The organism is Halovulum marinum, from assembly GCF_009697225.1.
GTDB lineage: Bacteria > Pseudomonadota > Alphaproteobacteria > Rhodobacterales > Rhodobacteraceae > Halovulum > Halovulum marinum.
The window spans coordinates 1-111,682 of the sequence record NZ_WIND01000007.1; the positions used below are offsets into that span (position 1 = coordinate 1).

Annotated in this window: 101 protein-coding genes, 2 pseudogenes and 1 riboswitch (1 of these 104 cut by a window edge); of the genes and pseudogenes, 64 read left to right on the plus strand and 39 right to left on the minus strand. The window is 71.4% G+C overall.

Features of this window, described 5'->3' with window-relative positions:
- Together GE300_RS10550 and GE300_RS10555 are read right to left on the minus strand one after the other, a co-directional pair.
- Positions 1-293, minus strand: a pseudogene (locus GE300_RS10550) (IS3 family transposase); the annotation flags it as partial.
- A 244-nt stretch (positions 294-537) separates the two neighbouring features.
- Positions 538-2,544 carry an HWE histidine kinase domain-containing protein gene (locus tag GE300_RS10555; RefSeq protein ID WP_154446534.1) on the minus strand — a complete coding sequence of 669 codons (2,007 nt, stop codon included), beginning with the start codon at positions 2,542-2,544 and terminating at the stop codon, positions 538-540.
- 177 nt (positions 2,545-2,721) lie between these two features.
- Here GE300_RS10555 and GE300_RS10560 point away from each other — a divergent pair, with 177 nt between their 5' ends.
- Complete coding sequence (locus GE300_RS10560) at positions 2,722-3,462, plus strand: 5-formyltetrahydrofolate cyclo-ligase (protein WP_325063193.1); 741 nt, start codon at positions 2,722-2,724, stop codon at positions 3,460-3,462.
- 180 nt (positions 3,463-3,642) lie between these two features.
- Positions 3,643-5,274, plus strand: coding sequence for a GMC family oxidoreductase (locus GE300_RS10565; protein WP_154446536.1), 1,632 nt, complete (start codon positions 3,643-3,645; stop codon positions 5,272-5,274).
- Here the strand turns inward: GE300_RS10565 and pdxR are convergent.
- Entirely contained in the window at positions 5,255-6,781 is a 1,527-nt protein-coding gene (pdxR, locus tag GE300_RS10570; RefSeq protein WP_154446537.1) for a MocR-like pyridoxine biosynthesis transcription factor PdxR, read from the minus strand. The two genes, GE300_RS10565 and pdxR, sit on opposite strands and share 20 nt — an antisense overlap.
- 96 nt (positions 6,782-6,877) lie before the next feature.
- On the opposite strand from pdxR, the gene GE300_RS10575 reads away from it, so the two are divergent.
- From GE300_RS10575 to GE300_RS10600, 6 genes are all read left to right on the plus strand, one after another.
- The gene (locus GE300_RS10575) at positions 6,878-7,987 is read left to right on the plus strand and encodes a mandelate racemase/muconate lactonizing enzyme family protein (RefSeq protein ID WP_154446538.1); all 1,110 of its coding nucleotides are present in this window, start codon (positions 6,878-6,880) and stop codon (positions 7,985-7,987) included.
- Positions 7,984-9,240 carry an NAD(P)/FAD-dependent oxidoreductase gene (locus GE300_RS10580; RefSeq protein WP_325063194.1) on the plus strand — a complete coding sequence of 419 codons (1,257 nt, stop codon included), beginning with the start codon at positions 7,984-7,986 and terminating at the stop codon, positions 9,238-9,240. The genes GE300_RS10575 and GE300_RS10580 overlap by 4 nt, the downstream gene beginning before the upstream one ends.
- A 120-nt stretch (positions 9,241-9,360) precedes the next feature.
- Positions 9,361-10,431: an extracellular solute-binding protein gene (locus GE300_RS10585; RefSeq protein WP_154446539.1), complete on the plus strand. Its 1,071-nt coding sequence runs from the start codon at positions 9,361-9,363 to the stop codon at positions 10,429-10,431.
- 80 nt (positions 10,432-10,511) lie between these two features.
- Positions 10,512-11,585, plus strand: a complete 1,074-nt coding sequence (locus GE300_RS10590; RefSeq protein ID WP_154446540.1) for an ABC transporter ATP-binding protein — start codon at positions 10,512-10,514, stop codon at positions 11,583-11,585.
- Positions 11,582-12,448 (plus strand): ABC transporter permease, encoded by an 867-nt coding sequence (locus tag GE300_RS10595; RefSeq protein ID WP_154446541.1) that lies wholly within the window; start codon positions 11,582-11,584, stop codon positions 12,446-12,448. Before GE300_RS10590 ends, GE300_RS10595 begins: the two co-directional genes overlap by 4 nt.
- 3 nt (positions 12,449-12,451) lie before the next feature.
- On the plus strand, positions 12,452-13,303 hold the full coding sequence (locus GE300_RS10600) for an ABC transporter permease (RefSeq protein ID WP_154446542.1): 852 nt from the start codon (positions 12,452-12,454) through the stop codon (positions 13,301-13,303).
- Between the two features lie 4 nt (positions 13,304-13,307).
- On the opposite strand, the gene GE300_RS10605 is transcribed toward GE300_RS10600, so the two are convergent.
- The gene (locus GE300_RS10605; protein ID WP_154446543.1) at positions 13,308-14,237 is read right to left on the minus strand and encodes an alpha/beta hydrolase fold domain-containing protein; all 930 of its coding nucleotides are present in this window, start codon (positions 14,235-14,237) and stop codon (positions 13,308-13,310) included.
- 228 nt (positions 14,238-14,465) lie between these two features.
- Here GE300_RS10605 and GE300_RS10610 point away from each other — a divergent pair, with 228 nt between their 5' ends.
- Both GE300_RS10610 and GE300_RS10615 read left to right on the plus strand, forming a co-directional pair.
- The gene (locus GE300_RS10610) at positions 14,466-14,648 is read left to right on the plus strand and encodes a hypothetical protein (protein WP_154446544.1); all 183 of its coding nucleotides are present in this window, start codon (positions 14,466-14,468) and stop codon (positions 14,646-14,648) included.
- 308 nt (positions 14,649-14,956) lie between these two features.
- Positions 14,957-15,607 (plus strand): hypothetical protein, encoded by a 651-nt coding sequence (locus GE300_RS10615; protein WP_154446545.1) that lies wholly within the window; start codon positions 14,957-14,959, stop codon positions 15,605-15,607.
- A gap of 82 nt (positions 15,608-15,689) precedes the next feature.
- Here the strand turns inward: GE300_RS10615 and GE300_RS10620 are convergent, their stop codons facing one another.
- The 7 genes from GE300_RS10620 to GE300_RS10650 all read right to left on the minus strand — a co-directional run bounded on the left by GE300_RS10620 (position 15,690) and on the right by GE300_RS10650 (position 23,071).
- Positions 15,690-17,483, minus strand: coding sequence for an adenine deaminase (locus GE300_RS10620; RefSeq protein WP_154446546.1), 1,794 nt, complete (start codon positions 17,481-17,483; stop codon positions 15,690-15,692).
- Entirely contained in the window at positions 17,476-18,378 is a 903-nt protein-coding gene (locus GE300_RS10625) for a nucleoside hydrolase (RefSeq protein ID WP_154446547.1), read from the minus strand. Before GE300_RS10625 ends, GE300_RS10620 begins: the two co-directional genes overlap by 8 nt.
- Positions 18,378-19,406, minus strand: coding sequence for an ABC transporter ATP-binding protein (locus tag GE300_RS10630; RefSeq protein WP_154446548.1), 1,029 nt, complete (start codon positions 19,404-19,406; stop codon positions 18,378-18,380). Before GE300_RS10630 ends, GE300_RS10625 begins: the two co-directional genes overlap by 1 nt.
- Positions 19,399-20,175 carry an ABC transporter permease gene (locus GE300_RS10635; protein WP_233416928.1) on the minus strand — a complete coding sequence of 259 codons (777 nt, stop codon included), beginning with the start codon at positions 20,173-20,175 and terminating at the stop codon, positions 19,399-19,401. Before GE300_RS10635 ends, GE300_RS10630 begins: the two co-directional genes overlap by 8 nt.
- A gap of 5 nt (positions 20,176-20,180) precedes the next feature.
- Positions 20,181-21,002 (minus strand): ABC transporter permease, encoded by an 822-nt coding sequence (locus tag GE300_RS10640; protein WP_154446550.1) that lies wholly within the window; start codon positions 21,000-21,002, stop codon positions 20,181-20,183.
- Between the two features lie 63 nt (positions 21,003-21,065).
- Positions 21,066-22,082, minus strand: coding sequence for an extracellular solute-binding protein (locus GE300_RS10645; RefSeq protein WP_154446551.1), 1,017 nt, complete (start codon positions 22,080-22,082; stop codon positions 21,066-21,068).
- A complete protein-coding gene (locus GE300_RS10650) occupies positions 22,079-23,071 on the minus strand; it encodes a LacI family DNA-binding transcriptional regulator (protein ID WP_154446552.1) in 993 nt (330 codons plus the stop codon). The genes GE300_RS10645 and GE300_RS10650 overlap by 4 nt, the downstream gene beginning before the upstream one ends.
- Before the next feature lie 218 nt (positions 23,072-23,289).
- On the opposite strand from GE300_RS10650, the gene GE300_RS10655 reads away from it, so the two are divergent.
- From GE300_RS10655 to cysG, 9 genes are all read left to right on the plus strand, one after another.
- On the plus strand, positions 23,290-23,874 hold the full coding sequence (locus tag GE300_RS10655; protein WP_154446553.1) for an ANTAR domain-containing response regulator: 585 nt from the start codon (positions 23,290-23,292) through the stop codon (positions 23,872-23,874).
- Entirely contained in the window at positions 23,871-25,049 is a 1,179-nt protein-coding gene (locus GE300_RS10660) for an ABC transporter substrate-binding protein (RefSeq protein WP_154446554.1), read from the plus strand. The genes GE300_RS10655 and GE300_RS10660 overlap by 4 nt, the downstream gene beginning before the upstream one ends.
- Positions 25,050-25,311: 262 nt before the next feature.
- A complete protein-coding gene (locus tag GE300_RS10665; RefSeq protein ID WP_154446555.1) occupies positions 25,312-26,679 on the plus strand; it encodes a CmpA/NrtA family ABC transporter substrate-binding protein in 1,368 nt (455 codons plus the stop codon).
- A gap of 70 nt (positions 26,680-26,749) precedes the next feature.
- On the plus strand, positions 26,750-27,832 hold the full coding sequence (locus GE300_RS10670) for an ABC transporter permease (protein WP_154446556.1): 1,083 nt from the start codon (positions 26,750-26,752) through the stop codon (positions 27,830-27,832).
- Between the two features lie 7 nt (positions 27,833-27,839).
- Complete coding sequence (locus GE300_RS10675) at positions 27,840-29,519, plus strand: ABC transporter ATP-binding protein (RefSeq protein WP_154446557.1); 1,680 nt, start codon at positions 27,840-27,842, stop codon at positions 29,517-29,519.
- 3 nt (positions 29,520-29,522) lie between these two features.
- Positions 29,523-31,958, plus strand: coding sequence for a nitrite reductase large subunit NirB (nirB, locus tag GE300_RS10680; RefSeq protein ID WP_154446558.1), 2,436 nt, complete (start codon positions 29,523-29,525; stop codon positions 31,956-31,958).
- Positions 31,955-32,284, plus strand: coding sequence for a nitrite reductase small subunit NirD (nirD, locus tag GE300_RS10685; protein WP_154446559.1), 330 nt, complete (start codon positions 31,955-31,957; stop codon positions 32,282-32,284). The genes nirB and nirD overlap by 4 nt, the downstream gene beginning before the upstream one ends.
- Positions 32,284-34,914, plus strand: a complete 2,631-nt coding sequence (locus tag GE300_RS10690) for a nitrate reductase (RefSeq protein WP_154446560.1) — start codon at positions 32,284-32,286, stop codon at positions 34,912-34,914. The genes nirD and GE300_RS10690 overlap by 1 nt, the downstream gene beginning before the upstream one ends.
- Positions 34,915-34,938: 24 nt before the next feature.
- Positions 34,939-36,321: a siroheme synthase CysG gene (cysG, locus tag GE300_RS10695; protein ID WP_233416929.1), complete on the plus strand. Its 1,383-nt coding sequence runs from the start codon at positions 34,939-34,941 to the stop codon at positions 36,319-36,321.
- Positions 36,322-36,331: 10 nt separating this feature from the next.
- Here cysG and GE300_RS10700 read toward each other — a convergent pair whose 3' ends face one another.
- Positions 36,332-36,781: an RbsD/FucU family protein gene (locus tag GE300_RS10700; protein ID WP_154446561.1), complete on the minus strand. Its 450-nt coding sequence runs from the start codon at positions 36,779-36,781 to the stop codon at positions 36,332-36,334.
- A 141-nt stretch (positions 36,782-36,922) separates the two neighbouring features.
- On the opposite strand from GE300_RS10700, the gene GE300_RS10705 reads away from it, so the two are divergent.
- The 3 genes from GE300_RS10705 to GE300_RS10715 all read left to right on the plus strand — a co-directional run bounded on the left by GE300_RS10705 (position 36,923) and on the right by GE300_RS10715 (position 39,560).
- Positions 36,923-37,285: a DsrE family protein gene (locus GE300_RS10705; protein ID WP_154446562.1), complete on the plus strand. Its 363-nt coding sequence runs from the start codon at positions 36,923-36,925 to the stop codon at positions 37,283-37,285.
- A 401-nt stretch (positions 37,286-37,686) separates the two neighbouring features.
- Positions 37,687-38,715, plus strand: coding sequence for an aldo/keto reductase (locus GE300_RS10710; protein WP_154446563.1), 1,029 nt, complete (start codon positions 37,687-37,689; stop codon positions 38,713-38,715).
- A gap of 5 nt (positions 38,716-38,720) precedes the next feature.
- Positions 38,721-39,560, plus strand: a complete 840-nt coding sequence (locus GE300_RS10715) for an amidohydrolase family protein (protein ID WP_154446564.1) — start codon at positions 38,721-38,723, stop codon at positions 39,558-39,560.
- On the opposite strand, the gene GE300_RS10720 is transcribed toward GE300_RS10715, so the two are convergent.
- The 3 genes from GE300_RS10720 to GE300_RS10730 form a co-directional block, all read right to left on the minus strand.
- On the minus strand, positions 39,557-40,429 hold the full coding sequence (locus tag GE300_RS10720; protein ID WP_154446565.1) for an SMP-30/gluconolactonase/LRE family protein: 873 nt from the start codon (positions 40,427-40,429) through the stop codon (positions 39,557-39,559). The two genes, GE300_RS10715 and GE300_RS10720, sit on opposite strands and share 4 nt — an antisense overlap.
- 92 nt (positions 40,430-40,521) lie before the next feature.
- Positions 40,522-40,932 carry a hypothetical protein gene (locus GE300_RS10725; protein ID WP_154446566.1) on the minus strand — a complete coding sequence of 137 codons (411 nt, stop codon included), beginning with the start codon at positions 40,930-40,932 and terminating at the stop codon, positions 40,522-40,524.
- Positions 40,932-41,450 carry a hypothetical protein gene (locus tag GE300_RS10730; RefSeq protein WP_154446567.1) on the minus strand — a complete coding sequence of 173 codons (519 nt, stop codon included), beginning with the start codon at positions 41,448-41,450 and terminating at the stop codon, positions 40,932-40,934. Before GE300_RS10730 ends, GE300_RS10725 begins: the two co-directional genes overlap by 1 nt.
- A 199-nt stretch (positions 41,451-41,649) precedes the next feature.
- Between GE300_RS10730 and GE300_RS10735 the strand changes: the two genes are divergently transcribed.
- Together GE300_RS10735 and ftsY are read left to right on the plus strand one after the other, a co-directional pair.
- Positions 41,650-43,338, plus strand: coding sequence for an NAD(P)H-dependent oxidoreductase subunit E (locus tag GE300_RS10735; RefSeq protein WP_154446568.1), 1,689 nt, complete (start codon positions 41,650-41,652; stop codon positions 43,336-43,338).
- Positions 43,339-43,484: 146 nt separating this feature from the next.
- Complete coding sequence (gene ftsY, locus GE300_RS10740) at positions 43,485-44,567, plus strand: signal recognition particle-docking protein FtsY (RefSeq protein WP_154446569.1); 1,083 nt, start codon at positions 43,485-43,487, stop codon at positions 44,565-44,567.
- Between the two features lie 2 nt (positions 44,568-44,569).
- Here the strand turns inward: ftsY and GE300_RS10745 are convergent, their stop codons facing one another.
- On the minus strand, positions 44,570-45,031 hold the full coding sequence (locus tag GE300_RS10745) for an MgtC/SapB family protein (protein ID WP_233416930.1): 462 nt from the start codon (positions 45,029-45,031) through the stop codon (positions 44,570-44,572).
- A 71-nt stretch (positions 45,032-45,102) separates the two neighbouring features.
- Here GE300_RS10745 and GE300_RS10750 point away from each other — a divergent pair, with 71 nt between their 5' ends.
- Both GE300_RS10750 and GE300_RS10755 read left to right on the plus strand, forming a co-directional pair.
- Positions 45,103-46,008, plus strand: coding sequence for a DMT family transporter (locus tag GE300_RS10750; protein WP_154446571.1), 906 nt, complete (start codon positions 45,103-45,105; stop codon positions 46,006-46,008).
- A 15-nt stretch (positions 46,009-46,023) separates the two neighbouring features.
- A complete protein-coding gene (locus GE300_RS10755) occupies positions 46,024-46,623 on the plus strand; it encodes an inner membrane-spanning protein YciB (protein WP_233416931.1) in 600 nt (199 codons plus the stop codon).
- A gap of 21 nt (positions 46,624-46,644) precedes the next feature.
- Here GE300_RS10755 and GE300_RS10760 read toward each other — a convergent pair whose 3' ends face one another.
- The 5 genes from GE300_RS10760 to ccmA all read right to left on the minus strand — a co-directional run bounded on the left by GE300_RS10760 (position 46,645) and on the right by ccmA (position 49,591).
- Complete coding sequence (locus GE300_RS10760; protein ID WP_233416945.1) at positions 46,645-47,166, minus strand: DsbE family thiol:disulfide interchange protein; 522 nt, start codon at positions 47,164-47,166, stop codon at positions 46,645-46,647.
- A 58-nt stretch (positions 47,167-47,224) separates the two neighbouring features.
- A complete protein-coding gene (gene ccmD, locus GE300_RS10765) occupies positions 47,225-47,383 on the minus strand; it encodes a heme exporter protein CcmD (RefSeq protein ID WP_154446574.1) in 159 nt (52 codons plus the stop codon).
- Entirely contained in the window at positions 47,383-48,126 is a 744-nt protein-coding gene (ccmC, locus tag GE300_RS10770; RefSeq protein ID WP_154446575.1) for a heme ABC transporter permease CcmC, read from the minus strand. The genes ccmD and ccmC overlap by 1 nt, the downstream gene beginning before the upstream one ends.
- 167 nt (positions 48,127-48,293) lie before the next feature.
- Complete coding sequence (gene ccmB / locus GE300_RS10775) at positions 48,294-48,950, minus strand: heme exporter protein CcmB (RefSeq protein WP_154446576.1); 657 nt, start codon at positions 48,948-48,950, stop codon at positions 48,294-48,296.
- Positions 48,947-49,591, minus strand: a complete 645-nt coding sequence (gene ccmA, locus GE300_RS10780) for a heme ABC exporter ATP-binding protein CcmA (protein WP_154446577.1) — start codon at positions 49,589-49,591, stop codon at positions 48,947-48,949. The genes ccmB and ccmA overlap by 4 nt, the downstream gene beginning before the upstream one ends.
- Before the next feature lie 174 nt (positions 49,592-49,765).
- On the opposite strand from ccmA, the gene acnA reads away from it, so the two are divergent.
- A complete protein-coding gene (gene acnA, locus GE300_RS10785; RefSeq protein WP_154446578.1) occupies positions 49,766-52,543 on the plus strand; it encodes an aconitate hydratase AcnA in 2,778 nt (925 codons plus the stop codon).
- Between the two features lie 525 nt (positions 52,544-53,068).
- Complete coding sequence (locus tag GE300_RS10790; RefSeq protein ID WP_154446579.1) at positions 53,069-53,968, plus strand: LysR family transcriptional regulator; 900 nt, start codon at positions 53,069-53,071, stop codon at positions 53,966-53,968.
- Between the two features lie 31 nt (positions 53,969-53,999).
- Here the strand turns inward: GE300_RS10790 and GE300_RS10795 are convergent, their stop codons facing one another.
- The 3 genes from GE300_RS10795 to GE300_RS10805 all read right to left on the minus strand — a co-directional run bounded on the left by GE300_RS10795 (position 54,000) and on the right by GE300_RS10805 (position 56,375).
- Positions 54,000-54,449, minus strand: coding sequence for an ester cyclase (locus GE300_RS10795; RefSeq protein WP_154446580.1), 450 nt, complete (start codon positions 54,447-54,449; stop codon positions 54,000-54,002).
- Between the two features lie 144 nt (positions 54,450-54,593).
- Positions 54,594-55,577, minus strand: a complete 984-nt coding sequence (gene mbfA / locus GE300_RS10800) for an iron exporter MbfA (RefSeq protein ID WP_154446581.1) — start codon at positions 55,575-55,577, stop codon at positions 54,594-54,596.
- A 63-nt stretch (positions 55,578-55,640) separates the two neighbouring features.
- Positions 55,641-56,375, minus strand: coding sequence for a GNAT family N-acetyltransferase (locus GE300_RS10805; RefSeq protein WP_154446582.1), 735 nt, complete (start codon positions 56,373-56,375; stop codon positions 55,641-55,643).
- Between the two features lie 117 nt (positions 56,376-56,492).
- On the opposite strand from GE300_RS10805, the gene msrB reads away from it, so the two are divergent.
- The 12 genes from msrB to glmM all read left to right on the plus strand — a co-directional run bounded on the left by msrB (position 56,493) and on the right by glmM (position 71,842).
- Complete coding sequence (msrB, locus tag GE300_RS10810; RefSeq protein ID WP_154446583.1) at positions 56,493-56,957, plus strand: peptide-methionine (R)-S-oxide reductase MsrB; 465 nt, start codon at positions 56,493-56,495, stop codon at positions 56,955-56,957.
- Positions 56,958-57,479: 522 nt separating this feature from the next.
- A riboswitch (SAM riboswitch) is annotated at positions 57,480-57,558 on the plus strand.
- A gap of 69 nt (positions 57,559-57,627) precedes the next feature.
- Positions 57,628-58,824, plus strand: a complete 1,197-nt coding sequence (gene metZ / locus GE300_RS10815; protein WP_154446584.1) for an O-succinylhomoserine sulfhydrylase — start codon at positions 57,628-57,630, stop codon at positions 58,822-58,824.
- 200 nt (positions 58,825-59,024) lie between these two features.
- Positions 59,025-59,657, plus strand: coding sequence for a GTP cyclohydrolase I FolE (folE, locus tag GE300_RS10820; protein WP_154446585.1), 633 nt, complete (start codon positions 59,025-59,027; stop codon positions 59,655-59,657).
- A 42-nt stretch (positions 59,658-59,699) separates the two neighbouring features.
- Positions 59,700-61,148: a TrkH family potassium uptake protein gene (locus tag GE300_RS10825; protein ID WP_154446586.1), complete on the plus strand. Its 1,449-nt coding sequence runs from the start codon at positions 59,700-59,702 to the stop codon at positions 61,146-61,148.
- 225 nt (positions 61,149-61,373) lie between these two features.
- A complete protein-coding gene (locus GE300_RS10830) occupies positions 61,374-62,312 on the plus strand; it encodes a glycine--tRNA ligase subunit alpha (protein WP_154446587.1) in 939 nt (312 codons plus the stop codon).
- Positions 62,313-62,373: 61 nt separating this feature from the next.
- Positions 62,374-62,730 carry a glyoxalase superfamily protein gene (locus GE300_RS10835; RefSeq protein WP_154446588.1) on the plus strand — a complete coding sequence of 119 codons (357 nt, stop codon included), beginning with the start codon at positions 62,374-62,376 and terminating at the stop codon, positions 62,728-62,730.
- A gap of 55 nt (positions 62,731-62,785) precedes the next feature.
- Positions 62,786-63,628: a DUF1206 domain-containing protein gene (locus GE300_RS10840; RefSeq protein WP_154446589.1), complete on the plus strand. Its 843-nt coding sequence runs from the start codon at positions 62,786-62,788 to the stop codon at positions 63,626-63,628.
- A gap of 78 nt (positions 63,629-63,706) precedes the next feature.
- Positions 63,707-64,147 carry a DUF6446 family protein gene (locus tag GE300_RS10845; RefSeq protein ID WP_154446590.1) on the plus strand — a complete coding sequence of 147 codons (441 nt, stop codon included), beginning with the start codon at positions 63,707-63,709 and terminating at the stop codon, positions 64,145-64,147.
- Positions 64,147-66,549: a glycine--tRNA ligase subunit beta gene (glyS, locus tag GE300_RS10850; protein WP_154446591.1), complete on the plus strand. Its 2,403-nt coding sequence runs from the start codon at positions 64,147-64,149 to the stop codon at positions 66,547-66,549. The genes GE300_RS10845 and glyS overlap by 1 nt, the downstream gene beginning before the upstream one ends.
- Positions 66,550-66,629: 80 nt before the next feature.
- Positions 66,630-69,263 carry a pyruvate, phosphate dikinase gene (ppdK, locus tag GE300_RS10855; RefSeq protein WP_154446592.1) on the plus strand — a complete coding sequence of 878 codons (2,634 nt, stop codon included), beginning with the start codon at positions 66,630-66,632 and terminating at the stop codon, positions 69,261-69,263.
- 329 nt (positions 69,264-69,592) lie between these two features.
- A complete protein-coding gene (locus GE300_RS10860; RefSeq protein ID WP_325063195.1) occupies positions 69,593-70,396 on the plus strand; it encodes a cell wall hydrolase in 804 nt (267 codons plus the stop codon).
- Between the two features lie 105 nt (positions 70,397-70,501).
- Positions 70,502-71,842, plus strand: coding sequence for a phosphoglucosamine mutase (gene glmM, locus GE300_RS10865; protein ID WP_154446593.1), 1,341 nt, complete (start codon positions 70,502-70,504; stop codon positions 71,840-71,842).
- Positions 71,843-72,001: 159 nt separating this feature from the next.
- Here glmM and GE300_RS10870 read toward each other — a convergent pair whose 3' ends face one another.
- Positions 72,002-72,889 (minus strand): DMT family transporter, encoded by an 888-nt coding sequence (locus GE300_RS10870; RefSeq protein WP_154446594.1) that lies wholly within the window; start codon positions 72,887-72,889, stop codon positions 72,002-72,004.
- Between the two features lie 174 nt (positions 72,890-73,063).
- On the opposite strand from GE300_RS10870, the gene GE300_RS10875 reads away from it, so the two are divergent.
- From GE300_RS10875 to GE300_RS10900, 6 genes are all read left to right on the plus strand, one after another.
- Positions 73,064-74,260 carry a phosphoserine transaminase gene (locus tag GE300_RS10875; protein WP_233416932.1) on the plus strand — a complete coding sequence of 399 codons (1,197 nt, stop codon included), beginning with the start codon at positions 73,064-73,066 and terminating at the stop codon, positions 74,258-74,260.
- Between the two features lie 80 nt (positions 74,261-74,340).
- Positions 74,341-75,933 (plus strand): phosphoglycerate dehydrogenase, encoded by a 1,593-nt coding sequence (gene serA / locus GE300_RS10880; RefSeq protein ID WP_154446595.1) that lies wholly within the window; start codon positions 74,341-74,343, stop codon positions 75,931-75,933.
- A 142-nt stretch (positions 75,934-76,075) separates the two neighbouring features.
- Positions 76,076-76,747, plus strand: coding sequence for a DUF2461 domain-containing protein (locus GE300_RS10885; protein WP_233416933.1), 672 nt, complete (start codon positions 76,076-76,078; stop codon positions 76,745-76,747).
- 63 nt (positions 76,748-76,810) lie between these two features.
- Positions 76,811-78,103 (plus strand): adenylosuccinate synthase, encoded by a 1,293-nt coding sequence (locus GE300_RS10890; RefSeq protein WP_154446597.1) that lies wholly within the window; start codon positions 76,811-76,813, stop codon positions 78,101-78,103.
- On the plus strand, positions 78,103-78,342 hold the full coding sequence (locus GE300_RS10895; RefSeq protein WP_154446598.1) for a DUF2842 domain-containing protein: 240 nt from the start codon (positions 78,103-78,105) through the stop codon (positions 78,340-78,342). Before GE300_RS10890 ends, GE300_RS10895 begins: the two co-directional genes overlap by 1 nt.
- Positions 78,339-78,830: a CreA family protein gene (locus tag GE300_RS10900; RefSeq protein ID WP_154446599.1), complete on the plus strand. Its 492-nt coding sequence runs from the start codon at positions 78,339-78,341 to the stop codon at positions 78,828-78,830. Before GE300_RS10895 ends, GE300_RS10900 begins: the two co-directional genes overlap by 4 nt.
- A 129-nt stretch (positions 78,831-78,959) precedes the next feature.
- On the opposite strand, the gene GE300_RS10905 is transcribed toward GE300_RS10900, so the two are convergent.
- The gene (locus GE300_RS10905; protein WP_154446600.1) at positions 78,960-81,110 is read right to left on the minus strand and encodes a hypothetical protein; all 2,151 of its coding nucleotides are present in this window, start codon (positions 81,108-81,110) and stop codon (positions 78,960-78,962) included.
- A 117-nt stretch (positions 81,111-81,227) separates the two neighbouring features.
- On the opposite strand from GE300_RS10905, the gene GE300_RS10910 reads away from it, so the two are divergent.
- Complete coding sequence (locus GE300_RS10910; protein WP_154446601.1) at positions 81,228-81,902, plus strand: thiamine diphosphokinase; 675 nt, start codon at positions 81,228-81,230, stop codon at positions 81,900-81,902.
- Here the strand turns inward: GE300_RS10910 and GE300_RS10915 are convergent.
- Positions 81,883-83,271: an L-serine ammonia-lyase gene (locus tag GE300_RS10915; protein WP_154446602.1), complete on the minus strand. Its 1,389-nt coding sequence runs from the start codon at positions 83,269-83,271 to the stop codon at positions 81,883-81,885. The two genes, GE300_RS10910 and GE300_RS10915, sit on opposite strands and share 20 nt — an antisense overlap.
- Before the next feature lie 112 nt (positions 83,272-83,383).
- On the opposite strand from GE300_RS10915, the gene rpiA reads away from it, so the two are divergent.
- From rpiA to GE300_RS10945, 6 genes and pseudogenes are all read left to right on the plus strand, one after another.
- Entirely contained in the window at positions 83,384-84,178 is a 795-nt protein-coding gene (rpiA, locus tag GE300_RS10920; protein ID WP_154446603.1) for a ribose-5-phosphate isomerase RpiA, read from the plus strand.
- A 24-nt stretch (positions 84,179-84,202) separates the two neighbouring features.
- Positions 84,203-85,558, plus strand: a complete 1,356-nt coding sequence (gene gor, locus GE300_RS10925) for a glutathione-disulfide reductase (RefSeq protein ID WP_154446604.1) — start codon at positions 84,203-84,205, stop codon at positions 85,556-85,558.
- Positions 85,559-85,631: 73 nt separating this feature from the next.
- On the plus strand, positions 85,632-86,837 hold the full coding sequence (hflK, locus tag GE300_RS10930; RefSeq protein ID WP_154446605.1) for an FtsH protease activity modulator HflK: 1,206 nt from the start codon (positions 85,632-85,634) through the stop codon (positions 86,835-86,837).
- A pseudogene (gene hflC, locus GE300_RS10935) lies at positions 86,834-87,877 on the plus strand (protease modulator HflC); the annotation flags it as partial. The gene hflK and the pseudogene hflC, both read left to right, overlap by 4 nt.
- A 269-nt stretch (positions 87,878-88,146) precedes the next feature.
- Complete coding sequence (locus GE300_RS10940; protein ID WP_154446607.1) at positions 88,147-88,338, plus strand: DUF2065 domain-containing protein; 192 nt, start codon at positions 88,147-88,149, stop codon at positions 88,336-88,338.
- A 167-nt stretch (positions 88,339-88,505) separates the two neighbouring features.
- Complete coding sequence (locus GE300_RS10945; protein ID WP_407647719.1) at positions 88,506-89,981, plus strand: DegQ family serine endoprotease; 1,476 nt, start codon at positions 88,506-88,508, stop codon at positions 89,979-89,981.
- A 169-nt stretch (positions 89,982-90,150) separates the two neighbouring features.
- Here GE300_RS10945 and GE300_RS10950 read toward each other — a convergent pair whose 3' ends face one another.
- Both GE300_RS10950 and GE300_RS10955 read right to left on the minus strand, forming a co-directional pair.
- A complete protein-coding gene (locus GE300_RS10950; protein WP_154446608.1) occupies positions 90,151-90,885 on the minus strand; it encodes a hypothetical protein in 735 nt (244 codons plus the stop codon).
- Between the two features lie 37 nt (positions 90,886-90,922).
- Positions 90,923-92,017, minus strand: a complete 1,095-nt coding sequence (locus GE300_RS10955; RefSeq protein WP_154446609.1) for a calcium-binding protein — start codon at positions 92,015-92,017, stop codon at positions 90,923-90,925.
- A 198-nt stretch (positions 92,018-92,215) separates the two neighbouring features.
- Between GE300_RS10955 and GE300_RS10960 the strand changes: the two genes are divergently transcribed.
- On the plus strand, positions 92,216-92,539 hold the full coding sequence (locus tag GE300_RS10960) for a 2Fe-2S iron-sulfur cluster-binding protein (protein WP_154446700.1): 324 nt from the start codon (positions 92,216-92,218) through the stop codon (positions 92,537-92,539).
- Positions 92,539-93,321 (plus strand): VCBS repeat-containing protein, encoded by a 783-nt coding sequence (locus tag GE300_RS10965; protein WP_154446610.1) that lies wholly within the window; start codon positions 92,539-92,541, stop codon positions 93,319-93,321. Before GE300_RS10960 ends, GE300_RS10965 begins: the two co-directional genes overlap by 1 nt.
- Before the next feature lie 276 nt (positions 93,322-93,597).
- Here the strand turns inward: GE300_RS10965 and purD are convergent, their stop codons facing one another.
- On the minus strand, positions 93,598-94,875 hold the full coding sequence (purD, locus tag GE300_RS10970) for a phosphoribosylamine--glycine ligase (RefSeq protein ID WP_154446611.1): 1,278 nt from the start codon (positions 94,873-94,875) through the stop codon (positions 93,598-93,600).
- Between purD and GE300_RS10975 the strand changes: the two genes are divergently transcribed.
- The gene (locus GE300_RS10975; RefSeq protein WP_154446612.1) at positions 94,837-95,679 is read left to right on the plus strand and encodes a glycine-rich domain-containing protein; all 843 of its coding nucleotides are present in this window, start codon (positions 94,837-94,839) and stop codon (positions 95,677-95,679) included. The two genes, purD and GE300_RS10975, sit on opposite strands and share 39 nt — an antisense overlap.
- Positions 95,680-95,773: 94 nt before the next feature.
- A complete protein-coding gene (gene xseA / locus GE300_RS10980; protein WP_154446613.1) occupies positions 95,774-97,372 on the plus strand; it encodes an exodeoxyribonuclease VII large subunit in 1,599 nt (532 codons plus the stop codon).
- A 4-nt stretch (positions 97,373-97,376) separates the two neighbouring features.
- On the opposite strand, the gene GE300_RS10985 is transcribed toward xseA, so the two are convergent.
- The 4 genes from GE300_RS10985 to GE300_RS11000 all read right to left on the minus strand — a co-directional run bounded on the left by GE300_RS10985 (position 97,377) and on the right by GE300_RS11000 (position 101,022).
- On the minus strand, positions 97,377-97,802 hold the full coding sequence (locus GE300_RS10985) for a lipocalin-like domain-containing protein (protein ID WP_154446614.1): 426 nt from the start codon (positions 97,800-97,802) through the stop codon (positions 97,377-97,379).
- A gap of 187 nt (positions 97,803-97,989) precedes the next feature.
- On the minus strand, positions 97,990-98,769 hold the full coding sequence (locus GE300_RS10990) for an ATP-binding cassette domain-containing protein (RefSeq protein WP_325063204.1): 780 nt from the start codon (positions 98,767-98,769) through the stop codon (positions 97,990-97,992).
- A gap of 14 nt (positions 98,770-98,783) precedes the next feature.
- The gene (locus GE300_RS10995) at positions 98,784-99,845 is read right to left on the minus strand and encodes an ABC transporter permease (protein ID WP_154446616.1); all 1,062 of its coding nucleotides are present in this window, start codon (positions 99,843-99,845) and stop codon (positions 98,784-98,786) included.
- Between the two features lie 154 nt (positions 99,846-99,999).
- Positions 100,000-101,022, minus strand: coding sequence for a sugar ABC transporter substrate-binding protein (locus GE300_RS11000; RefSeq protein ID WP_154446617.1), 1,023 nt, complete (start codon positions 101,020-101,022; stop codon positions 100,000-100,002).
- A 180-nt stretch (positions 101,023-101,202) separates the two neighbouring features.
- On the opposite strand from GE300_RS11000, the gene GE300_RS11005 reads away from it, so the two are divergent.
- The 3 genes from GE300_RS11005 (at position 101,203) to GE300_RS11015 (ending at position 104,433) form a co-directional block, all read left to right on the plus strand.
- A complete protein-coding gene (locus GE300_RS11005; RefSeq protein ID WP_154446618.1) occupies positions 101,203-102,396 on the plus strand; it encodes an ROK family transcriptional regulator in 1,194 nt (397 codons plus the stop codon).
- Between the two features lie 140 nt (positions 102,397-102,536).
- Entirely contained in the window at positions 102,537-103,289 is a 753-nt protein-coding gene (locus tag GE300_RS11010; RefSeq protein ID WP_154446619.1) for a DeoR/GlpR family DNA-binding transcription regulator, read from the plus strand.
- A complete protein-coding gene (locus GE300_RS11015) occupies positions 103,282-104,433 on the plus strand; it encodes an MFS transporter (protein ID WP_233416934.1) in 1,152 nt (383 codons plus the stop codon). Before GE300_RS11010 ends, GE300_RS11015 begins: the two co-directional genes overlap by 8 nt.
- Here GE300_RS11015 and GE300_RS11020 read toward each other — a convergent pair whose 3' ends face one another.
- Genes GE300_RS11020 through GE300_RS11035 form a run of 4 tightly spaced genes read right to left on the minus strand, consistent with a single transcriptional unit; the run spans position 104,434 to position 106,878 of the window.
- Positions 104,434-104,910, minus strand: coding sequence for a DUF6505 family protein (locus GE300_RS11020; RefSeq protein WP_154446620.1), 477 nt, complete (start codon positions 104,908-104,910; stop codon positions 104,434-104,436).
- A complete protein-coding gene (locus GE300_RS11025) occupies positions 104,910-105,620 on the minus strand; it encodes a biotin/lipoate--protein ligase family protein (protein ID WP_154446621.1) in 711 nt (236 codons plus the stop codon). Before GE300_RS11025 ends, GE300_RS11020 begins: the two co-directional genes overlap by 1 nt.
- Positions 105,617-106,678 carry an iron-sulfur cluster carrier protein ApbC gene (apbC, locus tag GE300_RS11030; protein ID WP_154446622.1) on the minus strand — a complete coding sequence of 354 codons (1,062 nt, stop codon included), beginning with the start codon at positions 106,676-106,678 and terminating at the stop codon, positions 105,617-105,619. Before apbC ends, GE300_RS11025 begins: the two co-directional genes overlap by 4 nt.
- Positions 106,678-106,878 (minus strand): DUF6494 family protein, encoded by a 201-nt coding sequence (locus GE300_RS11035; RefSeq protein ID WP_154446623.1) that lies wholly within the window; start codon positions 106,876-106,878, stop codon positions 106,678-106,680. The genes apbC and GE300_RS11035 overlap by 1 nt, the downstream gene beginning before the upstream one ends.
- A 107-nt stretch (positions 106,879-106,985) precedes the next feature.
- Between GE300_RS11035 and GE300_RS11040 the strand changes: the two genes are divergently transcribed.
- Positions 106,986-107,765, plus strand: coding sequence for a hypothetical protein (locus GE300_RS11040; protein ID WP_154446624.1), 780 nt, complete (start codon positions 106,986-106,988; stop codon positions 107,763-107,765).
- Positions 107,766-107,788: 23 nt separating this feature from the next.
- Here the strand turns inward: GE300_RS11040 and GE300_RS11045 are convergent, their stop codons facing one another.
- Positions 107,789-109,726: a 4Fe-4S binding protein gene (locus tag GE300_RS11045; RefSeq protein ID WP_154446625.1), complete on the minus strand. Its 1,938-nt coding sequence runs from the start codon at positions 109,724-109,726 to the stop codon at positions 107,789-107,791.
- 164 nt (positions 109,727-109,890) lie between these two features.
- Between GE300_RS11045 and GE300_RS11050 the strand changes: the two genes are divergently transcribed.
- From GE300_RS11050 to GE300_RS11060, 3 genes are all read left to right on the plus strand, one after another.
- Positions 109,891-110,442 carry a DUF3305 domain-containing protein gene (locus GE300_RS11050; RefSeq protein ID WP_233416935.1) on the plus strand — a complete coding sequence of 184 codons (552 nt, stop codon included), beginning with the start codon at positions 109,891-109,893 and terminating at the stop codon, positions 110,440-110,442.
- The gene (locus tag GE300_RS11055) at positions 110,439-111,131 is read left to right on the plus strand and encodes a DUF3306 domain-containing protein (RefSeq protein ID WP_154446626.1); all 693 of its coding nucleotides are present in this window, start codon (positions 110,439-110,441) and stop codon (positions 111,129-111,131) included. Before GE300_RS11050 ends, GE300_RS11055 begins: the two co-directional genes overlap by 4 nt.
- 101 nt (positions 111,132-111,232) lie before the next feature.
- Positions 111,233-111,682: the 5' portion of a TorD/DmsD family molecular chaperone gene (locus GE300_RS11060; RefSeq protein WP_325063196.1), read on the plus strand. The gene runs 162 nt beyond the window's last position; only the first 450 of its 612 coding nucleotides appear in the window; its start codon is at positions 111,233-111,235; its stop codon lies beyond the right edge, outside the window.

Genomic DNA, 111,682 nt, shown 5'->3' on the forward strand with positions numbered 1-111,682 from the left:
ATCACCTTCTTCCTCAGCAGATACGGATAGATCGGGTGCTGCGGATGTGGCTGGCTGGTTCTGGGGCGTTTGTAGATTGCTTCCAGGCCCATCTTGGCCATCAGCCGCCGAACCCGGTGACGCCCCGCCACGATGCCGTCCTGGCGCAAATAGGCAGCGATCTGGCGGCTGCCGAAGAACGGGTATCTGGTGAACACCAGGTCGATCGCCTTCATCAGCGCCAGCGTCGCCGCATCGACCCCGACCGGAGCGTAGTAGAACGCCGATCGGCTTAGCTTCACCAGGCGGCATTGCACCTTAGCTCGCTGTCCGAATTCCCAGGACCACTTCACTCTTCGCGTCCAGAATCTGCAAAAGCATTTTCCGCTCCGCCGCGCGGGGCGACATGGACCCGGGTTATCACGTTCAGATGGTCTTTCAGGACCCGCTGTCTTCGCTCGATCCGCGCATGGCCGCGCGGCGAATTGTTCCCCTTCCGGCTCTTGATGCGTTCTTTCGGGACCGTCCGGATCCTGGTATCCAGATCGGCGCGCGTCTTCAGCCGGCCGGCCGGCCGGCGAGCGCGCCGAGCCGTTCTTTCAGCTCCGTGGATGAAAATGGCTTTATGATGCGCGGCTGGCTGGCGAAAACGCTTTCCGGATCCGCCTCGGCCTCGTAGCCGGTGCTCAGCAGGAAGGGGATGCCGCGCGCCAGCAGCTCCCTGGCGATCGGCTCCGAGGTTTCGCGTCCGAGATTGATGTCGATGACGGCCAGGTCCGGCGGTGTCTTGTGCAGCGACGTCAGCGCACTGGCGACGTTGTGCGCGGTGGCGACGACGGTGTAGCCCAGCGTCTCGAGCGTGTCGGCAAGGTCCATCGCGACAATCGGGTCGTCCTCGACCACGAGGATGCGCTGCGCCGAGGGCGCGTCCCGGGCGGGCGCGGTGCCGTCGTCGCCGGCCGGTTGCCGCGGGGCGTCGGCCTGGCCGGCGCGGCGCAGCGGCAGACGCAGGGTGCAGACCAGTCTTCCGCCAGAGAAATCGCGTACGATCTCGCCGCCCAGCTGCTTGTCGATGACGTGGCCGAGCATGTCCGAGCCGAAGCCGGTCGGCTTCGGCGGTGCCGCGGCCCGGTCGGCGCGGGACGATTCCGTCCAGCGCAGATCCAGCACGTCCTCCGGCGTGCTGCTCCAGCTGACGGCGATGGTCCCTTCCGGGTCCGCCAGCGCACCGTGCTTGGCCGCGTTCGTGCTCAACTCGTGCAAGATCATCGCCATGGTCTGCGCCATCTCGGCGTCCAGAAGGATCGGCGGGCCGTCCAGCGTCGCCCGCGCGCCGTCCCCGGCCTGATAGGGTGCCAGCTCGGCCTCGAGCAGGTTGTGCAGCGACACGCCGGTCCAGCGTTCCGCCGCCAGCAGGGCGTGGGTCTTGGACAGCGCCTCGAGGGAGCTCATGAACTTGACGCGGTACGCGGCGATGTCCGGCGCATCGGTGATCCGCGCCAGCGCCCGCACCACCGCCAGCAGGTTGCGCGCCCGGTGGTCGATCTCGCGCATCATCACCTGTTCGCGCAGGCGGGCCCGTTCCCGTTCGATCGCGCCCATGGTGCGTTCCAGAACCTTCTCGACCGTGGTGACGTCGTCGGACGTCCAGCGTCGTTCGCGGTCGAGGTGCACGAACATCGCCGCGACCAGTTCTCCGTTCGCGGTCCAGGGCACGGCCAGGAAGGCGGCGGACCCCAGCGCCTCGAAATGCGTCCGCACCGCCGGGTCCGTGATCCGGTCGAGGCAGTCGATCCGGATCACGTGTCCGCGCGCCAGCGTCGCGGCGACGGCACCGAGATCCTCGAAGGGCAGGGCGGCGTCGACCGGCAGCAACCCGGCCGCCGTCCACTCCGCCGCGACCGGCAGGATATCGGGCCGCGCGCCGGGGCCGGCATCACGCAGCCCGACGCGCTGCGCGCCGAAATGCCGGCCCAGCGCCTCGCACGCCGAGGTCATGGTCCGGTCCGGGCCCGAGGCGGTGCGCAGCATGTCGCTGAGCGAGAGCAGGAACTCGGTCTGGCGCCGCAGGAACACCTTGTCGGTGGTTTCGCTGCCCGAGTTGAAGACGCCTTCGATCGCGCCGTCCTCGCCGCGGATCGGCGTGAAGCTGTAGTTCCAGTAGGTCTCTTCTTCGAAGCCGTAGCGGCGCAGGGGCAGCAGCTGGTCCTCGACGAAGATCCCCTCGCCGCTTTCGATCAGCTGCGTGAACTGCGGCTCGATCACGTGCCAGATGTCGGACCAGACGTCCCTGGCCCGCGCGCCCAGACAGTCCGGGTGACGCGGGCCGGGGATCGCCGACCACGCGTCGTTGTAGAGCAGGTGCATCTCGGAGCCCCAGTAGATCGCCGTGGGAAATGCCGACTTCAGGCAGATCCCCAGCGCCGAGCGCAACGACTGCGGCCAGGTTTCGGGCGGGCCCAGCGGATGGCCGCTCCAGTCGAAATTGCGGATCCGGTGCGCCATCTCGCTGTCGCCGGCGAGAAAGCTCATCGGATCGCGGTGGGGGTTCTGCCGTCTCAGCATCGCAAGCCCGTCTAGCGCACAGTGTATGACCGAATGTCGGCTGCACTGATCGGGCCGTCAAGACACCATCCGCGGGCGGGCAGGGTGCGGGTTGACGGGCCCGCGCGCGCTGTCACAGTGCGGGACATGCCCGCTGCCCGGCCCGGCCGGAGCGGGCGGCGACGAGGGAGGCGAGCGGTGACTTCGGACGAGAAAGGGCACACGGACGCACGCGCGAACCGGAACGGGAACGGGACCCCGGACGGGGCGCGGTACGCCTCGTCCCCCTGCATGGCCGCCGAGGTCGCGCCCGGCTACTTCGACCCGCTGGCGGTGGACCCCGAACAGGCCCGCGACGTGGCGCGCTGGCGCACGGCCGAGCGGCAGCGGCTTCTGGCGGCGCGCGGCGCGATGTCCGCGTCCGGGCGACGCGGTCTGGCGGACGCGCTGGCGGCGCGGCTGGAGGCGGTGCTGTCGGCCGAGGCGGGGCCGCTGCGCGGGCGGATCCTGTCCGCCTACTGGCCGATCCGGAACGAGCCCGACCTGCGGCCGCTGATGATCCGTCTGCTCGCGGCCGGTGCGGACGTCGCGCTGCCGGTCGCCGCACGCCCGGCGGCGCCGCTGCAGTTCCGCCGCTGGACGTCCGACACCCGGCTGGAACGCGGCGTCTGGAACATTCCGGTGCCGCCGGCCGACGCGCCCGCGCTGACGCCGCAGATCGTCCTGGCGCCGCTGGTCGGCTGGGACGGCGCCGGATACCGGCTGGGCAATGGCGGCGGCTATTTCGACCGGACGCTGGCCGTGCTGGACCCGCGCCCGCTGGTCATCGGCGTGGGGTTTGAGGACGCGCGCCTGCCGACGATCTTTCCGCAGCCGCACGACGTTCCGATGGACCTGATCGTGACCGAGGCGGGGGTGCGCGTGCGGCGCGCCGGCTGAGCGCTGCCGGCGCGGGTTCGGCCCGGGAATTTTCGGGCCGGGGAATCTCGAACCGCGGATTCTGGAACCGGGGAATCTTGGACCGGGAATTTTGGACCGGGGAAAACTTGCAAATGGTCTGGGACAGGCCGCCGTTTCCGGCCTAGCCTGCGGTCCAATGGCTGCTGGCAGGAAAGACGCTTGACGACGACGTGGAACGAGGAAAGCGACTACATCGTGGTCGGCGCCGGCTCGGCCGGATGCGTGGTGGCTGCGCGTCTGTCCGAGCGGCCGGCGGCGAAAGTCACCCTGGTCGAGGCGGGCGGATCGGACCTGAGTGTCTGGGTGCGGATGCCGATCGGCTACGGCGGCGCCTTTCACCACCCGAAGCTGAACTGGCGCTACATGACCGAACCCGACGAGGGGCTGGGCGGCCGTCCCGCCTACTGGCCGCGCGGCAAGGTGGTGGGCGGGTCCAGCTCGATCAACGCGATGGTGTTCGTGCGCGGCCAGGCGGCCGATTTCGACGCCTGGGCCGCCGGCGGCAACCCGGGCTGGACGCACGCCGACCTGCTGCCGCTGTTCCGGCGGATGGAGGACAACCTTGCCGGCGCGGACGCCTGGCGCGGGGCGGGCGGGCCGATCACCGTGCGCGACGTCAGCCGCGCCGCGCATCCGCTGAGCCACGCCTTCGTCGACGCCGCCGTTGCCGCCGGCTTCGCCCGCAATACCGATTTCAACGGCCGCGACCAGGAGGGCGTCGGCTTCTACCAGATCACCACCCGGCGCGGCTTCCGCTGCTCGGCGGCCACCGGTTACCTGCACCCGGCGCTGCGCCGGCCGAACCTGCGGCTGCTGACCGGCGCGCACGTCGGCCGGATCCTGTTCGAGGGCCGCCGCGCCGTCGGGGTGGAACTGCGCCGCGCCGGGCTGACGCTGCGGCTGCGGGCCCGCCGCGAGGTGATCCTGTCGGCGGGGGCGATCAACTCGCCGCAGATCCTGCAGCTGTCGGGCATCGGCGATCCGGCGCGGCTGTCGGCGCTGGGCATCGGGGTGGTGCGGGCGAACCCGGCGGTGGGCGCCAACCTGCAGGACCACGTCGGCTTCGACTATGTCTACGAGGCGACCCGGCCGACCCTGAACAACGTCCTGGGCCCGCTGCTGGGCCGGGGGCTGGCGGGGGCGCGCTACCTGCTGACCCGCGACGGGCCGCTGGCCCTGAGCGTCAACCAGGCGGGCGGGTTCGTACGCTCGGACCCGTCGCGGACGCGGCCGAACCTGCAGCTGTACTTCTCGCCGCTGTCCTATACCCGCGCGGTGCCGGGCAAGCGGCGGCTGACCGCGCCGGACAGGTTTCCGGGGTTCATGATCGGGATCTCGAACTGCCACCCGGCAAGCCGCGGCTGGCTGCACGTGCGCAGCGCCGATCCGGCCGCGCCGCCCGAGATCCACGCGCGGTACTTCTCGGCGCCCGGGGACATGGAGGAACTGCTCGCCGGGGCGCGGATGCTGCGCGCGATCGCCGCGCAGCCCGGCATCGCCCGGCTGATCCGGCGCGAGGTCCTGCCGGGGCCGGAGGTCACCGACGAGGCCGACATCGTCGCCGACATCCGCCGGCGCACGACCTCGGTGTTCCACCCCTGCGGGACCTGCGCGATGGGCCCGGATCCGGCGGCCGGCGCGGTGGTCGACGCGGCGCTGCGGGTGCACGGCGTCGACGGGCTGCGCGTGGCCGACGCCTCGATCTTTCCGCGCATCACCTCGGGGAACCTGAACGCGCCGACGATCATGGTCGGCGAGAAGGCGGCCGAGATCATCGCGCGCGGCGGCTGAGTTCGCCTTCCCCGCGCCGCACCGCGCCCGGCAGGCCGTCCAGTACCGTGGCCAGCGTGCGCACCCCGCGTGCGATCTGCGGCGGCGGCACGGCGCTGAACCCCAGGGTGACGCCCCGCACCGGCAGCGGCCGCAGCGCAAACCGGCCCAGCGGCGTGGCGGCCAGACCGGCGGTCGCCGCGGCACGCGAGACCGCAGTCTCGTCCGGGCCGCCGACGGGCAGCGTGCCGATGGTGTGGAACCCGGTATCTGTCGGCCGGACGTCCATGCGCCCGGCCAGGTGCTGCGCGGCCTCGCTCAGCAGCGTGTCGCGCCGCTGCGCGTAGATCTCGCGCATGCGGCGGATATGGGCGGCGAAATGCCCGTCTTCGATGAACCGTGCGACGATCGCCTGCATCGCGTGCGACACGCCGTGCGCCACGGCCCCCAGCGTGCGGTCGAACATCGGCACCAGCGCCGGCGGGGCGACGATGTAGCCCAGCCGCACCGCCGGGAACAGCGCTTTCGAGAACGTGCCGACGTAGATCACCCGTCCGCCGCTGTCGATGCTCTTGAGCGGCGGCGGCGTGCTGCGGCCATAGTGGAATTCGCCGACATAATCGTCCTCGATGATCCAGGCGCCGGCCGCCTCGGCCGCTGCCAGCAGCTCGAACCGGCGGTCCAGCGACATCGTCACCCCCAGCGGATGCTGGTGCGCCGGGGTCACGAAGGCCAGGCGGAACTCCGGCGCCTCGGCCAGCCCGGCGGCGACCTCGAGGCCCTGCGCGTCCACCGGCACCGGCACCGGGGCGGCGCCGCAGGACAGCAGGCTGTTGCGCGCGCCGATCGCGCCCGGGTTCTCCAGCCAGACCGGGTCGCCCGGGTCCAGCAGCATGTGACCGATCCGGGTGAACGCCTCCTGCGCGCCGTTGCAGATGAAGACCTCGTCCGGGTGACACTGCACGCCGCGGTTGGCGCGCAGGTGCTGGCAGACCGCCGCGCGCAGCGCCGGCAGACCCGCCGGGTCGGGATAGGACATCACCTGCGCCCGCGGCGAGCGCCAGTACTGACCGGACAGCCGCGCCCACAGCGCCATCGGGAAGGCGTCGAACGCGGGCATGCCGGTGACGAACGGGCGGGGCACTTCGGGATGCTCGAGCCGCGGGAAGTACTGGTCCGACACCTCGCGGCTGAGCCGCGCCAGCCGGGGAGTCCGGTCCGCCGCGGCGGCGTTCGGCCGCGGCGCCGGCTGCGGGCGCACCTCGGCGCTGACGAAGGTGCCGGCGCCGACGGTGCTGACCAGCAGCCCCTCGGCGCCCAGCTGCTCGTAGGCGTTGACGGCGGTGGTGCGCGACACGCCCAGATCGTGCGCCAGCGTGCGGCTGGCCGGCAGCCGCGCGCCGGCGGGCAGCCGCGCGGTCAGGATCTGCTCGCGCAGCGCCACGACAAGCTGCATGGTGATCGGCGTCCGGTCGCCGCGGTCGATCCTGAGCCCGGGGATCAGCGCGCCGCCCACGTATTTCGACATCCGTCCCCCGATTGGTCTGCCAGCTTGTGCGAAGTGGACCTTATCGCCGGTCCGATTTGCAAGCACTTCTTGGGCGTCCCACCGGAGGCGGATCGCATGAAACTGACCAGGATCGAGACATTCGCAAACCCGTTCGTCGGCTTCGTCCGGGTGACGGACGAGCACGGCGCGCAGGGCTGGGGGCAGGTGTCGACCTACCAGTCGGACATCACCGCGCAGGTGCTGCACCGGCAGGTCGCGCCCTGGATGCTGGGGGTGGAGATCGCGGACCTGGACGATCTGCTGGACCGGGTGCAGGAGCGCGAGCACAAATTCCCCGGCTCGTACATCTGCCGGGCGATGGCGGGGGTCGAGACCGCGGTCTGGGACCTGCGCGGCAAGCAGGCCGGGGTGCCCGTCGCCACGCTGCTGGGCGGCGGCCCCGGCCCGCTGCGCGCCTACGCCTCGTCGATGAAGCGCGACATCACCCCCGAGGCCGAGGCCGAGCGTTTCCGCCGGCTGCGCGGCACCTACGGCTTCGACGCGTTCAAGTACCGCATCGGCGCCGAATGCGGCCGCGGGCAGGACGAGTGGGACGGCCGCACCGAGGCGATCATCCCGGCGATCGCCGACGCCTTCCGCGGCGAGGACGTCACCCTTCTGGCCGATGCCAATTCCTGCTATGCGCCCGAGGCGGCGATCCGCTACGGCCGGATGCTGCAGGACCACGGCGTCACCCACTACGAGGAGCCCTGTCCCTACTGGGAGCTGGAGCAGACCCGCGCGGTCGCGCAGGCGCTGGAGATCGACGTCACCGGCGGCGAGCAGGACTGCTGGCTGCCGACCTGGCGGCGGATGATCGAGCTGCGCGCCGTCGACGTGGTGCAGCCCGACATCCTGTACGTCGGCGGCATCGGCCGCACGCTGCGCGTCGCCGCGATGGCCGCCGAGGCCGGTCTGCCGGTGACGCCGCACAGCGCCAACCTGTCGCTGGTCACGCTGTTCACCATGCACCTGCTGCGCGCGCTGCCCAATGCCGGCAAGTATCTGGAATTCTCGATCGAGGGCGCGGATTACTACCCCTGGCAGCAGGGCCTGTTCGTCGACGATCCGTACATCATCGAGAACGGCCAGGCCCGCGTCACCGACGCGCCCGGCTGGGGCGTCGAGATCTCGCCCGAGTGGCTGGCGAAGTCCGAGTACCGGCTCAGCGAGGCCGGTGCGTGACGAAGACCACGCCGTTCTGGTGGGACCATGCGCCGCCGGCGCCGATCGAGCGGCCGCCGCTGCCGAAGACCGCCGATCTGGTGGTCGTCGGCTCGGGCTACACCGGCCTGCACGCGGCGCTGCCGGTGGCGCGCGCCGGGCGCAGCGTCGTGGTGCTCGAGGCCGGGCAGCCAGGGCAGGGCTGTTCGACGCGCAACGGCGGGCAGATCAGCACCGCGATCAAGCCGGGGCTGGCGACGCTCGCCCGGCGCCACGGCGCGGACACGGCGCGGGCGATCCTGGCCGAGGGCGTCGCCTCGCGCCGGTTCGTCGAGCGGTTCGTGCGCGACGAGGGCATCGCCTGCGACTTCAGCGCCTGCGGCCGGTTCCACGCCGCGGCGCATCCGCGCGCCTTCGCGGCGCTGGCGCGCATCGCCGACGGCGCGCGGATCACCCTTGTGCCGCGCGCCCGGCAGCACGAGGAGCTGGGCACCGACCGCTACCACGGCGGCGCGGTGTTCCACGATCACGCCGCGCTGGACCCGGGCCGCTACCACGCCGGACTGCTGGACAGGGTGCGCGCGGCCGGGGCGCTGATCGCGCCCGACACCCCGGCCCGGACCCTCGACGAAGACGGCGCCGGGGTGCGGGTCGGCACGCCCCATGGCGCGATCCGCGCCCGCGACGTGGTGCTGGCGACCAACGGCTACGGCGGGCCGCTGTCGCCCTGGCACCGGGCGCGCATCGTGCCGGTCGGCAGCTATCTCGTCGCCACCGAGCCGCTGGCGCCGGATCTGGTGGCGCGGCTGTTCCCGACCGGGCGCATCGCTTCGGACAGCCGGCGGGTGGTGTACTACTACCGTCCCTCGCCGGACGGGCGGCGGGTGCTGTTCGGCGGCCGGGTCAGCGCCGGCGAGGTCGCGCCGCAGGTCAGCGCGCGGCGGCTGCACGCGGCGATGGCCGACGTGTTCCCGGAACTGGCCGGGGCCGCGATCAGCCATTCCTGGATGGGCTTCGTCGGCTACAGCTTCGACACCCTGCCGCACACCGGGCGGCGCGGCCGCATCCACCACGCGATGGGCTACTGCGGCTCGGGCGTCGGCATGGCCTCGTACCTGGGGATGAAGGCCGGCCTGCGGGTTCTGGACGACCCGGCGGGCGAGACCGCGCTAAGCGCGCCGGATTTTCCCGCCCGCCCGCTGTATCGCGGCCGGCCCTGGTTCCTGCCGGCGATGGTCGAGACCTACCGCCTGCTGGACCGGTTGGGACTGTAGGCGGGAAATGGCTTGCCATATGCGCAGGAATGGACCTTTCTGACCGAACCAATCGACGGTTCACTTCCGCATTGGCCGCGCAGACGGCCCGGGGGCACCGCAGTCCAGGGAGAAGACATCATGAGACATTCCATCCGCGCCATCCTGGCCGGAACCGCCGCGGTCCTTGCCGCCGGCGGGGCGCAGGCCGAGACGCTGCGCCTGCTGACCTGGGGCAGCTATGCCCCGGAAGAGGTGATCCAGATGTTCGAGGAGGCAAACCCCGACATCGACGTCGAGGTGACCTATTCCAACAACGAGGAGATGATCGCCAAGCTGCGCGCGACCGGCGGCACCGGCTATGATCTGGCGCAGCCCAGCCACGACCGGATCTACGCCGCGCAGGTCGAGTACAACATCTACAAGCCGCTGGACCTGTCCAAGATCGACACCTCGGTGATGACGCCGAACCTGCTGGAGGGCGTCAAGGCCAACACCACGCTCGACGGCGAGGTCTATGCCGTTCCGCACCAGTGGGGCACCTCGGGGATCATGGCGAACACGGCCGAGGCGCCGGACGCCACCGGCTGGGCCGACCTGTGCGACGAGAAGTACAAGGGCCGCACCTCGATGCGGCTGCGGCGCACGATCCTGCTGGGCACCGCCTACGCGATGGGCATGGACCCGTTCGCGCTGTATGATGACACCGAGGCCTACCAGGACATGCTGGACAAGGTCACCGAGAAGCTGATCGCCTGCAAGGACATCATCAAGACCTACTGGACCGGCGGCGACGATCTGTCGGCGCTGATGCTGTCGGGCGAGGTGATCGTGTCGGAGACCTGGGATTCGACTGCCTTCAAGATCTACAACGAGAACCAGGACATCGTGTTCGTGCCGCCCGAGACCGGCGCGCTGGCCTGGATCGACACCTTCGCGATCCCGCGCGGCGGCGAGGCGGACGACGCCGCCTACAAGTGGATCAACTTCGTCATGCAGCCCGAGATCGTGCAGCTGATGTCGGCCTCGACAGGGGCGATCGCGGCGGTGCCGAACGGCATCGATCTGCTGCCCGAGGACAAGCGCGCCGCAGTGCAGGCCGCCTTCGACGAGGAGGATATCGCCAACCTGAAGTTCTTCGCCAACATCCCGCCGGGGCTGGAGGACATGGAAGGCATCGCGCTAGAGCGGATCAAGGCCGCGTCGAACTGACCGGCGCCGAGACCACCGACCGGGGCGCGGGCCTGCTGCGGACCGCGCCCCGGCTGCATGAAAAGGACCGGAAGGCGAGCATGTACGACCTGAGCTGCGAGCGCGTGACCAAGAACTTCGGCAGCTTCACCGCGGTGGACGGCGTCTCGCTCGACATCCCCTCGGGCTCGTTCTTCTCGATCCTCGGCCCGTCGGGCTGCGGCAAGACCACCCTGATGCGGATGATCGCCGGGTTCGAAACGCCAAGCCGGGGCGATATCCGGATCAAGGGCGACAGCGTGCTGGCGCTGCCGCCCAACCGGCGCAACGTGAAGATGGTGTTCCAGCACCTGGCGCTGTTCCCGATGATGAGCGTGGGCGAGAACATTGCCTACGGCCTGCGCTGCCGCGGCGACGCCAAGGCCGAGATCCCGGCCCGGGTGGCCCGGGTGCTGGACCGCGTCGGCCTGCCCGGCGTCGAGGACAAGCGCATCGAGCAGCTGTCCGGCGGGCAGAAGCAGCGCATCGCCATCGCCCGCTGCATGGTATTGGAGCCGGACGTGCTGCTGCTGGACGAGCCGCTGGGCGCGCTGGACCTGAAGCTGCGCGAGCACATGAAGATCGAGCTGAAGCAGCTGCAGCACCGGTTCGAGACCACCTTCCTCTACATCACCCACGACCAGTCCGAGGCGCTGGTGATGTCCGACACCGTGGCGGTGATGAACGCCGGCCGGTTCGAGCAGATCGGCGCGCCGCGCGAGTTGTACGAGAACCCGGTGTCGGGCTTCGTCGCCGGCTTCGTCGGCGACAGCAACTGCCTGGCGGGGCGGATCGCCGAAATCCGCGGCGACGAGGCGCTGGTCGAGCTGTCCGGCGGCGGCACGGTGCGCGCGCGCCGCGGCGACGGCGCGGGGCAGGGCGACGCGGTCGAGGTGTTCCTGCGCCCCGAGGCGCTGTTCGTGGGCGAGGGCGACCCGCACGCCACGCTGGACGGGCGTGTGGACAGCCTGCTGTTCAACGGCGCCAACTCGCGCATCCTGGTGCAGCTGGACAACGGCCCGCTGATCGAGGTCGCCGACCCCGGACAGGCCGGCCGCGTGGCGCAGGACCAGCAGGTCCGGGTCGGCTGGGACCCGGCCCGCGCCACCTGCTTCGCGCAGCGGGCCGGCGCATGAGAAACGACGCCGGCAAGCTGTCGCTGATCCTGCTGATGGCGCCGTTCGCGCTGTGGATCGGCCTGCTGATCGTGCTGCCGCAGCTGGGCATCGGCTATGTCTCGCTGCGCGAGAAGGTGGGCATCAACCAGTACGAGTTCGGGCCGGGCAACTACGCCGACTTCATCGCCGAGCCGATCTACCGCAACACGCTGTTCCGCACCGCCTGGATGTCGATCCTGGTCACCGCGCTGGCGCTGCTGGTCGGCTTTCCGGTGGCCTGGTACATCGCCAAGATCGCGCGCGAGCGCAGCCGCGCGGCGCTGTTCCTGCTGTGCCTGATCCCGCTGTGGGTCAGCGACCTGGTGCGCGCCTACGGCTGGATCGTGCTGCTGCGCGAGACCGGCGTGGTGTCCACGGTGCTGGTGGGCGCGGGGATCATCGCGCAGCCGGTCGAGATGCTCTACAACGACGTCACCGTGGTCATCGGCCTGGTCTACACGGTGATCCTGTTCATGATCGTGCCGCTGGTCTCGACCCTGCAGGGCATGGACGACGCGCTGCTGGAGGCCGGCTACAACCTGGGCGGCGGCCGGCTGACGGTGTTCCGCCGGATCATCGTGCCCTACGCCATGCCCGGCATCGTCGCCGGCTGCATCATCACCTTCATGCTGACCGCCGGCAGCTACCTGACGCCGATCCTGCTGGGCGGCAAGAATTCCAGCTGGTTCACCGAGCAGATCTACAACCAGTTCATCACCCGCTACAACTGGGAGGCCGGCGCCACCTTCGGCGTGCTGCTGCTGGGCTTCACCTCGCTGGTGGTCTGGGCCGGGCTGCGCCTGACCGGGCAGAGCCTGTCGACCACGGTCGCGAAGGAATAGCCGATGCAGCGATCCGCCGGGCTGATGTTCGTCTACCGCGCCTATGTGGTGCTGTTCTTCCTCTACCTGGTGGCGCCGCTGGCCGCCGCCGGCGCCTTCGCGTTCAACGATTCGATGTTCCCCTCGCTGCCGTGGCAGGGCTTCACGCTGGACTGGTTCTTCTCGCCGGTGGAGCCGAAGCTGGGCCTGTTCTATGACGACCGGCTGTTGCGCGGGCTGCAGAACTCGCTGGTGATCGGGCTGATCGTCTCGGCCCTGGCGGTGGCCGCGGGCACCTGCAACGCCTTCCTGTTCGAGCGGCGGCAGTTCCCGTTCAAGCGGCTGCTGTACATCCTGATGATCGTGCCGCTGGTCATTCCGGGGGTGATCCTGGGCATCTCGATCCTGGTGTTCGCGTCGATGCTGGCGAATTTCGCCGACCAGACGCTGGGCCTGTTCCTGACCTGGCTGCGGCCCGGGATCCCGCTGATCGTGCTGGGGCAGTTCTCGTTCCTGACCACGATCACCTCGCTGGTGATCGCCGCGCGGCTGCAGAAGTTCGACATCTCGCTCGAGGAGGCGGCGCTGAACCTGGGCGCCAGCCGGATCCGCGTGCTGCTGACGGTGACGCTGCCGTTCCTGGCGCCGGCGCTGTTCTCGGCCTTCGTGGTGGCGTTCCTGGTGTCGTTCGAGAACTTCAACACCACGCTGATGCTGGTCGGCTCGGACGCGCCGCTGACGATCACCATGTACGACCGCATGGTGAAGGTCGGCTCGACCCCGGTGCTGAACGCGGTCTCGGTGTTCCTGATGCTCGGCTCCGGGCTGCTGGCGCTGGCCAGCGTGCTGGCGCAGCGCCCGCGCAAGGCGGCGTGACGCGTCACCGCGCGGCGGTGCGGCGTTCGGCGGCCGGGGCCACGATCGGCGAGGCGAGGAAATGCGCCGCCGCTTGCAGCGACCGGTAGCTCGGCTCGTAGACCTGGCTGAAATGGATGAAGCCGTGGTTCACCGCCGGGGTGAAGTCGTAGGCGTGCGGGATGCCCGCCTGCGTCAGCCGCCCGGCAAGCCAGCGGGTATCGTCCGCCAGGCAGTCCATCTCGGCTTCGGCCAGGAAGCACGGCGGCAGGCCGTCGACCGCGGCGCCGGTCAGATCGCCGTACGCCGGGTCGCGATGATCCGCGAGGTACCAGTCCCAGTAGGTGCGCATGTCGGTGGTGGTCAGCCCATAGGTGCCGTCGCCATAGGTCATGTGCGAGCGGGTGTCGAAACAGCGCCGGAAGCAGCCGTACCACAGCAGCAGCGCGGCCAGCGGCGGCGCGGCCCCCTCGTCGTGCAGCCGCAGGGCGGTGGCCAGCGCCAGGTTCGCCCCGGCGCTGTCGCCGGCCAGCACCAGCGCCGCATGGGGATGGTCGGCGGCGATCCGGCACACCGCCGCGCAGGCGGCGTCCAGCCCGGCGGGATAGGGATGCTCGGGCGCCAGCGGGTAGTCCGGGCCGGCCACCAGATGACCGGACAGTGCCGCCAGGTCGGTCATGATCCCGCCGTGGGTGACGGTGTCGCAGTTCGCCCAGCCGCCGCCGTGCAGATAGACGATCACCCGTGACGCGTCGCACCGGTCGCGGGGCGAGAACAGGCGCAGGCCGTCGCAGGTGCTGATCTCCACCTCGTCGGCATGCCGGCCGCGCAAGGCGCGGCGCGCCTCGCGGGACCGGCGGCGCATTTCCGGCATCAGCTCGGCGCTCAGCTCGCCCTTTTCGGCCGAGTAGCGCGCGGCGGCCTGCAAAAGGGCGGGGTCGGGCGTTCTGTTCATGCAACGTGTCCTCCTGCCGTATCGTGAACCCGCAAATCGCGGTTTGCGCAAGCCCGGGCGCGCGGCGGCCGGGATCCGCGCCCGGCGCCGCCAGGCGGGCGCCGCCGATGGCGGCGCGCCGGCGGCCGGGCGCTGGCCGACCCGCCCCGACTTGATGTAAGCGGGGCCGGAACATCCGAACGCGAGCAGCCGGCGGCGCCCTAGGGCCCGCCTTCCGAGGGAGTATCCGTGCCGGAAACCCAGGTCTCCAGCCCCGACATCGCGGTCGCGGTCCTGTTCCTGTCCCTGCTCGTCGCCTCGCTGGTCGGCGGACCGGTGCGCACGCTGGTGCTGGTGTTCCTCGGCTGGCGGCTGACGCGGCTGCTGGCGTTGCCCGCCCTGGGGCTGGGACTGTACGCGCTGTTCCGGTAACCGCGCCGCCGGCGGCGCGGCCGGATGCCTCGAACCGGTTCCGGAACCACGATCCGCGGGGGCCGCGCCTGCCCATGCGACAGCGCATCAACACGACGTGATGACTGCCTTGACAGGCGTTGCCTTCGCATCGACGCGGCGGAAAAGCGTTTCATATCAGACGATTGGACTTTTGTCGCCGGCTTGCGCGATCGAAGGGCGGGACCTGCGCGGGCCGATTGGCCGCGCGGTCCGGAACACTCGGCCGCACAGCGTCGTTTAGCCCCTGTCCAGCGCGACCACCGCGCATGATGAAAGGAAGGTAGACCATGAAACCGATCAAAGCGAAGCTTCTGGCAACCGCGACGGCAGCCGCGATCGCGATGACGCCGATGGCGGCGCTTGCTCAGCAGACGCAGCTGGAGGCCCAGGTTCAGACCGAGCTCGAGCAGATGGGCTTCGACCTGCCGTCGGACGCGATGTTCTCGGTCTCCGAATCGGCCGAGATCCAGGCCATCCTCTCGAGCGAGGAAGCCGAGAACGAGAAAATGCGCCAGATCGAGGAGATCCTCGACGCGCGCGCCACGGTCGATGTCTCGAACGGCGCGCAGGACGCCGACGTGATGGTCGCGGACGAGTTGCGCTCGTACGGCTACAACGTCGATCCCGCCAACCTGTCGGCCGAGTTGACGGCCCAGTTGACCGGCATCATGGAAAGCGACAAGAGCAGCGCCGACAAGCGCCGCGCGATCGAGGTGGCGCTGGGTGACGTCGAGTACGAGGGCATCGAGATCGGCATCGAGCCGGAATTCGACGCCGGTCTCGCCGCGCTGCTGCAGAGCGAACTGGCCGACATGGGGTTGGAGGTCGACGTCTCGACGCTGACCACGGCGCAGATGGCCGAGATCAAGGCGGTGCTCGAGACGGATGACTCGACCACCGACAAGGAACGCGCCATCATGTCGATCATCGCCGGGTAAGCCCGGGGGCACTGGCGCCCCGGCGCGCCGCCCGACCGCAAACCGGGCCCGCCGCGCATATGCGCGGCGGGCCCTTTTGCGTTCACGGGGCCGCCCAGGGCAAAGGCGCGTCCGGCTCCAGCACCGGCGACGGCAGCCGGATGCCGCGATGGGTATCGACGATCCCCCGGTCGCTCAGATGCGGTCCGGCATTGCAGATCAGCGACGCGCCGAAACAGGCCTTGAACACCAGATAGGGCGGCTGCCAGGCGACGATCTCGTCCATCGCCGCGCGTATTCGGGCGAACGCGGCGGCGACCTCTGCCAGCGGCCGGTCCGCGATCAGTCCGGCCAGCGGCAGCGGCAGGCACTCGCGTACGGCGCCGTCTTTGACCACCACCAGCCCGCCGCCGCAATCGGCCAGCGCGTTCGCCGCGACGGCCATGTTGTGCTCGCCGGTGCCGAACAGCGTCAGATTGTGGCTGTCGTGCGAGACGGTGGTGCCGAACACCCCCTCCCAACGCCCCCAGTTGCGCAGCAGCCCCAGCCGCGGAGCGGGGTCGCCGCCGTAGCGGTTGATCACCGCCATGCCGGTCAGCCCGTCGGGCAGGTCGATGCCGCCACCGGTCACCTCGGCCTCGACCGAGGCCCAGTCGGTGAAGCGCGGCCGGTCGATCAGCGCCAGCCGGACCCGGCCACGGTCGCATCCGGGGTCCAGGCGGAAATCCTTCGCGGTGTAATGCGGCAGGGCGGGCATCGCCGCCAGTTTCGCAGGGGCGGCGGCGGGCCGGCCGGTCAGTCTTCCGGCGCGGGCGACGATGCGGCCGTCCACCAGCACCAGCCGCGCCTCGAATGCACAAAGGTCGCGGAACAGCACCAGATCGGCGCGGCGTCCCGCGGCGACCGCCCCCAGGTCCGGCCGGCCGGCATGCGCGGCGGCATTGCCGGTCGCGGCGACCAGCGCCCGCACCGGATCGAGCCCGTAGCCCACCAGCCGGCGCACCACGTCGTCCAGACCGCCGCCGTGCAGCAGATCGTCCGGGAACACGTCGTCGGTACACAGGGAAAGCGAATCCGGAACGAAGCCCAGGTCGTTCAGCGCGGCGACGAACTCGGGCAGCAGGTGATCGTGCGAGCCGCGCAGTTCGACCCGCAGCCCGGCGCGCAGCTTCGCCAGCAGATCGTCGGCCGAGGTCAGTTCGTGATCGCTGTGCACGCCCGCCGCCGCATAGGCTTGCAGCGCCGTCCCCGACAACCCGCGCGCATGGCCGTAGACCGGCTTGCCCGCCCGCAACCCGGCGCCGACGATGCCGGTGAACCGGTCCGAGCCGTCCAGCAGCGCCTGCATCGACATCAACTCGCCGATGCCGTGCAGATCCGGGCGCGCCAGCAGCTCCGCGACGGTGGCGGCGTCCAGATCGCCGCCCGCGGTCTCGTAGCCCGGCGCCGAGGGCACGCTGGACGGGCACAGCACGCGCATCCGCAGCGGCAGGGCGGCGGCGGCCCGCGCCGCCCAGTCCACGCCGTCCGCGCCGTGCGTGTTCGCCAGCTCGTGCGGGTCCCACAGCACCGTGGTCACGCCGCGCGGCAGCACCGCCGCCGCGTACTCTGCCGGGGTGACCATCGAGCTTTCCACATGCATGTGGCTGTCGATCAGGCCGGGGGCGACGTACCCGCCGTCGGCCTCGATCACCTCGGCCGCATCGTTGCGAAGGCCGGGGGCATGCACGCTGGCGATCAGCGGCCCCACCAGGCCGACGTCCGCCGGCCGCACCTCGCCCAGCGCGGTATCGACCACCTGACCGCCGCGGATCAGCAGGTCGAACGGCATCTCGCCCAGCGCCGCTTGCACCGCGCGGCGGCGCAGCTCTGGCCCACTCAGGTCGGCTTCAGGCATGGTCTTGCACCTTCTTCAATGCGTCGAGGCAGTGGCGGGCCGCGTCCGGCGCGACCCGCGTCGCCAGCCGGTGCGGCCCGTGCCGGTCGGGCGCGAACGCGGTCCTTCCGCAGTCGGGCCCGTCGGCCAGCTCGATCCGCATCTGCGCCGGCGCGAAGGCGACCATGGCGGGCATCACCAGCGCCAGCGCGGCGATCGGGTCGTAGATCGCCATCCGCGTGCGACCGCGGCTCAGCGCGATGTCGAGGTAGCCGCCCAGCAGGTCCGACAGCAGCGGGCTCGAAAGCCCGGGCAGGTCCTCCGGGCCGAACGTCGCCTGCCGGCACGCCTGCAGATCGACCACTGCCAGCGGCACCGGGCCGCGGGCGATCCGGTCCGCCGCCTCGGGATCGGCGAGGGCGTTGAACTCGGCCGCCGGCGTGTGGTTGCCGCGCCCGGCCGAGCCGCCCATCCAGACGATCCGCCCGATGCGGGCGTATTGCGCGGGGCGGCTGTGCGCCAGCGCCGCGAGGTTGGTCAGCGGTCCCAGCGCGAGGATGGTGGCGGGCTCGTCATCGCCTGCGTCGAGAAACCGCGCCAGCCCGTCGGCGGCGGCGGGCAGGGGCGCGGCGCTATCCGGCTCCGGCAGGTGGGCGCCCCGGCTCTGCATACCGCGCGGGCCGAGGATGCGGGCGGCGTGCTCGGCCGGACGGCGAAGCGGTCGATCCGCGCCGGCGAACAACGGCCCGAAGCCGCCGAAGGCGCGCGCGGCGCCCAGCGCGTTGCGCGTCACCTGCGGCAGCGGCGCGTTGCCCGCGACCAGCGACACGCCGGCCGGTTGCAGGCCATGGACCCGCAGCAGCAGCAGCGCCCACAGATCGTCGAAGCCGAAATCGGTGTCGACCCACAGCCGCATCAGGCGGTCCCGAGCGGGCAGGCGGTTTCGGGCGGCAGATCGAACGCCACCTGGTCGCCGATCGCCAGCCGCTCCGCGCCCGCCGGGGCGTCGGCGCGGATCCGGCCCAGCGCGCTGTCGAGCACATATTCGCGCGTCGTGCCGGCAAAGGCGACCCCGGCGACGCGGCCGCGCAGTTCGCCGCTGCCGACGCGCACGCCGCCGGGCCGCCAGGCCAATGCCGCGACGTCGCCCGGCACCCGGTGCGGCACCCGGTGCGGCACCGTGCCCTCGGGGCCCTTCAGCCCCTCGGGAACCACGTCGAAGATGTTCTCGAAGCCGACGAAATCCGCCGCGAACCGGGTGCGCGGCCGGGCATAGAGGCCCTCGGGCGTGTCCAGCTGCTCGATCCGGCCGTCGCGCATCAGCACGATGCGGTCGGACAGCGCCAGCGCCTCGGCCTGGTCGTGGGTGACGAACACCATGGTCACGCCGGTGGCGCGCTGCACGCGCTGCAACTCGTTGCGCATCTCCAGCCGCAGCCGCGCGTCCAGGTTCGACAACGGCTCGTCCAGCAGCAGCACGTCCGGCTCCATCACCAGCGAGCGGGCCAGCGCCAGCCGCTGCTGTTGCCCGCCCGACATCTCGGCCGGCTTGCGCCGCGCCAGGTGGTCGAGGCCCACGGTGGCCAGCCCGTCGCGCGTGCGGCGCTCGATCTCGGCGCCGCGCATCCGCTTCAGGCGCAGCCCGAAGGCGACGTTCTCGAACGCGGTCAGGTGCGGGAACAGCGCGTAGGACTGGAACACCAGCCCGACGTTGCGCCGGTTGGCCGGCACCCGGGTCACGTCGCGCCCGGCGATGCCGATCCGCCCGGCGCGCGGCGCCAGCAGCCCGGCGATGGCGCGCATCGTGGTCGACTTGCCGCAGCCCGAAGGGCCCAGCAGCGAGATCAGCTCGCCCTGCCGCACGTCCAGCGACAGGTCCGGCACCGCGATGGTGTCGCCATAGGCAAGGGTCAGCGACTGCAGCGAGACGAAGGCATCAGACATAGCGCGAGAACCCGAGGAATTTTTCCGCCGCGAAGACGATCGCGACCGAGAGGAAGGCCAGCAGCGCCGACAGCGCCGCGACCGAGGGATCGTAGGTGATTTCCATGTAGGCCAGCATGTCGATCGGCAGCGTGCGCACGCCGGGGCCGGACAGGAACAGCGACACCGGCACCTGGTTGAACGAGGTGACGAAGCCCAGGATGAAGGCCGCCAGCACGCCGGCACGGATGTTCGGCAGCACCACCTTGAAGAACGCCTGCAGCCGGGTGCAGCCCAGCAGCACCGCGGCCTCTTCCATGTCGGCGCGCAGGTTGTGCAGCGAGGACGACACCACCCGCACCGCGTAGGGCAGCACCAGCGCGGTATGCGCCAGGAACAGCGCCAGGGTCACCCCGACGCCGGTGGGCACCACCAGGTAGCGCAGCAGCGCCAGCCCGACGATGATGCCGGGCACGATGATCGGCGCCGCGACGATGATGCGTACGGTCTCGGCCCCCGGCAGGTCGTAGCGGTTCAGCGCGTAGGCGGCGGGCACGCCCAGCGCCAGCGCCGCCAGCGTGCCGAACACCGCCAGGAACATCGACAGCGCGAAGCTGGCCTGGAAGCTCTCGACGGTGAAGACCTTCAGGTACCATTTCAGCGACAGCCCGTCGGGCGGGAAGGCCAGCGAGTTACCGGCCGACAGCCCGGCCAGGATGATGATCACGAACGGCCCGATCAGGAAGGTCAGCACCAGCGCCAGGACAACACGGGAGGCCAGGGTCGGCATGCCGGTCATCTCCGCGCCGTGGCGATGCGCTTCAGCAGCAGGTTGGCCGAGAAGCTCATCACGATCAGGATCATCGCGATCACGCTGGCCGAGACGAAGTCGTTGGCGACGTTGACCCGCTGGTAGAGCAGCGTCTCCAGCATCAGCACCTTCGAGCCGCCCAGGATCGCCGGGGTGATGTAGGCGGTCAGCGATCCGGTGAACACCAGCGTGCCGCCCATCACCAGCCCCTCGCGGGTCAGCGGCAGGATCACCCGGGTGAACACCTGCAGCCAGTTCGCGCCCAGCACGCGCGCCGCCGGGATCGCGTCGCGCGGCATGTTCTCCATCGCCGAGACCAGCGAGATGATCATCAGCGGCAGGAACAGCTGCAGAAGCCCCAGGAACACCGCGGTCTCGGTGAACAGCAGGCGCACCGGCGTCTCGGACAGGCCCAGCCCGACGATGGCGTCGTTGACGATCCCGGTGCGGCCGAGGATCACGATCCAGGCATAGGTGCGCGCCACCGGCGAGATCATCAGCGGCAGCACCACCAGCCCGAACACCTGGCCGCGGCGCCTGCCGTCCAGGTTGGTGATCGCGAACGCCGCGCCGTAGCCGATCACCGCCGACGTCGCCGCCACCAGCACGCCCAGTTTCAGCGTGCGCCAGAACACCGTCCGGTTCAGCGGCTCGGAGAAGAACTCGACATAGCCCGACAGCGACCATTGCCCGTCCGCGCGGAACGCCTCGGACAGCAGGATGCCGACCGGGACCATGAACAGCGCCGCGGTGAAGATCGCCGCCGGCAGCGCAAGGGCGAACCCGGTGGTGCGGTTCTCGAACATCTGCAGCCTATCTGGACGGAGGGCGGCCGGCGAGGGCGGCGCGATGCCGCCCTCGCCTCCGGGTCACTGGATGACGGTCTTGTTCCAGCGGTCGATCCATGCCTCGCGCTGGTCGAGGATCACCGCCGGGTCCATGATCGTCAGCGAGTTGATCAGCTCGGCGCCGTAGGTCAGGTTCTCGGCGGCCTCGGCCGACACCTCGACCGCGGCGTTGGCGGGGCTGTCTATGCCCAGCTCTGCCAGCCGGGTCTGGACCTCGGTCGACAGCCAGTAGTCCATGAACTGCAGCGCCAGATCCTCGTTGCCGTTGCCCCTGGTCATCACCATGACGTTCATGCCGCCGGTCTGCCCCTCCGCGGGTTCGGCCCACTCGAACGGCAGGTCGGTGCCGCGGAAGCGCGACCAGGCGAAGCGGCCGATCGGGGCGGCGATCACCTCCTCCTGCTGCATCAGCTGCGCCAGCTGCGAGGAGCGCTCGTAGAAGGTGACGATGTCGTCGGCGTTCTCGCCCACCGTGTCGATGGTCTGCAGGATGTCGTCCTGGCCCAGCGCCTGACCCAGCATCATCAGCACCAGCGGCGCCTGCGTGGTCGAGATCGCGGGCAGCGCCACGCGGCCCTTCACCTCGTCCGACAGCAGGTCGGCCCAGCTGTTCACCTCGACCAGGTCGCTGCGATAGACGATCGAGGTGGCGTAGAAGGTATAGCCGACACCAAGATTGCCGCCCAGCGGATCCTGCGCCGCCGGGTAGAGCTGGTCGAAGCTGGACAGCTTCGAGGTGTCGATCGGCGCCAGCAATTCCTTGCGCGCCAGCGCCAGCGCGTCGTGCGCCGACATCACCGCCATGTCGACCACCGGGTCGGCGGCATAGGCCTCGATCTTGGCCATGCGCTCGACCGAGTTGCCGGTCTCGACCACCAGCTCGCAGCCGCAGATCTCCTCGAACGGGTCGTAGACGGCCTCCTTGAAGGCGTCCTGGGCGAAGGAATAGACCGAGATGGTCAGGGTGTTTTCCGCCGCCTGGGCGGCGCCGGCGGCCAGCCCGAGGGCGGCGGTCAGAACGGGCAGATAACGCATCATGAGACACTCCTTGCTGGGTCGGTGACCGGTCGCTCTTGCGGCAGGCCGGTTGAGTCCCGCTGGATCGCGATCATCGGAACGACCGACGGCGGCGGGATTTCGGCGGCGCCCGACAGGCGGGCGTCGAGATAGCTCAGCGCGCGGTGCGCGATCTCGGGCACATCGGGCGCGATGGTGGACAGCGACGGGCGCAGGTGCTCGCCGAAGGGCAGGTTGTCGAAGCCGATCACGCTCAGCCGGCCGGGCACGGCGATGTCCAGGGTCTGCGCCTCGGACAGCAGCTTCAGCGCCAGCAGGTCGGTCGAGGTGACGATGGCGGTGACGCCGCCGGCAAGCGCGGCCAGCAGATCGGGCGCGGCCTCGCTGGTCCAGCACACGCGGTGCCCGGTGCCGCCGCGGCGCGCCAGGCATTCGGCGGCGCCGGCGATGCGGTCCTGCTGCACCTCGGATCGCGGATCCTCGCCGGCCAGCAGGAACCGCCGGTGGCCCATGTCCATCAGGAGGCCGGCGGCCAGCCGTCCGCCCTGCCGGTGGTCGGCCGACACCGTGTTCGCCGGATCCGAGGCGGCGTTGATCACCGCCAGCGGCACGTCGGTTTCGGTCACCCGTGTGCCGCGGTGCGGCACGATGACGATGCCGTCCACGCCGCGCCGCACCAGCCGCTCGATCGCCGCGGCCTGTCCCGCGGCGTCGCTGCGCGAATCGGCGATCAGCACGCCGAAGCCGCGGCTGTCGGCGGCGGCCTCGATGTTGTGCGCCAGCCGCGGAAACAGCGGGTTGGTCAGGTTCGGCATCACCAGCCCGAGGATGCCGCTGCGCCCGGTCTTCAGCGCGCGCGCCGCCGGGCTGGGGTGATAGCCGACCTTGCCGGCATGCTCTCGGATCCGGCGGGCAAGCTCGTCCGAAACGCGCCCCTTGCCGGACAGCGCGTTCGACACCGTGGCGGTGGAGACGCCCAGATCGCGCGCGATACTCTTGATGCTACTCATGTTCGGCACCCATGCTAAATCGTTTAACCAAATCCGCCGGCGAGTCAATCCTCGTCTCCCGGCGCCAGCGCGGGCGGCATGGCGGTGCCCAATTTTTGGTCAGTTGACCCCGATGCCGCCCAGCACGCAGGCGAACCCGGCGGCAATCGCAAAACCTGCCCCCTGCGCGTGCGCCAAACGCTTTACCTGCCGGCGCGAGAGCGTCATGCGGGCACATCATGCCGGAGAAGCTTTCCATCATTGTCGTCGAGCAGGACCGGGAACGGGCCCTGATGATCGTCGACAGCCTGATGGAGGCCGGCGACAACGACATTCAGGTGATCTCGGAAGTGTCCAGCCTGGCGCGGCGGATCTCCGAGCGGAATCCGGACATCGTGCTGGTCGACATCACCAACCCCTCGCGCGACATGATCGAGGAACTGACGCTGGCCACGGCGCCGCTGGACCGCCCGGTCGCCATGTTCGTCGACCAGAGCGAGGACAGCCTGACCAAGGCGGCGATCGAGGCCGGGGTGTCGGCCTATGTCGTCGACGATCTGCGCCCCGAGCGGATCCGGCCGATCGTCACCGCCGCCATCGCCCGCTACAACATGTTCCGCCGGATGCGCGACGAGCTGGCCGAGACCCGCCGCGCGCTGGAGGAGCGCAAGGTGATCGACCGGGCCAAGGGCCTGCTGATGAAGGCGCGCGGGATCAGCGAGGACGAGGCCTACGGGCTGCTCCGCAAGGCGGCGATGGACCAGGGGCGGAAGATCTCCGAGGTCGCGCAGTCGCTGGTGCTGGCGGCGGACCTGCTGTCATGAGCGCGCCGCTGTCGGTTGCCTTCATGCCGCTGGTCGACGCCGCGCCGCTGGTCGTCGCGCACGAGATGGGCTTTGCCCGCGAAGAGGGGCTGGCGCTGGAGCTGGTGCGCGCGCCGTCGTGGTCGTCGGTGCGCGACATGCTGGCGTTCGGCCGCATCGAGGCGGCGCACATGCTTTCGCCGGTGCCGGTGGCGATGGCGTTGGGCATCGGCGGCGTCGCCTCGCCGATCTCGGCGCTGATGGTGCTGTCGGTGAACGGCACCGTGATCGGCGTGAACGCCCGGCTTGAGGCGCTGTTGCGCGCGGGGGGGCACGGCTTCGGCTTTGACGACGCCGGTGCCGCCGGCGCGGCGCTGGTCAGGGCGGCCCGCGGCGCACCACTGCGCATCGGCGTGCCGTTCCCGTTCTCGATGCATGCCGAACTGCTGTACTACTGGCTGTCCGCCTCGGGGATGCCGGCGCCGCAGACCGTCGAGATACACACCGTGCCGCCGCCGCTGATGGCCGACGCCATCGCTGCCGGCGAGATCGACGCCTTCTGCGTCGGCGAGCCCTGGGGATCCAAGGTGGTCGAGACCGGCGCCGGCGCGCTGCTGCTGCCGGGCCGCGCGATCTGGTCCGCCGCGCCCGAGAAGGTGCTGGCGGTGCGCTCGGGCTGGGCCGCCGACGAACCGGAACTGACCGCGCGGCTGATGCGCGCGGTGTGGCGCGCCTGCCGCTGGCTGGGCGAGGGCGGGGCGCGCACCACCGCCGCCGAGATGCTGGCGCGGCCTGCCTACCTGAACCTGTCGCCCGAGATCATCGACCGCGCGCTGACCGGCCGCTTGACCGTCACCCCGCACGGCGACAGCCGCGAGTGCCGCGGCTTCGTCGCCTTCCACCACGGCGCGGCGAACTATCCCTGGCGCAGCCAGGCGGCGTGGATCGCGGCACGGATGGCGGCGCGGCTGGGGCTGGAGCGCGCCGCCGCGACCGAGCGCGCGCGCGCCGTGTTCCGCACCGACCTCTACCGCCAGCACCTGCGCGATGTCGGCGCGGTGCTGCCCGGCGCGTCGGACAGGCTGGAGGGCGGCATCGCCGCCGGCACCGCGGCCCCGTCCCAGACGGGCCGGCTGATTCTGCGCGAGAACCTGTTCTTCGACGGGCGCATTTTTGACCTCGGCGAGGCAATCTGAACAAATTTTGTGCACCGCACCCGAAAATTTGGGTGCAGTGCAAAATAATCCGGCGGAAAAGGCCGCCAAGGTCTTGCCTGCCGGCCGGCGCTGACGCAGTTTGACCCCCGAGAGCAATGGCGCTCTCACCGAATTCACCCACGACAGGGCGATCCGAGCAAAGCCGCTCGACCCGGTTCCGCGACATGCGCGGGGCAAGGTCGCGCGGCTTTTTTTGTGTTCAGCGACGCCTTCGCGGCGTCGACGGAAGGGGAAAGACCCTATGAAGACACCTCTGACCGGCGCCGTGCTTGCGGCCCTCCTGACCTCCACCGCCGCGGCCGAGATGCTGGAGCTGGAGAAGGACGAGCTGACCCTCGGTTTCATCAAGCTGACCGACATGGCGCCGCTGGCCGTGGCCTACGAACAGGGATACTTCCTGGACGAGGGGCTGTTCGTCACGCTCGAGGCGCAGGCGAACTGGAAGGTGCTGCTGGACGGCGTCATCGACGGCACCCTCGACGGCGCGCACATGCTGGCCGGCCAGCCGCTGGCCGCGACCATCGGCTACGGCACCGAGGCGCACATCGTCACGCCCTTCTCGATGGACCTGAACGGCAACGGCATCACCGTGTCGAACGAGGTCTGGGAGGCGATGAAGCCCAACATCCCCACCACCGCCGACGGCCTGCCGCAGCACCCGATCTCGGCCGAGGCGCTGGCGCCTGTGGTCGAGACGTACCGCGCCGAGGGCAGGGCCTTCAACATGGGCATGGTGTTCCCGGTCTCGACCCACAATTACGAGCTGCGCTACTGGCTGGCCGCCGGCGGGCTGAACCCGGGCTACTACAGCCCCGACAACATCACCGGCCAGATCGGCGCCGACGTTTATCTGTCGGTGACGCCGCCGCCGCAGATGCCCGCCACGCTCGAGGCCGGCACGATCCACGGGTACAGCGTGGGCGAGCCGTGGAACCAGCAGGCGGTGTTCAAGGGCATCGGCGTGCCGGTGATCACCGACTACGAGCTGTGGAAGAACAACCCCGAGAAGGTGTTCGGCATCACCGCCGAGTTTGCCGAACAGTACCCGAACACCACGCTGGCGCTGACCAAGGCGCTGATCCGCGCCGCGATCTGGCTGGACGAGAACGACAACGCCAACCGGATGGAGGCGGTCGAGATCCTCAGCCGCTCCGAATACGTCGGCGCGGATGCCGAGGTGATCGCCAACTCGATGACCGGGACCTTCGAATACGAGAAGGGCGACACCCGCGACGTGCCGGACTTCAACGTGTTCTTCCGCTACAACGCCACCTATCCGTTCTACTCGGACGCCATCTGGTACCTGACGCAGATGCGCCGCTGGGGCCAGATCGCCGAGGCCAGACCCGACAGCTGGTACGATGACGTCGCCCGCTCCGTCTACCGCCCGGACATCTACCTTCAGGCCGCGCGCCTGCTGGTGGACGAGGAACTGGCGAACGCGCCCGACTTCCCCTGGGACAGCGACGGCTACAAGGCGCCGACCCCGCCCGAGGACATCATCGACGGCGTTCCCTACGACGGCCGCCAGCCCAACGCCTATCTCGACAGCCTTCCCATCGGACTGAAGGGCGACCAGCGCGTGGTCGGCTCGGAAGTGCAGGGCTGACCCCGCGCCGCCGGCGCCCCGGCGACGGGGCGCCGCACAGGCAGATCGAACAGTCGCGAGAGATCCACCCATGACCGCCATAGACCCGACAACCCAGGCCGCCGCCGCCCGCGAGGCGCGCCGCGCCGCCTGGTTCACCCGCATCAACAAGGCCGACCGCTGGTTCAGCGTTCTGGGCCTGTCCTGGCTCACCCCGGCGCTGAAGGCCGCCGCCGGCGACAATCCCCGCGCGCAGATGCGCGACGTCTGGCGCCTGCTGGGCGTGCCGCTGCTGGCCATCGCCGGGTTCCTGCTGCTGTGGGCGTCGCTGGCGCCGAAGGTCGAAACCTCGCTGGGTGCGATCCCCGGACCGGGTCAGGTGTGGGCCGAGGCGGTGAACCTGCACCAGGACGCCGCCGACAAGGCCGCGAAACAGGCGCGGTTCAGCGAGCAGGTCGAAACCCGCAACCAGCGCCTGATCGAGGCCGGCAAGGCCGACCGGGTCAAGCAGATCGCCTTCACCGGCGCGCCGTCCTACTACGAGCAGATCTGGACCTCGATCGTCACCGTGTTCTTCGGTTTCGCCGTGGCGACGCTGGTCGCGGTGCCGCTGGGGATTCTGGCCGGGCTGTCGCCCACGGCGAACGCGGCGCTAAACCCGCTGATCCAGATCTTCAAGCCGGTCTCGCCGCTGGCGTGGCTGCCGATCGTGACCATGGTGGTGTCGGCGGTCTACGCGACCAACGACGGGTTCTTCGCGAAAAGCTTCCTGACCTCGGCGATCACGGTGACGCTGTGCTCGATGTGGCCGACGCTGATCAACACCGCGCTGGGCGTCGCCTCGATCGACAAGGACCTGGTGAACGTCTCGAAGGTGCTGAAGATGGGCACCTGGACCAAGATCACCAAGCTGGTGCTGCCTTCGGCGCTGCCGCTGATCTTCACCGGCCTGCGGCTGAGCCTCGGCGTCGGCTGGATGGTGCTGATCGCCGCCGAGATGCTGGCGCAGAACCCGGGCCTGGGCAAGTTCGTCTGGGACGAGTTCCAGAACGGCAGCTCGCAGTCGCTGGCCAAGATCATGGTGGCGGTGTTCACCATCGGCATCATCGGCTTCCTGCTGGACCGGCTGATGTTCGCGATCCAGGCCGCCTTCACCTTCACCAACAACCGCTGAGGGCATCATGGGCATCCTGACCTTCAAATCCGTCAGCAAGGGCTTCGGCGAGGGGCTCGACCGCGCCGAGGTGCTGAAAGACATCGACCTGGACGTGGCCGAGGGCGAGTTCGTCGCCATCCTGGGCTTCTCGGGCACCGGCAAGTCCACGCTGATGAACCTGATGGCGGGACTGGAACGCCCCGACGCCGGGCAGGTGCTGTTCCGTGGCCGGCCCGTCGACGGGCCGGGCCGCGAGCGGGGGCTGGTGTTCCAGAGCTACAGCCTGATGCCGTGGCTGACGGTGCAGGGCAACGTCATGCTGGCCGTCGACGCGGTGTTCCCGAAACTGTCGAAACCCGAGCGGCAGAAGAAGGCCGCGCATTACATCGACATGGTGGGCCTCGGCCATGCCGCCCACCGGCGCCCGGCGGAACTGTCGGGGGGCATGCGGCAGCGCGTCTCGGTTGCCCGGGCGCTGGCGATGGACCCTGAGGTGCTGCTGCTGGACGAGCCGCTGTCCGCGCTCGATGCGCTGACCCGCGCCAACCTCGCCGACGAGATCCTGCAGATCTGGGAGGCCGACCGCAAGACCTGCGTGCTGATCACCAACGACGTGGACGAGGCGATCCTGCTGGCCGACCGCATCGTGCCGCTGAACCCGGACGGCACGCTGGGCGAGGCGTTCACCGTGGCACTGCCGCGCCCCCGCGATCGTGCGGCGATGAACCACGACGAGGCGTTCAAGGCGCTGCGGGCGCGCGTCACCGGCTACCTGATGGATGTCGGCATCGAGGCCAAGGTCGAAGGCACGCGGCAACTGCCCGACGTGACCCCGATCCACCGCATACCGGCTGCGGTAGCCCGCGCGCAGGACAGCGTGCTGGACGAGCGCTACCTGGAGTTTTCGCAGCTTCACAAGATCTATCCGACGCCGAACGGCCCGCTGACCGTGGTCGAGGATTTCGACGTGAAGGTGAAGAAGGGCGAGTTCATCTCGCTGATCGGCCATTCGGGCTGCGGCAAGTCCACCGTGCTGACGATGGCGGCGGGGCTGAACGCGATCTCGCAGGGCGGCATCATCCTCGACGGGCGCGAGGTGGTCGGCGCCGATCCCGAGCGCGCGGTGGTGTTCCAGTCGCCCTCGCTGTTTCCCTGGCTCACTGCGAAGGAGAACGTCGCCGTGGGCGTCGACCGGGTCTACCCCAGGGCCAGCCAGGCCGAGCGGCAGGATGTGGTCGAGTACTACCTTGAACGCGTGGGCCTTGCGGATGCGATGGACCGCCCGGCGGCGGATCTGTCGAACGGCATGCGCCAGCGGGTGGGGATCGCGCGGGCCTTCGCCCTGTCCCCCAAGCTGCTGCTGCTGGACGAGCCGTTCGGCATGCTCGACAGCCTCACGCGCTGGGAATTGCAGGAAGTCCTGATGGAGGTCTGGTCGCGCACCAAGGTCACCGCGGTCTGCGTCACCCACGACGTCGACGAGGCGATCCTGCTGGCCGACCGGGTGGTGATGATGACCAACGGGCCGCGTGCCACCATCGGCAAGATCACCGAGGTGAACCTGCCGCGCCCGCGCACCCGCAAGGCGTTGCTGGAGCATCCTGACTACTACAAGTACCGGCAGGAAGTACTCGATTTCCTTGAAGAATATGAGCGCGGCGCCAGCCCGAAGCCAAGGGCTTCGGCGGCCATTGCAGCGGAGTGAGCCATGACCAACAGACTTGTCATCATCGGCGCCGGCATGGCCTCGGGCCGGGTCATCGAACATCTGCACGAGACCGATCCGGGCGGCTGGGACATCACCCTGTTCAACGCCGAGGCGCGGGGCAATTACAACCGCATCATGCTGTCCCCGGTGCTGTCGGGCGAAAAGACCTACGACGACATCGTCACCCATGACGACGCCTGGTACGCCGAGCGGCACATCACCTGCCGGTTTGGCGAGCATGTCACTGCCATCGACCGGACGCGCAAGGTCGTCACCGGTCAGAACGGCGAGGTGGCCTATGACAAGCTGCTGATCGCCACCGGCTCGGCCCCGTTCATCATCCCTATCGAGGGGCGGGATCTGCCGGGCGTGATCACCTATCGCGATCTGGACGACACCAACGCGATGATCGCGGCGGCAGCGAAGGGCGGCAAGGCCGTGGTCATCGGCGGCGGGCTGCTGGGGCTGGAGGCTGCGGCCGGCCTGTCCTCGCGCGGGATGGACGTCACGGTGCTGCACCTGGTCGGCCACCTGATGGAGCGGCAGCTGGATGAGACCGCCGGATACCTGCTGAAGAAGGATCTGGAGCGGCGGGGCATCACGGTGAAGACCGGTGCCTCGACTGCCGCGATCCTGGGCAAGGACCGGGCCGAGGCCGTACTGCTTCAGGACAAGTCGGTGCTTGGCGCGGACCTTGTCGTATTGGCCGTAGGCATTCGCCCGGAGACCCGGCTGGCCACCGATGCCGGGCTGGATGTCGCGCGCGGCATCGAAGTGTCCGCTCAGATGGTCACCTCGGACCCGGATATCCTGGCGGTCGGCGAGTGCGTCGAGCTTGACGGGCAGTTGTTCGGCCTCGTCGCGCCGCTCTACGATCAGGCGAAGGTCGCCGCCGCCACGCTGATGGGACAGGGCGCCGCCTTCGTCAACCGCGAGACGGCGACCAAGCTGAAGGTCACCGGCTGCGATCTGTTCTCGGCCGGAGATTTCGCCGATGGCGACGATCGCGAGGACATCGTGTTCCGCGACCCGGCGCGCGGCGTCTACAAGCGGCTGGTGCTGCAGGGCGACCGGCTGATCGGCGCGGTGATGTACGGCGACACCGCCGACGGCGGCTGGTTCCACGGGCTGATCAAGGACGGCGCCGACGTCTCCGAAATGCGCGACACCCTGATCTTCGGGCCTGCCTTTCAGGGGGGGCGCGCGCTGGACCCTATGGCGGCCGTTGCAGCCTTACCGGCTGACGCAGAGATCTGCGGCTGCAACGGCGTGTGCAAGGGCCGGATCACCCGCGCGATCGAGGGCGGGGCGGACACGCTGGACGACGTGCGTGCGCAGACCAAGGCGTCCTCGTCCTGCGGCACCTGCACCGGCCTGGTCGAGCAGCTTCTGGCGGTCACGCTGGGCGATGCGTTCGACATGGACACGCCCAAGCCGATCTGCGCCTGCACCGATTTGACCCACGAGGATGTCCGTCGCCTGATCAAGGCGCAGGAACTGAAATCCCAGCCCGCCGTCTGGCAGGAACTGGGCTGGACCACACCGAACGGCTGCCATGTCTGCCGCCCGGCGATCAACTTCTACCTGCTGGCGGACTGGCCGGTGGAGTATCAGGACGATCCGCAGTCGCGCTTCGTGAACGAGCGCAACCACGCCAACATCCAGAAGGACGGCACCTATTCGGTGGTGCCGCGCATGTGGGGCGGGCTGACCAGCGCGACTGAATTGCGCGCCATCGCCGACGCGGCCGAGAAATACGACGTGCCCACGGTCAAGGTCACCGGCGGCCAGCGCATCGACCTGCTGGGCGTGCGCAAGGAGGATCTGCCGGCGATGTGGGCGGATCTGGGCAAGGCGGGTCTGGTCTCGGGTCACGCCTATTCCAAGGGCCTGCGTACGGTGAAGACCTGCGTCGGCACCGACCATTGCCGCTTCGGCACGCAGGATTCGACCGGGCTGGGCGTGAAGCTGGAACAGCGGCTCTGGGGCTCGTGGACGCCGCACAAGGTCAAGATGGCGGTGTCCGGCTGCCCGAGGAACTGCGCCGAGGCGACCTGCAAGGATGTCGGCATCGTCTGCGTCGACAGCGGCTACGAGATCGGCGTCGGCGGCGCGGCGGGCATGGACCTGCGGCTGACCGAACCGCTGGTGAAGGTCGAGACCGAGGCCGAGGCGATGGAATACACCGTCGCCTTCGTCCAGCTCTACCGCGAGAACGCCAGGTACCTCGACCGCCCCTACAAGTGGATCGCCAGGGTCGGGCTGGACTGGGTGCGCGACAGGCTGGCCGACGCGGCCGAGCGTCGGCGGCTGGTCGCAGCGTTCGACCTGAGCCAGACGATCTATCAGAAGGATCCCTGGGCCGAGCGGGCCGACGAGGACGCCGCGCGCGCCTTCGCGCCGCTGGCCGACCTGACGCTGGAGGCCGCGGAATGAGCTGGATCGACATTGGCGCCCTGAACGACATCCCGCTGCGCGGCGCGCGGCGGGTGAAGACGCCGCTGGGCTGCATCGCCGTGTTCCGCACGGACGAGGCCGAGGTGTTCGCTACCGCGAACGCCTGCCCGCACAAGGGCGGCCCGCTGTCCGAGGGCATCGTGCACGGTCGCAAGGTGACCTGCCCGCTGCACAACTGGGTGTTCGACCTGGAAACCGGCGAGGCGCAGGGCGCGGACGAGGGCCGCATCGCCACCTACCCGCTGCGCGTCGAGGGCGGCCGGCTGCTGCTCGACCCGGCGGTGCTGGGGCGCAGGGCGGCGTGATGGACGGCAGCGGCGTTCCCGCGATCCGCTCGACCTGCCCGTACTGCGGCGTCGGCTGCGGCGTGCGGCTGACGCCCGAAGGGTCCGGCGGGCTGCGCGTCGAGGGCGATCCCGAGCATCCGGCGAACCGCGGGCGGCTGTGCTCCAAGGGGCTGGCGCTGGCCGAGACGCTGGGGCCCGAGGGGCGGCTGCTGGCGCCGCGCGTGGACGGACGCGCGGCGGATTGGGACATGGCGCTGGACCGGGTCGCGCAGACCTTCCGGCGCACGATCGAGCGGCACGGCCCCGACAGCGTCGGCTTCTACGTCTCGGGCCAGTTGCTGACCGAGGATTACTACGTCGCCAACAAGCTGATGAAGGGCTTCATCGGCTCGGGCAACATCGACACCAACTCGCGGCTGTGCATGGCCTCGACGGTGGCGGGGCAGAAGCGGGCGTTCGGCACCGACACCGTGCCCGGTACCTGTGAGGATCTGGAACTGGCCGATCTGGTGGTGCTGGTCGGCTCCAACATGGCGTGGTGCCACCCGGTGCTGTTCCGCCGCCTGGCCGAGGCGCGCGCGGCGCGCGGTACCCGGGTCGTGGTCGTCGATCCGCGCCGCACCGCGACCTGCGACATCGCCGATCTGCACCTGAAGATCCGGCCGGGCAGCGACGTGGCGCTGTTCAACGCGCTGCTGGCGCATCTGGATGCCGCCGGCGCGGTGAACCGCGCCTTCGTCGGCGCGCACGTCGAGGGGTTCGATGCCGCGCTGGCCACCGCGCGGCAGGCCGACGCCGCCGCCACCGGGCTGGCGCGCGACGAGCTTGAGGCGTTCTTCGGGCTGTTCGCCGCGACCGGCCGCACCGTCACCGCCTTCAGCCAGGGGGTGAACCAGTCGATCAGCGGCACCGACAAGGTCAACGCGATCCTCAACTGCCATCTGGCAACGGGCCGCATCGGGCGGCCCGGCACGGGACCGCTCAGCCTGACCGGCCAGCCGAACGCGATGGGCGGGCGCGAGACCGGCGGCATGGCCAACACCCTGGCCGCGCATCTGGAGATCGAGAATGCCGACCACCGCGCCGCCGTGCAGGCGTTCTGGAACGCCCCGGCCATGGCGCAGCGGCCGGGGCTGAAGGCGGTCGAGATGTTCCGCGCCGCTGCCGACGGGCGCATCAAGGCGCTGTGGATCGCCGGCACCAACCCGGTCGTCTCGATGCCCGAGGCCGACGGCGTGGCCGCGGCGCTGCGCGCCTGCGACTTCGTCGTGGTCAGCGACATCGTCGCGCGGACCGACACCGTGCGCCTGGCCGACGTGGCGCTGCCCGCGCTCGGCTGGGCCGAGAAGGACGGCACGGTGACCAATTCCGACCGCACCATCAGCCGCCAGCGCGCCGCGCTGCCTGCGCCGGGGCAGGCCCGCGCCGATTGGGCGCTCTTCGCCGAGGTCGGCCGGCGCATGGGCTGGGCCGAGGCGTTCGACTTCCGCTCCCCCGCGCAGATCTTCCGCGAACATGCGCGGCTGTCCGGCGTCGCCGGCCGCCTCGGGCGCGATTTCGACATCTCGGGTCTGGCCGCGCTGGACGACGCTGCCTACGACGCGCTGGCGCCGGTGCGCTGGCCGGTGACCGCGGCACGCAGCGGCGGACGCTTCTTCGGCGACGGGCGGTTTTTCACCGCCTCGGGCAAGGCGCGGATGCTCGCGCTCCGGCAGGCGCCGCCGGCGGCGAAACGCTCGCCGCGCTACCCGTTCCGGCTGAACACCGGCCGGGTGCGCGACCAGTGGCACACGATGACCCGCACCGGGCGCGCCGCGCGGCTGTCGCGCCACCTGGCCGAGCCGTTCCTGCAGATCCATCCCGCCGACGCCGACGCGCTGGGGCTGGGCCCCGCCGACATCGCACGCGTCCGCGCACCCTCGGGCAGCGCGCTGCTGCGCGTGCTGATCAGCACCGACGTCGCGCCCGGCGCGCCGTTCGCGCCGATGCACTGGACCGGCGAGACCGCGCCCGCCGCGCGCATCGGCCCGCTGGTCGCCGCCGCGACCGACCCGCTGTCCGGCCAGCCCGAGGCCAAGGCCGCGGTGGTCGCGGTCGAACGCTTCGCCGCGCGCTGGTACGGCTTCGCCGTCGCACGCACCGCGTTCCGGCCCGCCACCGCCTACTGGGCGCGCACCCGCGCCGACGCCGGCTGGCGCGCCGAGATGGCCGGCGACACGCTTCCGGACGACTGGCAGGGCTACGCCCGCGCGCTGTTCGAGATCGAGGCCGAGCCGGCCTGCGTCGCCGATCCGGGCCGCGGCGTGACCCGGCTGGCCTTCGCCCGCGACGGGGTGCTGGAGGCGGCGCTGTTCGTCTCGCCGGCGCCTGTGGCGGTCGCGCGCGACTATGTCGCCGCGGCGCTGGGCACCGCGGCGCCGGACCTGCTGGCCGCGCGCCCCGGCGGCGACCGGTCCGATCCGGGCCCCACGGTGTGTGCCTGCCTCGGCGTCGGCCGCAACGTCATCCTGGGCGCGATCCGCGCCAACCCGGGCGCCGATGCCGGCGCGATCTGTGCACTGACCGGGGCCGGCACCAATTGCGGCTCATGCCGCCCCGAAGTCGCGGACCTGCTGGCGCGCGCCGCCGTGCCGCAGGCCGCCGAATGACGCGTTGAGCCGAAGGAGACGCCGATGCAGTCCTTTCCGATGTTCATCCGCACCAGCGGCCGCCGCGTGGTCGTCGCGGGCGGCGGCGAGCAGGCGGCGCAGAAGGCCCGGCTGATCCTGAAGACCGACGCCGACCTGGTGCTGGCCGCGCCGCAGCTGTGCCGCGAACTGCGGGCGCTGGTGCGGTCCGGCCGCGCTGCGCACCATGCAGGGCCGGTCACCCCGGCGCTGTTCGCCGGCACCGCGCTCAGCTTCGTCGCCACCGGCTGCCCCGGCGCCGACGCTTCGCTGCACGCGCTGGCCAAGGCCGGCGGCGCGCTGGTGAACGTGGTCGACCGGCCCGAGCTGTGCGACGCCACCACCCCGGCGATCGTCGACCGCGACCCGGTGGTGGTCGCGATCGGCACCGAGGGCACCGCGCCGGTGCTGGCGCGGGCGCTGAAGACCCGGATCGAGCAGATGATGTCGCCGCGGCTGGGCGCCTGGGCGGCGCATGCCGGCGCGCTGCGCGACGCGGTCGCGCGCGGCATTCCGCCCGCCGCCCGCCGCGCCTTCTGGTCCTGGGTCTTCCACGGCCGGCCGGCGCAGCTGCACCGGCAGGGCCGCTCGGACGAGGCCGCGGCGCTGCTGGACAGCGCGATCGCCGGGCGCCGCGTGCCCGAGGGCGCCGGCACCGGTCACGTCGCGCTGGTCGGCGCCGGCCCCGGCGCGCGCGATCTGCTGACCCTGCGCGCCGTCGAACGCCTGCAGGAGGCCGACGTGATCTTCTACGACCGGCTGGTCGGCGAGGACGTGCTGGAACTGGCCCGCCGCGACGCCGAGCGGGTCCATGTCGGCAAGCAGGTCGGCTGCTGCGCCTGGCCGCAGGACCGGATCAGCGCCGCCGTCATGGCCGAGGCGCGCAAGGGCCGCCGCGTGGTGCGGCTGAAATCGGGCGATCCCTCGGTCTTCGGCCGCGCCACCGAGGAGGTCGAGGCCGCCCGCGCCGCGGGCGTTCCGGTCGAGATCGTGCCCGGCGTGACCGCCGCCACCGCCGCCGCCGCCACGCTGCAGGACAGCCTGACCTGCCGCGGCGACACCGACACCATCGTGCTGACCACCGGCATGTGCCGCCCCGGCGATCCGCCGCCCGACTGGGGCGCGCACGTGCGCCCCGGCGCCACGCTGGTGGTCTACATGGGGGTCGGCGCGGCGGACCGGATCGCCGCGAGCCTGATCGGCGGCGGCGCCGGACCGTCGACGCCGGTCGATATCGCGGTCGCGGTCTCGACCGCGGACGAGCGGGTGATCCGCGCGCGGCTGGGCGATCTCGGCGCCACGCTTCGCCGCGAGAACGTCGCCGGAGTGGCGCTGATCATCGTGCGCATTCCCAAGCGCCACGTGGCGCCGGCGATCGCGGCCGAGTGATCGGCGCGGCTCAGCCGGTTGGCGGGATCACGCCCTTGCGCAGCGCGAAATTGCCGTAGAACCGGGTTTCCTGCGTCTGGATGATCGCGAAGGCGCGGCGCGCGCGGTCGTAGAAGTCGAAGCGCTCGATCGGGTTCAGCGGCCAGCTGCGCCCCTCGGCGGCGTCGATCACCGCCTGCGCCTCGGCGTGCACCGGCGCGATGTCGTCGGGGGTGTCGCCGACCTGCATCCGCGCCGCGGCGTCGTCCACGAAACTGTCCAGCGGATACACCGACAGCACCGCGCGGGCGACCTCGGGGGCGGCGGCGTCGATGCGCAGCAGATACCCCAGCACGCTGTCGCGCGCCACCGCCTCGGCGGGGAAGTTGGTGTCGCACAGGATCAGGTCGTCGCCGTGCCCCATGGCGCACAGCGCCTGCAGCACATCGGCGTTGAGCAGCGGGTCGATCCCCTTGAGCATGCCGGCATTCCCCCCATGTTTTCCCCCCGTGTTTTCCCGGACCATAGGCCGGCCCGCGGTGCGGCACAACTGCCCGCCGCCTGCCGCGCGGCCCGGTTCGTGCTAGGTTTCCGCATCATCGGATCCGCAGAGGAGGGGAACATGTTCGCGTTTCTGGTTCACATCCACACCGGTCCGGACGATCCGAACAAGGCCACGCTGGGGTGCCTGGTCGCGGCGACAGCGGCGCAGGCCGGGCACGATACCGCCCTTTTCCTGGCCGGCGACGGCGTCCGGCTGCTCGACCCGTCGGTGACCGCCTCGCTCGAGGGGCAGGGCACCGGCCGGCTGGACGACCACCTGGCGGCGCTGGCCGCGGCGGACGGCCGGATCTTCGTCTCCGGCACGTCGGCGCGCGCGCGGGGCTTCGACGACGCGCTGCTGGCCGGGCACCCGGCCGAGTTCGCCATGCCCGACCGGCTGGTGGCGCTGGCGTCCGGCGCGGCGACGGTGCTGTGCTACTGAGCGGCGATCGAGCGCGCGGGTGACTGCCGCGAAACGGTCTTTCGCGTCCCGCCGCGCAGCTCTGCCGGCAGATGCGCCGCTGGCCCGCGGCAGCGGCGGTTTCCCGCGGAGCCTATCCGTTCGGATAGGTCCCTGTCCCGATGCGCGGTTCCCATTCGCTGCCGTGTGCCTATTTTACGGGCATCCCCGGCCGCATTCGGCTGCGGGAGATCCGTCTGGCCTGGCCGACGTAACCCCCAAATGCGTCGCATCCGGTTTGGACACAGTGAAACGGGCCCTCGGGCTCGTTTCACGCCCCCCCGCATTGCGGCTCGGACTACGGATTGTTGTGCAAACAAGACCGGTTGCCGTGCTATGAGGTCCGCAACCAGGACCAGTCGATCATTGCAAGGGGAGCGTTCATGGAACTCCGGACACGGACCTTCGACAGAACCGGCAACGGCGGCGTGACGCTGACCGAACTGGGGTTCGGCACCGCGCCGCTTGGCAATCTCTACCGGGCGATTTCGGACGACGAGGCCGACGCCATCCTGCAGGCGGCCTGGGATGCGGGGGTGCGTTATTTCGACACAGCGCCGCTTTATGGACTGGGTCTGTCCGAAGCCCGGCTGAACCGCTTCCTGCGGGACAAGCCGCGCGACGAATATGTGCTGTCGACCAAGGTGGGCCGACTGCTGCGCCCCTGTCCGCCCGAGCGGCGCGACGGCATCGGCAAGTGGTTCGATGTGCCCGCCCGGCAGGAGGTCTACGACTACACCTACGACGGCGTCATGCGCTCGGTCGAGTTCTCGCTCGAGCGTCTGGGGATCGAGCGCATCGACATCCTCTATGTGCACGACATCGACGTGCCCAACCAGGGCTCGCGCGCGGCGGCGAACGCCAAGGTCGACCAGCTGATGGCGGGCGGCTACCACGCGTTGCTGAGCCTGCGCGAGCAGGGCGTGATCCAGGCGTTCGGCGCGGGCGTGAACGAATGGCAGGTCTGCCAGCAGCTGACCGAACGCGGCGACTTCGACCTGTTCCTGCTGGCCGGCCGCTACACGCTGCTGGAGCAGGAGGCGCTGGAAAGCTTCCTGCCGCTGTGCGAGAGGCGCGGCATCGGCATCGTCATCGGCGGGCCCTACAATTCCGGCATCCTGGCCACCGGCCCGGTCGAGGGCGCGTATTACAACTACGAACCCGCCCCGCCCGAGATCATGGCGCGCGTCGCCCGGATCCAGACGGTCTGCCAGGCGCATGACACGCCGCTGGTCGCCGCCGCCTTCCACTTCCCGCTCGGGCACCCGTGCGTGCATTCGGTCATCCCCGGCGGGCAGAGCGTCGCGCAGATGCGCCAGAACGCCGAGGTCGCGCAGGTCCGTGTCCCGCCCGAGCTGTGGGCCGCGCTGAAGGCCGAGGGCCTGCTGCGCGCCGACGCCCCGACGGAGTGAGGCCGATGCAGATCGACGCCCACCAGCACTACTGGCACCCCGCCCGCGGCGACTACAACTGGATGCCGGCGGGGCATCCGGTGCTCGACCGGCCCTATGGCCCCGCCGACCTGGCGCCATCGCTCGCCCGCCACGGCATCGCGCGGACGATCCTCGTGCAGGCCGCGCCGACGGTCGCGGAAACCCACTACATGCTGGGCGTCGCCGACGCGACGCCCTCGGTCGCCGGCGTGGTCGGCTGGATCGACTTCGAGGACCGCGCGCAGTCCAGTGTGCTGGAACGGCTGGCCGCGCACCCGAAATTCCTCGGGGTGCGGCCGATGATCCAGGACATTGCCGATGTCGACTGGATGTTGCGCGACGACGTCGCCTGGGCCTACCCGGCGCTGACCGACCTCGGGCTGGCGTTCGACGCGCTGGGCTTTCCCCGGCACCTGGACAACTTCGCCAGGATCCGGGACCGCAACCCGGCGCTGCGCATGGTGATCGACCACTGCATGAAGCCGCAGATCCGGGACCATTCCGACGCCAGCCTCGCCGACTGGTCGGCGGGGATGGCGCGGCTGGCCGGGGCGGGGCTGTTCGTCAAGCTCTCGGGCCTCGTCACCGAGGCCGCCGCCGGCTGGACCGCCGACGACCTGCGCCCCTATGCGCACGAGGTGCTGCGCCTGTTCGGGCCCGAGCGGGTGATGTGGGGCAGCGACTGGCCGGTGTGCCTGAACGCCGGCAGCTATGACCACTGGCGAAGCGCGGCCGAGGCGCTGACCGCACACCTCGATGCCGGTGCGCGGGCCGCGGTGTTCGGCGGCACCGCGGCGCGGTTCTACGGCGTGGACGCGGCCTAGTCGTCGAACCGGCTGACCGGCGCGCCGGCGACGGGGGCCGGCATCGCGAACACGCCGCCCGAGTCGGGCGCGGCCGCCAGCGCCGCCGCGTCGAGGTTGGCGCGGATGCTGGTGAAGTACAGCGTCTTCAGGTCCGGCCCGCCGAAGCAGGGCATCGTCGGGCGCGGCACCGGCACCTCGATCCGGCTCAGCAACTCGCCCTGCGGCGACCAGCAGTTCAGCGCGCCCGCCGAGACGCCGGCGCTCCAGTAGTTGCCGTCGATGTCGGTGGCGCCGCCGTCGGGACGGCCCTGCGCCTCGGTCGGCTCGGCGATCCGGGTGCGGTTCTTCATGTTGCCCGAGGCCGGGTCGAAGTCCCAGCGGTCGATCCACTGGCCGCGCGAATCCGCGTGGTACATGGTCATGCCGTCGGCGGACCACGCCAGCCCGTTGGTGGTGCGCAGCCCGTCCAGCCGCTTCTCGACGCTGCCGTCGGCGCCGACGCGGAACAGCGCGCCCTGCGGATCGTCGGGATCCTGCCGCTCGACCATGGTGCCGACCCAGAACGCGCCGTCCGGCCCGACCTTGCCGTCGTTGGCGCGGCTGCCCGCTGCCGCCTCGAGGGTCGCGACCGGCGTCGTCTCGCCGCTGTCGGCGTCGAACAGCACCACCTCGAGGCCGGTGGCCACCACCAGCCGCCCGCTGCGGCACAGCCCCATGCTGCCGGTGGGACCGGGAAAGCCCCATTCCCGGCGGGCCCCGGTCTGCGGCACCAACGCATGCACCGCACAGGCCGGGATGTCGCACCAGTACAGGGTTCCGGTGTCGCTGTCCCAGACGGGGCTTTCGGTCAGGCTGAAGGGGCCGCTGGCCACGCATTCGATAGTCATCTTTCGGTCCTCGTGGATGCCGCTTGCCGGGCTGGTCGGCGCGGCGGGGTGGTTCCGGGCTGGATGGAAGCTTGCCGTGACATCGCGCGGGGTCATGCCCCCAGATCGGGACCGGGACAATCCAGCGGCGCACGCGAGGTGGCGGAGAGGCGCAGCTCCGACGGATCGCCCGCGGCGACCCCCGCCATCCGCGCGAAGAAGTCGCCGTCGCGCCGGGAAAAGATCCAGCACTGCGGCGACGGCGTGTCCTCGTAGACGAAGCACAGCGCCTCGCCGCCGTCATACCAGAAGCCGTGGCTGCAGCTGCCGTCGGCGTACTGCCAGATGACGCGGCGACCCGGCAGGTACTGCTCGGCGCCGTACGGCGCGCCGCGCCGGCTGAAGCGCAGGGTCCGGCCGGTGCTCATGGTCTCGAAGCGCTCGGCGTCGACCGCCGTCTCGGCGGCGGTTGCGGTGGCCGGTGGAGCGGCCAGCAGCGCCAGCGCGACGAGCGCCGGGCGCATCAACTGGTCAGCTCCGGCCCGCAGCTGGCGGGCACGTCCGAGATCTGCGTCACGGTCTGGATCGTGCCGACGCTCATGCCATCCGCCAGCATCGGGATCACCAGGATCCGGCCGTCCGAGCGCACGTGTCGGAAGCAGCTGTATTCGCCGCTGGACCAGTCGAAACAGAAGATGCCGTCGGCCCAGGACCAGTTGCCGTCCATGCAGGTGCCGTCGGCGAGCCGGATCCACACCGTGTCCGAGCCGGTGTCGTAGGTTTCGCGCGCCCAGACCTCGCCGCCGATGCTGTAGGTGACGGTGCGGCCCCGGACCAGGGCGCGCCAGTCCTCCTTGGCGATGTCCGCCATGCCGGTCTCGGCCCCGTCCTGCGTGTCGGCAGGTGCGTTTCCGGGCGCGTTTCCGGGCGCGTTTCCGGGCCGGTCGGCGGGCGACTCGGCGGGATCGGCGGGATCCAGCGCCAGCGCCGGCGCGGCCGCCAGAGCCGCCGTCCACAGGATGAATGTCAGCAATCTGCGCATCGGTCCCCCTTCGATTTGCCATATGTCCGCCGTTGCGCGGCTCAGGTCAAGCGGGCACCGGGTTTCCGATCCGCGCTGCCTCGACGGCATCGGCCACGTTCGCTGTCCGATCCGGTGCGCGACCGGTCGCTTTGGGGCTAGGACAGGGGCGCGCGCGCATCCTACTGTGCCATGGACACATCCGGAGACGAAAGCAGCGATGGCACCACTCGACGAAAAGCGCGGCGTCTGGAAACAGGGCCGGGGCAAGGGCCGGCCGACCCCCAAGGGCCGCCAGCCGCAGGACCAGGCCCTGGCCGAGGTGCGCCGCCTGCTGGGCGACCGGCCGCGCCGCCGCGACCTGCTGATCGAGCATCTGCACCTGATCCAGGACGCCCACGGCCACCTGTCCGCGGCGCACCTGGCGGCGCTGGCCGACGAGATGCGCCTGGCGCAGGCCGAGGTTTACGAGGTGGCGACCTTCTACGCCCATTTCGACGTGGTGAAGGAGGGCGAGACCCCGCCGCCCGCGCTGACCGTGCGCGTCTGCGATTCGCTGTCGTGCGAGCTGGCCGGCGCGCAGGCGCTGAAGGCGGCGCTGGAGGAGGGCCTCGACCCGGCGCGGGTGCGCGTCGTGCGCGCGCCCTGCATGGGCCGCTGCGACACCGCCCCGGTGGCCGAGGTCGGGCATCACTTCGTCGACCGCGCCACCCCGGAAGGCGTGTTGGCCGCGGTGCGCGAGGGGCGCACGCACGCGCAGGTTCCCGGCTACGAGGCGCTCGACGCCTACCGTGCGGGCGGCGGCTACGCTGTGCTGGCGCGGCTGCGCGCGTCGGGCGATCCCGAGGCGGTGCAGGCGCAGGTGCTGGCGTCGGGCCTGCGCGGGCTTGGCGGCGCGGGCTTTCCGTCGGGCAAGAAATGGAGCTTCGTGCGCGCCGCCGAAGGGCCGCGCTACCTGGCGGTGAACGGCGACGAGGGCGAGCCGGGAACCTTCAAGGACCGCTACTTCCTGGAACGCCAGCCGCACCTGATGCTGGAGGGGATGCTGATCGCCGCCTGGGCGGTGGATGCCGCGCGCTGCTACGTCTACATGCGCGACGAATACCCGGCGGTGCTGGAGATCCAGCGCCGCGAGATCGCGGCGCTGGAGCGCGCCGGCCTTGTGCCGCCCGGCTACATCGCGCTGCGCCGCGGCGCCGGCGCCTACATCTGCGGCGAGGAGAGCGCGATGCTCGAATCGATCGAGGGCAAGCGCGGCCTGCCGCGCCACCGGCCGCCCTATGTCGCGCAGGTCGGCCTGTTCGGCCGCCCGACGCTGGTGCACAACGTCGAGACGCTGCACTGGGTGGCGCGGGTCTGCCGCGAGGGGCCGGAGGTGCTGTCGTCGGTCGAAAAGAACGGCCGCACCGGGCTGCGCAGCTTCTCGGTCTCGGGGCGGGTGGCGCGGCCCGGGGTCTACACGCTGCCCGCCGGCGCGACGATCGCCGACGTGATCGCGGCCGCGGGCGGCATGGCCGCCGGCCACGCGTTCAAGGCGTACCAGCCGGGCGGGCCGTCCTCGGGCCTGCTGCCGGCGGCGCTGGACGACGTGCCGCTGGACTTCGACATGCTGCAGCCGCACGGCAGCTTCATCGGTTCGGCCGCGGTGGTGGTGCTGTCGGACCGGGACAGCGCGAAGGCGGCGGCGCTGAACATGCTGCGGTTCTTCGAGGACGAAAGCTGCGGCCAGTGCACGCCCTGCCGGGTCGGCTGCGAGAAGGCGGTGAAGCTGATGCAGGCCGAGCGCTGGGACCGGAACCTGCTGGAGGACCTGTGCCAGGCGATGGCCGACGCCTCGATCTGCGGGCTCGGGCAGGCGGCGCCGAACCCGATCCGGCTGGCGATCAGGCACTTCCCCGACGAGGTCTGATCCTCCGATCCGGCGGAGCGCCCGTTCCGGGCGCAAGTCCCCTGCCGGAGCGGCGTTGGCGCGACGCCCGCGGCCGCGCGCCCGACGGGCTTCCATCTTGCCCGCCGGCGTATTAGGTGGGTCAGGATTGGCAAGGGGGCGCGCGCATGGCGTTTTTCGGCAAGCTCAGGGACCGGCTGTTCAAATCCTCGGCGCGGCTGGAGGAGGGGATCGACGCGCTGGTCGAGGAGGCCCCCGCCGCGCCGGCGCCGCCGGCGCAGGAGCCTTCGCCCGATGCCGCCCCGCCCGATGCCGCCGCACCCGTGGGGCCCGCGCCCGCGCCGCGCGCCGGTCTGCTGGGCCGGCTGACCGGCCGCGCCCCGGCCGAGCCGCAGCGGGTGCTGGACGATGCCATGCTGGAAAGCCTGGAGGAGCTGCTGATCAGCGCCGACATGGGCGTCGAGACCTCGCTGAAGGTGGCCGCCAACATGGCCGAGGGGCGGTTCGGGCGGCGGCTGGGCGCGACCGAGATCAAGCGCCTTCTGGCCGACGAGATCGCCGCGATCCTCGATCCGGTGGCCCGGCCGATGCCGCTGTTCCCGAAAAAGCCGCAGGTGGTGCTGGTGGTCGGCGTCAACGGCTCGGGCAAGACCACGACCATCGGCAAGCTGGCCAGCCAGTTCCGCGCCGCGGGCAAGTCGGTGGTGATCGCCGCCGGCGACACCTTCCGCGCCGCCGCGGTCGAGCAGCTGCAGATCTGGGGCGCGCGCGCCGACGTGCCGGTGATGACCGCGCCCGAGGGCAGCGACCCGGCCAGCCTGGCCTTCGACGCGCTGGCCCGCGCCGAGGCCGAGGGCGCCGACCTGCTGATGATCGACACCGCCGGGCGGCTGCAGAACCGCAAGGACCTGATGGAGGAACTGGCCAAGATCGTCCGCGTGCTGCGCAAGCGCGATCCCGAGGCGCCGCACAACACCCTGCTGGTGCTGGACGCGACCACCGGGCAGAACGCGCTGGAGCAGGTGCGGATCTTCCGCGAGGTGGCCGATGTCACCGGGCTGGTGATGACCAAGCTCGACGGCACCGCCAAGGGCGGGGTGCTGGTGGCGCTGGCCGACCGGTTCGGGCTGCCGATCCATGCCATCGGCGTCGGCGAGCAGATCGACGACCTGCAGCCGTTCGACCCGGCCGAGTTCGCCGCCGCGCTGACCGGGCAGTCTGCGGCGCAAGGCGCCGGCGGCGCGGCCTGACCCTAGTCCTCCCAGCCCAGCAGGTGCTTCATCCAGCGCAGAACGGCGAGCACGATCAGCGCCAGCACCACGGCGATGCCGCCGAGCGCCAGGTTGCCCGAGCCGCTGGCCAGGCCGATCGCCCCGGCCAGCCACATGCTGGCGCCGGTGGTCAGCCCCTTGATCTTGCCGCCCGAAGTGATGATCGAGCCCGCCGCCAGGAAGGCGACGCCGGCAGTCACGGCCTCGATCAGGCGCAGCGGGTCGATGCGCAGCCGGCCCTCGTCGCCGACCGGTTCGGGCATCGAGATCAGCTCCAGGGCGATGAGCGTGAACAGGCAGGCCGCCAGGCTGATCAGCATGTGCGTGCGCAGCCCGGCGGGCCGCTCGTGGGCCTCGCGCTCGAAGCCGATGACGCCGCCCATCACCAGTGCCGCGGTCATGCGGATCAGCACGGACTGAAGCGTAAGCCCGCTGTAGGGCATCAGAAAATCTTCGGGCATCATGGCGATGGACTATGGGGCGGGGTCCGCCGGCTTCAAGGGACGGCGCGGCCATGGGCGAGGTGATCGCCGGGCTGGCCGGAACCCCGCAGGGCGCGACGCTGGCGATGGCGCTGGCGCTGCTGTCGGCGTTCTCGCACGCGATCTTCGGCGCGCTGCAGAAATGGCGCTTCGACCCCTGGCTGACGCGCGGCGCGATCGACGGCTTCTACTGCCTGGGCGCGCTGCCGGTGGCGCTGCTGGTGATGCCCTGGCCCGAGCCGCACGTCTGGCCGATCCTGGCCGGCGCGTTCGTGATCCACACCGCCTACAAGTACGTGCTGGCGATGGCCTACGAGCGCGCCGCCTACACCGTGGTCTACCCGGTGGTGCGCGGCACCGGTCCGCTGGTCACCGTGCTGGGCGCCTGGATCGTGTTCGCCGAGGTGTTCACCCTGGTCCAGTGGGGCGGCGTGCTGCTGCTGTCGGGCGGCATCTTCGGGCTGGCGGCGTGGAACCTGTCGCGCACAAACGTCGACCGCGGCGCGCTGCAGGTGGCGCTGGCGCTGGCTTTCGGCACCGGGATCATCGTCGCCTGCTACACCGTCTACGACGCCTGGGGGATCCGCTCGACGGTGAACCCGTTCACCTTCCTGGCCTGGTTCTTCGTGGTCGACGGGCTGGCGTTCCCGTTCCTGGCGGTGCGCCGCTGGCGGCGGCTGGCCAATCCGCCGTCGGCGGTGCCGCTGCTGGCGCGCGGTTTTCTGGGCGCGCTGATCGCCTATGTAAGCTTCGGGTCGGTGATGCTGGCGACGCGTCTCGACAAGGTGGGTGAGGCCGCGGTACTGCGCGAGACCTCGGCGGTGTTCGCCGCGCTGATCGGCTGGGTCTTCCTGAAGGAGACCGTGGGCCCGGTGCGGGCGCTGCTGATGGCGCTGATCGCGCTGGGCGCGGTAGTGGTGGAATTTGGCGGTGGCTGAGAAAGGATGTCGGGAATGGCGGCGAAGGAGCTGAACCCGCTGGTGAAGGTGGCGCTCGAACTGGGGCCGGTGGCGGTCTATTTCCTGGCCTACCAGCTGTTCCAGGACAGCCCGGTCGAGATCGGCGGGCGCAGCTATGGCGCGGTGGTCGCCGCCACGGCGGTGTTCGTGCCGCTGATGCTGGCCAGCCTCGGCGTCAGCTGGGCGCTGACCCGCAGCCTGCCGCGGATGTCGGTGTTCACCGCGATCGTCGTGGTGGTGTTCGGCGGGCTGACGGTCTGGCTGAACGACGACACCTTCACCAAGATGCGGCCCACCGTGGTCTACGGTCTGTTCGCGCTGATCCTCGGTGTCGGGCTGTGGGGGCAGGGGCGGTCGTACCTGCAGTACCTGATGGGCCCGGTGATGCCGCTGAGCGACGAAGGCTGGCTGGCCTTCACCCGCAACTGGGTTGTGTTCTTCGTGTTCATGTCGGTGTTCAACGAGTTCGTCTGGCGCGTGCTGGGCGAGGAGGCCTGGATCTGGCTCGACAGTTTCGGCCAGTTCCTGCTGACCGTCGGCTTCCTCGCGACGCAATATCCGCTGCTGCGCAAGCACATGCCCGAGGATGGCTGAGCGCGCGTCTGGGTCCGTGCCTCAGTCCAGCGCGACGCCCAGCAGCGGCTGGAAGCGCGTCTCGTAGACGGCGCGGGTGATCGGGCCCGGATGACGCAGCAGGACCTTGCCGTCGGCGTCGATCACGAAGGTCTCGGGCAGGCCGTATATGCCCCAGTCGATGCCGGCGCGGCCGGCGGCGTCGACGCCCACCGCGGTGAAGGGGTTGCCCAGTTCCCGCAGGAAGCCCAGCGCGTCCTCGGGCTGATCCTTGTAGTTGACGCCGATGATCGGCACGCCGGCCTCGGCCATCGCCTCCAGCGTCGGGTGCTCGGCCCGGCACGGGCCGCACCAGCTGGCCCAGAAGTTCACCAGCTTGATCCCGTCGGCGGTCAGCGCGTCCGGCCCCGGCGCGGGCACGCCCAGCCCGTCGAGCGGCGGCAGCTCGAGCGCCGGCGCGGTGCGGCCGGCGAGGGCGCTGGGCAGCTCGTCCGGCGCCTCGCGCCACAGCCCCATCAGCAGCACGCCGGCGAAGGCGAGGAACAGCACCGGCGGGATCAGCAGCAGCCAGTTGAAGCCGCGACGCCGCTTGCCGGCGGTGCCGGCGTTTCCGGACAGGTTCTCAGACATGGCTTCGTCCTTGCTTGGCCTCGGCCCGGCGCAGCGCGCGGCGCACGCGGCCGGCGCGCAGCACGCTGTGCGCCACCAGCAGCCCGATCAGCAGCCCCGAGGCCGCATAGGCGCCCAGCACCGCGCCGGCGTAGTCTCCCAGCTCCGGCATCACGCCACCTCCTCGGCCAGGCGGCCGGCGCGCAGCTCCAGCGCGCGCAGCCGGCGAAGGCGGATCTCGGTCCGGGTGCGCAGCAGCACCAGGGTCACGAACAGCAGCACGAAGCCGGCCATCGACAGCAGCAGCGGCAGGTAGAACACGTCGGCGACGTTCTCCTCGGCGTCCAGCGACAGCGACGCGCCCTGGTGCAGGCCCTGGTTCCAGAACAGCACCGCATAGCGCGACAGCAGCGCGAAGACCGAGCCGACCAGCGCCAGCGCGGCGGTCAGGTCGGCGGCCTTCTCGGGGTCCTCGACCGCCTCCCACAGGGCCATGTAGCCGAGGTAGAACACGAACAGGATCAGAAAGCTGGTCAGCCGCGGGTCCCAGGCCCACCAGGTGCCCCACATCGGCTGCCCCCACAGCGCCCCGGTGACCAGCGCCACCAGCGTGAAGGTCGCGCCCACCGGCGCCGCGGCCCGCGCCGCCAGCGCCGAGACATGGTGCCGCCGCACCGCCCAGATCAGCGAGGCGACCAGCATCATGATCCAGGCGTTGATCGCCATCAGCGCCGCGGGCACGTGCAGGTAGATGATCTTGACCGTGGCGCCCTGGCGGTAATCGTCCGGGGTGAAGAAGAACCCCCAGACCAGACCGGCCCCCAGGCACGCCGCCGTCAGCGCCCACAGCGCGGGCATCGCGCGCCCGGACAGGCGCATGAACTCGACGGGGTTGGCGTATCTCCACAGCGACATGCGCAACAGGTAATCCGGGCCGCCGCGGCGCGCAATGCGGCAAAAATCGCGCCGCCGTGATCTGCGCATCCCTCGGGCGTGGGCGGGCCGCTGCCGCTGGATCGACTGCAGCAGGCAGGCCGGCGACAGGGCCCGGCTCGCGGGGTCGCGGTCGGGGGTCTGGGACGTCAGCGGATCTGGATGCGCAGGATGCGGGCCGCGGCGAACGGCGCGGTGGCCAGCACGGCCAGGCTCAGCGCCGCGGTCAGCGCCAGCGCCGGCACCGGGTTCTGGCCGTCGGCGGCGGCGACCACGGCGCGCGCGCCGAAGATCAGCGTCGGGATGTAGAGCGGCAGCGTCAGCACCCCGGTCAGCAGTCCGCCGCGGCGCAGGCCCAGGGTCAGCGCGGCGCCGACCGCGCCCAGAAAGCTCAGCGCCGGGGTGCCGACCGCCAGCGCCGCCACCAGCCAGGGATAGGCCGCGGCCGGCAGCTGCAGGGTCAGCGCCAGCAGCGGCGCGATCGCCGTCAGCGGCAGGCCGGTGGTCAGCCAGTGCGCCAGCGCCTTGACCGCGGTCACCGCCTCCAGCGGCAGCGGCGACAGCGCCAGCGCGTCCAGGCTGCCGTCCTCGAAATCGGTCTGGAACAGCCGGTCCAGCGTCACCAGGCACGACAGCAGCGCCGCGATCCAGATCGTGCCCGGCGCGACGCGCGACAGCGCGCCCGGCTCGGGGCCGACGCCGAACGGCACCAGCAGGATCACGATCAGGAAGAACACCAGCCCCTGCATCGCGCCGCCGCCGGCGCGCAGCGTCAGCGCCAGCTCGCGCGCCAGCAGCGCGCTCATGCGCCCGGCTCCGCCAGGAACGGGTCGGCCTCGGTTCGGTGCCGCGCGGCGGCGGGCTGCAACCGCAGCGTCTCGGCGGCGACCGGCACCGGCAGATGGGTGGCGATCAGCGCCATGCCGCCGCGCGCCAGATGCTCGCCGATCAGCCGCCCCAGCGCCGCGGTGCTGTCGGCGTCCAGCGACACCGTGGGCTCGTCCAGCAGCCACAAACGCGCGCCGTCGACCGCCAGCCGCGCCAGCCCCAGCCGCCGTTTCTGGCCTGCCGACAGCCGCCCGGCCAGCCGCTCGCCGAAGCCGCCCAGCCCGAAGGCGGCAAGTGCGCCGGCCGCCGCGTCGGCGCGGCCGTGCAGCCGCGCCCAGAATCCCAGGTTCTCGTCGACCGTCAGGCCGGGCTTCACCGCGTCCAGATGGCCGGTCAGCGCCACCGCGCCGTCGCTGGCCCAGGGCGCGGCGCCGTCGAGCGCGATTCGCCCCTCGGGGCGCGGGCCCAGCCCGGCGATGGCGCGCAGCAACGTCGTCTTGCCGGCGCCGTTCGGTCCCTGCAGCAGCAGCGCGCCGCCGGCGGGCACGGTGAACGACACCGGTGCGAACAGCCTGTCCGCACCGCTCCGGCAGGTCAGATCCTCTGCGCTCAGCGTCATCGCGCCAGCCATACCCGGAACGCACCGCTTGGCAAGGGCTGGACCGCCGCACGGATTTTCTGTATGCCATCGTACACAAATTGTTTCGGCCGCCTTGCGACCTACCTTTCAAAGCGGCTAGAGAAGCGCCAAGCCAGCCTTGTACCAGCCATCCAGCCACAGAAGGGGTGTCCCATGCCGATCACCGTCGGAACAGACAGCGCCAACACCCGCCGCACGCTCAGCGTCGGCGGCAAGGATTTCGCCTACTACTCGATCGACGCTGCCGAGAAGGCCGGCCTCGGCGACTTCGGCCGCCTGCCCGCCGCGCTGAAGGTCGTGCTGGAGAACATGCTGCGCTTCGAGGACGGCAAGACCGTCACCCAGGACGACATCAGGGCGTTCTCGGACTGGGCCGCGAATGGCGGCAGGAACCCGCGCGAGATCGCCTATCGCCCGGCGCGCGTGCTGATGCAGGACTTCACCGGCGTGCCGGCGGTGGTAGACCTGGCGGCGATGCGCGACGCGATGGTCGCGCTGGGCGGCGATCCGGAGAAGATCAACCCGCTGAACCCGGTCGACCTGGTGATCGACCACTCGGTCATGGTCGACGAGTTCGGCAACCCGCGCGCCTTCCAGATGAACGTCGCCCGCGAGTACGAGCGCAACGGCGAGCGCTACGAGTTCCTGAAATGGGGGCAGGGCGCGTTCAACAACTTCCGCGTGGTGCCGCCCGGCACCGGCATCTGCCACCAGGTCAACCTGGAGTACCTCGGCCAGACGGTCTGGACCGACAGCGACCAGTCCGGCGCCGAGGTCGCCTATCCCGACACCCTGGTGGGCACCGACAGCCACACCACGATGATCAACGGCCTGGGCGTGCTGGGCTGGGGCGTCGGCGGCATCGAGGCCGAGGCGGCGATGCTGGGCCAGCCGATCTCGATGCTGATCCCCGAGGTCGTCGGCTTCCGCCTCGACGGCGCGCTGAGGGAGGGCATGACCGCCACCGACCTGGTGCTGCGCGTCACCCAGATGCTGCGCGAGCACAAGGTGGTCGGCAAGTTCGTCGAGTTCTACGGCGACGGCCTGGCAAACCTGCCGCTGGCCGACCGCGCGACGATCGCCAACATGGCGCCGGAATACGGCGCCACCTGCGGCTTCTTCCCGATCGACGAGGAAACCCTGCGCTACCTGCGCACCTCGGGCCGCACCGAGGAGCGCATCGCGCTGGTCGAGGCCTATGCCAGGCAGAACGGCTTCTGGCGCGACGCCAGCTACGATCCGGTCTACACCTCGACCCTGTCGCTGGACATGACCACGGTCGAGCCGGCGATCTCGGGGCCGAAGCGCCCGCAGGACCGCGTGCTGCTGTCCGAGGCCGCGCCCGAGTTCCACAGGGTCGTGGAACAGCACCGCAACGACGTCGGCTACCGCTCGGAAGTGCGCTGGGAAGGCGAGGGCGGCGCGCCCGAGCCCGAGCACGTTCCGGGCGAGCACGAGGGCAACAACGGCAAGGACCGCTGGGTCGCCGTCGAGGGCGAGGATTTCAGGCTGCACGACGGCTCGGTGGTGATCGCGGCGATCACCTCGTGCACCAACACCTCGAACCCCTACGTGATGATCGGTGCCGGTCTGGTGGCGCGCAAGGCGAACGCGCTGGGGCTGACCCGCAAGCCGTGGGTCAAGACCTCGCTGGCGCCGGGCAGCCAGGTGGTGTCGGACTATCTTCAGGCCGCCGGCCTGCAGGACGATCTGGACGCGCTGGGCTTCAACCTGGTCGGCTATGGCTGCACCACCTGCATCGGCAACTCCGGCCCGCTGCCCGAGAACATCTCGAAGGCGGTCAACGACGCCGACCTGGTGGCCTGCTCGGTGCTGTCGGGCAACCGCAACTTCGAGGGCCGGGTGAATCCCGACGTGCGGGCGAACTATCTCGCCTCGCCGCCGCTGGTGGTCGCCTACGCCATCGCCGGCGACATGAACATCGACATCACCACCCAGCCGCTGGGCCAGGACATGAACGGCGACGACGTCTTCCTGAAGGACATCTGGCCGTCGCAGAAGGAGATCGCCGAGCTGGTCGAGAAGACCGTCACGCGCGAGAGCTTCCGCTCGAAATACGCCGACGTGTTCAAGGGCGACGAAGTCTGGCAGCAGGTCGAGACCGACGATGCGCTGACCTACGGCTGGCCGTCCAGTTCGACCTATGTGCAGAACCCGCCCTACTTCGAGGGGATGGGGCCGGACGCGGGCACGATCGAGGACGTCAACGGCGCGCGGGTGCTGGCGCTGCTGGGCGACTCGGTGACCACCGACCACATCTCGCCGGCGGGCAGCTTCAAGCCCGAGACCCCGGCCGGGCAGTACCTGATGGACCGTCAGGTGGCGCAGCGCGAGTTCAACTCCTACGGCTCGCGGCGCGGCAACCACCAGGTGATGATGCGCGGCACCTTCGCCAACATCCGGATCCGCAACGAGATGCTGGACGGGGTCGAGGGCGGCTACACCAAGGGCCCCGACGGCAGCCAGATGCCGATCTACGACGCCGCGATGGCCTATGCCGAGCAGGGCACGCCGCTGGTGGTGATCGCCGGCAAGGAATACGGCACCGGCTCCAGCCGCGACTGGGCGGCGAAGGGCACCGCGCTGCTGGGCGTCAAGGCGGTGATCGCCGAGAGCTTCGAGCGCATCCACCGCTCGAACCTGGTCGGCATGGGCGTGATCCCGCTGGAGTTCACCGGCGGCGACTCGCGGCAGTCGCTGAAACTGACCGGTGACGAGACCTTCGACATCACCGGCCTGGCGGGCGGGCTGAAGCCGCTGGCCGACGTGCCCTGCACGATCACCTACGCCGACGGCACCAGCAAGGACATCACGCTGAAATGCCGCGTCGATACCGCGGTCGAGGTCGAGTACGTCGAGAACGGCGGCGTGCTGCACTATGTGCTGCGGAGCCTGGCCAAGAGCGCCTGATCCGCCGGCACGGCAAGACCTGGAAAGGCCGGGCCGCGCGCCCGGCCTTTTCCGTTGCCGGGTGGCGCCGCGCGGCGTGAAATCGGGGGATCTCACCGTGAAAACGCCGTCAAGTTGCTGAATTGCAGGAAGATCATTTCCTGAAACTTCGTGACCGCCTCCCGAAGGCGCAAGCGGGCGTGGGGCACCTGTCCCGGTCCTGTCCCGGTCCGAGAACGGCAGGTCGGCCTCGTGCGACACGGATGCGTTGTCCAGGACCTGGTAGCAGAACCGCGACGAGGCGATGCCGGCCGGACCGGTCTGGGCGTGGCCGGCCCGGTCCGCCGTGTGGCGCACGCCGGCGCCGGCGCTTCGGGCAGGGCCGCCCCGCCGCGGCGTTCGGCGGCCCCGGCGAGCGGTCGCAGCGGCGCGGCGCGTGGCCGGCACCGCGAAACGCGCGGCCGCCCGGCCGCCGCGCGCGCGGCGCGATCTTGCTGGCGCGGCGGCGCCGCTCTGCTAGGCTGATCCGGTCCCGCGGGGGTCCGGATGTACGACTGGAACGATCTGCGCCACTTCCTCGCCCTGATGCGCGCCGGCTCGACCCTGGGCGCGGCACGCGGGCTGCGCGTCAACCAGACCACGGTCGCGCGGCGGATCGAGGCGCTGGAGCGGGCGCTGGGGGTTCCGCTGTTCGAGCGGCACAGCGGCGGCTATCGTCCGACGGCGCGGGCGCACGCGCTGTTGCAGGCGGCCGAGGCGGTCGAGGACGCGGCGCTTGCGCTGGACCAGCGTGCCGGGTCGTGGCGGCGCGAGATTTCCGGCACGCTGCGGGTGACGGCGACCGAGGCGGTCGGCGGGCGGATCATCGCGCCGCTGATCGCCGAGCTGCGGCAGACCCATCCCGGGCTGACGGTGGAGCTGCTGGCCGAGGACCGCCGGGCCGATCTGGCGCGGGGCGAGGCCGACGCGGCGATCCGCATCGGCAGTCCGCCGGACCAGGACGGGCTGGTCGCGCGCCGGCTGCCCGATTCCGTCTGGGGGCTGTACTGCAGCGCCGACTACGCGCGGCGCCACGGCATGCCCGAGTCGCTGCCGGCGCTGGCGGCGCACAGCCTGGTGCTGGGCGGCGGCGCGCTTGCCGACCACGCGGCGCAGGCGCGGCTGGCGGCGCTGGCGCCGGCGGCGGCGGTGGCGGCGCGCGTCGGCTCGATCCCCGGTCTGGTGGCGACGGTGCGGTCGGGCGCGGGGATCGGCGCGCTGCCCTGCCTGCTGGCGTCGGAGGCGCCAGAGCTTCGCCGCTGCCTGGCGGCGGCATTCGCGCCCGGCGCGCCGATGTGGCTGATCCATCACCAGTCGCGCCGCGCGCTGCCCGAGCTTCGGGTGTTCCTGGACGCCGCCGCCCGGCATTTCGAGGCGCGGCGCGGGGTGTTGGCGGGATCCGGCTGAACCTCGGCCGGACCCCGCGCGCCGCCGCCGCTCAGGCGGCGGCGGTGGTGCCGGGTGCGCAGCGCGCCTGCGCCGGGGCCGGAAACCCGACCTGGCGGGCCTGGCTGGCGCCGTCGCGCGCGCCCCAGCGCCGGTGGATCAGCCCGGCCTTCATCTCGAACCACTCGATCGCCAGCAGCTCGTAGCTGCGGCCGGTCGGGTTGGCGAAACCAAGGAACGGGGCGGTCCAGCGGCCGCGCTCGGTGTAGCGGGCCGACACGGTGTCGCCCTCTGCCACCAGGGCGTCGATGGTGAGATGCATGTTCAGCGCTTGGTGCAGCGCCGTCCAGATCGGCACGGCGAACTCCAGCCCGCCCGATCCGGTGACGCCGGCGATGGCGGCGTCGGGGGTGAACAGGCGCGCGAGCGCCGCCATGTCGCCGCGGTTCATCGCCGCGACATAGGCGCGGACCGCGGCCTTGTTGGTCTCGATGGTGGTCATTCGATATCTCCTGAACATCGGGTTGCCGGCGCGCCGCACAGGTAGATACCGCCGCGGCGGCGCCGCCGGCAGCCGCGATTCGGCAAAGCCGTTCTGCGGATCTGCAGACCGCGCGGCACGCCGCCGCGCCGCCGCGCCGCCGGCTCAGGCGTTGCCGATCAGGATTCCGGCGGCCAGCACCAGCGCGCCGCCCAGCGCGATCTGCAGCGAGGCGCGCAGCCAGGGCGTCTCCATGTAGCGGTGCTGGATCCAGGTGATCGCCCACAGCTCGACGAACACCACCAGGATGGCGATCATCGTGGCGGTCCAGAATTCCGGGATCAGGTAGGGCAGGGCGTGGCCCAGCCCGCCAACCGTGGTCATGATCCCGGTGGCCAGCCCGCGCTTGACCGGCGAGCCGCGCCCCGAGATCACGCCGTCGTCGCTGGCCGCCTCGGTGAAGCCCATCGAGATGCCGGCGCCGACCGAGGCCGACAGCCCGACCAGGAAGGTGCTCCAGGTGTTGCCGGTGGCGAAGGCGGCGGCGAAGATCGGCGCCAGCGTCGAGACCGAGCCGTCCATCAGCCCGGCCAGCCCCGGCTGCACATAGGTCAGGATGAACTGCCTGCGCTCGGTCTCGGCCTCGTCGGCCTGCACCTCCTCGGGCGCGTGGGTGCTTTCCAGCCGGCCGGCGGTGGCGATGTGCCCGGCCTCGGCGGCGGCCAGGTCGCCCAGCAGGCGCCGGGTCTCTGCGTCGGCGGTGCGGGCGGCGGCGGCGCGGTAGAAGCGCGCCGCCTGTTCCTCCATCTGCCGGGCGCGGGCGCGGGTCCTGTCGATGCCCAGCGGGCGCACCAGCCAGTCCGGGCGGCGTTCGTAGTAGCCGCGGACATGCTCGCGCCGGATCAGCGGGATGCTGTCGCCGAAGCGGGCGCGGTGGCGGGCGATCAGGCGGCGGCGGTGCTCGTCCTCCTCGGCGGCCATCTGCTCGAACATCGTCGCCGAACCGGGGTAGTCGGCGCGCAGACCGTCGGCATAGGCGCGGTAGATGCGGGCGTCGTCCTCTTCCGACGAGATCGCCAGCGCGAGGATTTCCTGTTCCGACAGGCTGTCGAAGGCCCGCCGGCCCCGGGGCAGGACGCGGTGCAGCATGAACGGACTCCTTCCGCTGCCGATATTATTGGAATCATTCTAAGTCGGGCAAGCCCCGCGACGTCAGGTCGCGCGCAGCAGCCGCTTGCGGGTCGAGGGGATCGCGCGCACCTCGAGCCCGGTGAACACGTGCAGCGTGTTCAGGTCGTGGTCGACCACCGCGTGGTCCGACACCCAGCCGCCCATCACCAGATAGCTGCGCAGCAGCGGCGGCATGCCCTTCATCGCCAGCTTCAGGTTCGGCTTGCGCAGCCGCAACCGGCTGGCGAAACGGAACACCCGCGGCGCCTTGACCCGCGGCAGCCAGCGCTTCGGCGCCAGGTGGCGGTCCTTGAGCAGCGCGAAGGCATCCATGTAGGCCTCGGCCTCGGTGCCCTTGAAGCTGGAGCAGCCGAACAGCAGCTCGACCCCCTGGGCGTCGACGTATTCGGTCATCGCCGCCCAGGCGACGCGCAGCACGTCCGGGTCGCGCACCGCCGGGTCGATGCAGAAGCGGCCCATCTCGACCATGCGGCCGTCGAACGCGGCAAGGTTGTCCAGGCCGTAGAACTGCGCCGCGTAGGAGCCGCCGATGCCGGCGCCGTTCTCGAACGGCAGCAGCCGGAAGCAGCAGACCAGCCGGGCGCTGGCGGCGTCCTCGACCAGCACATGCAGGCAGCGGTCGTCGAATGCGTCGGCGTCCAGCCCGTCGGCACCGGCGCCGCGGAAACAGCGGTAGCGCAGCCGTTGGGCTGCGCGGATGTCGTCGGTACCTTCAGCGAAGCGGGCGCGATAGCGACCCCTGTGAAACACCGCCATTGCAAGCCTCATATCCAGCGTTACATGCACGCTGTGGCATCGAACCGTGACCTCTATATGACCATCGCGGGGCCACCGTGCAAAGACTATTTCAGTACTCGTGAAGAAAGGGCGAACATGGCCGAAAAGATCGTCAAGAGCGATGCCGAGTGGCGCGCGCAGCTGTCCGACCTGGCCTACAAGGTGCTGCGCAAGCATGGCACCGAGCGCGCCTTCACCCATGACGATTTCCCCAAGCAGCCCGGCACCTTCGCCTGCGCCGGCTGCGGCCAGCCGCTGTTCGACCAGCAGACCAAGTTCGACAGCGGCACCGGCTGGCCCAGCTTCTGGGCGCCGGTCGACGCGCAGGCGGTCGACGAGAAGGAGGATCGCGCGTTCTTCATGCGCCGGACCGAGGTGCTGTGCTCGCGCTGCGACTCGCACCTGGGGCATGTGTTTCCCGACGGGCCGCAGCCGACCGGGCTGCGCTACTGCATGAACGGCGTCGCGCTCGACTTCCGCCCCGCGGGGGCGGGCGAAGACGACGACGACGCGCCGGACGCGGATGCGGAGGGGCTGGCCGGGCTCGACGGCGAGGGCTGAGGCTCGGGCTCGGGCCCGGGCTCAAGCCGCCGGGCGCACCGCGCCGGCGCCCCCGCCGCCCCCGGCGCGGCCAGGCAGCCCAGCGCCACGGCGTCGAACTCGGCGCCGCCCAGCGGCACGATCTGCCCCAGCCGGCCGCGCTGCCGCCGGGCCGCCGCCTGCAGCGCCACGCGCGGGCCCGGCGAATGGCCGATCAGGTCCACCGGGCGGCGGGGCGAGCCTCCACACGCTCGCCGACCGCATCGCCGCGTTCGACCGGGCGCATGGCACCGCGCCCTGCACCCGTGCGCCCCCGGCTTTCATGCAGGACATGCTGAGCCGCAATCCCGACGCCTTCGCCGGCGATCCGGACGTGCAGGCCTTGATGCGGCACTACCCGGGCCGCTTCTGAGCGGCGGGCTGCGGGCGGCACCGCCCGGCCGCCGGCCCCGGCCGGCGGCGCGTGCCTGCCTGCCGCGCCGGCATGTCGCCGCTACCGGACACCCCCCGAAGAACATTGACCGCCGTGCAGGCATGGAGTAGCACAACCTCCGTGGCGATTTGTTTACCGGATTGCGGGCCACGTAAAACATTCCGCTAAAGAGGTCGCGGTCCGAACGCACGGTGCCCCGATCCTCCCCGGTCGGGGTTTTTTGTTTGACCAGGAGGCCGCCGCAAGGGCGGGAACCACATGAAAGACGCGCAGCCCGATCCGAACTGGAACCCGCGCACCCGCCTGGTGCACGGCGGCAGCCGCCGCTCGCAGTACGGCGAGGTGTCCGAGGCGCTGTTCCTGACCCAGGGCTTCGTCTATCCCGACGCCGAGACCGCCGAGGCGCGGTTCATCGATGCCGGCCCAGACGAGTTCATCTATGCCCGCTACGGCAATCCGACGGTGCGCATGTTCGAGGACCGCATCGCGCAGCTGGAAGGGGCCGAGGACGCCTTTGCCACCGCCAGCGGCATGGCCGCGGTCAACGGCGCGCTGGTCGCCTGCCTGAAGGCTGGCGATCATGTGGTCTCGGCGCGGGCGCTGTTCGGCTCGTGCCTGTGGATCGTCGAGACGCTGCTGCCGCGCTTCGGCGTCGAGGTGACCTTCGTCGACGGCGCCGACCTGGCGCAATGGGAGGCGGCGGTGCGCCCGGACACCCGGCTGGTGTTCCTGGAGAGCCTGTCCAACCCGACGCTGGAGCTGGTCGACATCACGGCGGTGGCCGCGGTCGCGCACCGCCACGACGCGCTGGTGGTGGTCGACAACGTGTTCGCCACGCCGATCTTCCAGCGCTCGCTGGAGCTGGGCGCCGACGTGGTGATCTATTCCGCCACCAAGCACATCGACGGCCAGGGCCGCTGTCTGGGCGGGGTGGTGCTGGGCACCCGCGACTTCATCCGCGGCACGCTGGAGCCCTATCTCAAGCACACCGGCGGCGCGATGAGCCCGTTCAACGCCTGGGTGATGCTGAAGGGGATGGAGACGCTGGACCTGCGCTGCCGCGCGCAGGCCGAGACCGCGCTGAAGCTGGCGCGCGCGATCGAGGGGCATCCCAAGGTGCGCCGCACGCTGTACCCGGGGCTGCCCGGCCACCCGCAGGCGGATCTGGCGGCGCGGCAGATGACCGCCGGCGGCACGGTGCTGGCGCTGGACGTGCACGGCGGCCAGGCGGCGGCGTTCCGGGTGCTGAACGCGATGAAGATCGCGCTGATCTCGAACAACCTGGGCGACGCCAAGTCGATCGCCACCCATCCCGCGACCACCACCCACCAGCGGCTCGACCCGGCGGCGAGGGAGCATCTGGGCATCACCCCGGGGCTGATCCGGCTGTCGGTCGGGTTGGAGGACGGCGACGATCTGGTCGCCGACCTGCTGCAGGCGCTGGACGCGGCCTGAGCCGGGCGGCGGCCGGGGTGGTGGCGGGGGTGGCGGGCTGTGCGGCGGGCTGTGCGGCGCGCGCGGCCCGGTCGCCTAGCGGCAGACGGGCGGGAAACGCGCAGGTGACCGGCAGGTGACCGGGCAGGGGGTTTTCCCCGGCCGCCCGCAGCCCCATCTTACCCCACGAGAGACGCAACGGCATCCGGAGGGACCACCGCATGAACGTGCATGAATCGAAGGCCGCCGGCGGCGATGCCGCGCCCGCCCTGCCGCGCCCCGGCCGCGCCGAGGCCGAGGCGGCGGTGCGCACCCTGCTGCGCTGGGCGGGGGACGATCCGGACCGCGAGGGGCTGCGCGACACCCCCGGCCGCGTCGTGCGCGCCTACGAGGAGTGGTTCCGCGGCTACGGCGAGGACCCGGACGCCATGCTGCAGCGCACCTTCGAGGAGGTCGCCGGCTATGACGAGATGGTGGTGCTGCGCGACATCCGCTTCGAGAGCTATTGCGAGCATCACCTGGCGCCGATCATCGGCAAGGTGCATGTCGGCTACATCCCCACCGACCGCGTGGTCGGCATCTCCAAGCTTGCCCGCGTCGTCGATGCCTTCGCCAAGCGCCTGCAGGTGCAGGAGAAGATGACGGCGCAGATCGCCGCGGCGCTGGACAACGTGCTGCAGCCGCAGGGGGTCGCGGTGGTGATCGAGGGCGAGCACCAGTGCATGTCGACCCGCGGCGTGCACAAGCCGGGGGTGACCATGGTCACCTCGACCCTGCTGGGCGCGTTCCGCGCCGCCGACACCCGGCGCGAATTCCTGTCGATCATCGGCAATCCCGTCAGCCGCGGGTCCTGAGCACGCTTGACTTCCGGCGCGGCTGCGGAAAACCGTTGCCGCATGATAGACGTCAGGCCCGTGGGCTACGTGATCGGCATGCTGGTCGCGGCGCTGGGCATCACCATGCTGCTGCCGCTGCTGGCCGACATGATCGAGGCCCGTGGGGAAGGCGCGACCTTCGCGGTCGCGGCGCTGGTCACCGTGGTCAGCGGCGGCACCATGGCGCTGGCCTGCATGAGCGGGCGCGATCCGGGGCTGACGCTGCAGCAGATCTTCCTCCTCACCACCGGCACCTGGCTGGCGCTGCCGCTGTTCGGCGCGCTGCCGTTCTGGATCGGCGCGCCCGGGGTCAGCTATACCGACGCGTTCTTCGAGGCGATGTCGGGCTTCACCACCACCGGCGCCACCGTGCTGGTCCGGCTGCAGGATCTGCCGGCGGGCACGCTGCTGTGGCGCGGGATGATGCAGTGGTTCGGCGGCGTCGGCATGATCGTCGTGGCGCTGGCGTTCCTGCCGGCGCTGCGCGTCGGCGGCATGCAGATCTTCCGGTCCGAGGCGTTCGACACCGGCGGCAAGATCCTGCCCCGCGCGGGCGAGATCGCGGTCTCGATCTCGGTGATCTACCTGGCGCTGACGGTGGCCTGCATGATCGCCTACAGCTGGGCCGGGATGGCGTTCCTGGATGCGCTGGTGCATGCGATGACCACGCTGGCGACCGGCGGGATGGCGAACCACGACCTGTCGTTCGGCGCCTATCCGGCGGCGGCGGAATACGTCGGCGCGCTGTTCATGATCATCGCCAGCCTGCCGTTCGTGCTGTACCTGTACCTGATGCGCGGCGCCGCCGGGCCGCTGCTGCGCGACGCGCAGGTACGCGGATTCCTGCTGCTGCTGGTCATCGTCGTGGGGATGCTGACCGCCTGGCAGTTCTGGCAGCTGGACAGCCTGCCCGAGGCGGCGTTCCGCGCCGCGCTGTTCAACGCCGTGTCGATCATCACCGGCACCGGCTACGCCTCGACCGACTACCAGCTGTGGGGCGGCTTCGCGGTCGCCACCTTCTTCCTGATCGGGCTGGTCGGCGGCTGCGCCGGCTCGACCTGCTGCTCGGTCAAGATCTTCCGCTACCAGCTGCTGTTCGCGGCGATCTTCACCCAGGTGCGCCGCCTGCAGAGCCCGCACGGTCTGTTCGTGCTGCGCTACGACCGCAAGCCGGTGGGCGACGACGTGATCAACTCGGTGATGGCGTTCTTCGTGATGTTCTACCTGTCGCTGGCGGTGTTGTCGGTGCTGCTGTCGCTGATGGGCCTGGACCCGGTGACGGCGATCTCGGGCGCGGCCGCGGCGCTGGCCAACATCGGCCCGGGGCTGGGCCAGATCATCGGCCCGTCGGGCAACTACGCCAGCCTGTCGCCGCAGGTGAAATGGGTGCTGGCCTTCGCCATGCTGCTGGGCCGGCTGGAGCTGATGTCGGTGTTCGTGCTGTTCAGCCTGGCGTTCTGGCGGCGTTGAGGGGGCCGCCCGCGTCCGCGGGCCGGATTGACCCCGCCCGCGTCCGCGGGCCGGATTGACCGCGCCCGCCGCCGCGGGCCGAATTGACCCCGCCCGCGTCCGCGGGCCGGATTGACCGCGCCCGCCGCCGCGGGCCGAATTGACCCCGCCCGCCGCCGCGGGCCGAATTGACCGCGCCCGCCCGGGCGTCTAAGCAGGCGCGCGAACGGCAGAGGGTTCCCGCGCATGAGTTCCGACATCACCCGCCCCCGCAGCTTCCAGGAGATCATCCTGCGGCTTCAGACCTACTGGGCCGGGCAGGGCTGCGCGGTGCTGCAGCCCTATGACATGGAGGTCGGCGCCGGCACCTTCCACCCGGCGACCACGCTGCGCTCGCTGGGCACGGCGCCGTGGGCGGCGGCCTATGTCCAGCCCTCGCGCCGGCCGACCGACGGGCGCTACGGCGAGAACCCGAACCGGCTGCAGCACTACTACCAGTTCCAGGTGCTGATCAAACCCAGCCCGCCCGACCTGCAGGCGCTGTACCTGGGCAGCCTGCAGGCGATCGGCATCGACATGGCGCTGCACGACATCCGCTTCGTCGAGGACGACTGGGAAAGCCCGACGCTGGGCGCCTGGGGCCTGGGCTGGGAGGTCTGGTGCGACGGCATGGAGGTCAGCCAGTTCACCTATTTCCAGCAGGTCGGCGGCCACGACTGCCACCCGGTCTCGGGCGAGCTGACCTACGGGCTGGAGCGGCTGGCGATGTACGTGCTGGGCATCGACCACGTGATGGACATGCCGTTCAACAATCCGCAGGCGCCGATCGCGCTGAGCTACGGCGACATCTTCCGCCAGACCGAGCAGGAATATTCGCGCTGGAACTTCGACGTCGCCGACACCGAGGTGCTGCTGCGCCATTTCGAGGAGGCCGAGGCCGAGTGCGCCCGGATCCTGGACCAGCCCGAGGTCGACCCCAAGACCGGCCGGCGAATCGTCATGGCGCACCCGGCGTACGACCAGTGCATCAAGGCCAGCCATATCTTCAACCTGCTGGACGCGCGCGGCGTGATCAGCGTGACCGAGCGGCAGGCCTATATCGGCCGGGTGCGGGCGCTGGCCAGACGCAGCGCCGACGCCTTCGTGCGTACCGAGGCCGGCGGCTGGACCCCCGAGGCCGCCTGACGCGCTTTGCCCTCCGCGCCGGCCCGGGGCACCATGGCGGCGCAGCAGAAAGGGGGCAGCCATGACCATCGAGTCGGCGACGCCGGTCCTGCGCTCGGGCGACTACGCCCGCGCGCGCGACTTCTACACCCGCATCCTGGGCTTCCGCCTGGCCGAGGAGGCCGGCGCGCCGCCGGGCTTCGGCATCTTCATCCGCGACCGCGCCCGGGTCTTCGTCGAGGCCTACCAGGGCGCCGAGGCGCCCTATCACCGCTGGCGCGCCTATTTCCACGTCACCGGGCTGGACGCGCTGGCGGAGGAGATCCGGGCCAGCGGCGGCAGCCTGATCCGCGGCATCGAGCGCACCGAATACGACATGCGCGAATTCGAGATCGCCGATCCCGACGGCAACGTGCTGTGCTTCGGCGCCGACCCGTAGCCGGGAACTTTCCGCCGCCCCGCGCGCTGTTCCTGATCAGCAAGGGGGAAGCGAGATGTCCGATACGGCGCCGGCCTGGGTGGTCCCGGCCATGCGCGCAGGCTATGCCGCGCGCGGTTTCGTCTACGCCGTGGTCGGCGGCATCGCGGTGTCCAGCGCCGTGCGCGGCGGCAATGCCGAAGGCACCACCGGCGCGATCTCGTCGCTGCAGGGCGGGCCCTGGGGGCAGGCGCTGCTGTGGGCGGTGGCGCTGGGTCTGCTGGCCTACGCGCTGTGGCGCGGGCTGGCGTCGTGGATGGACCTGGAGCGCCACGGCACCGACGCCAGGGGGCTGATCGCGCGCACCGGCATCGCCGTCTCGGGCGTCGTCCACCTGGGCCTGGCGATCTATGCCGCGCGCGTGGCGCTGGGCGGCGGCGGCTCGGGCGGCGGCACCGAAAGCTGGACCGCCCGGCTGATGCAGATGCCGTTCGGCCGCTGGCTGGTGGTGATCGGCGGCCTGATCGTGATCGGCGCCGGCATCTACTACGGCTACAAGGGCCTGTCCGAGAAGTACAAGCGCAACCTGCGCGCCACCCGCCTGACCGAGCGGCTGGAGCCGGTCTGCAAGGCCGGGCTGCTGGCCCACGGCATCGCCATCGCCCTGATCGGCGGCTTCTTCGTCTATGCCGGCTGGACCTCGGACGCCTCCGAGGCGGGCGGGATGGAGCAGGCCTTCGCGACGGTGCGGCAGGCCGCGTTCGGGCGCGTGCTGCTGGGGCTGATGGGCCTCGGCTTCGTCGGCTTCGCCGTCTACTGCTGGATCGAGGCGGTCTACCGGATCGTGCCGGCCCGCGCCGGCCGCGACGTGATCTCGATGGCGCGCGCCGCCAAGCGCCGGGCCGAGGCGCGGGTCTGACCCGCCGGCGGGCGAGAAACGGCTTTACGCCCCCCGGCGCGCCCGGTATCCCCCGACCGGACTGACCACGAGGGGACCATGCCCGGCCGCATCTTCGTCGGCGCCTTGCTGCTGTTCGTCGCCGTCTTCGGGGCGGCGCTGTTCTGGTTCCAGACCTACGCCTATTACGAGCGGGTCACGGGGCTGGGCAGCATCGCCGTGTCGGGGCGCGAGATCCCGGTGCGGGATTACCAGGGGATCGACGCCACCTCGTCGGGGCTGAAGCTGCGCGGCTGCTTCACCGCCGATCCGGCGGCCTTCGACGGCCTGCCGCGGGCCGAGGCGGCCGAGCCGCTGACCCCGCCGTTCTGGTTCGACTGCTTTCCCACCGACCGGCTGGCGCACGACCTTCAGGCCGGGACCGCCACCGCCTACCTTGCCGCCACCGAGGAATTCGACGGCATCGACCGGATCGTCGCCGTCTATCCCGACGGCCGCGCCTTCCAGTGGCGCCAGCTCAACGAGAGATTTGCAAACTGATGCCCGATCTTCTGCTCGAACTGCTGTCCGAAGAGATCCCCGCGCGGATGCAGGCCCGCGCCGCCGAGGATCTCAGGCGCCTGGTCACCGAAGCGCTGGTCGCGGCCGGGCTGACCTATGCCGGGGCGGGTGCCTTCGCCACGCCCCGCCGCCTGACACTGGCCGTCGAGGGGCTGACCGGCCGCTCGCCCGACACCCGCGAGGAGCGCAAGGGCCCGCGCGCCGACGCACCCGAAAAGGCGATCGAGGGCTTTCTGCGCTCCACCGGCCTGACCCGAGAGCAGCTCGAAGTCCGCGACGACAAGAAGGGCCAGGTGCTGTTCGCGGTGATGGAACGCCCCGGCCGCGCGGCATCGGACATCATCGCCGAGGTGGTGCCGCAGGTGGTGCGCAGCTTCCCCTGGCCGAAATCCATGCGCTGGGGCAGCGGTTCCTTGCGCTGGGTGCGCCCGCTGCACTCGATCCTGTGCATCCTGAGCGACGAGGCTGGGGCGCAGGTGGTGCCGTTCGACGTCGACGGCATCGCCGCGGGCGACAGCACCGTCGGGCACCGGTTCATGGCGCCGGAGCGGTTCGCCGTCATCTCGTTCGAGGATTACGAGCTGAAACTGGCCCGCGCCCATGTCATGCTGAATCCGGAAACCCGCGCCGACAAGATCCGCCACGACGCCGAGCAGATGGCCTTTGCACAAGGCTTGGAAGTGGTCGAGGACAAGGGCCTGCTGGCCGAGGTCGCGGGGCTGGTCGAATGGCCGGTGGTGCTGATCGGCGACATCGGCGAGGATTTCCTGGACCTCCCGCCCGAGGTGCTGCGCACTTCGATGAAAGAACACCAGAAGTTCTTTTCGGTGCGGAACCCGAATACCGGCCGGATCGAGAAGTTCGTCACCGTCGCCAACCGCGAGACGGCGGATCAGGGCGCGACGATCCTGCACGGCAACGACAAGGTTCTGGCCGCGCGCCTGTCCGACGCCAAGTTCTTCTGGGAAAACGACCTGCGCACGATCCGCGACAAGGGGATGGAGGGCATGGCCGCGCCGCTCGCCAACGTCACCTTCCACGCCAGGCTGGGCACCCAGGCCGAACGCATCGCCCGGATCGAGGCGCTGGCGCGCGAGATCGCCCGGCAGGTCGGCGCTGATGAAAGCGAAGCTGGTAAGGCTGCGCAGGTGGTCAAGGCTGATTTGGCTTCGGAGATGGTCTACGAGTTCCCGGAATTACAGGGAATTATGGGCGGATACTATGCCCGCGAAGCCAAACTGAGTGACGCGGTGGCCAAGGCCTGCGCCGCCCACTACCAGCCCCTGGGGCCCTCCGACGACGTGCCGACCGAGCCAGTTTCGGTCGCCGTGGCGCTGGCCGACAAGATCGACATGCTGACTTGCTTCTGGGCCATCTATGAGAAGCCGACGGGCTCGGGCGATCCCTATGCACTGCGGCGGGCGGCGCTGGGGGTTATTCGGATACTCCTGGCAAATCGCACGCGTATGAGGTTGAAGGCGATACTCTCAAGTATTTACAGGGAGGGGTCGCTAAATAATTTTTACGGTTTTGGCTTAAACTTGGAGAGGTTCGGTGACCTTTCTCGTGGTTACGAAGGGCAAAAGGGGATGGACCTAGTTGAGAATTTGCCTCCTTACGTCACTTTTGCATACCATGAGTTGGTGTATAGCAGTGAAGTAGAAGATGGCTTGAGGACACTTAAGATTAACCCAAAGTACTCAAAAGGAGAAAATATTGAAGTACCAGATGAGTACTACAGCTCAGTAGAGCAGTTTGACAGGCTATCTGCTCTTGAGCCGGTGAGCGCGGGTGAGGCAGCCGGTATGTCCGATGACGGATTAGCATTGCTTTCAAGCTTGGAAGAACGGTTTTCTGCAGACCTCATCTCCTTCTTCGCCGACCGCCTCAAGGTCCATCTCCGCGGCGAGGGCATCCGTCACGACGTGATCGACGCCTGCTTCCAGCTTGGCGGGCAGGACGACCTGGTGCTGCTGGTGAACCGCGTCCGTGCGCTGCAGGCGTTTCTGGACACCGACAACGGGGCGAACCTGCTGGCGGGCTACAAGCGCGCCGCGAACATCCTGGCGCAGGAAGAGAAGAAGGACGGCGTCGAATACTCGCTCGACCCGCAGCCGCAGCTGGCCGAGACCGGCGAGGAACGCGCGCTGTTCGACGCCCTCGACATAGCCGAGGCGCGGATCGCCCCGGCGCTGCAGGCCGAGGACTTCGCCGCCGCGATGGCGGCGATGGCCGGGCTTCGCGCGCCGATCGACGCGTTCTTCGACAATGTCATGGTCAACGCCGACAGCGACATGGTGCGCCGCAACCGGCTGTGCCTGCTGAACCGCATCCGCGCGGTGATGAACCGGGTGGCGATCCTGTCCGTCATCGAGGGCTGACGGGCGGCGAATCGGTCGCAGCATTCGCGATTTGCGCCCGGCGCGATCCGGTTTATGCTGCACCGCACATGGATGATGGAATGACAGAGCCGCCGGTGACGGGAATCGCCCCGCTGCGTGATGCCGCAGGCGCCGCCGAGCAGTTCGGCGCGCGCGCCGAACGGCTTGCCCGCATGGCCGCGCTGGGCCTGCCGGTGCCCGGCGCCACGGTGCTCGACTTCGACACCGTGCGCGCCATCGCCGAAGGCGCGCGGGTGCCCGCGCCGGACCCGTCGCTGGGGCCGGTGCTGGCGCTGCGCGGCTCGGCCGGCGACCGGCGCTGGGGCGGGCCGCAGGCGATCCTCAACGTCGGGCTGTGCGACGCGGTGCTGCCGGCGCTGGTCGAGCGTATCGGCCGCCGCGGCGCGCTGGCGGCCTATGCCCGCGCGATCCGCGCCTACGCGGTGCGGGTCTCGGGGCTGGATCCCGAGGATTTCGACAACATCCACTACGACCGCATGAAGCTGTGCGACACCCTGTCCGAGGCGGACCTTCTGGCGATCGTCGAGGAGTCGAAGCGGTTCTACGCCGACGAGGTCGAGATGCCGTTCCCGCAGACGCTGGAGCAGCAACTGGACGGCGCGGTGCGGGCGATGGTCGACGAATGGCACGGGCTGACCGCGCGGATCCTGCGCGAATCCAGCGGCGCGCCGGCGGACGCCGGGCTGGGGCTGATCCTGCAGCGCATGGTGTTCGGCCTGGGCCAGGGGCGCAGCGGCGCCGGGTTCTTCCAGGCCGTCGACAGCACCACCGGGCGGGCGGCGGCGACCGGGCGCTTCCTGCCCGACGCGCAGGGCAACGACGCCGCCCGCGGCGCGCGCACGCCGCACATGATCACCGAGGCCGAGCGCGCCGCCGCCGGCCAGACGCTGCCGTCGCTGCAGGCGCTGGACCCGGACGCCTTCGCCGCGCTGGCCCGCCACGCCGCGGCGCTGACCAGCAGCCTGGGCGACGTGTTCGAACTGCCGTTCACCGTCGAGGCCGGCACGCTGCACATCCTCGACGCGACGCCGGTGCGCCGCAGCCCCTCGGCGGCGGTGCAGATCGCGGTCGACCTGGTCGGGCAGGGCGCGATCACCCGCGAGATCGCGCTGCTGCGGGTCGAGCCGCGCAACCTGATCGAGACCCTGCACCCGCGCATCGACCCCAACGCCCGCCGCGACATCTTCGGCACCGGCCTGCCGGCCAGCCCGGGGGCGGCGACCGGCAAGATCTGCTTCTCGCCCGAGGCGGCGATGGCGCTGCATGCCCAGGGCGAGGACGCGATCCTGGTGCGGGTCGAGACCAGCCCCGAGGACATCCGCGGCATGCACGCCGCCGTCGGCGTGCTGACGGTGCGCGGCGGCATGACCAGCCACGCCGCGGTGATCGCCCGCGGCCTCGGCCTGCCCTGCGTGGTCGGCGCGGGCGAGCTGCACCTCGACCTGCGCCGCGGCCGGCTGACCGCGCCCGACGGCCGCGCCTTCGGCGCCGGCGACAGCATCACCATCGACGGCACCGCCGGCGAGGCGCTGGCCGGCGCCCCGGCGATGCTGCCGGCGGTGCCCTCGGCCGCGTTCGACACGCTGATGGGCTGGGCCGACGAGGTGCGCGCGCTGGGCGTGCGCGCCAATGCCGACACCCCCGCCGACGCGGCGCTGGCGCGGCGCTTCAAGGTCGACGGCATCGGCCTGTGCCGGACCGAGCACATGTTCTTCGAGGGCGACCGCATCGACGTCATGCGCGAGATGATCCTCGCCTCGAACGGCGCCGAGCGGCAGGTCGCGCTGGACCGGCTGCTGCCGATGCAGCGCGGCGATTTCGAGGCGCTGTTCGGGATCATGGAGGGCCTGCCGGTGACGATCCGCCTGCTGGACCCGCCGCTGCACGAGTTCCTGCCCCATGGCCAAGAGGAGCTGGCGGCGCTGGCCCGGGCGATGAACCTGCCGGTCGAGGACGTGATCGCCCGCGCCGAGGACCTGCGCGAGTTCAACCCGATGCTGGGCAAGCGCGGCGTGCGGCTGGGCATCACCATGCCCGAGATCTACGACATGCAGGCCCGCGCCATCTTCGAGGCGGCGCACAACGCCGGCGAGGCCGCCGGGGTGCCGGTGATCCCCGAGATCATGATCCCGCTGGTCTCGGCCAACCGCGAGCTGGAGCTGGTCAAGGCCCGCGTCGACAGCATCGCCGCCGCGGTCGCCGCCGAGCGCGGCCGGCGCCTCGACTACCGCATCGGGGTGATGGTCGAGACCCCGCGCGGGGCGCTGCGGGCGGCGGACCTGGCGCGCTCGTCGGCGTTCCTCAGCTTCGGCACCAACGACCTGACGCAGATGACCTACGGCCTCAGCCGCGACGACGCCGGGCGCTTCATGCGCGACTATGTCGCCAAGGGCGTGTTCCCCGAGGATCCGTTCCATTCGCTCGACGTCGAGGGGGTGGGCGAGCTGCTGCTGCTGGCCACCAACCGCGGCCGCTCGGTGCGCAGCGACCTGACGCTGGGGCTGTGCGGCGAGCATGGCGGCGACCCGGAATCGATCCGGTTCTGCAAGATCGCCGGCTTCGACTATGTCTCGTGCTCGCCGTTCCGGGTGCCGATCGCGCGGCTGGCGGCGGCGCAGGTGACCATCCTGACCGAGGGCGGCGGGCACGGCGCCGAGCCTGTGAATCACGGGGATGATTCTGAAACTTCCTGAAAAAACCGGGGCTTGACACGCGACCCGCAGACGCGGGATGAGCGAGATTCCGCCGACGCAGATTTCTGAGGAAACCTCCGCAAAAATCTGGACACGTTGGCCAAATTGCGGATCGGTCCCCGATTCCGCCTGCGACCGCAGGTCCCATTCCGTTTGCTCCGAGTCGACATAAGGTCCCCTCACGCTTCAGAACCGATTCCGCGCGCGGTCCGTCGTGGGGGAGTTTCGATGGTTCGCGGACTGCTGGTACGTCCTTCGGGATCGTTGCGTGGGGAGTGACAATGTACGTTTCAGTGAACGCCCGCCCTTTCGGGGCGGGGTGGCACATCTTGGCCGGTCTTCTTTTTGCGATCACCATCGGCCTTGTCCCACAAGCACACGCAGGACGGAACATCGATGCGCCGCCCGAGGCGCTGAACCGGCTGGATGACCAGATCTCGGCAATGATGGAGCAGCAGCGCACCCTGGCCCGCACCGCCGAAACCGAGAAGCGGGCCGGGCTGGCGATCGCGCCGCACGGCGGCATCGTTCGCGACAAGCTCGCGCAGCGGCTCCAGCGCTCGCGCTCGGGCGCGGGGCTGGCGATGTCGCGGCAGCTGACGATGATGGACGCGACCGCCGCCCGCCAGGCCGGCGAGGCGCGCAGCGCGATCCGCCCCTTCGACCACCGCCAGCCGGGCGAGTACGACCGCGACACGCTGGACCGGCTACCGGTGGCCTCGGGCGGTCCGGAATGGGCCTGCCTGACCGAGGCGCTGTACTTCGAGGCCCGCGGCGAATCGCTGAAGGGCCAGCTGGCGGTCGCCGAGGTGATCCTGAACCGGGTCGACAGCCGCCGCTATCCGGACTCGGTCTGCGGCGTGATCTCGCAGGGCGAGCAGCGCCGCGACGCCTGCCAGTTCTCGTTCCGCTGCGACGGCAAGCCCGAGACCTTCAGCGAGAAGCGCGCCTACGAGCGCGTGGGCAAGATCGCCCGGCTGATGCTGGACGGCCGCGATCGCGCGCTGACCAGCGGCGCCACGCATTACCACACCACGGCGGTAAAGCCGTCCTGGGCGCGGCGGCTGACCCGCACCGCGCAGATCGGCCGCCACCTGTTCTACCGGCTGCCGGTGCAGCAGGCCAGCAACTGACCTTGCGTCCGCGGGGCGTGCGTCCGCGCGTGCCCCGTGCTACGACGTGCCGGAGCCGGCCGGGCAGTGGTGCCGCGGCCGCCTGACCGGGCGACGGAGAGGTTCATGGGCCGCAAGATTTTCGGGACCGACGGGGTGCGCGGCACCGCCAACAGCCACCCGATGACCGCCGCGATGGCGCTGCGCCTGGGCGCCGCCGCCGGGCGCTATTTCCGCAGCGGCGACCACCGCCACCGGGTGGTGATCGGCAAGGACACCCGCCGGTCCGGTTACATGATCGAGAACGCGCTGACCGCCGGACTGACCAGCGTCGGCGCCGACGTGCTGCTGCTGGGGCCGGTGCCGACGCCGGCGGTGGGCATGCTGACGCGCTCGATGCGGGCCGACCTGGGGGTGATGATCTCGGCCTCGCACAACCCCTACCAGGACAACGGCATCAAGTTCTTCGGCCCCGACGGCTACAAGCTGTCCGACGCCGCCGAGGAGGCGATCGAGGCGCTGCTCGAGGGCGAGCCCGAGCCTGTGCCGTCCGAGGAGATCGGCCGCGCCAGCCGGATCGAGGGCGACCGCTCGCGCTATGTCGAGTTCGCCAAGGGCACGATTCCGGGCCGGCAGTCGCTGGCCGGGCTGAAGGTGGTGGTCGACTGCGCCCACGGCGCCGCCTATCGCACCGCGCCGGAAGTGCTGTACGAGCTGGGCGCCGAGGTGGTGCCGGTCGGCGTCGCGCCGAACGGCTACAACATCAACCTGGGCTGCGGCTCGACCGATCCCGCGGCCGCCGCCGAGGCGGTGGTGGTGCATGGCGCGGACCTGGGCATCGCGCTGGACGGCGACGCCGACCGGGTGATGATCATCGACGAGACCGGCCGCATCGCCGACGGCGACCAGCTGATGGCGCTGATCGCCGGGCTGTGGGCCGACCAGCAGCGGCTGGCCAGGGGCACGCTGGTCGCGACGGTGATGTCGAACCTGGGGCTGGAGCGTCACCTCAGGGGCCGCGGCCTGCGGCTGGAGCGCACCGCGGTCGGTGACCGCTATGTGGTCGAGGCGATGCGCGCGGGCGGCTTCAACCTGGGCGGCGAGCAGTCCGGCCACGTGGTGATGACGGACCATGCCACCACCGGCGACGGGCTGATCGCCGGGCTGCAGTTCCTGTCGGCGATGGTCGAGAGCGGCCGGCCGGCGAGCGCGCTGGCGCGGGTGTTCGAGCCGGTGCCGCAGCTGCTGGAGAACGTCCGCTACGCCGCCGGCGCGGCGCCGCTGGAGGCCGAGGCCGTGCGCCGCGCCATCGCCGCCGCCGAGGCGCGGCTGAACGGCACCGGGCGGCTGCTGATCCGCAAGTCCGGCACCGAGCCGCTGGTACGGGTCATGGGCGAGGCCGAGGACCCGGCGCTGCTGAGCGAGGTGGTGCAGAGCGTGGCCGCCGAGATCGCCCGCGCCAGCTGATATTGGACCGGCCGACGCCGGCAGGCAGCGTGCAAAGGCGGGATATCACCGTGAAAACCCCCTCAAGTACCTGAAATGCCACCTGAAAACTTCGTGAAAACTTCGTGAACGCCGGACCCTCGGGATTTCCGCCGAATCCTGCGGCGGTATCAGGCGGCCTCAGGCGGGCGCCGCGGCGCGCGCGCGTCGCTTGCGCGCCAGCACCAGCCCGCCGACGATCAGCGCGAAGCCGGCGAGCTGCGCGCCGCTCAGCGTCTCGTCCAGCAGGCCCACGCCGAGCAGCGTCGCCCACAGCGGGATCAGGTAGCCGACGGTGGACATGAACACCGGCCCCGAGCGCCGGACGGTGGCATAGCGCAGCACATGCGCCAGCCCGGTCTGCACCACGCCCAGCACCGCGATCGCGAGCAGCGGGCCGGCGGCGGGCACCGCCTCGGGCAGGGCCATCGGCAGCAGCGGCAGCGCGAACACCGCGGCGGCGATCTGCGCGGCGGCGCTGGCCGGGATCGGCGGCACCTCGGGCATCCGGCGGATCAGCACCGAGCTGCCGGCATAGCAGGCCGCCGCCGCCAGCAGCGCCAGCTGCGGCAGCGCGTTGCCCGAGCCAAGCTGCGTCAGCGCGCCCGGGCCGGTCAGCAGCACGATGCCGAAAAAGCCGACGGCGAAGCCGGCCCAGCGGCGGGCGCTGACCTGCTCGCCCAGCACCAGCCGCGAGAGTAGCAGCACGAACAGCGGCGAGGCCGAGATGTAGATCGAGGCCAGCGCGCTGGGCACGCTCTGCTGGCCCCAGGCGATCAGGAAGAACGGCACCAGCAGCGAGATCAGGCCCACCGCCGCGCACCACGCCCAGATCTTCGGATCGCGCGGCAGGGGATGGCCCAGCGCGCGCGCCAGCAGCGCCAGCGCCAGCGCCGAGAACAGCACCCGGAACACGGCGACGCCGATCGGCGGGAAGCCGTCCAGCGCCACCGTGATCAGCGCGAAGGACGAGCCCCAGACGACGGTCAGCAGCGCCAGCGAGCCGATGCCGATCCAGTCCTGTTTCATATCCGCTCCGAAGGTTTCCTGCCCCGGCCCGTCTACGCCCGCCGGGGCGCGGGCGAAAGCGCAAACCGTCTTGACCGGTGCGCGGGCCGGGCGTATGCGGGCGGCGGGCGCGTCGCCGGGTTATGGGTGAGCGGTGGCGGGCTCAGCAATGTCACCCTGACGACGGAGCCGTCCATGAGCCTCCCCGAAACGCCGCAGGCCGCGCCTGCGCGTGTGCAGATGCCGACCCGCAAGCCTGCACGCCCCGAGTTTTCCTCCGGTCCCTGTCCCAAGCGCCCCGGCTGGTCCGCCGAGACCGTCGCCGCGAAGGCCTGGCTGGGCCGGTCGCACCGCGCCGCCGGCCCCAAGGCGCAGCTGAAGGAGGCGATCGACCGCATCGGCGCGCTGCTGGGCGTGCCCAAGGGCTATCGCGTGGGCATCGTGCCCGCCTCGGACACCGGCGCGTTCGAGATGGCGATGTGGTCGATGCTGGGCGCGCGCCCGGTCGACATGCTGGTGTGGGAGAGCTTCGGCGCCGGCTGGGCGTCGGACGCCATGAAGCAGCTGAAGCTGGACGACTGCCGGGTGATCGAGGCCGGCTATGGCGAGTTGCCGGACCTGAGCCAGGTCCGCGCCGATGCCGATGTCTGCTTCACCCAGAACGGCACCACCTCGGGCGCCCGCATTCCGGATTTCGACTGGATCGCCGCGGACCGCGAAGGGCTGACTTTCGTCGATGCCACCTCGGCGGTGTTCGCGCAGGACGTGGACTGGGCCAAGGTCGACGTGCTGACCTTCTCGTGGCAGAAGGTGATGGGCGGCGAGGGCGCGCATGGGGTGCTGATCCTGTCGCCGCGCGCCGTCGAGCGGCTGGAAAGCTTCGATGCCGGCCGTCCGCTGCCGAAGATCTTCCGGCTGACCAAGGGCGGCAAGCTGATCGAGGGCATCTTCGAGGGTGCGACGATCAACACGCCGTCGATGCTGGCGGTGGCCGACTGCATCGATGCGCTGGACTGGATCGACGAGATCGGCGGCATGCCCGCGACCAGGGCACGGGCGGACGCGAACTTCGCGGCGTTGCAGGCCTGGGTCGATGCGTCGGACTGGGCCCGGAACCTTGTCGCCGATCCGGCGGCGCGGTCGAACACCTCGGTCTGCCTGAAGATCGTCGATCCGGATATCGCCGCGCTGGACGATGCCGGGCAGAAGGCGTTCACCAAGGCGATGGTCAAGCTGCTGGAAAGGCACGAGGCCGCGTTCGACATCAACGGCTATCGCGACGCCCCCGCCGGTCTGCGGATCTGGTGCGGCGCCACCGTCGATGCCGCCGATGTCGAGGCGCTGACGCCGTGGCTGGACTGGGCCTTCGCCGAGGCCAAGGCCGCGCTCTGATCCCTTTTTCCGGCCCGCCCGATGGCGCCGCGCATGGATCGCGGCCCCCGGGCGCGCCTTGCCACACAGGATGACTTGACATGCCCAAGGTACTGATTTCAGACAAGCTTTCCGACGCAGCGGTGCAGATCTTCCGCGACAACGGGGTCGAGGTGGATTTCCAGCCGGAGCTCGGCAAGGACCCCGGGAAGCTGGCGCAGGTGATCGGCGAGTACGACGGCCTGGCGATCCGCTCGGCCACCAAGGCGACCGCCGATCTTCTGGACAAGGCGGCCAACCTGAAGGTCATCGGCCGCGCCGGGATCGGCGTCGACAACGTCGATATCGCCGCCGCCTCGGCCCGGGGGATCGTGGTGATGAACACGCCGTTCGGCAACTCGATCACCACCGCCGAGCACGCCATCGCGATGATGTTCGCCGTCGCCCGGCAGATCCCCGCCGCCGATGCCTCGACCCAGGCCGGCAAGTGGGAGAAGTCGAAGTTCATGGGCTCGGAGATCACCGGCAAGACGCTGGGGCTGATCGGGGCCGGGAACATCGGCTCGGTCGTCGCCAGCCGCGCGCTGGGGCTGAAGATGAAGGTGATCGCGTTCGATCCGTTCCTCAGCCAGGACCGCGCCCGAGAGATGGGCGTCGAGAAGGTCGAGGACCTGGGCCAGATGCTGGGCCGCGCCGATTTCATCACCCTGCACCTGCCCAGGACCGAGAAGACCGCGAACATCCTGTCGGCCGAGATGATCGCGAGGATCAAACCGGGCGCGCGGCTGATCAACTGCGCCCGCGGCGGGCTGGTCGACGAGGCCGCGGTCGCCGAGGCGCTGAAATCGGGCCGCCTGGCCGGCGCCGCCTTCGACGTGTTCGCGCAGGAGCCGGCGAAGGAGAACCCGCTGTTCGGCCTGCCGAACGTGGTCTGCACGCCGCACCTGGGCGCCTCGACCTCGGAGGCGCAGGAGAACGTGGCGCTGCAGGTCGCCGAGCAGATGTCGGACTACCTGGTGCGCGGCGCGATCGCCAACGCGCTGAACGCGCCGTCGGTGACCGCCGAGGAGGCGCCGATCCTGAAGCCGTGGATCGCGCTGTGCGGCAATCTGGGCAGCTTTGCCGGGCAGATGACCGAGCACGCGATCCGCGAGATCGAGATCGAGTACGTCGGCCAGGTCGGGCAGCTGAACCTGAAGCCGCTGACCTCGGCGCTGACCGCGGCGATGCTGATCCCGCTGGTCGGCGAGGGCGGCGTCAACATGGTCTCGGCGCCGATCGTGGCGCGCGAGCGCGGCATCCGCATCTCCGAGACGCGCAAGGACGCGCAGGGCGCATTCGGCAGCTACGTGCGGCTGATCGTGACCACCGAGACGCAGACCCGTTCGGTCGCCGGGACGATCTATTCCGACGGCAAGCCGCGGTTCATCCAGATCAAGGGCATCAACCTGGAGGCCGAGCCGTCGGAGTTCATGCTGTACACCGCGAACACCGACACGCCGGGCTATATCGGCGCGCTGGGCACGCTGCTGGGCGAGCTCGGGATCAACATCGCCACCTTCGCGCTGGGCCGCTCGGCCAGGGGCGATGAGGCGATCGCGCTGCTGGGCGTCGACGCCGTGGTCCCGCCCGCGGCGCTGGAGAGGATCCAGGGTCTGGCGCAGGTCCGGCAGGCCAAGGCGCTGCGGTTCTGATCCGCCGGCAACCGGGCGGCGCGCGCTGACGCGCGCACGACCTGCAGCCCGGCGCCCCGGTCCCCGGGGCGCCGGGCGCGCGCGTGACGCTTGACCGGCGCGGCGGATGCGGCACTCTGATCGCATCAGGGAGGACCCGGTCATGGTGGACGCGCCGTTCACCGGATTCGGCCCCCGCGCGGTGGATCTGCTGCGCGAGCTGGCCGCCGACAACTCGAAAAGCTGGTACGACGCCAACCGCGACGGTTTCGAGGCGCAGATCCGCACGCCGATGCTGCGGCTGATCGCCGAGGCCGCCGAGCGCCACGGCGGCGGCGTCAAGCTGTTCCGCCAGCACCGCGACCTGCGCTTCGGCAAGGACAGGAGCCCGTACAAGACCAGCACCTACGGGCTGGTCACCGGGCTGCCGGACGGCCGGGCGCTGTACGCGGCGCTGACCCGGGACGGCTTTTACGCCGGCACCGGCGCGCACCAGCTGTCGCCGGACCAGCTGCGCCGGTTCCGCGCCGCGGTCGATGCGCAAGGCAGCGGCGAGGCGCTGCGGCGGATCTTCGAGGCGCTGCGCGCCGCCGGGCTGGACGTCGGCGGCGACAGCCTGAGCGGCATCCCGCGCGGCGTCGCCAGGGACCACCCGCGGCTGGAGCTGCTGCGCCTGAAGAGCATCACCGCCGGCGCGCGGCTGGCGCCGGACGCGGCGCTGGACGGGCGCCGGCCGCTGCAGCACGCGTTCCGCACCTGGGATATGGCGCGGCCGCTGACCGACTGGCTGGCGCAGCATGTCGGCGCCGCACGGGAGCCGCGCGCGCGGCCCTGAGCCCCTTTCGGTCGCCGCGCCGTTGGCGTATGGGGTCGGGGCAACGAAGCGGAGAGGACCGGCATGGCGAACGTGTGCGTGGTGGGCGCCCAGTGGGGCGACGAGGGCAAGGGCAAGATCGTCGACTGGCTCTCGGAGCGGGCCGACGTGGTGGCGCGCTTCCAGGGCGGGCACAACGCCGGCCACACGCTGGTGATCGACGGCAAGGTCTTCAAGCTGCACGCGCTGCCCTCGGGCGTGGTGCGCGGCGGCAAGCTGAGCGTGATCGGCAACGGCGTGGTGCTGGACCCCTGGCACCTGGTCAAGGAGATCGAGACGATCCGCGGACAGGGCGTCGAGATCAGCCCCGAGACGCTGGTGATCGCCGAGAACACGCCGCTGATCCTGCCGTTCCACGGCGAGCTGGACCGGGCGCGGGAGAGCCAGAACGCGGTCGCGCGGATCGGCACCACCGGCCGCGGCATCGGCCCGGCCTACGAGGACAAGGTCGGCCGCCGCGTCATCCGCGTCGCCGACCTGGCCGACGCCGCCACGCTGGCACTGCGCGTCGACCGGGCGCTGGTGCATCACAACGCGCTGCGCGCCGGGCTGGGGCTGGAGCCGATAGACCGCGACGGGCTGATCGCCGATCTGGAGGCGATCGCGCCGCAGATCCTGCCCTACGCGGCGCCGGTCTGGAAGCTGCTGAACGAGAAGCGCAAGGCCGGCAAGCGGATCCTGTTCGAGGGCGCGCAGGGCTCGCTGCTGGACATCGACTTCGGCACCTACCCGTACGTCACCTCGTCGAACGTGATCGCCGGGCAGGCGGCCACCGGGGTCGGTGTCGGGCCGGGCGCGATCGACTACGTGCTGGGCATCGTCAAGGCCTATACCACCCGCGTCGGCGAAGGCCCGTTCCCGACCGAGCTGGACGACGCCGACGGCCAGCGGCTGGGCGAGCGCGGCCACGAGTTCGGCACCACCACCGGGCGCAAGCGGCGCTGCGGCTGGTTCGACGCGGCGCTGGTGCGGCAGACCTGCGCGATTTCCGGCATCGACGGCATCTGCCTGACCAAGCTGGACGTGCTGGACGGGTTCGAGGTGCTGAAGATCTGCGTCGGCTACGAGCTGGACGGCGCGCGGCTGGACCATCTGCCGACCGCCGCCGACCAGCAGGCGCGCTGCCGGCCGGTCTACGAGCAGATGCCCGGCTGGTCCGAGACCACCCGGGGCGCGCGCAGCTGGGCCGAGCTGCCGGCGCAGGCGATCAAGTACGTCCGCCGCATCGAGGAATTGATCGACTGCCCGGTCGCGCTACTGTCGACTTCACCCGAACGAGAGGACACGATCCTGGTCAGGGATCCGTTTGCCGACTGATGAAGCTGAGCTACAAGTCCAGGCGGCGGCTGTCGCTGCTGATCCTGCTGGTGGGCGTGCCGCTGTACATCGTCGCGGCGGTCAACCTGCTGGCGTTGTTCGAGCGGCCGCCGATCTGGGTCGAGCTTGCGGTCTATGTCGCGCTGGGCATCCTCTGGGCGCTGCCGTTCCGCGCGGTGTTCCGCGGCGTGGGGCGGGCCGATCCCGAAGCGGAGCCCGAGGCGGAGGCGAGACGATGAGGCATCTGGCACGGGGGGCGGCTTTGACGGCGGGGCTGGCGGCGGGGCTGCTGGCCGGCCTGCTGACGGCGGCGGCCGCGCGCGCCGAGCAGATCGGCGAGGTCGACACCGCCTTCAAGCTGCTGGGGCGCAACCACAAGATCGTCGTCGAGGCGTTCGACGATCCGAAGGTGTCGGGCGTCAGCTGCTTCGTCAGCCGGGCGCTGACCGGCGGGCTGCGGGGGTCGCTGGGGCTGGCCGAGGACACCTCGGACGCGTCGATCGCCTGCCGGCAGACCGGGCCGATCGAGATCAGTGGACCGCTGGAGGACGGCGAGGAGGTGTTCGGCCGCCGCACCTCGATCCTGTTCAAGCGGGTGCAGGTGGTGCGGTTCCACGACGAGGCGCGCGCGACGCTGGTCTACCTGACCTATTCCGACCGGCTGATCGACGGCTCGCCGAAGAACGCGATCTCGGCGGTGGTGATCCGGCCCTGGAACGGGGACTGACGCGCCTCGGGCCTGACACGGCTCGGGCCTGACACGGCTCGGGCCTGACACGGTTCGGGGCCTGACGGGGAGGGACCGCGCGGGCGGGCGGCGCGTGCCGCCCGGTGCGCGGTCCGGTGCGCGGTCCGGTCACACCAGTTCGTTCAGCCGCTCCTGGAAGTCCTGCACCGTCTCGGCGGACAGGAAGAACCGACCGGCGTCGGCGCGTACGATCCGGCCGCCGCGCACCAGCTTGCCGAACGCCTTGATCTTGGCCTCGGCGCTGAGCGGGCTGCCGCCGGCGATGGCCTGCACCATGGTCATCAGCTCGGCGCGGCTGACGTGGTCGCGGCCCTCGATCATCATCATGAAGCCGGCCGCGGCGGCCATCATCTCGGGCAGCGACGCGGCGCCGACGGCGCGGGCGAAGCCCGCCGGGCTGCCCGGATCGGCGTCGCCCTCGCCGGGGCCGACGTCCAGCGCGGCCGGCATCGGCTCGGGCATGTCGGCGAAGCTGGAGTGCAGCCGGTCGCGCATCTCGTTGCCGCCGCCGGTGCGGGCCGGCGCGGCCGGGGCGGGTTTCGCCGCCGGCTCGGGCGCCGGCGGCGCCGGTTCGGCGGCGGACGGCTCGGCGGGACGTGCGCCAGCGGCCGGGTGCGGCCGGACGCCGGCGGCGGGCGCGTCCAGCGGCGCGGCATCGCCGTCGACCACGCGCAGACGGCTCGGCGCGGGTTTCGCTGCCGCGTCGCGGGACGCATCGGGCAGCGGTTCGGGCGCCGGTTCGCGTTCCGGGGCGGGGGCGGCGGCCGCGGCCGGGATGTGCGCCGGTTTCTGTGCCGGTTTCTGTGCTGTGGCCTCGGCGGGCGGGATTGCGGTCTCGGGCGGCGCGGCGGCGATCCCGGTCTTCGGGGCCTTGCGGCGCAGCAGCCCGCCCAGCGTGCGCGCGCCCAGACCGCGGCGGGAATGGTCCGGACCGGCGGTGTCGGCGGGTTCCGCCGCCGTGTCCGCGGCAGCTTTTCCGCGCGCCGCGGGCGGCATCTCTGCCTGCGCCGGCGGGCGGGTGCGGAACAGTCCGCCTCGGGGCTCGGGCGGGGCCTCGACGGTGTCGATGAACGCCGGCGCCGGCCCGGGGTCGGCGGGCGCGGTCGCCATTTCGGGGCCCAGCCGCAGCGCCGTCAGCGGCCGATGCGCGGCGTCGGGCGCCGGCGGCGCCTGATCGAGGCGCAGCGGCGCGGCGGGGCGTGCGCCGGTGTCGGCGTCGCGCGCTTCGGCCGCGGCGGCGGCCGGTTCGTCGCGGTGGCGGTCCGCCTCGGCGGCCGTGTCCTCGCCCGTGCGATCGTCGGCAGCATGGCGTTCCACGGTCTCGCCGGCGGTCTCGCCGGCGTTCTCGGCCGCGTCCGCGTCGGCAGATGCGCGGCTCGATTCGTCGCGAGTTTCGTCGCGGCTTTCGGCGGCGGGCTCAACGGCTGTTTCGGCGGCGTGACGCTCCGCCTCTGCATCCGGTTGGGTGCTGCCATCCGCTTCGACGGCGGGCTGGCCCGCGGATTCGGTGGCGGATTCGGCAGCAGATTCGGCGGCGGAGTCGGCGGCGTGCCGCTCCGGCTCGGCATCCGGTGCGGGGCTGGCCGCATCGTGGGCGAACACCAGCGAATCGCCGTGCCAGATGTGATCCTCGGGATCGGCGACGGTTTCTGATTCCGCGTCCGCATCCGCATCCGCGTCGTGGTGAACCGCGTCGTGGTGAACCGGGCGATCAGCTTCGGCGTCCGCGTCCGCGGCGGCATTTTCGTCCGCGGCGGGCGCGTCTTGCGCGGCGGCGGTGTCGTGCGGGTCGGAGAGGTCCGCGCCGGGGGGCGAATCGGCTTCGTCGCCGCCGGCCTCGTCTCGCGCAGCGGGTTCGTCGATGTCGCGCGCACCGTCGAGTGCTCCGTCGAGTGCATCGCCGAGTGCTCCGTCGCGCGCACCGTCGAGTGCTCCGTCGCGCGCATCGTCGCGCGCATCGTCGAGCGCATGGTCGGAGGCACGCTCGCCCGCGGCGTCGGCTGCCGCGCAGCGGCGGACGTGCACGCCGCCGGCGATCGGCTCGAACAGCAGCCGGCTGCCGCCGTCGGGGTCGGTCAGCTTCTCGTGCAGCGATTCGAAGTCGGCGATGTCGCGGTAGCCGGCGAATTCCGGGTCCTTCTCGGCCACGTCCTGGAAGTAGCGCACCACCTTGCGCATGATCGGGAACGGGTTGTCGAACCCCTCCAGCACGCAGGCGAACCCGCCATAGGCCACGGCCAGCTTCTTGCTGTCGGTCATCTCGGTCCTCCACTGTGCGGCGGGCACCCCGGGGCGCGCACCGCCGCGCGCTGTCTGTGCCAGACACTAGGCACTGGTTGCTGGAAACTGAACCCTCTTGAGACTACTACGCTCGGCATGGCCGAAATCCTGCTCGACAGCCCCGACAACGTGACCCTGGTGGGCGGTTCCTTCGCCGCGCGCCGGCAGCTGCGCCGCGCCCTGGCGCTGGCCCCCACGCTGGTGGCGGCCGACGGCGGCATCGCGCACGCGCTGGCCTGTGGCCACAGGCCGGTGGCGGTCATCGGTGACATGGATTCGTTACCTAGTGATGAAACTTGGCGGAAATCCGACATCCGCGTGTACCGGCTGGGCGAACAGGACACCACGGATTTCGAGAAATGCCTGTACTCGATCCGCGCCCCGCTGATCCTGGGCTGCGGTTTCCTGGGCGGCCGGGTGGACCACGCGCTGGCCTCGCTCAGCGCGCTGCTGCGCTATGCCGACCGGCCGGTGATCCTGCTGGGCGAGCAGGACCTGACCTTCCACTGGCGCGCCGAGCTGGCGCTGGAACTGGCCGCCGGCACCCCGGTATCGTTCTTTCCGCTGCGCCGGGTCACCGGCACCGGCTCGCAGGGGCTGGCGTGGACGCTGGCGGGGCTGACGCTGGAGCCGGGCGGCCGGGTCGGCACCTCGAACGCGGCCACCGGCGGCACCGTGCGCGCGGCCTTCGACGGGCCGGGCGTGCTGGCGACGCTGCCGCTGGCGGCGCTGGAGCAGGCGGCGGCGGCGCTCAGCACTCCGGCACGTTGACGGCGAGGCCGCCGAGCGAGGTTTCCTTGTACTTCTCGCTCATGTCGCGGCCGGTCTGGCGCATGGTCTCGACGCAGGCGTCGAGCGAGACCAGGTGCCGCCCGTCGCCGCGCAGGCTGAGCGAGGCCGCCGACACCGCCTTGATCGCGCCCAGCCCGTTGCGCTCGATGCAGGGCGCCTGCACCAGCCCGCGGATCGGATCGCAGGTCATCCCGAGGTGATGTTCCAGCGCGATCTCGGCGGCGTTCTCGATCTGCTCGGCGGTGCCGCCCAGCACCGCCGCCAGCCCCGCCGCCGCCATCGCCGCGGCCGAGCCGACCTCGCCCTGGCAGCCGACTTCGGCGCCGGAGATCGAGGCGTTGGTCTTGATCAGCCCGCCGATCGCCGCCGCCGTCAGCAGGAAATCCGCGATCCGGTCGCGGGACGCGCCCGGCACATGGTCGAGGTAGTATTTCAGCACCGCCGGCACCACGCCGGCCGCGCCGTTGGTCGGCGCGGTGACGACCTGGCCGCCGGCGGCGTTCACCTCGTTCACCGCCATCGCGTAGACCGAGATCCAGTCGTTCACCGTGTGCGGCGCCGACAGGTTCTGGCCGTGCTCGGCCAGCAGCGCCTGGTGGATGCGCCGGGCGCGGCGGCGCAGGTTCAGCCCGCCGGGCAGCACGCCGTCCTCGGCCAGCCCGCGGGCGATGCAGTCGTCCATCACCGCCCAGATCCGGGCGATCCCGGCGTCCAGCTGCTCGGTGCCGCGGGCGCGTTCGTTGACGCGCTTCATCTCGGCGATGCTGAGCCCGCTCTCGTGCGCCATGCGCAGCATCTGCGCGGCGTTGGCGAACGGGAACGGCACCGCCTGCGCGGCGCCGTCGCCGTCGCGGCGGTCCAGCTCGCGTCCGGTCAGCACGAAGCCGCCGCCGACGGAATAGTAGGTCTCGCGCGCGTGCAGGTCGCCGCGGGCGTCGAACGCCTCCAGCACCAGCCCGTTGGCGTGGCCCTCGAGCGGCGGGCCGTAGTCGAACACCACGTCGGTCTGGGGGTCGAACGCCAGCTCCGGCAGGCGCTCGGGGCGCAGGGTGCGGTCCGCGGCCAGCCGCGCCTCGGCTTCGGCGGCGCGGTCGGCGTCGAACCGGTCGGGGGCGAACCCGGCCAGCCCCAGCACCACCGCGCGGTCGGTGGCGTGGCCCTTGCCGGTGAACGCCAGCGAGCCGTGCAGCGTGCAGCGCACCGCCGCCGGCGGCCCGGCGCCGGGGATCGCCTCGCGGCCGTCGCGCAGCAGGTCGAGAAACCGCGCCGCGGCGACCATCGGGCCCATGGTGTGCGAGCTGGACGGGCCGACGCCGACCTTGAAGATGTCGAACACGCTCAGGAACATGGCCGTGACCCCCCGTCATTGCGGCGCTTTGGCTTTTGAACCCGCCGCGCAAACCGCCTATAAGCCGCCCAATAGCCTGTTTTCCACGGCGATGCCAAAGGGATCTGCGCCAATGCTGGATCGTCTCGACCCGCCCGACCGGGCGAAGCTGACCGCCGCCTACCACGCGATGCAGTTCGTCGAGGACGACATGCGCATCGGCCTGGGCACCGGCAGCACCGCCGAGTGGCTGGTCAGGCTGCTGGGCGCGCGGAGTTATCTTGAGGGGCTGCGGGTGGTCGCGGTGTCGACCTCGGAGCGGACCGAGGCGCTGGCCCGGTCGGTCGGGCTGCGCACCGCGACCCTGGAGGAGGCCGGCTGGCTGGACCTGACCATCGACGGCGCCGACGAGGTCGACCCGGTGCTGTCGCTGATCAAGGGCGGCGGCGGCTCGCTGCTGCGCGAGAAGATCGTCGCCGCCGCCTCGGAGCGGATGGTGGTGATCGCCGACGACGGCAAGCGGGTCGACACGCTGGGCGCGTTCCCGCTGCCGGTCGAGGTGGTGCGCTTCGGCTGGACCGCGACCCGCAAGCTGATCGAGGACGTGCTGTCCTCGACCGACCTGGACGGCAGCACGATCAGCCCGCGGATGAAGGACGGCGCCCGCTTCGTCACCGACGAGGGGCATTACATCCTCGACCTGCACCTGGAATACATCGACGACGTCGACAGCCTGGCGCCGCGGCTGCTGGCGGTGCCCGGCGTGGTCGAGACCGGGCTGTTCATCGACATCGCCGACACCGCGGTGTTCGGCTTCGCCTCTGGCGAGGTGCACGAGCTGGGCGCCGACGGCGAGACCCGGCGGCTGGACCCGCCGCAGGACGAGCGGATGCAGCGGATCCTGGCCCAGCTGGACATCCGGGGCTGAACCCCGCCGCGACAGGAGATTTCATTGGCAGATTTCGACTACGACCTTTTCGTCATCGGCGGCGGCTCGGGCGGGGTGCGCGCCGCGCGCTGGGCGGCCGGGTACGGCGCCCGCGTCGGCCTGTGCGAGGAGGACCGCTACGGCGGCACCTGCGTGATCCGCGGCTGCGTGCCGAAGAAGCTGATGGTGTTCGCCTCGGGGTTCTCCGAATCGGTCGAGGACGCCACCGGCTTCGGCTGGCGTTTCGAGCGCAGCGATTTCGACTGGCGGTTCTTCATCGACAAGAAGGACCGCGAGATCGACCGGCTGGAGCAGGTCTACCAGCGCAACCTGGAGAAGGCCGGCGTCACCATCCACCGCGCCCGCGGCGTGCTGGAGGATCCGCACACGGTCAAGCTGTCGACCGGCGAGACGATCACCGCCGCGCACCTGCTGGTGGCCACCGGCGGCGCGCCGTTCGTGCCGGACGTGCCGGGGATCGAGCACGCCATCACCTCGAACGAGATCTTCCACCTGGAGACCCGGCCCGAGCGCATGCTGATCATCGGCGGCGGCTACATCGCCTGCGAGTTCGCCGGGATCATGAACGGTCTGGGCACCAGGGTGACGCAGTTCTACCGCGGCGCGCAGATCCTGCGCGGCTTCGACGACGAGGTGCGCGGTCATGTCGCCGAGGAGATGCGCAAGAAGGGCATCGACCTGCACCTGGGCCGCGATCTGGTGTCGATCGAGAAGACCGGCTCCGGGCTGGCGGTGAAATGTTCGGACAACAGTATCAGCGAATACGACGTGGTGCTGTACGCCACCGGCCGCCGCCCAAACACCCGCGGGCTGGGCCTGACCGAGCTGGGGATCGAGCTGGGCCGCTACGGCGAGATCTGCGTCGATGAGTACTCGCAGAGCTCGGTGCCGTCGATCTACGCGATCGGCGACGTCACCGACCGGGTGAACCTGACGCCGGTGGCGATCCACGAGGGCATGGCCTTCGCCGACACCGTGTTCAAGGGCGAGCCGACACCGGTGGACCACGCCAACATCCCCACCGCGATCTTCACCCAGCCCGAGATCGGCACCGTCGGCATGACCCAGGAAGAGGCACGCGAGCTGTACGACATCGAGATCTACCGCACCGCGTTCCGGCCGATGTTCCACGCCTTCGCAGACCGCGACCAGCGGATGCTGATGAAGCTGGTGGTGGACAAGGCCAGCCGCCGCGTGCTGGGTGTGCACATCGTCGGCCCGGCGGCCGGCGAGATGATCCAGCTGGTCGGCATCGCGGTGAAGATGGGCGCCACCAAGGAGGATTTCGACCGCACCATGGCGGTGCATCCGACCGCCGCCGAGGAACTGGTGACGATGCGCCACGCCGTTCCGGGCTGATCTTGCGATTTCACCCTCGGGTCAACACATGCTAACCCGGTGCCAACGAAGATTTCAAAGAGGTAGACGGCTGATGCCAGGATCGAACAACTCCGGCGGCCCCTGGGGGGGTGGCGGCGGCAAGAAGGGTGGCGGTCGCGGCCCCTGGGGCGGCGACGACGGCAACCGGGGCTCCGGCCCCGGCGGCGGCGGCCCCGGCGGTGGCGGCGGCGGCGGCCAGCGTCCGGGGCAGGGTCCCGACATCGACCAGATCGTCCGCAAGGGCCAGGAGCAGCTGCGCGTGCTGATGGGCGGGCGCGGCGGCAGCGGCGGCGGCGGCCGGCCCGACGGGCCCAGCATCGGCCGCGGCGGCTTTGCGCTGATCGGCGTGGTGCTGTTCGTGCTGTGGCTGGTGATGTCGTTCTACACCGTCCGCCCGGAAGAGAAGTCGGTGGAGCTGTTCCTCGGCAAGTTCTCGTCGATCGGCGAGCCGGGCCTGAACTTCGCGCCGTGGCCGTTCGTCAGCTATCAGAAGCTTTCGGTGACGCGCGAGAACACCGAGGACGTCGGCATCGGCGGCCGCGGCCGCACCGACGACGGGCTGATGCTGACCGGTGACGAGAACATCGTCGACATCGACTTCCAGGTGGTCTGGAACATCTCCGATCCGGCCGCCTACCTGTTCAACCTGGCCGATCCCGAGGACACCATCCAGGCGGTCGCCAGTTCGGCGATGCGCGAGGTGATCGGCCGCTCGAACCTGGGCCCAGTGCTGAACGAGGATCGCGCGGTCGTCGCGCAGGAGGTCCGCGGGCTGATCCAGGACACGCTCGACAGCTACGAATCGGGGATCAACGTCGTGCGCCTGACGCTGGCCAAGGTCGACCCGCCGACCGAGGTGATCGAGGCGTTCCGCGACGTGCAGGCCGCCGAGCAGGAGCGCACCACCTTCCGCAACCGTGCCGATGCCTATGCGAACCAGCGCCTGGCCGCCGCCCGCGGCGAGGCCGCCGAGGTGCTGGAGCAGGCCGAGGGCTATCGCGCCCGCGTCGTCAACGAGGCGCGCGGCGAGGCCAGCCGCTTCGTCGCGGTCTACGACGAGTACGCCAAGGCCAGCGAGGTGACGCGCAAGCGCCTCTATCTCGAGACGCTCGAGCGCGTGCTGGCCGGCGTCGACAAGATCGTCATCGACGAGACCGTGACCGGCGGCAGCGGCGGCGGGCAGGGCGTGGTGCCCTATCTGCCGCTGAACGAGCTGGGCCGGCGGTCCGGCACCGCGAACCAGGAGACCACGCAATGAGCCGCACGATCATCCTCGTCTCGATCATCCTCGGCCTGGTGATCGTGGGCCTGTCGTCGATCTTCATCGTCGACGAGCGCGAGAAGGCGCTGGTGCTGCAGTTCGGCCAGATCAGGGACGTGCGCGAGAACCCCGGTCTGGCGTTCAAGATCCCGTTCATCCAGGACGTGGTGCGCTACGACGACCGGATCCAGTCGCTGGACACCGAATCGCGCGAGGTCACCCCGCTGGACGACCGCCGTCTGGTGGTCGACGCCTTCGCGCGCTGGCGCATCGCCGACGTCGTCCGGTTCCGCCAGGCGGTGGGCACCGGCGGCATCTTCCAGGCCGAGAGCCGGCTGGACCAGATCCTCGAGACCAACCTGCGCGAGGTTCTGGGTTCGGTGGCGTCGAACCAGATCCTGTCCGAGGACCGGGTGGCGCTGATGACCCGGATCCGCGACGCCGCCGCCACCGAGGCCGAGGCGCTGGGGGTGAACGTGGTCGACGTGCGGATCAAGCGCGCCGACCTGCCGCCGACCAACCTGCAGGCCACGTTCGACCGGATGATCGCCGAGCGCGAGCGCGAGGCGGCGGACGAGCGCGCCCGCGGTCAGGAAGCCGCGCAGCGGATCCGCGCGCTGGCCGACCGCACCGCGGTCGAGCTGGTGTCCGAGGCGCAGCGCGACAGCGAGATCATCCGCGGTGAGGCCGACGCCGAGCGCAACTCGATCTACGCCGGCGCGTTCGGCCGCGATCCGGAGTTCTTCTCGTTCTACCGCTCGCTCAACGCCTACGAGCGGGCGCTGGGCGGGGAGAACTCGACGCTGGTGATCTCGCCCGACAGCGAGTTCTTCGAGTACCTCAAGTCGGACACCGGCAACCGGGCGCAGGCGCCGCGGCCGGCCTCGCCGCCCAGCGACGATGGTGACGGGTCCGGGGACGCTTCCGGGGACGCCTCGGGGGGCGGGGACGCGACCGACCCGGCGCGGGACGACGGCGCCGAGATCCGGGTGCCGTCGGACGATCCGGACGTGGCGCTGCCCGAGGGCGCGCTGGAGCCCGAGGTGATCGAGCCGCTGGACGAGTCGATGCCGCCCGCCGCCGAGCCGCCGGTGCCCGACAGCGTCGAGTCCGGCGAGGTCGAGGTCATCGAAGGCGAGGCCGATAACGGCGACACCGGTGACGGCGCAGCCGGTGACGGGGACACCGGTGAAGGCGCGACTGGTGACGGCGCGGCCGGGAACGCGGAAACCGGGGATGCCGAAACCGGGGATGCCGAAACCGGGGATGCCGGCACCGAGGCGCCGGCCGCGGACGACGCCGCGAATTGACCTGGTCGGATCTTCTGACCGGGCTCGGCATTGCGGCCGTGATCGAGGGGCTGGTGCTTGCACTGGCCCCTTCGCGTATGGACGAGGTGCTGGCGGCGCTGCGGCGGATGCCGCCCGAGTCGCGCCGAAGCCTGGGCCTGGGCGTCGTCGCGCTGGGCGTGGTGCTGGTCTGGATCGCCCGCGGCTGATGGCCGCAGCCGACGCGCGAGCGGGCGGGCGGGGGCGGCTGGGCGATCACGCGGTGGTGAGAAGCCGGCCGCGCGCAGGGCGTCTTGTTGACCTTGCTCTGGCGGGCTCCCAATATAGCAGCGGACACCCCACGAGAGTCTGCATTCCACCATGAGGGAGATAACGGTTGACCCGGGTTAAGACAGCCACGCGTACCCTGACGGCCGAACAGGGGGTCCGCGCCGCCGCGCTGACGATCCTGATCGCGATCCTGCTGTTCGTGCTGCAGGCGGCCCGCGTCGAGGCGCGGCCTCCGGACAGCTTCGCGGAACTGGCCGAGCGGCTCAGCCCGGCGGTGGTCAACATCACCACCAGCACGCTGGTCGCCGGCAACGAGGGCCCGCAGCCGCTGGTGCCCGAGGGCTCGCCGCTGGAGGACCTGTTCCGCGACTTCCTCGACCGCGACCGCCCCGAGCAGCGGCAGCGCCGCGGCTCGGCGCTGGGCTCGGGCTTCGTGATCTCGCCCGACGGCTACATCGTCACCAACAACCACGTGATCGAGGCCGCCGACGAGATCCTGATCGAGTTCTTCGACGGCGGCGGCGAGCTGCCGGCCGAGATCGTCGGCACCGACCCGCGCACCGACATCGCGCTGCTGAAGGTCGAGCCGGCGCAGCCGCTGCCCTACGTCAAGTTCGGCGACAGCGACGTCGCCCGGGTCGGCGACTGGGTGCTGGCGATCGGCAACCCGCTGGGGCAGGGGTTCTCGGTCTCGGCCGGGATCATCTCGGCGCGCAACCGGTCGCTGCAGGGCGCCTATGACGACTTCATCCAGACCGACGCCGCGATCAACCAGGGCAACTCGGGCGGGCCGCTGTTCAACCTGGCCGGCGAGGTGATCGGCGTGAACACCGCGATCCTGTCGCCCAACGGCGGCTCGATCGGCATCGGCTTCTCGATGTCCTCGGCCGTGGTCAAGCGCGTGGTCGAGCAGCTGAAGGAATTCGGCGAGACCCGCCGCGGCTGGCTGGGGGTGTCGATCCAGAACGTCACCGACGACGTCGCCGAGGCGCTGGAGCTGGACGATACCAGCGGCGCGCTGGTCACCGACGTGCCCGACGGCCCGGCGCTGGATGCCGGCATCAAGGCCGGCGACGTGATCCTCAGCTTCGGCGGCCAGACCGTCGCCGACACCCGCGAGCTGGTGCGCATGGTCGGCGATTCCGAGGTCGGCACGACGGTCCGCGTGGTGATCTTCCGCGACGGCGCCACGCAGACGCTGAAGGTCACGCTGGGCCGCCGCGAGGAGGCCGAGGGGCTGCTGTCGTCCGGCGACCTGCCCGAGGAGGACGAGGTGCCGCAGGCCGACGAGGTGCTGGGCCTGACGCTGATGGGCATCGATGCCGCCCTGCGCGAGGAGCTGGGCCTGGCCGAGGACGTGCGCGGCGTCGCCGTGATCGAGGTCGACGAGAACAGCGAGGCATTCGAGAAGGGGCTGCGCCGCGGCGACGTCATCGCCGAGATCGGCCAGCAGCCGGTGCAGACGCCCGCCGACGTCGTCGAGCGGTTCGAGGCGGCGCGCGACGCCGGCCGCAAGTCGGTGCTGCTGCTGGTGCGCCGCGACGGCCAGCCGCGCTTCGTGGCGCTGACGCCGAGCGGCTGAGCCCGGCCGGCGCGAACAGGTCCCGCTTGCGGGACCGAGACGGGCCGCTCCGGGCCCGTTTCGCCTGGCGTTGCGCCCGGTGGGCTTCGGCGTCGCACGGGCTGGCTTGTGGCTGGAACCGGCCGAGCAAATGGTCGCGTGGCACGACCGGCCATTTTCGGTTGGTCCTTCAGTAGCGCTTGGCCATATCCCGGATCTTGTGCTGTAGCTTCAACTCCTGCATCCGCGCCGGATAGATCTCTGCCGCGATCTGCAGTACCCACAGCCCGACCTGAGCCGCAGTTTTCAAACCGAATTCGAGCATCAAGCCATCGCCGTGAAGGTAGATGAATTCGAAGTGCTTTCCACCGTCGTCGTTGTCTCTGGTCATGGAGTTCATCGACGCGCCGCGCTCGTTCGGATGCGCCCCGTAGTCGATGGTCCGATCACAAAGCGCGGTGTGGGAACTGCCGAGCTTCGCGTTCGCGTTTGCGATGTGGCCGGAAACCTTTTTATGGGTGAACGCGCTGCGCGCCGCTTTCATCGACCCGCCGCCTTCATGGCGGTTTATCCAAATTTCCCACCGGGTCTGGTTGTCGCCGATGTAGTGCGCGTACGCGCCCTGTTCGAGGCAAAGACGGAGCAGCGCCTGCGTCTCATACACCTGACCTGCCATGACCGCCCCGGCAGCGGCGCGAAAGGCTGCGTGCGCGCGGAACAGGAAGTCTGCCGGGAGCAACGGCCTCGGGTTGATTGCGCCGTCCAGCAGCTTGCAAAACATGCCGTCGATGGCGATCAGGTCGTTTGCCTCAGAGCGCTTGCTTGCGAACGTTGCATACTGGCTGCTTCGATAGGCATCGAAAAAATCCGTAAGGCGGTCTCGCCCCCAGTCATTCGGGGGCGGTTGGATGCGTGTCCTGTTCATGTTGACACCATAGCCGGAATTGGCTCGCGCTACGGTCTCAAAGTATCTGCACGCCCCAGTGGTCCAGCGTCACGTCCTCGACCGCGACGCCCAGGATCCGCGCGCCGGCGTCGGGGTTGTCCCACAGCAGCAGCACGTCGTCGCCATCCTGCACCAGCCGGCCCTCGGCGCCGCGCAGCAGCAGCCGGTCGAGCCCCGGCTGGTAGTCGTCGATCACGTCGTGGCCCTCCTGCGCGGCGCGGAAGACGAAGGTGTCGGCGCCCTCGCCGCCGCTCAGCAGGTCGTCGCCGCGGCCGCCGCTCAGCCGGTCGCCGCCCTCGCCGCCGTCCAGCCGGTCGTCGCCCTGGCCGCCGCGCAGCCGGTCGTCGCCGCGCCCGCCCTCGAGCCGGTCGCGCCCGGCGTTGCCCCACAGCCGGTCGTCGCCGTTGCTGGAGATCACCAGATCGTCGCCGCGCCCGCCGCGCAGCGCCGAGCCGTCCGAGAACGCCCCCGCCTTCAGCGTGTCGTCGCCGCCGCCGCCGTGCAGCCGGCTGCGCCCGCCGGCGTCGGTCAGCAGGTCGTCGCCGGCGCCGCCGCGCAGCACCTCGTCGGCGCGGCCGCCGTGCAGCGCGTCGTTGCCGCCTCGCCCGAGCAGGACCACCGGCGCGTAGAGCGGCAGCACCTCGGCGGCGGGGCGGAACACGTCGTCGCCGGCGCCGCCCTGAAAGCGCAGGCCGGAATGCTGCACCGCCTCGGCCAGCGCAGCGGCGGCGGCGGCCAGCCAGGTCGGCGCCGCGGCGCTGCCCCCGGGGTCGTGGGTGGCGGTCACCGCCAGCGGCGTCTCAAGCCGCAGCGTGGCGATCGGCACCGGGCCGTCGGCCTCGAGCCGGGTCCAGGCGATCCCGGTCAGCCGCAGCGCGGCGCTGCCGTCGCCCGGCTGCGCCGGGTCGAGCGCGGTGTCGGCCTGCAGCCGGGCGCGGGTCGCCCCCGGCAGCGCCGGCCAGCTGTCGGTCCACCATTGCGTGCCCGCCACCGGCAGCACGATGCCCCCCGCCGGGTCGGGGGCCGCGTTCAAGAACACGTCCGGCGCCAGCGCGTCGCCCAGCGGCGAGCGCGCGTGGAAGCCCGACGCAGCCGCCTCGATCACAAGCATGGTATCCTCCGGCACTGGTTACCCTGCCGGAAATCCCACGAAATCGTCTAAAATCCAAAGCTTCCGTTAACGAATGGTTAACCTCCGGGCGGGCCGCAAACCCGGGCCGCGCGCCCGAGGCGGCGCGCGGGGGTTGGATTCCGCCGCGCGCCGGGACTATGTATCGGACAAGGAAAATCACGAGGCATGCGGACGCAGATGGCGAAGATCACCTACATCGAGCACAACGGCACCGAACACGTGGTCGACGTGCCCAACGGGCTGAGCGTGATGGAAGGCGCGCGCGACAACAACATCCCCGGCATCGAGGCCGATTGCGGCGGCGCCTGCGCCTGCTCGACCTGCCATGTCTACGTGCACCCCGACTGGACCGGCAAGTTGCCCGAGAAGGAGGCGATGGAGGAGGACATGCTCGACTTCGCCTACGAGCCGGACCCGGCGTGTTCGCGGCTGACCTGCCAGCTGAAGGTCACCGACGCGCTCGACGGTCTGGTGGTGCAGATGCCGGAGAAGCAGATCTGATGCGCGGCGCGGCGCTGACGCTTGCGGTTGTGGTTGCGGGCGCGGCGCCGGCGCTGGCGCAGAGCTGCCCGCACCCGCCCGAGCTGGGCCGGGTGGTGCTGCCCGGCGCGCCGTGCTTCGAGATCTCGGCGGTCTACGACCGGCCGACCACGCGCTATCCGCACGGCGCGCTGGGCGATGCCGAGGAATGGGCGTCGATGGTCGTGCGCAAGGACAACGTGAAGGTTTTCGTCAACGTCCCCGTCACCTATGTGTTCGAGGACCTGGCGCCGCGGCTGGCGAATTTCGACGCCGATCCGGACCCCGAGTTCGTCACCGTGGAAAGCTATGCCTCGGGCGGCGCGGCGCTGGTGGTGTACGATCCGGATTTCGACGGCGCCGGCCAGCCGACGGTGAAGCGGATGGCCGCGACCCGGGTGATCGGCCAGCGCAACCGCTGGCTGGCGCCGGTCGGGATCGCCGATTTCGACGCGGACGGGCGCATGGACGTGGCCTATGTCGAGACCCCGCACCTGGGCATGGTGCTGAAGTTCGTCACCCCGACGCCCGACGGCATGGAGGCGCTGGCCGAGGCCGAGGGTTACACCAACCACCGCTTCGGCGAGGCGTTCATCCAGGGCGGCGTGCGCGACTGCGGCGCCGGCCCCGAGGCGCTGACCGCGAGCGCCGACTGGACCCGGATCCTGGCCGCACGGCTGGAGGGCGGGCAGGTGGTGGCCAGCGACCTCGGCCCCTACGACGGGCCGGAGAGCTTCACGCCGCATCTCGACTGCGCCGGCTGATACCGGAGCCTTGTCGACAAGGCGGTAGCGGCGCGCCGGCCTGCCATCTCGGGGGGTGAGGCGGATGGCCGCCGGGCCGCCACGGCGGCAGAACCTCCGCGTCAGATCGACATTCCCCCAACCAGCGACATCGCCGCGCCGCCCGAAGGCAGGCGTCCGGCGCCGGCGCGCGGCCTGCCGCCGGGCGGCACCGGCGAGATCCTGCGGGTCCTCGGCGCGGGACACGGCATCATCGGGGCCGCCGCCGCGCACCGGTCCGCGCGGCCAGCGCCCGCCTCATTCGTCGCGGGCCAGCGCCCGCCAGCCGATGTCGGTGCGCCAGTGCGCCTCGGGCCAGTCGATTGCCGCGACGGCCGCATAGGCGCGCTCGCGCGCCTCCCGGAGCGTCGCGCCGCGGGCGGTGACGCTCAGCACCCGGCCGCCGGCGCTGACCAGCGCGCCGTCGGCCTCGGCGGTGCCGGCGTGGAAGATCCGCACCTGCGGATCGCCCTTGGCGGCGGCTGCCACGCCGCCGATGCGCTGGCCCCTGGGATAGCTGCCGGGATAGCCGGGCGCCGCCATCACCACGGTGATCGCGTGGTCGGGCGCCCAGTTCAGGCTGGCGCCGGCCAGATTGCCCTCGGCGCAGGCCAGCATCGCGTCCAGCGCCTGCGCGCCCAGCCGCATCATCAGCACCTGGCATTCCGGATCGCCGAACCGGACGTTGTATTCGACCAGCCGCGGCTGGCCGTCCCTGATCATCAGCCCGACATAGAGCACGCCCTGGTAGGGCGTGCCGCGCCGCGCCATCTCGGCCAGCGTCGGCTGCACGATCCGCTCCAGCGCGGCCCGCGTCACCTCGGGGGTCATCACCGGGGCCGGGGTGTAGGCGCCCATGCCGCCGGTGTTCGGCCCCGCGTCGCCGTCACGGGCGCGCTTGTGGTCCTGTGCGGTGCCGATCGGCAGGATGTCCGTCCCGTCGCAGAGCACGAAGAACGAGGCTTCCTCGCCCTCCATGAATTCCTCGATCACCACCTCGGCGCCGGCGTCGCCGAAGGCGCCGGCGAAGATCGCCCGCACCGCGTCCTGCGCGGTGCCGAGGTCCATCGCCACGGTCACGCCCTTGCCGGCGGCCAGCCCGTCGGCCTTGACCACCACCGGCGCGCCGGTTCGCTGCAGGTAGTCCAGCGCCGGGGCTTCGGCGGTGAACCGGGCCCAGGCGGCGGTGGGCGCGCCGCAGGCGTCGCAGATCTGCTTGGTGAAGCTTTTCGAGGCTTCCAGCCGCGCCGCCTCGCGGCCGGGGCCGAACACCAGCAGCCCGGCGGCGCGCAGCGTGTCGGCGACGCCGGCGGCCAGCGGCGCCTCTGGGCCGATGACCACGAAGCCGATGTCGTGCGCCGCGGCGTAGGCGGCCACCGCGGCGCCGTCCTCGATGTCCAGATCGACGCAGGTCGCCAGTTCCGCGATCCCGGGATTGCCCGGCGCGGCGTGCAGCCGGTCGCATTTCGGGCTTTCGGCAATGGCCCAGGCCAGCGCATGTTCGCGGCCGCCGCCGCCGAGGATCAGGATGTTCATGGCTCGCCTCCGGTCTTGCTTGCCCGGCTTCTAAGCGGGCGCGGGCAGGGGGGCAAGACGCCCGCCGCCGGCGCCGCCGCGGCGGTTCGCGAAATCGCCATCATCGGCCGCTATGATTCGCCCGACGCCACCGACGGCACGAAAGGACCGGTGATGCGCGATCCGGCACTCTGGAACCGGCTGCGGGACCATGCGTTCGACGACCCGCGGGCCGAGGTGCCCTTCACCAGGAAGCTGCGGATCGGCGAGGGGTGGTCGCGCCGGCTGACGGCGCGGGTGCTGGACGAGTACCGCAGGTTCCTCTATCTCGCCGCGGTCTCGGACGGGCGGGTCACGCCCAGCCGCAAGGTCGACCGCGCCTGGCACCTGCACCTGAGCTACACCCGCGACTACTGGCAGCGGCTGTGCCCGCTGCTGGGCCGCGAGCTGCACCACGAGCCGTCGTCGGGCCCGGCCGAGGACGCGCGCCACCTGGCGCAGTACCGCGAGACGCTGGCGCTGTACCGGCAGGAGTTCGACGCCGCGCCGCCGCGCAGCGTCTGGCCGAAGCCGCCGCGGGAACAGCGACCGCGCCGCACCGGACTGCTGATGCTCAAGGCGGCGGCGTTCTACGGCGGGATCTTTCTGGCCGCGCGCTACCTGCTGACCGGAACCGGCATCCACACCATGGGCCTGGTGATCCTGGCGGGGATTCTGACCGGCGTTCTGCTGGCGATCAGTGCCGCGCAGGGCGAGGGCGCGATCACCCTGAGCTACGAGAGCGGAAGCGGCGGCGACGGCGATGGCGGCGGCTGCGGCGACTGAGGCACGGCGAGCGGGCCGCGCCAGACCGCGCCGGCCCGGGTTGACCGCGTTTGCCGCGTTGACCGGGCGCCCGCGCCACGCATAGGGTGCCGCGATGTCAGACCTGTTCGACGACCCCGACGATGCCCAGCCCGCCGGCGGCAACGCGCCCGAATTCACCGTCTCGGAGCTGTCCGGCGCGGTGAAGCGCACCATCGAGGGCGCGTTCACCCACGTCCGCGTGCGCGGCGAGGTCGGCCGCGTCTCGCGCCCGCGCTCGGGGCATGTGTACCTGGACCTGAAGGACGACCGCTCGGTGCTGGCGGGGGTGATCTGGAAGGGCAATGCGCAGCGCCTGCGCACCCAGCCCGAGGAAGGCATGGAAGTCATCGCCACCGGCCGGCTGACCACGTTTCCAGGCCAGAGCCGCTACCAGATCGTGATCGAGGACATTGCGCCCGCGGGCGTCGGCGCGCTGATGGCGATGCTGGAGAAGCGCCGCACCGCGCTGGCCGCCGAAGGGCTGTTCGACGAGGCCCGCAAGCGCCCGCTGCCCTATCTGCCCGAGGTCATCGGCGTCGTCACCTCGCCCTCGGGCGCGGTGATCCGCGACATCCTGCACCGGCTGCGCGACCGGTTCCCGCGCAAGGTGCTGGTCTGGCCGGTCGCCGTGCAGGGCGACAAGTGCGCCGCCGAGGTCGCCGCCGCCATCCGCGGCTTCAACGCGCTGGCGCCGGGCGGCGCGATCCCGCGCCCCGACGTGCTGATCGTGGCCCGCGGCGGCGGTTCGATCGAGGATCTGTGGGGCTTCAACGAGGAGATCGTCGTGCGCGCGGCGGCGGACAGCGGCATCCCGCTGATCTCGGCGGTGGGGCACGAGACCGACACCACGCTGATCGACTTCGCCTCGGACCGGCGCGCGCCGACGCCGACCGCCGCCGCCGAGATGGCGGTGCCGGTGCGGCGCGACCTGGCGGTGCACCTGGGCGCGCTGGAGGATCGCCGCCGCCGCGCGCTGGCCGGCCAGATCGCGGCGAAGAGCCAGCGGCTGCAGGACCTGTCGCGCGCGCTGCCGCGGCCCGAGGCGATGCTGGGCGAGCGCGCGCAGCGGCTGGACGCCTGCGCGCAGCGGCTGCCGCTGGCGCTGACCGGCTTCGCCCGCCACACCCGGCTGCGCCTGTCCACCGGGCCCGGCGGTCGGTTCGGCCCGCAACTGCTGAGCGGGCGGATCGAGGTCCGGCAGGGGCGGCTGCAGGCGCTGTCCGACCGGCTGCCGCGCGGGCTGTCGCGGCAGGCCGAACGGGCCCGGGCGCGGCTCGACCGGCTGGTGCTGCGGCCACGACAATTGGAGGCACTCAAAGATCAGGAACACGGGCGGCTGGACCGCGCCGTAAAGGCACTGGCGCGCTGTGCGATCACTGCGGAGGAGCGGCGCAAACAGAAGCTGCGTGAACTGGCTGGCCTGCTGCGCTCGCTGGGCTATACCGAGACGCTGCGCCGGGGTTTTGCCGTGGTGCGCGACGACGCCGGCGCGCTGGTGCAGGGCGCCGAGGCGGCGCGCGCCGCGCCGGCGCTGGAGATCGAGTTCGCCGACGGCCGGGTGCCGGTGCTGCCGGGCGGCGGGCCGCGGCCGGCGCGCAAGCCGCGCCGGGCGGCGGACGACCCCGGCGGGGACGGGTCCGGCGGGGACGGGCCGCAGGGCACGCTGTTCTGAGGCCTCAGACCTTCCGGAACTCCATGCGGTAGATCACCTGCTCGCCGGTGACCGGATCGCGCCCCGGCGCGCCGCTGATCGTCAGCCGGTCGCCGCGGAGCGTGAACGGCCGCGACAGGTCGATCTGCCAGTCGGGGTTCCAGGCCCGCTCGACATGGTGCACCACCCGGTCGCCGTCGAGCGTGTAGGCGGCGACATAGGCCAGCATGCTGTCGAACAGATCGGCGCGCTGCTCGACGCTCCAGCCGCCGGGGCCGCGCGCCGGGCGGTCGCGGCGGAACACGGTGGCCATCATCCGCCCGTCGGCATGGTAGGCGATGTAGCCGACCGGGTCGGGGCCGAGCGCGTCGCGCACCTCGCCGGTCGCGACCGCCTCGCGGGTCCACGAGAGCATGCGCCAGCTGCCGATCAGATCGCCGATGTCCGCCATGTCCCGCCTCCCGCGCCGGCGGCACCCTAGCATGGTTCGGGCCGCGCCGGGGGGCGGTGATGAAAACCGGCCGCCGCGGGTGACGCGGCGGCCGGGCCCGGCCCCTCGGGGCCGCGGGTCGCGGCGCCGTCTGGGGGAACGGCGGCCGCGGATGTTCAGCTGCGCTGAGGTTCAGTTGCGCTGAGGTTCAGTTGTCGGTGCGCTCCTCGGGCGGCGCCTCCATCGCGCCGGTCATCATCGCCACCGCGTCGGACATCGTGTGCTTCTTCGGGTCGACCACCGCCTTGCGCTTGCCCAGCCGGTGCACGTGGATCCGGTCGGCGACCTCGAACACGTGCGGCATGTTGTGCGAGATCAGCACGATCGGCAGGCCGCGTTTCTTGACGTCGAGGATCAGGTCCAGCACCCGGCGGCTTTCCTTGACCCCCAGCGCCGCGGTCGGCTCGTCGAGGATCACCACCTTGGAGCCGAAGGCGCAGGCGCGGGCCACCGCCACGCCCTGACGCTGGCCGCCGGACAGGGTCTCGACCGCCTGGTCGATGTTCTGGATCGTCATCAGCCCCAGCTCGCTCAGCTTCTCGCGGGCGAACCGGCGCATCGCCGCCTTGTCCAGCTTGCGCAGGTACTTGCCGGCAAAACCCTCGGCGCGGATCTCGCGGCCCAGGAACATGTTGTCGACGATCGACAGCGCCGGCGACAGCGCCAGGGTCTGGTACACCGTCTCGATGCCGTGCTCGCGCGCCTCCAGTGGGTTGGCATAGGACATCGGCTTGCCGTCGAGCCGGATCTCGCCCTCGTCGGGACGCACCGCCCCCGACAGCGCCTTGATCAGCGTCGACTTGCCGGCGCCGTTGTCGCCGATCACCGCCAGGATCTCTCCGGGGTAGAGGTCGAAGTCGCAGGCGTCCATCGCGGTGACGCGGCCGTAGCGCTTGGTCAGCCCGCGGCCGGAGAGGATGGGTTCCACGCTGGTATCCACGCTCATGACGACACCTTTCTGATCCACTGGTCCATGGCCACGGCCACGATGATGAGAACGCCGACGGTGAACTCCTGCCAGAGCACCTCGACCCCGGCCAGTTTCAGCCCCGAGCGGAACACGCCGACGGTGATCGCGCCGATCAGCGTGCCGAAGATCGCGCCGCGCCCGCCGAACAGCGAGGTGCCGCCGATCACCACGGCGGTGATCGCGTCGAGGTTGCCCTCGTAGAAACTCTGCGGGCTGATCGAGCCGAGCCGGCCGATGGCGATCCATGCGGCGACGGCGCAGACGAAGCCGCCCACGGCGTAGACCGACAGCAGGATCCGGTCGGTGCGGATGCCGGCCAGTTCGGCCGCCTCCTTGTCGTCGCCGATGGCGTAGACGGCGCGGCCCCATGCGGTCCAGTTCAGCACGTACCAGAACACCCCGAACAGCCCCAGCATCAGGAACGAGCCGTAGGTGAACTGCGCGCCCATGATGCCCACCCGCTCGCCGAAGAACTTCAGCAGCGGGGCGGTGGCGTCGATGTCCTGGCTGCGCACGGTCTGGGCGTCGGAATACCACAGGTTCAGCGCGAAGAAGACCGACCAGGTGCCCAGGGTGACGATGAACGGCGGCAGCTTGAACCGCGTCACCAGGAAGCCGTTCAGCGCGCCGCAGGCGGTGCCGACGGCGAAGCCGGCCAGGATCGCCAGCCCGGTCGGCAGGCCCATGGTCACCCCCAGCCGGCCCATGACCACCGAGCTGAGCACCATGATCGCCGCCACCGACAGGTCGATCCCCGCTGTCAGGATGATCAGCGTCTGCGCGATGCCGAGAACGCCGATCACCGTCACCTGCTGGATGATCAGCGAGAAGTTGAACGGGGTGAAGAAGTTGTCGGCGATCGCGCCGAACACGACCAGGCTGGCCGCCAGCACCATCAGCGGCGCCGCGGTCGGGTAGGAATGCAGGAAGTTGTGCAGGCGCTCCAGCGGGGCCCGGTGCCGTTCCTCGAACGAGGCGACGTCGCCGCCGGAGTGGATGGCCTTTTCGTAGTCGTCGCTGTTCGCGTCTGACATGGCGTCTCTCCGTGATGTGGCGGGTGTCGGCCGGGTGCCGTCAGCGGGCACGGGGCCGCCCGGCGCGCAGATGCCGCGCCGGATGGAGAAGGGGCCGCCGCCATCGGCGGCCCCGCAGTTTGTCGTGGGTCAGTCTAGCACGGGCAGGGCGCGATCAGCCCCAGCACTGCTCCAGCGCCTCGTCCGAGGTGATCGACTCGATGCCCTCGACCGGGCTGTCGGTGACCAGCGTGACGCCGGTGTTGAAGAAGTCCAGCCCCTCGGTGGTCTCGGGCCTGGTGCCGTTCTTGGCATACTCCACGATCGCCTCGACGCCCATCGAGGCCATCTTCAGCGGGAACTGCATCGAGGTGGCGCCGATCACGCCGCCCTTGACGTCCTGCACGCCCGGGCAGCCGCCGTCGACCGAGACGATGGTCACCTGCTCCTCGAGGCCGAACGCCTTCAGCGCCTCGTAAGCGCCGGCGGCGGCGGGCTCGTTGATGGTGTGGATCAGGTTGATCCCGGAATCCAGCTGCAGCAGGTTCTCCATCGCGGTGCGGCCGCCGTCGGGCGAGCCCTGGGTGACGTCGCCGCCGACGATCCGCGGATCGTCCTCGTCGTACATCCGGTTGACGTCCTTGACGTCGATCCCGAAGCCCTGAAGGAAGCCCTGGTTGCGCAGCACGTCGACGGTGACCTGCGCCTCGGACAGGTCCAGGGTGGCGATCTTGGCGTTCTCGGGGTCTTCGAGCGTCGCCGCGGCCCACTGGCCGATCAGCTCGCCGGCCTTGAAGTTGTCCGTGGCGAAGGTCGCGTCGGCCGCGTCGATCGGGTCGAACGGGGTATCGAGCGCGATCACCAGCAGGCCGGCGTCGCGGGCGGCCTTGACGGTGTCGGCCAGGCCGGCCGGGTCGGACGGCGTGATCAGGATGCCGGCGGCGCCGGCGGCGATCAGGCTTTCGATCGCCTCGACCTGGGCCTCGTTGTCGCCGTCGTACTTGCCGGCGAAGGTGCGCAACTCGACGCCCATCTCCTCGGCCTTCTCGGCGGCGCCTTCCTTCATCTTCACGAAGAACGGGTTGGTGTCGGTCTTGGTGATCAGGCCGATGATCATGTCGTTCTGCGCCGCCGCGGTGCCCGACAGGGCGGCGGCTGCGACGGCGGTGGAGGCGAGTAGGGTGGTCAGACGTTTCATGTTAGGATGCTCCTCCCAAGGCGCGGATCTTGTTCTGGTTCGGCCCGGCCGACGGATCGCGGCCGCACCATGTCGAAGATCAAAGCACCCGATCGGGCGATTCGTCAATTAATAAATCACATTGATTTGTTAATTGGGGCCTGTCATGGTATCCTCCGGAAAAACAGGGGAGTGCATGCGATGAAGGGCGGCGACACGACCGGCCTCAGGGCGTACAACGCTCGCCTGATCGTCAGCGAGATCCGGCAGGCGGGGGCGCTGTCCAAGGCCGAGATCGCCCGACGCACCGGGCTGAGCGGGCAGGCGGCGTCGGTGATCGTGAACGCGCTGCTGAACGACGGCGTCCTGCGCAAGGAGGCCAAGGTGCGCGGTCAGGTCGGCCAGCCCTCGACGCCGTATTCGCCGAACCCGCGCGGCGCGTTCTCGATCGGCGTCAAGATCGGCCGCCGCAGCCTCGAGGTGATGCTGGTGGATTTTCTCGGCCGCACCCTCGAGCGGCGCGAACAGGTCTACGACGCGCCCTATCCCGACAGCACGCTGGCCCGCGCGCGGGAGCTGGTCGCCGAGGTCCGCGCGGCGCTGAGCGACCGCGAACACGCCCGGATCGTCGGGGTCGGTGTGGCGATGCCCTACGATCTGCACGAATGGGCGGCCGAGCTGGACATCCCGAGCGACGCGCTGGCCGGCTGGCGCAGCGCCGACGTGGCGGCGGCGCTGGCGCGGGACACCGGGTTGCCGACCACGCTCTACAACGACGCCACCGCCGCCTGCGCCGCCGAGATGATCGTCGGCGCCACGATCACCGCCTCCAGCGCGCTCTACGTCTACATCGGCACCTTCGTCGGCGGCGGCGTGGTGCTCGACCGTCGCCTGCACCGCGGCGCGCAGGCCAACGCGGGGGCGATCGGCTCGGTGCCGCTGGGGCCGGTGCGCGCGGGCCGGGCCCCGCCGCAGCTGATCGAGCATGCCTCGCTGATCTACCTGGAGCGCGCGCTGACCGCCGCAGGGCACGACGCCGGGGCGGTGATCGGCGGCGCCGTCGACGGCGCCGCCGAGAGGATCTTCGCCGACTGGCGCCGCCGCGCGATCCCGGCGCTGGCGCAGACCATCGTCGGCGCCCGCGGCATCTTCGATTTCGAGACCGTGGTCGTCGACGGCTTCCTGCCGACGCCGTGGCGCACCCAGGTGGTGGCGGAGCTGACGCGCGAGCTCGCCGCCTTCAACCCCACCGGCCTGTCGCCGGCGACGCTGCACGAAGGCTCGATCGGGCCGGCGGCGCGGGTGGTCGGCGCGGCGCTGCTGCCGCTGAACGACCGGTTCTCGCCGGACACCGACCTGCTGGTGCGCAACAGCCACGCGCAGCCGGAGGCCTGACCGCGCATCGACGCCGGGACCGGGGCCGAGACCGGGGCCGAGACCGGCGCAAACACCCGCGGCGCGCTGCCGGGTCGGGAGTTGCCTGGCCCCCGGATGCAAGATAATGCTGCATCCTGCAAGTTGGTGCGGGATTCGCCATGGACCTCAACATCCCCGAGACGCGGCAGGCGGCGCTGGCGCGGCGGCTGGCCGGCGGCCATGCCCTGGGCGCGGCAGAGCTGGCGGCGGAGTTCGGCGTTTCGGTCGACACCGTGCGCCGCGACATCATCGCGCTGGAGCGGGCCGGGCGCGCGCGCCGGGTGCGCGGCGGCGCGGTGCCGGTGGCGCGCGCCGCCGGCCCGGTGCAGCAGCGGCTGGGTGCCGACCCGGACCTCGCCCGGATCGCGGCGGCGGCGCTGCCGCGGCTGAAGGACTGCCGCACGCTGCTGCTGGACGGCGGCGCGAGCGTGCAGGCGGTGGCCGAGCGGCTGCCGCAGCGCCCCGACCTGCTGGTGATCACGCCGTCGCCCTTCGTCGCCATCGCCTGCCAGCGGCGCGGCATCGCCGTGCACATGCTGGGCGGCCGGCTGAGCCCGCGCGGCGGCGTCAACACCGGGCAGGACGCGCTGGCCGAGGCCGGCGACATCGCCGCCGAGATCGCGGTGCTGGGCGCCTGCGGGCTGGAGCCGGGATTCGGCCTCAGCTCGGACGATCCCGGGGAATCGCGGCTCAAGCGCGCCATGGCCGGCGCCGCGGCGCAGGTGATGGTGGTGACGGCGGCGGCCAAGCTGGGCCGCCGGGCGCGCCACCGGACGCTGCCGGCGGGCGCGATCGACCTGCTGGTGACCGACGCCGACGCCGCGGCCGCCGCTTCTTTAGCCGCCGCCGGCATCGAGGTGATCCATGCGTGAGCGCCGTGCGCCCCGGCTGGCGGTGTCGGCGATGTTCGCGCTGAACGGCGCGCTGTTCGGCATCTGGGCCTCGCGGATCCCGGCGGTGGCCGAGCGGCACGCGCTGGGCCCCGGCGCGCTGGGCCTGCTGCTGCTGATGATGGCGGCGGGGGCGATCTGCGCCTTCCCGCTGGCGGGCCGCGGCGCCGACCGGCTGGGGGCGTACCGGCTGACCTGGGGGCTGGCGGTGGTCTACACCGCCACCCTGGCGCTGCTGGCGCTGGCGCCGGGGCCGCGCACCCTGGGCGCGGCGCTGTTCCTGTTCGGCGCGGCGCACGGCGCGATGGACGTGGCGATGAACGCCTGGGCGGGCGAGGTCGAGCGCCGCCTGCGCCGGCCCTGCATGTCCTTCTTCCACGCGATGTTCAGCCTGGGCGCCGGGCTGGGCGCGGGCAGCGGGTTCCTGGCGGCGCGCGCCGGGCTGGGGATCGCGCCGCACTTCCTGCTGGCCGGCGCGCTGCTGGCCGCCGCGGCGCTGGCGCTGGCCCGGATCGAGTGGCGGGCAGAGCCGCGCCGCGCCGCGCCGGGCCGGGTGTTCGCGCTGCCGAAGGGGCCGCTGGCGGCGGTTGGCTTCGTCGCCTTCTGCGCCGCGCTGGGCGAGGGCGCGATGGCCGACTGGAGCGCGATCTTCATCGTCCTGACCACCGGCGCGACCGAGGCCGCGGCGGCGCTGGGCTATGCCGCCTTCTCGGTGGCGATGGTGGCGATGCGGCTGGCCGGCGACCGGGTGATCGCGCGCGCCGGCGCGGTGCGCGCGGCGCGCGGCGCCGGGCTGCTGGCGGCGACGGGCGTGGCGCTGGCGGTGCTGCTGCCGGGCTACGGCGCGGCGCTGGCCGGCTTTGCGCTGATGGGGCTGGGCTATGCGGTGGTGATGCCGCTGGCGTTCAGCCGCGCGGCGAACGATCCGCAGGTGCCGCCGGGCACCGCCATCGCCAGCGTCGCGACGCTGGGCTACGGCGGCATCCTGCTGGGCCCGCCGGTGATCGGCTTTGCCGCCGAGGCGACCTCGCTGCCGGTGGCGTTCGGGCTGCTGCTGGTGCTGGCGCTGGCGATCGCCGCGCTGGCCCCGGCGATGCGCCCGCGGGCGCTGGCGCAGCCGGCGTGATCACTCGTCGGTGGCGTGGATCGCGAACTGCTCCAGCGCAGCCTCGTCGCCCTTGATCGCGCGGAAACGCTCGCGCACCCCGCCGTCGGTCAGCTCGCGCTCGACGGTCAGCAGGGTGTTGGCGTCCTGCTCGTCGCACAGCTCGGCCATGTGGGCGATCTCCTCGGCGGCGACGGTGCGGGCCGCCTCCAGCCCGGGGGCGCCGTAGACCTGCATGAAATGCTGCGCCAGACCCTCGGTCAGCCGCTCCAGCTCGGCCGGTTCGATCCGGGTGACGGCGACCAGCGTGGCACGGCCGAAGGTCTCCAGCCCCAGCCAGCCGTTGGCGAACGCCTGCCGCGCCTTGCCGGCCAGGTCGGCCTGGCTCCAGTTCGAGAACTCGAACCCGCCCGAGATCGCCCATTCGCCGGTGCGGGCGTGGCGGTGGTAGACCAGCGTGTCGCTTTCGTCGAAATGAATCGTGCGGGCCAGGTGCATCAGGCGTCCTCGGTCTGCGTGAGCAGGGCGGTCAGCGGGATCGCCCGCGTGCCCTCGGGGGTCTTCAGGATCATGCGGAAATCCTCGTCGGTGCCAAGGAAAACCCCGGACATCCCTGCGACTTGCACCTCGCTCTTGAGGCCGTGCACCAGGCCCCGCCATTCGGCGTGCAGCGGCGCGGCGCCGTCCTCGGACCAGCGGTGGATCCAGCTCAGCGTGTGCCGCGACCAGGACTCGAGCAGCGTGACCGGGGCCACCCCGGCGCAGCCCTCGTCGTAGAGCGAGGTCCGGTCGGGCGTCGCGCCCGGCGCCTCGGGGTCCAGCGGGATCAGCCGGACGGACAGACCCACGACCAGCCAGTCGGGCACCTGCGCGGGATCGGAACCCGAGGCCGCCATCCGCAGATCGCCCGCCAGCGCACCGTTCACCCGCACACCGCCGTCCCAGTCCAGATGCACCCCGACCTCGGGCGGCGACAGCGCGCCGAGCGCGTTGGCGAAGCCCACCCCGCACAGCGGCAGCATCGCCGCCGCCCGCGCCAGCGGCACCTCGGGGGCCAGCACCAGCGCCGCCTGCAGCCGGTCGGCGCTCAGCGACCAGACCAGCGTGCCGCCGTCGCAGCCCTCGGCCGCCAGCCGCCGGGCCGCCGCGAACGGCGCGGCCGCCTGCACGCCGCGCAGCAGCGGCGGAAAGGTCGGCGCCTCGGTCATGCGACGCCCTGCGCCACCAGCGCACGGGCGACCTGGCGGAAGGCCTGCGCCTGGGCGCTGTCCGGCTTGGAGACCACGATCGGCACGCCGCCGTCCGAGGCCAGCCGGATATCCAGGTGCAGCGGCACCTCGGCCAGCAGCGGCACGCCCAGCTTCTCGGCCTCTTTCGCGACGCCGCCGTGGCCGAAGACATGCTCCTCGTGGCCGCAGTTCGAGCAGATGTGCGTCGACATGTTCTCGATCATCCCCAGCACGGGCGTGTTCATCTTCTGGAACATGTTGATCGCCTTGCGCGCGTCCAGCAGCGCCACGTCCTGCGGCGTCGAGACGATCACCGCCCCGTCCACATGCGCCTTCTGGCACAGCGTCATCTGCACGTCGCCGGTGCCCGGCGGCAGGTCGACCACCAGGCAGTCGAGCGCGCCCCACTGCACCTGGTTCATCATCTGCTGCAGCGCGCCCATCAGCATCGGGCCGCGCCAGACCACGGCCTCGTCCTCGCGGGTCATCAGGCCGATGCTCATCAGCGTGACGCCGTGATTGCGCAGCGGCAGGATGGTCTTGCCGTCGGGGCTGGCGGGCCGGCCCGAGACGCCCAGCATCCGCGGCTGCGAGGGGCCGTAGACGTCGGCGTCCAGCAGGCCCACACGCCGGCCCTCGGCGGCCAGCGCGGCGGCGATGTTGGCCGACACCGTGGACTTGCCGACGCCGCCCTTGCCCGAGGCGATGGCGATGATGTGCGCGATGCCGGGGATCTTCTGCGGGCCCTGCGGCGCGGACTTGCGGGCCTGCAGGTCGGGCGGGGGCTTGGGCTGGCTGTGCGCGGTCATCAGCGCCGAGACGGACTTCACCCCCGGCAGCGCCTCGACCGCCGCCTGCGCCTGCGCGCGCACCGGCTCCATCGCCTTGGCCAGCGCCGGGTCGATCTCCAGCACGAAGCGCACGGCGCCGTCCTCGACGGTCAGGGCGCGCACGACGCCCTTGCCGACGATGTCGCCGCCCGAGGGATCCTGGATCCGGCCCAGCGCCTCGAGCACCTGTTCGCGGGTCACCGCCATCATTCGCGCCCGGCGATGGTTCCGGTGACGGTGTGCTCCAGCTCCAGCCCGTCGACGGTCAGCACCATCTTCGCCTCGTAGCGCTTGCCCGCGGTCTCGTCGACGCCCGCGTCGCGCATCGCCTCCTCGATCTTCTGCTGCGAAGTGACGCCCACCTGCTTGAGGAACTTCCTCATGCTCATGTTGAAATCGTCGCTCATGGTCCGTCTCCCTGTGACCGCTCGTGCCTGCCGTGCGCCGGGATTGACGCCCCGACGGCGGCCTGCGTACCCTCGTTCATCTGCCGGCGCGATGGAAGGAGCCGCGCATGACCCGTTGGATCGCCGCCCTGGTCCTGGCGCTGGCGCTTGCCGCCGCCGCTGTGCGTGCCCAGGACCGCCAGATCACCCTGGCCGCGCCGCGGGCGCTGGCCGATGGCGGGTTGCTTGGCTTTCTGCTGCCGCGGTTCTCCCTCAAGACCGGCATCCGGATCGAGGTCCAGCCCGACGCCGGCGACGCCGATGTGGTCCTGACCCCGGCGGCCACCATCGGCGCGGGCGCGGCGGAACGCAAGACCCGGCGCGCGTTTCACGAGGCCGCCGGCGACACCGTCTGGCGCGTCGCCGGCGACGGCGCGAAGGGCAGCAACGCCGGCCGTTTCGTCGACTGGCTGCTGTCGGACATCGGCCAGCGCACCATCGACAGCTTTCGGGACGGCGCCGTCTACGTCGCCTCGGCGGACGCGGCGGATGAGGTTGCCGAGGCGCCGCTCGACGGCAACGCCGCGCTGGGCGAGCGGCTGTCGCTGTCGCTGTGCGGGCGCTGCCACGTCGTGGGCGAGGCCAACCGGATGAAGGGCATCGGCTCCACCCCGTCGTTCGGCGCGCTGCGCGCGATCGCCGACTGGCAGAACCGGTTCGAGTCGTTCTACGCGCTGAACCCGCACCCGGCCTTCACCCAGGTCGCGGAAGTCACGCCGCCGTTTGACATCCGCCGGCCGTCGCCGATCGTGCCGGTCGAGATGACGCTCGACGATCTCGAGGCGATCCTGGCCTATGTCTCGGCGATCGCGCCGAAGGATCTGGGCGCGCCGGTGCGCGCCCAGTAGCCGGCGCGGGGAGTTCCCCCGGTTCAGTTCAGGTAGTCGTCGGTGGTGCGCACCTTGGGGCGCGCCGGCCCGGCGAACGGGTTGTTCTCGGAATGGTACTGCGCGTTGACCCGGCAGTCGTCGCACATGCGGATCATCCGGCCCTTGTCGCTGTCGGCGAACATCGGGTGCTTGCCCTCGAGCTGCGCGACGATGCGCTCGATGGTGGACTTCACGCCGAAAAGCTTGCCGCATTCGACGCAGGCGTAGGGCTCTTCCTCCTTCAGCACGCGTTGGCGCAGCGCCGCGTCCGAGGTGTCGAAGCGCGGCTCCAGCGTGATCGCGTCCTCGGGGCAGACGTTGGCGCAGATGCCGCACTGCAGGCAGGCGTCCTCCTGGAACAGCAACTGCGGGCTGTCCGGGTTGTCGCCCAGCGCCCCGGACGGGCACAGCCCGGCGCAGGACAGGCACAGCGTGCAGGCGTCGAGGTCGACCAGCACCGCGCCGTAGGGCGCGCCGGCGGGCAGCGGGATCGGCTGCTCGACCGCGCCGCGCAGGGCCTTGACCGCGGTCCGGGTGACCTGCCGCCGCGCGCCCATCACCAGCACCGGCTCGGCCAGCCGCTCGGCCGTGCGCCCGTAAAGCGCGTCGCTCAGCGCGTCCGGATCGGCCGGATCGAGCAGGCGCAGCGGCGCGCCGTCCAGCAGCGCCCGGGTCAGCGCCGCCTCGTGGTCCAGCGCCGTGCGCTCGGTGCGCGGCGCAAGCAGGATGTCCACCGCGCCGAAGCCGCTGGCCAGCGCCGCCAGCACCTCGGCGTGGCCGAAGCCGGAAATCGTCTCAAGCTCCAGCGGGATCACGTCGGCGGGCAGGCCGCGGCCGAAGCGCGCGCCCAGCCGGATCATCTCGGCGCCGTGCTCGGCATCATGAACCAGCAGGCGCGGCGTGCCGCCGCCGGCCTTGGCATAGGTCGCGGCCAGCTTGCGCATCCGCGTGAACAGGGTCTGCGGCGACGGCGCGTCGTAGCTGATCGCCCCCGACGGGCACAGCGCCGAGCAGGCGCCGCAGCCGGCGCAGATCAGCGGATCGACGGCGACGTGATCGCCGTCGGGGCGGATCGCGCCGGTCGGGCAGGCGTCCAGGCAGCGGGTGCAGCCGGTCTGCCGCGCCCGCGAATGCGCGCACAGATGCTCCTCGAGCGTCACATAGAGCGGCTTCTCGAAGGTGCCGATCATGTGCGAGGCCTCGTGCACCGCCGCGGCCACCGCCAGCGGATCGCCGGGATCGGCGCGCAGATAGCCGTCGCGCTTGTGGTCCGCCGGGAACAGCGGCGTGCCGCCCGACAGATCGAGAAGAACGTCGCACTCGGCGGCGCCGCCGTCGCGCGGCGCGCTCAGCGCGAAGCCGCCGCGCCCGCCGGGCCGCAGCTGCCGCAGCGCATCGATCTGCAGCCGGAACCGGCCCAGCGAGCCCTCGGCCTTTCGCAGCGTGCCCGTCACCGCGTCGAACGCGCGGCTCAGCGGCAGCTCGTCGCCCTCGGGCAGCAGCGCGGTGACGGTCAGCGTCTGCGCCAGCCGCTCGGCGGCGGGCAGCGCCACCTCGGCGCGGCCGATGACGATGCACATGCCGCCCGAGACCACGTCCAGCGTGCGTACCGGGACCGGGGCCATCGCCGCCTCGGCGACCAGCGCGGCCATCTTCGGCGCGGCGTCGGCGTCGTCGGTCCAGCCGGCGCGGTCGCGCAGGTCGACGAAGCCGGGGGCGTCGACGCCAAGCTCGTCGGCCAGGTCCTGGAACACCGCCTGCTCCTGGCCGCAGGCGATGCGGCAGCCGCCAGCCTTCAGCGCCTCGGCGGCGGTGCCCAACTCGCGCGTACACAATGCCGTGTGCACCCGGCTGCAGGTCATCCCGGTGGCGTCCGCGATCCGGTCGCGGTCGATTGCCTGCGATCCCTCGCAATCGCACAGCAGCAGCTTTTCGGCCATGTTTCCTCCCGTCGGGCGGCACCGGGCCGCCCGGGCGCCAAGATCAGCACGTTCGCGCGGCGGCGGCAAGTCCCGCGGGGGGCTTTGCGCGCCGCGCGGAATGTGCATAGGCTGATGCGAAAGACCACCTAAGGCGCGGCCCCAGCGCCGCAAGGGAGACCGCCATGCCAGATCCCCAGGCCCTGATGCCGCTGGGCATCGTGCTGCGCCGCCGCCCGGGCGTGACGCGCTGGGCGCGCTGGTCCTGGCAGGCGGTGGACGTGCTGCCCGGCGCCGGCCCGGCCGCCTGGACCGAGCTGCGGCGCGAGGGCGAGACCGTCGACTTCCACGCCGCCACCGTGCCGCTGGAGCTGTTCCGCACCGACACCGAGGCCTATGCCGAGGCGCTGGCCGCGGGCGTGCCGTCGGTCGCGGTGGTGTTCGAGCCGGCGCGCGGCGAGGCGCGGCCGCGGGTGCTGCGCGCCACGGTTTCCGCCTACCAGGCGCAGGACGAGCTGGACAGCGGCGAGCTGGTGGTCGATCCGGTGCCGATGCCGCCGGGCCTGCTGGCCTGGGTCGATGACTTCCTGCGCGCGCACCATGCGCCCGAGCCGTTCGTCAAGCGCCGCCGCGACCGCCATCGGGTGGACCTGAAGGAGGACGGCAGGGGCGATCCGCGCATCGCCCAGGACAGCGACGTCTACCGCGCGCCGCGCGGCGGCAGGGGCGCGCGATGAGCGGCGACCGCGATTTCTGGTCGCGCCGCCGCGCCGCGGTGCAGGCCGAGCAGGAAGCCGAGGCCCGCAAGGAGCAGCAGGCCGAGGTCGAGGCCGGCCGCGCCGAGCTGGAGGCGCTGCCCGACGAGCAGGTGCTGGAGCGGCTTGATCTGCCGGACCCGGACACGCTGCAGCCGGGCGACGACTTCGCCGCGTTCCTGCGCGACGTGGTGCCCGAACGCCTGCGCCGCCGGGCGCTGCGGCGGCTGTGGCGCAGCAACCCGGTGCTGGCCAATCTCGACGGGCTGAACGACTACGACGCCGACTACACCGCCGCGGCGACCGACGCGCCCAACCTGCGCACCGCCTACCGCGTCGGCCGCGGCCTGCTGCGCCATGTCGAGGCGCTGGCGGCGGAGGCGGCCCCCGCGGACGCGCCCGGGGCGGATGCGCCGACGGGCGCGGCCGACGCGGACCCCGGCCCGGCATCCGCACTGACCGCCGGCCCTGCTTCCGACCCGGCTGCCGACCCGGCCCCCGATCCGGTGCCGCACCAGGCATCGGCGAAACCTGCGGACCCGGACCCGACAGCCGCCGGTCAGCCGGGCCGGGATTCGGGGGCGCCCGAGGACCCCGCGTGGGGCGAAACGCCGGAAGACGGTTCGCCTTTGCCTCGCAAGCGGCGGATAACATTCTCGTTTAATGGCTAGACAGACGCCCCTGTTCGGGTGCAACATCCTGTTCAAGTCACCCATGAACGAAAAATCGGTGACGCTGGGAGGACGCCCCGCCGGGGCGGTGGAGGTTTCAAGTGTCGGCGCTTGCCGATAGACCCGACATCGCGGATGAAGATCGCCTGCGGGCGGATCTGTACGATTTCATCGGCACGCTGCTGGCGCGGCCGCCGGACGCGGCCCTGCTGCGGCACTGCGGCGGGCTGATCGGCGACGCGACGCCGCTGGGGCAGGCCGTCGGGGCGCTGGCGCGCGTCGCGCAGGCCAGCAACCCCAAGGGCGCCGAGCGCGAGTTCAACGCGCTGTTCATCGGCCTCGGCCGGGGCGAGTTGCTGCCCTATGCCAGCTTCTATCTGACCGGGTTCCTGAACGAAAAGCCGCTGGCGGTGCTGCGCAACGACATGCGCGCCCGCGGCATCAGCCGCGCGCCGACGGTGTTCGAGCCCGAGGACAACATCGCCAGCCTGTGCGAGATGATGGCCGGGATGATCCTGGGCCGGTTCGGCGCGCCGGCGCCGCTGGACGCG

What these genes read in the sequence shown, in the direction of transcription:
- GE300_RS10725 (WP_154446566.1), bottom strand. Translation starts at nt 40,932, where the DNA reads ATGCGCCCGGCGCTCGTCGCGCTGGCGCTGCTGGCCGCTCCACCGGCC.
- ftsY (WP_154446569.1), top strand. Translation starts at nt 43,485, where the DNA reads ATGGCGTTTTTCGGCAAGCTCAGGGACCGGCTGTTCAAATCCTCGGCG.
- GE300_RS10710 (WP_154446563.1), top strand. Translation starts at nt 37,687, where the DNA reads ATGGAACTCCGGACACGGACCTTCGACAGAACCGGCAACGGCGGCGTG.
- rpiA (WP_154446603.1), top strand. Translation starts at nt 83,384, where the DNA reads ATGCTGGATCGTCTCGACCCGCCCGACCGGGCGAAGCTGACCGCCGCC.
- ccmD (WP_154446574.1), bottom strand. Translation starts at nt 47,383, where the DNA reads ATGCCGGAGCTGGGAGACTACGCCGGCGCGGTGCTGGGCGCCTATGCG.
- metZ (WP_154446584.1), top strand. Translation starts at nt 57,628, where the DNA reads ATGAAAGACGCGCAGCCCGATCCGAACTGGAACCCGCGCACCCGCCTG.
- GE300_RS11025 (WP_154446621.1), bottom strand. Translation starts at nt 105,620, where the DNA reads ATGACCGAGGCGCCGACCTTTCCGCCGCTGCTGCGCGGCGTGCAGGCG.
- folE (WP_154446585.1), top strand. Translation starts at nt 59,025, where the DNA reads ATGAACGTGCATGAATCGAAGGCCGCCGGCGGCGATGCCGCGCCCGCC.
- GE300_RS10655 (WP_154446553.1), top strand. Translation starts at nt 23,290, where the DNA reads ATGCCGGAGAAGCTTTCCATCATTGTCGTCGAGCAGGACCGGGAACGG.
- GE300_RS10635 (WP_233416928.1), bottom strand. Translation starts at nt 20,175, where the DNA reads ATGCCGACCCTGGCCTCCCGTGTTGTCCTGGCGCTGGTGCTGACCTTC.
- GE300_RS11050 (WP_233416935.1), top strand. Translation starts at nt 109,891, where the DNA reads ATGCCAGATCCCCAGGCCCTGATGCCGCTGGGCATCGTGCTGCGCCGC.
- GE300_RS10875 (WP_233416932.1), top strand. Translation starts at nt 73,064, where the DNA reads ATGAGCCTCCCCGAAACGCCGCAGGCCGCGCCTGCGCGTGTGCAGATG.
- GE300_RS11005 (WP_154446618.1), top strand. Translation starts at nt 101,203, where the DNA reads ATGAAGGGCGGCGACACGACCGGCCTCAGGGCGTACAACGCTCGCCTG.
- GE300_RS10640 (WP_154446550.1), bottom strand. Translation starts at nt 21,002, where the DNA reads ATGTTCGAGAACCGCACCACCGGGTTCGCCCTTGCGCTGCCGGCGGCG.
- GE300_RS10750 (WP_154446571.1), top strand. Translation starts at nt 45,103, where the DNA reads ATGGGCGAGGTGATCGCCGGGCTGGCCGGAACCCCGCAGGGCGCGACG.
- GE300_RS10975 (WP_154446612.1), top strand. Translation starts at nt 94,837, where the DNA reads ATGTTCGCGGCCGCCGCCGCCGAGGATCAGGATGTTCATGGCTCGCCT.
- GE300_RS10735 (WP_154446568.1), top strand. Translation starts at nt 41,650, where the DNA reads ATGGCACCACTCGACGAAAAGCGCGGCGTCTGGAAACAGGGCCGGGGC.
- GE300_RS11035 (WP_154446623.1), bottom strand. Translation starts at nt 106,878, where the DNA reads ATGAGCGACGATTTCAACATGAGCATGAGGAAGTTCCTCAAGCAGGTG.
- GE300_RS10900 (WP_154446599.1), top strand. Translation starts at nt 78,339, where the DNA reads ATGAGGCATCTGGCACGGGGGGCGGCTTTGACGGCGGGGCTGGCGGCG.
- GE300_RS10835 (WP_154446588.1), top strand. Translation starts at nt 62,374, where the DNA reads ATGACCATCGAGTCGGCGACGCCGGTCCTGCGCTCGGGCGACTACGCC.
- GE300_RS10625 (WP_154446547.1), bottom strand. Translation starts at nt 18,378, where the DNA reads ATGCGGCTGTGGGTCGACACCGATTTCGGCTTCGACGATCTGTGGGCG.
- GE300_RS10965 (WP_154446610.1), top strand. Translation starts at nt 92,539, where the DNA reads ATGCGCGGCGCGGCGCTGACGCTTGCGGTTGTGGTTGCGGGCGCGGCG.
- msrB (WP_154446583.1), top strand. Translation starts at nt 56,493, where the DNA reads ATGGCCGAAAAGATCGTCAAGAGCGATGCCGAGTGGCGCGCGCAGCTG.
- GE300_RS11055 (WP_154446626.1), top strand. Translation starts at nt 110,439, where the DNA reads ATGAGCGGCGACCGCGATTTCTGGTCGCGCCGCCGCGCCGCGGTGCAG.
- mbfA (WP_154446581.1), bottom strand. Translation starts at nt 55,577, where the DNA reads ATGCTGCACCGCGTCCTGCCCCGGGGCCGGCGGGCCTTCGACAGCCTG.
- GE300_RS10995 (WP_154446616.1), bottom strand. Translation starts at nt 99,845, where the DNA reads ATGTCAGACGCGAACAGCGACGACTACGAAAAGGCCATCCACTCCGGC.
- GE300_RS11010 (WP_154446619.1), top strand. Translation starts at nt 102,537, where the DNA reads ATGGACCTCAACATCCCCGAGACGCGGCAGGCGGCGCTGGCGCGGCGG.
- glmM (WP_154446593.1), top strand. Translation starts at nt 70,502, where the DNA reads ATGGGCCGCAAGATTTTCGGGACCGACGGGGTGCGCGGCACCGCCAAC.
- GE300_RS10885 (WP_233416933.1), top strand. Translation starts at nt 76,076, where the DNA reads ATGGTGGACGCGCCGTTCACCGGATTCGGCCCCCGCGCGGTGGATCTG.
- GE300_RS10590 (WP_154446540.1), top strand. Translation starts at nt 10,512, where the DNA reads ATGTACGACCTGAGCTGCGAGCGCGTGACCAAGAACTTCGGCAGCTTC.
- serA (WP_154446595.1), top strand. Translation starts at nt 74,341, where the DNA reads ATGCCCAAGGTACTGATTTCAGACAAGCTTTCCGACGCAGCGGTGCAG.
- ppdK (WP_154446592.1), top strand. Translation starts at nt 66,630, where the DNA reads ATGACAGAGCCGCCGGTGACGGGAATCGCCCCGCTGCGTGATGCCGCA.
- GE300_RS10795 (WP_154446580.1), bottom strand. Translation starts at nt 54,449, where the DNA reads ATGACCACCATCGAGACCAACAAGGCCGCGGTCCGCGCCTATGTCGCG.
- cysG (WP_233416929.1), top strand. Translation starts at nt 34,939, where the DNA reads ATGCAGTCCTTTCCGATGTTCATCCGCACCAGCGGCCGCCGCGTGGTC.
- GE300_RS10620 (WP_154446546.1), bottom strand. Translation starts at nt 17,483, where the DNA reads ATGCCTGAAGCCGACCTGAGTGGGCCAGAGCTGCGCCGCCGCGCGGTG.
- GE300_RS10720 (WP_154446565.1), bottom strand. Translation starts at nt 40,429, where the DNA reads ATGACTATCGAATGCGTGGCCAGCGGCCCCTTCAGCCTGACCGAAAGC.
- pdxR (WP_154446537.1), bottom strand. Translation starts at nt 6,781, where the DNA reads ATGTCGAAATACGTGGGCGGCGCGCTGATCCCCGGGCTCAGGATCGAC.
- apbC (WP_154446622.1), bottom strand. Translation starts at nt 106,678, where the DNA reads ATGGCGGTGACCCGCGAACAGGTGCTCGAGGCGCTGGGCCGGATCCAG.
- GE300_RS10840 (WP_154446589.1), top strand. Translation starts at nt 62,786, where the DNA reads ATGTCCGATACGGCGCCGGCCTGGGTGGTCCCGGCCATGCGCGCAGGC.
- GE300_RS11045 (WP_154446625.1), bottom strand. Translation starts at nt 109,726, where the DNA reads ATGGCCGAAAAGCTGCTGCTGTGCGATTGCGAGGGATCGCAGGCAATC.
- GE300_RS11040 (WP_154446624.1), top strand. Translation starts at nt 106,986, where the DNA reads ATGACCCGTTGGATCGCCGCCCTGGTCCTGGCGCTGGCGCTTGCCGCC.
- nirB (WP_154446558.1), top strand. Translation starts at nt 29,523, where the DNA reads ATGACCAACAGACTTGTCATCATCGGCGCCGGCATGGCCTCGGGCCGG.
- GE300_RS10745 (WP_233416930.1), bottom strand. Translation starts at nt 45,031, where the DNA reads ATGCCCTACAGCGGGCTTACGCTTCAGTCCGTGCTGATCCGCATGACC.
- GE300_RS10960 (WP_154446700.1), top strand. Translation starts at nt 92,216, where the DNA reads ATGGCGAAGATCACCTACATCGAGCACAACGGCACCGAACACGTGGTC.
- GE300_RS10645 (WP_154446551.1), bottom strand. Translation starts at nt 22,082, where the DNA reads ATGATGCGTTATCTGCCCGTTCTGACCGCCGCCCTCGGGCTGGCCGCC.
- GE300_RS10830 (WP_154446587.1), top strand. Translation starts at nt 61,374, where the DNA reads ATGAGTTCCGACATCACCCGCCCCCGCAGCTTCCAGGAGATCATCCTG.
- hflK (WP_154446605.1), top strand. Translation starts at nt 85,632, where the DNA reads ATGCCAGGATCGAACAACTCCGGCGGCCCCTGGGGGGGTGGCGGCGGC.
- GE300_RS10730 (WP_154446567.1), bottom strand. Translation starts at nt 41,450, where the DNA reads ATGCGCAGATTGCTGACATTCATCCTGTGGACGGCGGCTCTGGCGGCC.
- GE300_RS10595 (WP_154446541.1), top strand. Translation starts at nt 11,582, where the DNA reads ATGAGAAACGACGCCGGCAAGCTGTCGCTGATCCTGCTGATGGCGCCG.
- GE300_RS10985 (WP_154446614.1), bottom strand. Translation starts at nt 97,802, where the DNA reads ATGGCGGACATCGGCGATCTGATCGGCAGCTGGCGCATGCTCTCGTGG.
- GE300_RS10700 (WP_154446561.1), bottom strand. Translation starts at nt 36,781, where the DNA reads ATGCTCAAGGGGATCGACCCGCTGCTCAACGCCGATGTGCTGCAGGCG.
- GE300_RS10675 (WP_154446557.1), top strand. Translation starts at nt 27,840, where the DNA reads ATGGGCATCCTGACCTTCAAATCCGTCAGCAAGGGCTTCGGCGAGGGG.
- GE300_RS10895 (WP_154446598.1), top strand. Translation starts at nt 78,103, where the DNA reads ATGAAGCTGAGCTACAAGTCCAGGCGGCGGCTGTCGCTGCTGATCCTG.
- GE300_RS10955 (WP_154446609.1), bottom strand. Translation starts at nt 92,017, where the DNA reads ATGCTTGTGATCGAGGCGGCTGCGTCGGGCTTCCACGCGCGCTCGCCG.
- GE300_RS10825 (WP_154446586.1), top strand. Translation starts at nt 59,700, where the DNA reads ATGATAGACGTCAGGCCCGTGGGCTACGTGATCGGCATGCTGGTCGCG.
- purD (WP_154446611.1), bottom strand. Translation starts at nt 94,875, where the DNA reads ATGAACATCCTGATCCTCGGCGGCGGCGGCCGCGAACATGCGCTGGCC.
- GE300_RS10890 (WP_154446597.1), top strand. Translation starts at nt 76,811, where the DNA reads ATGGCGAACGTGTGCGTGGTGGGCGCCCAGTGGGGCGACGAGGGCAAG.
- GE300_RS10670 (WP_154446556.1), top strand. Translation starts at nt 26,750, where the DNA reads ATGACCGCCATAGACCCGACAACCCAGGCCGCCGCCGCCCGCGAGGCG.
- GE300_RS10605 (WP_154446543.1), bottom strand. Translation starts at nt 14,237, where the DNA reads ATGAACAGAACGCCCGACCCCGCCCTTTTGCAGGCCGCCGCGCGCTAC.
- GE300_RS10870 (WP_154446594.1), bottom strand. Translation starts at nt 72,889, where the DNA reads ATGAAACAGGACTGGATCGGCATCGGCTCGCTGGCGCTGCTGACCGTC.
- GE300_RS10905 (WP_154446600.1), bottom strand. Translation starts at nt 81,110, where the DNA reads ATGACCGACAGCAAGAAGCTGGCCGTGGCCTATGGCGGGTTCGCCTGC.
- GE300_RS10575 (WP_154446538.1), top strand. Translation starts at nt 6,878, where the DNA reads ATGAAACTGACCAGGATCGAGACATTCGCAAACCCGTTCGTCGGCTTC.
- GE300_RS10630 (WP_154446548.1), bottom strand. Translation starts at nt 19,406, where the DNA reads ATGTCTGATGCCTTCGTCTCGCTGCAGTCGCTGACCCTTGCCTATGGC.
- xseA (WP_154446613.1), top strand. Translation starts at nt 95,774, where the DNA reads ATGTCAGACCTGTTCGACGACCCCGACGATGCCCAGCCCGCCGGCGGC.
- ccmC (WP_154446575.1), bottom strand. Translation starts at nt 48,126, where the DNA reads ATGTCGCTGTGGAGATACGCCAACCCCGTCGAGTTCATGCGCCTGTCC.
- GE300_RS10950 (WP_154446608.1), bottom strand. Translation starts at nt 90,885, where the DNA reads ATGAACAGGACACGCATCCAACCGCCCCCGAATGACTGGGGGCGAGAC.
- GE300_RS10790 (WP_154446579.1), top strand. Translation starts at nt 53,069, where the DNA reads ATGTACGACTGGAACGATCTGCGCCACTTCCTCGCCCTGATGCGCGCC.
- GE300_RS10715 (WP_154446564.1), top strand. Translation starts at nt 38,721, where the DNA reads ATGCAGATCGACGCCCACCAGCACTACTGGCACCCCGCCCGCGGCGAC.
- GE300_RS11000 (WP_154446617.1), bottom strand. Translation starts at nt 101,022, where the DNA reads ATGAAACGTCTGACCACCCTACTCGCCTCCACCGCCGTCGCAGCCGCC.
- acnA (WP_154446578.1), top strand. Translation starts at nt 49,766, where the DNA reads ATGCCGATCACCGTCGGAACAGACAGCGCCAACACCCGCCGCACGCTC.
- ccmB (WP_154446576.1), bottom strand. Translation starts at nt 48,950, where the DNA reads ATGAGCGCGCTGCTGGCGCGCGAGCTGGCGCTGACGCTGCGCGCCGGC.
- GE300_RS10665 (WP_154446555.1), top strand. Translation starts at nt 25,312, where the DNA reads ATGAAGACACCTCTGACCGGCGCCGTGCTTGCGGCCCTCCTGACCTCC.
- GE300_RS10910 (WP_154446601.1), top strand. Translation starts at nt 81,228, where the DNA reads ATGGCCGAAATCCTGCTCGACAGCCCCGACAACGTGACCCTGGTGGGC.
- ccmA (WP_154446577.1), bottom strand. Translation starts at nt 49,591, where the DNA reads ATGACGCTGAGCGCAGAGGATCTGACCTGCCGGAGCGGTGCGGACAGG.
- GE300_RS11015 (WP_233416934.1), top strand. Translation starts at nt 103,282, where the DNA reads ATGCGTGAGCGCCGTGCGCCCCGGCTGGCGGTGTCGGCGATGTTCGCG.
- GE300_RS10615 (WP_154446545.1), top strand. Translation starts at nt 14,957, where the DNA reads ATGAAACCGATCAAAGCGAAGCTTCTGGCAACCGCGACGGCAGCCGCG.
- GE300_RS10690 (WP_154446560.1), top strand. Translation starts at nt 32,284, where the DNA reads ATGGACGGCAGCGGCGTTCCCGCGATCCGCTCGACCTGCCCGTACTGC.
- GE300_RS10915 (WP_154446602.1), bottom strand. Translation starts at nt 83,271, where the DNA reads ATGTTCCTGAGCGTGTTCGACATCTTCAAGGTCGGCGTCGGCCCGTCC.
- nirD (WP_154446559.1), top strand. Translation starts at nt 31,955, where the DNA reads ATGAGCTGGATCGACATTGGCGCCCTGAACGACATCCCGCTGCGCGGC.
- GE300_RS10650 (WP_154446552.1), bottom strand. Translation starts at nt 23,071, where the DNA reads ATGAGTAGCATCAAGAGTATCGCGCGCGATCTGGGCGTCTCCACCGCC.
- GE300_RS11020 (WP_154446620.1), bottom strand. Translation starts at nt 104,910, where the DNA reads ATGCACCTGGCCCGCACGATTCATTTCGACGAAAGCGACACGCTGGTC.
- GE300_RS10705 (WP_154446562.1), top strand. Translation starts at nt 36,923, where the DNA reads ATGTTCGCGTTTCTGGTTCACATCCACACCGGTCCGGACGATCCGAAC.
- GE300_RS10660 (WP_154446554.1), top strand. Translation starts at nt 23,871, where the DNA reads ATGAGCGCGCCGCTGTCGGTTGCCTTCATGCCGCTGGTCGACGCCGCG.
- glyS (WP_154446591.1), top strand. Translation starts at nt 64,147, where the DNA reads ATGCCCGATCTTCTGCTCGAACTGCTGTCCGAAGAGATCCCCGCGCGG.
- GE300_RS10600 (WP_154446542.1), top strand. Translation starts at nt 12,452, where the DNA reads ATGCAGCGATCCGCCGGGCTGATGTTCGTCTACCGCGCCTATGTGGTG.
- GE300_RS10845 (WP_154446590.1), top strand. Translation starts at nt 63,707, where the DNA reads ATGCCCGGCCGCATCTTCGTCGGCGCCTTGCTGCTGTTCGTCGCCGTC.
- GE300_RS10555 (WP_154446534.1), bottom strand. Translation starts at nt 2,544, where the DNA reads ATGCTGAGACGGCAGAACCCCCACCGCGATCCGATGAGCTTTCTCGCC.
- GE300_RS10585 (WP_154446539.1), top strand. Translation starts at nt 9,361, where the DNA reads ATGAGACATTCCATCCGCGCCATCCTGGCCGGAACCGCCGCGGTCCTT.
- GE300_RS10805 (WP_154446582.1), bottom strand. Translation starts at nt 56,375, where the DNA reads ATGGCGGTGTTTCACAGGGGTCGCTATCGCGCCCGCTTCGCTGAAGGT.
- GE300_RS10755 (WP_233416931.1), top strand. Translation starts at nt 46,024, where the DNA reads ATGGCGGCGAAGGAGCTGAACCCGCTGGTGAAGGTGGCGCTCGAACTG.